This window comes from Halomonas sp. KG2 (genome assembly GCA_030440445.1).
Taxonomy (GTDB): Bacteria; Pseudomonadota; Gammaproteobacteria; order Pseudomonadales; family Halomonadaceae; genus Vreelandella.
Genome location: CP098528.1, coordinates 115,343 through 230,685, shown reverse-complemented (window position 1 = coordinate 230,685; position 115,343 = coordinate 115,343). Strand labels below are relative to the sequence as shown.

117 protein-coding genes, 4 tRNA genes and 1 riboswitch (2 of these 122 running past the window's edge) are annotated in these 115,343 nt (G+C 53.8%); of the genes, 33 read left to right on the top strand and 88 right to left on the bottom strand.

The features are described 5' to 3' along the window. Positions 1-1,048: the 5' portion of a type I restriction enzyme HsdR N-terminal domain-containing protein gene (locus NDQ72_01115; protein ID WKD28575.1), read on the bottom strand. It extends 35 nt beyond the left edge of the window; 1,048 of the gene's 1,083 nt are visible here — the first part of the coding sequence; its start codon is at positions 1,046-1,048; the stop codon falls past the left edge of the window. Between the two features lie 884 nt (positions 1,049-1,932). Between NDQ72_01115 and NDQ72_01110 the strand changes: the two genes are divergently transcribed. The 3 genes from NDQ72_01110 to NDQ72_01100 are packed head-to-tail and all read left to right on the top strand — an operon-like array spanning position 1,933 to position 4,604. Next, positions 1,933-2,667: an ABC transporter ATP-binding protein gene (locus NDQ72_01110; protein WKD30325.1), complete on the top strand. Its 735-nt coding sequence runs from the start codon at positions 1,933-1,935 to the stop codon at positions 2,665-2,667. Then, positions 2,651-3,541 carry a metal ABC transporter permease gene (locus NDQ72_01105; GenBank protein ID WKD28574.1) on the top strand — a complete coding sequence of 297 codons (891 nt, stop codon included), beginning with the start codon at positions 2,651-2,653 and terminating at the stop codon, positions 3,539-3,541. Before NDQ72_01110 ends, NDQ72_01105 begins: the two co-directional genes overlap by 17 nt. A gap of 28 nt (positions 3,542-3,569) precedes the next feature. Beyond that, positions 3,570-4,604 carry a zinc ABC transporter substrate-binding protein gene (locus tag NDQ72_01100; protein ID WKD28573.1) on the top strand — a complete coding sequence of 345 codons (1,035 nt, stop codon included), beginning with the start codon at positions 3,570-3,572 and terminating at the stop codon, positions 4,602-4,604. Between the two features lie 22 nt (positions 4,605-4,626). On the opposite strand, the gene NDQ72_01095 is transcribed toward NDQ72_01100, so the two are convergent. After that, positions 4,627-5,502, bottom strand: a complete 876-nt coding sequence (locus NDQ72_01095) for a LysR family transcriptional regulator (GenBank protein ID WKD28572.1) — start codon at positions 5,500-5,502, stop codon at positions 4,627-4,629. A 149-nt stretch (positions 5,503-5,651) separates the two neighbouring features. Here NDQ72_01095 and NDQ72_01090 point away from each other — a divergent pair, with 149 nt between their 5' ends. Next, complete coding sequence (locus NDQ72_01090) at positions 5,652-6,824, top strand: beta-lactamase (GenBank protein ID WKD28571.1); 1,173 nt, start codon at positions 5,652-5,654, stop codon at positions 6,822-6,824. A gap of 104 nt (positions 6,825-6,928) precedes the next feature. Next, positions 6,929-7,621 carry a cupin domain-containing protein gene (locus NDQ72_01085; protein WKD28570.1) on the top strand — a complete coding sequence of 231 codons (693 nt, stop codon included), beginning with the start codon at positions 6,929-6,931 and terminating at the stop codon, positions 7,619-7,621. 21 nt (positions 7,622-7,642) lie between these two features. Here the strand turns inward: NDQ72_01085 and NDQ72_01080 are convergent, their stop codons facing one another. Beyond that, positions 7,643-8,008, bottom strand: a complete 366-nt coding sequence (locus tag NDQ72_01080) for a DUF6164 family protein (protein WKD28569.1) — start codon at positions 8,006-8,008, stop codon at positions 7,643-7,645. A 1-nt stretch (position 8,009) separates the two neighbouring features. Then, a complete protein-coding gene (gene gloA / locus NDQ72_01075) occupies positions 8,010-8,543 on the bottom strand; it encodes a lactoylglutathione lyase (protein ID WKD28568.1) in 534 nt (177 codons plus the stop codon). Between the two features lie 244 nt (positions 8,544-8,787). Between gloA and NDQ72_01070 the strand changes: the two genes are divergently transcribed. From NDQ72_01070 to NDQ72_01045, 6 genes are all read left to right on the top strand, one after another. Continuing rightward, a complete protein-coding gene (locus NDQ72_01070) occupies positions 8,788-9,132 on the top strand; it encodes a hypothetical protein (GenBank protein ID WKD28567.1) in 345 nt (114 codons plus the stop codon). A 55-nt stretch (positions 9,133-9,187) separates the two neighbouring features. After that, positions 9,188-9,283, top strand: a riboswitch (TPP riboswitch). Between the two features lie 24 nt (positions 9,284-9,307). Continuing rightward, entirely contained in the window at positions 9,308-10,117 is an 810-nt protein-coding gene (thiM, locus tag NDQ72_01065) for a hydroxyethylthiazole kinase (GenBank protein WKD28566.1), read from the top strand. Next, entirely contained in the window at positions 10,107-10,721 is a 615-nt protein-coding gene (gene thiE / locus NDQ72_01060) for a thiamine phosphate synthase (GenBank protein WKD28565.1), read from the top strand. The genes thiM and thiE overlap by 11 nt, the downstream gene beginning before the upstream one ends. Continuing rightward, the gene (locus tag NDQ72_01055) at positions 10,718-11,638 is read left to right on the top strand and encodes a LysR substrate-binding domain-containing protein (GenBank protein ID WKD28564.1); all 921 of its coding nucleotides are present in this window, start codon (positions 10,718-10,720) and stop codon (positions 11,636-11,638) included. The genes thiE and NDQ72_01055 overlap by 4 nt, the downstream gene beginning before the upstream one ends. Before the next feature lie 91 nt (positions 11,639-11,729). Further along, positions 11,730-12,137 (top strand): DoxX family protein, encoded by a 408-nt coding sequence (locus tag NDQ72_01050; protein ID WKD28563.1) that lies wholly within the window; start codon positions 11,730-11,732, stop codon positions 12,135-12,137. Positions 12,138-12,208: 71 nt separating this feature from the next. Then, positions 12,209-12,946 carry a dioxygenase gene (locus NDQ72_01045; GenBank protein ID WKD28562.1) on the top strand — a complete coding sequence of 246 codons (738 nt, stop codon included), beginning with the start codon at positions 12,209-12,211 and terminating at the stop codon, positions 12,944-12,946. On the opposite strand, the gene NDQ72_01040 is transcribed toward NDQ72_01045, so the two are convergent. From NDQ72_01040 to NDQ72_00805, 48 genes are all read right to left on the bottom strand, one after another. After that, a complete protein-coding gene (locus NDQ72_01040) occupies positions 12,943-13,818 on the bottom strand; it encodes a DMT family transporter (GenBank protein ID WKD28561.1) in 876 nt (291 codons plus the stop codon). The genes NDQ72_01045 and NDQ72_01040 overlap by 4 nt on opposite strands. A gap of 105 nt (positions 13,819-13,923) precedes the next feature. Then, positions 13,924-15,348 carry a serine hydrolase gene (locus NDQ72_01035; protein WKD28560.1) on the bottom strand — a complete coding sequence of 475 codons (1,425 nt, stop codon included), beginning with the start codon at positions 15,346-15,348 and terminating at the stop codon, positions 13,924-13,926. A gap of 205 nt (positions 15,349-15,553) precedes the next feature. Continuing rightward, positions 15,554-15,940 carry a 50S ribosomal protein L17 gene (rplQ, locus tag NDQ72_01030; GenBank protein WKD28559.1) on the bottom strand — a complete coding sequence of 129 codons (387 nt, stop codon included), beginning with the start codon at positions 15,938-15,940 and terminating at the stop codon, positions 15,554-15,556. 39 nt (positions 15,941-15,979) lie between these two features. Then, positions 15,980-16,975 carry a DNA-directed RNA polymerase subunit alpha gene (gene rpoA / locus NDQ72_01025; GenBank protein ID WKD28558.1) on the bottom strand — a complete coding sequence of 332 codons (996 nt, stop codon included), beginning with the start codon at positions 16,973-16,975 and terminating at the stop codon, positions 15,980-15,982. Positions 16,976-17,100: 125 nt separating this feature from the next. After that, positions 17,101-17,721: a 30S ribosomal protein S4 gene (gene rpsD / locus NDQ72_01020; protein ID WKD28557.1), complete on the bottom strand. Its 621-nt coding sequence runs from the start codon at positions 17,719-17,721 to the stop codon at positions 17,101-17,103. A gap of 12 nt (positions 17,722-17,733) precedes the next feature. Next, positions 17,734-18,120 carry a 30S ribosomal protein S11 gene (gene rpsK, locus NDQ72_01015; protein WKD28556.1) on the bottom strand — a complete coding sequence of 129 codons (387 nt, stop codon included), beginning with the start codon at positions 18,118-18,120 and terminating at the stop codon, positions 17,734-17,736. A gap of 52 nt (positions 18,121-18,172) precedes the next feature. After that, complete coding sequence (rpsM, locus tag NDQ72_01010) at positions 18,173-18,529, bottom strand: 30S ribosomal protein S13 (protein ID WKD28555.1); 357 nt, start codon at positions 18,527-18,529, stop codon at positions 18,173-18,175. Between the two features lie 123 nt (positions 18,530-18,652). Beyond that, positions 18,653-18,766, bottom strand: a complete 114-nt coding sequence (gene rpmJ / locus NDQ72_01005) for a 50S ribosomal protein L36 (protein ID WKD28554.1) — start codon at positions 18,764-18,766, stop codon at positions 18,653-18,655. A gap of 28 nt (positions 18,767-18,794) precedes the next feature. Next, on the bottom strand, positions 18,795-20,126 hold the full coding sequence (secY, locus tag NDQ72_01000; protein WKD28553.1) for a preprotein translocase subunit SecY: 1,332 nt from the start codon (positions 20,124-20,126) through the stop codon (positions 18,795-18,797). Continuing rightward, positions 20,127-20,561: a 50S ribosomal protein L15 gene (gene rplO, locus NDQ72_00995; GenBank protein WKD28552.1), complete on the bottom strand. Its 435-nt coding sequence runs from the start codon at positions 20,559-20,561 to the stop codon at positions 20,127-20,129. 3 nt (positions 20,562-20,564) lie between these two features. Continuing rightward, on the bottom strand, positions 20,565-20,747 hold the full coding sequence (gene rpmD / locus NDQ72_00990) for a 50S ribosomal protein L30 (GenBank protein ID WKD28551.1): 183 nt from the start codon (positions 20,745-20,747) through the stop codon (positions 20,565-20,567). A gap of 6 nt (positions 20,748-20,753) precedes the next feature. After that, on the bottom strand, positions 20,754-21,254 hold the full coding sequence (gene rpsE / locus NDQ72_00985) for a 30S ribosomal protein S5 (GenBank protein WKD28550.1): 501 nt from the start codon (positions 21,252-21,254) through the stop codon (positions 20,754-20,756). An 11-nt stretch (positions 21,255-21,265) separates the two neighbouring features. Then, entirely contained in the window at positions 21,266-21,616 is a 351-nt protein-coding gene (rplR, locus tag NDQ72_00980) for a 50S ribosomal protein L18 (protein ID WKD28549.1), read from the bottom strand. 9 nt (positions 21,617-21,625) lie between these two features. Next, positions 21,626-22,156 carry a 50S ribosomal protein L6 gene (rplF, locus tag NDQ72_00975; protein ID WKD28548.1) on the bottom strand — a complete coding sequence of 177 codons (531 nt, stop codon included), beginning with the start codon at positions 22,154-22,156 and terminating at the stop codon, positions 21,626-21,628. Between the two features lie 9 nt (positions 22,157-22,165). Then, positions 22,166-22,558, bottom strand: coding sequence for a 30S ribosomal protein S8 (gene rpsH, locus NDQ72_00970; GenBank protein ID WKD28547.1), 393 nt, complete (start codon positions 22,556-22,558; stop codon positions 22,166-22,168). Between the two features lie 32 nt (positions 22,559-22,590). Then, positions 22,591-22,896 carry a 30S ribosomal protein S14 gene (rpsN, locus tag NDQ72_00965; GenBank protein ID WKD28546.1) on the bottom strand — a complete coding sequence of 102 codons (306 nt, stop codon included), beginning with the start codon at positions 22,894-22,896 and terminating at the stop codon, positions 22,591-22,593. A 10-nt stretch (positions 22,897-22,906) separates the two neighbouring features. Beyond that, entirely contained in the window at positions 22,907-23,446 is a 540-nt protein-coding gene (gene rplE, locus NDQ72_00960; GenBank protein WKD28545.1) for a 50S ribosomal protein L5, read from the bottom strand. 18 nt (positions 23,447-23,464) lie between these two features. After that, positions 23,465-23,779: a 50S ribosomal protein L24 gene (rplX, locus tag NDQ72_00955; GenBank protein ID WKD28544.1), complete on the bottom strand. Its 315-nt coding sequence runs from the start codon at positions 23,777-23,779 to the stop codon at positions 23,465-23,467. Positions 23,780-23,793: 14 nt separating this feature from the next. Continuing rightward, positions 23,794-24,165 carry a 50S ribosomal protein L14 gene (gene rplN, locus NDQ72_00950; GenBank protein WKD28543.1) on the bottom strand — a complete coding sequence of 124 codons (372 nt, stop codon included), beginning with the start codon at positions 24,163-24,165 and terminating at the stop codon, positions 23,794-23,796. A gap of 50 nt (positions 24,166-24,215) precedes the next feature. Further along, the gene (gene rpsQ, locus NDQ72_00945) at positions 24,216-24,476 is read right to left on the bottom strand and encodes a 30S ribosomal protein S17 (GenBank protein WKD30324.1); all 261 of its coding nucleotides are present in this window, start codon (positions 24,474-24,476) and stop codon (positions 24,216-24,218) included. Between the two features lies 1 nt (position 24,477). Beyond that, on the bottom strand, positions 24,478-24,669 hold the full coding sequence (rpmC, locus tag NDQ72_00940; protein ID WKD28542.1) for a 50S ribosomal protein L29: 192 nt from the start codon (positions 24,667-24,669) through the stop codon (positions 24,478-24,480). After that, on the bottom strand, positions 24,669-25,082 hold the full coding sequence (rplP, locus tag NDQ72_00935; protein ID WKD28541.1) for a 50S ribosomal protein L16: 414 nt from the start codon (positions 25,080-25,082) through the stop codon (positions 24,669-24,671). Before rplP ends, rpmC begins: the two co-directional genes overlap by 1 nt. A gap of 15 nt (positions 25,083-25,097) precedes the next feature. Further along, complete coding sequence (gene rpsC, locus NDQ72_00930; GenBank protein ID WKD28540.1) at positions 25,098-25,802, bottom strand: 30S ribosomal protein S3; 705 nt, start codon at positions 25,800-25,802, stop codon at positions 25,098-25,100. 11 nt (positions 25,803-25,813) lie between these two features. Further along, positions 25,814-26,146 (bottom strand): 50S ribosomal protein L22, encoded by a 333-nt coding sequence (rplV, locus tag NDQ72_00925; protein WKD28539.1) that lies wholly within the window; start codon positions 26,144-26,146, stop codon positions 25,814-25,816. A gap of 18 nt (positions 26,147-26,164) precedes the next feature. After that, the gene (gene rpsS, locus NDQ72_00920) at positions 26,165-26,440 is read right to left on the bottom strand and encodes a 30S ribosomal protein S19 (protein ID WKD28538.1); all 276 of its coding nucleotides are present in this window, start codon (positions 26,438-26,440) and stop codon (positions 26,165-26,167) included. Positions 26,441-26,473: 33 nt separating this feature from the next. Next, entirely contained in the window at positions 26,474-27,304 is an 831-nt protein-coding gene (rplB, locus tag NDQ72_00915; GenBank protein WKD28537.1) for a 50S ribosomal protein L2, read from the bottom strand. Between the two features lie 17 nt (positions 27,305-27,321). Then, positions 27,322-27,618: a 50S ribosomal protein L23 gene (gene rplW / locus NDQ72_00910; protein WKD28536.1), complete on the bottom strand. Its 297-nt coding sequence runs from the start codon at positions 27,616-27,618 to the stop codon at positions 27,322-27,324. Further along, positions 27,615-28,220, bottom strand: coding sequence for a 50S ribosomal protein L4 (gene rplD, locus NDQ72_00905; GenBank protein ID WKD28535.1), 606 nt, complete (start codon positions 28,218-28,220; stop codon positions 27,615-27,617). The genes rplW and rplD overlap by 4 nt, the downstream gene beginning before the upstream one ends. Positions 28,221-28,235: 15 nt before the next feature. After that, positions 28,236-28,874, bottom strand: a complete 639-nt coding sequence (rplC, locus tag NDQ72_00900; GenBank protein WKD28534.1) for a 50S ribosomal protein L3 — start codon at positions 28,872-28,874, stop codon at positions 28,236-28,238. Positions 28,875-29,024: 150 nt separating this feature from the next. Then, positions 29,025-29,336, bottom strand: a complete 312-nt coding sequence (gene rpsJ / locus NDQ72_00895; GenBank protein WKD28533.1) for a 30S ribosomal protein S10 — start codon at positions 29,334-29,336, stop codon at positions 29,025-29,027. Between the two features lie 160 nt (positions 29,337-29,496). Continuing rightward, a complete protein-coding gene (gene tuf / locus NDQ72_00890) occupies positions 29,497-30,690 on the bottom strand; it encodes an elongation factor Tu (protein ID WKD28532.1) in 1,194 nt (397 codons plus the stop codon). Positions 30,691-30,719: 29 nt separating this feature from the next. After that, complete coding sequence (gene fusA / locus NDQ72_00885) at positions 30,720-32,843, bottom strand: elongation factor G (protein WKD28531.1); 2,124 nt, start codon at positions 32,841-32,843, stop codon at positions 30,720-30,722. A gap of 167 nt (positions 32,844-33,010) precedes the next feature. Then, a complete protein-coding gene (rpsG, locus tag NDQ72_00880) occupies positions 33,011-33,481 on the bottom strand; it encodes a 30S ribosomal protein S7 (GenBank protein WKD28530.1) in 471 nt (156 codons plus the stop codon). A gap of 141 nt (positions 33,482-33,622) precedes the next feature. After that, on the bottom strand, positions 33,623-33,997 hold the full coding sequence (rpsL, locus tag NDQ72_00875) for a 30S ribosomal protein S12 (GenBank protein ID WKD28529.1): 375 nt from the start codon (positions 33,995-33,997) through the stop codon (positions 33,623-33,625). Between the two features lie 198 nt (positions 33,998-34,195). After that, positions 34,196-38,410 carry a DNA-directed RNA polymerase subunit beta' gene (gene rpoC, locus NDQ72_00870; protein ID WKD28528.1) on the bottom strand — a complete coding sequence of 1,405 codons (4,215 nt, stop codon included), beginning with the start codon at positions 38,408-38,410 and terminating at the stop codon, positions 34,196-34,198. 10 nt (positions 38,411-38,420) lie between these two features. Continuing rightward, positions 38,421-42,497, bottom strand: coding sequence for a DNA-directed RNA polymerase subunit beta (gene rpoB / locus NDQ72_00865; GenBank protein WKD28527.1), 4,077 nt, complete (start codon positions 42,495-42,497; stop codon positions 38,421-38,423). A 351-nt stretch (positions 42,498-42,848) separates the two neighbouring features. Continuing rightward, positions 42,849-43,220: a 50S ribosomal protein L7/L12 gene (gene rplL / locus NDQ72_00860; protein WKD28526.1), complete on the bottom strand. Its 372-nt coding sequence runs from the start codon at positions 43,218-43,220 to the stop codon at positions 42,849-42,851. A gap of 112 nt (positions 43,221-43,332) precedes the next feature. Beyond that, on the bottom strand, positions 43,333-43,836 hold the full coding sequence (rplJ, locus tag NDQ72_00855; GenBank protein WKD28525.1) for a 50S ribosomal protein L10: 504 nt from the start codon (positions 43,834-43,836) through the stop codon (positions 43,333-43,335). Positions 43,837-44,135: 299 nt separating this feature from the next. After that, entirely contained in the window at positions 44,136-44,828 is a 693-nt protein-coding gene (rplA, locus tag NDQ72_00850; protein ID WKD28524.1) for a 50S ribosomal protein L1, read from the bottom strand. Positions 44,829-44,830: 2 nt separating this feature from the next. Beyond that, entirely contained in the window at positions 44,831-45,262 is a 432-nt protein-coding gene (gene rplK / locus NDQ72_00845) for a 50S ribosomal protein L11 (protein ID WKD28523.1), read from the bottom strand. Between the two features lie 123 nt (positions 45,263-45,385). Further along, a complete protein-coding gene (gene nusG, locus NDQ72_00840; protein WKD28522.1) occupies positions 45,386-45,919 on the bottom strand; it encodes a transcription termination/antitermination protein NusG in 534 nt (177 codons plus the stop codon). A gap of 8 nt (positions 45,920-45,927) precedes the next feature. Then, the gene (gene secE, locus NDQ72_00835) at positions 45,928-46,311 is read right to left on the bottom strand and encodes a preprotein translocase subunit SecE (protein WKD28521.1); all 384 of its coding nucleotides are present in this window, start codon (positions 46,309-46,311) and stop codon (positions 45,928-45,930) included. A 73-nt stretch (positions 46,312-46,384) separates the two neighbouring features. Continuing rightward, a tRNA-Trp gene (locus tag NDQ72_00830) sits at positions 46,385-46,460 on the bottom strand. 141 nt (positions 46,461-46,601) lie between these two features. Continuing rightward, a tRNA-Thr gene (locus tag NDQ72_00825) sits at positions 46,602-46,676 on the bottom strand. Between the two features lie 14 nt (positions 46,677-46,690). Further along, positions 46,691-46,764: transfer RNA gene (locus tag NDQ72_00820), tRNA-Gly, on the bottom strand. A gap of 105 nt (positions 46,765-46,869) precedes the next feature. After that, positions 46,870-46,953 (bottom strand) — tRNA-Tyr (locus NDQ72_00815). Between the two features lie 138 nt (positions 46,954-47,091). Beyond that, positions 47,092-47,931 carry a type III pantothenate kinase gene (locus NDQ72_00810; GenBank protein WKD28520.1) on the bottom strand — a complete coding sequence of 280 codons (840 nt, stop codon included), beginning with the start codon at positions 47,929-47,931 and terminating at the stop codon, positions 47,092-47,094. Further along, positions 47,928-48,911: a biotin--[acetyl-CoA-carboxylase] ligase gene (locus NDQ72_00805; GenBank protein ID WKD28519.1), complete on the bottom strand. Its 984-nt coding sequence runs from the start codon at positions 48,909-48,911 to the stop codon at positions 47,928-47,930. The genes NDQ72_00810 and NDQ72_00805 overlap by 4 nt, the downstream gene beginning before the upstream one ends. 163 nt (positions 48,912-49,074) lie before the next feature. Here NDQ72_00805 and typA point away from each other — a divergent pair, with 163 nt between their 5' ends. The 6 genes from typA (at position 49,075) to NDQ72_00775 (ending at position 56,624) form a co-directional block, all read left to right on the top strand. After that, a complete protein-coding gene (typA, locus tag NDQ72_00800) occupies positions 49,075-50,901 on the top strand; it encodes a translational GTPase TypA (protein ID WKD28518.1) in 1,827 nt (608 codons plus the stop codon). 306 nt (positions 50,902-51,207) lie between these two features. Next, positions 51,208-52,641 carry a sodium-dependent transporter gene (locus tag NDQ72_00795; GenBank protein WKD28517.1) on the top strand — a complete coding sequence of 478 codons (1,434 nt, stop codon included), beginning with the start codon at positions 51,208-51,210 and terminating at the stop codon, positions 52,639-52,641. Between the two features lie 52 nt (positions 52,642-52,693). Continuing rightward, the gene (locus NDQ72_00790; GenBank protein WKD28516.1) at positions 52,694-53,464 is read left to right on the top strand and encodes an ABC transporter ATP-binding protein; all 771 of its coding nucleotides are present in this window, start codon (positions 52,694-52,696) and stop codon (positions 53,462-53,464) included. Positions 53,465-53,549: 85 nt separating this feature from the next. Then, on the top strand, positions 53,550-54,278 hold the full coding sequence (locus NDQ72_00785) for an ABC transporter ATP-binding protein (protein WKD28515.1): 729 nt from the start codon (positions 53,550-53,552) through the stop codon (positions 54,276-54,278). A 16-nt stretch (positions 54,279-54,294) separates the two neighbouring features. Then, positions 54,295-55,299 carry a branched-chain amino acid ABC transporter permease gene (locus tag NDQ72_00780; GenBank protein ID WKD28514.1) on the top strand — a complete coding sequence of 335 codons (1,005 nt, stop codon included), beginning with the start codon at positions 54,295-54,297 and terminating at the stop codon, positions 55,297-55,299. Then, entirely contained in the window at positions 55,299-56,624 is a 1,326-nt protein-coding gene (locus NDQ72_00775) for a branched-chain amino acid ABC transporter permease (protein ID WKD28513.1), read from the top strand. Before NDQ72_00780 ends, NDQ72_00775 begins: the two co-directional genes overlap by 1 nt. A 124-nt stretch (positions 56,625-56,748) precedes the next feature. Here the strand turns inward: NDQ72_00775 and NDQ72_00770 are convergent, their stop codons facing one another. Beyond that, positions 56,749-57,957 carry an ABC transporter substrate-binding protein gene (locus NDQ72_00770; GenBank protein ID WKD28512.1) on the bottom strand — a complete coding sequence of 403 codons (1,209 nt, stop codon included), beginning with the start codon at positions 57,955-57,957 and terminating at the stop codon, positions 56,749-56,751. Between the two features lie 97 nt (positions 57,958-58,054). Next, positions 58,055-58,300, bottom strand: a complete 246-nt coding sequence (locus NDQ72_00765; protein ID WKD28511.1) for a hypothetical protein — start codon at positions 58,298-58,300, stop codon at positions 58,055-58,057. A gap of 66 nt (positions 58,301-58,366) precedes the next feature. Between NDQ72_00765 and NDQ72_00760 the strand changes: the two genes are divergently transcribed. Both NDQ72_00760 and rapA read left to right on the top strand, forming a co-directional pair. Continuing rightward, positions 58,367-59,170, top strand: coding sequence for a TlpA family protein disulfide reductase (locus NDQ72_00760; GenBank protein WKD28510.1), 804 nt, complete (start codon positions 58,367-58,369; stop codon positions 59,168-59,170). A 114-nt stretch (positions 59,171-59,284) separates the two neighbouring features. Beyond that, positions 59,285-62,230 (top strand): RNA polymerase-associated protein RapA, encoded by a 2,946-nt coding sequence (rapA, locus tag NDQ72_00755; protein ID WKD28509.1) that lies wholly within the window; start codon positions 59,285-59,287, stop codon positions 62,228-62,230. A 10-nt stretch (positions 62,231-62,240) separates the two neighbouring features. Here rapA and NDQ72_00750 read toward each other — a convergent pair whose 3' ends face one another. After that, positions 62,241-63,143: a TIGR01777 family oxidoreductase gene (locus NDQ72_00750; GenBank protein ID WKD28508.1), complete on the bottom strand. Its 903-nt coding sequence runs from the start codon at positions 63,141-63,143 to the stop codon at positions 62,241-62,243. Positions 63,144-63,312: 169 nt separating this feature from the next. Here NDQ72_00750 and NDQ72_00745 point away from each other — a divergent pair, with 169 nt between their 5' ends. The 9 genes from NDQ72_00745 to NDQ72_00705 all read left to right on the top strand — a co-directional run bounded on the left by NDQ72_00745 (position 63,313) and on the right by NDQ72_00705 (position 72,252). Continuing rightward, a complete protein-coding gene (locus NDQ72_00745; protein WKD28507.1) occupies positions 63,313-64,377 on the top strand; it encodes an NAD(P)-binding protein in 1,065 nt (354 codons plus the stop codon). A 221-nt stretch (positions 64,378-64,598) separates the two neighbouring features. Continuing rightward, positions 64,599-65,519: a MerR family transcriptional regulator gene (locus NDQ72_00740; GenBank protein WKD28506.1), complete on the top strand. Its 921-nt coding sequence runs from the start codon at positions 64,599-64,601 to the stop codon at positions 65,517-65,519. 43 nt (positions 65,520-65,562) lie between these two features. After that, a complete protein-coding gene (gene phrB, locus NDQ72_00735) occupies positions 65,563-66,975 on the top strand; it encodes a deoxyribodipyrimidine photo-lyase (GenBank protein WKD28505.1) in 1,413 nt (470 codons plus the stop codon). A 104-nt stretch (positions 66,976-67,079) separates the two neighbouring features. Further along, complete coding sequence (locus NDQ72_00730; GenBank protein ID WKD28504.1) at positions 67,080-67,511, top strand: nuclear transport factor 2 family protein; 432 nt, start codon at positions 67,080-67,082, stop codon at positions 67,509-67,511. 58 nt (positions 67,512-67,569) lie between these two features. Beyond that, on the top strand, positions 67,570-68,355 hold the full coding sequence (locus NDQ72_00725; GenBank protein WKD28503.1) for an SDR family NAD(P)-dependent oxidoreductase: 786 nt from the start codon (positions 67,570-67,572) through the stop codon (positions 68,353-68,355). Next, the gene (locus NDQ72_00720) at positions 68,352-69,707 is read left to right on the top strand and encodes an FAD-dependent oxidoreductase (protein ID WKD28502.1); all 1,356 of its coding nucleotides are present in this window, start codon (positions 68,352-68,354) and stop codon (positions 69,705-69,707) included. The genes NDQ72_00725 and NDQ72_00720 overlap by 4 nt, the downstream gene beginning before the upstream one ends. Next, positions 69,704-70,468: a DUF1365 domain-containing protein gene (locus NDQ72_00715; protein ID WKD28501.1), complete on the top strand. Its 765-nt coding sequence runs from the start codon at positions 69,704-69,706 to the stop codon at positions 70,466-70,468. Before NDQ72_00720 ends, NDQ72_00715 begins: the two co-directional genes overlap by 4 nt. Then, on the top strand, positions 70,465-71,733 hold the full coding sequence (locus tag NDQ72_00710) for a cyclopropane-fatty-acyl-phospholipid synthase family protein (GenBank protein WKD28500.1): 1,269 nt from the start codon (positions 70,465-70,467) through the stop codon (positions 71,731-71,733). The genes NDQ72_00715 and NDQ72_00710 overlap by 4 nt, the downstream gene beginning before the upstream one ends. Then, positions 71,734-72,252: a DUF2878 domain-containing protein gene (locus tag NDQ72_00705; GenBank protein ID WKD28499.1), complete on the top strand. Its 519-nt coding sequence runs from the start codon at positions 71,734-71,736 to the stop codon at positions 72,250-72,252. A 28-nt stretch (positions 72,253-72,280) separates the two neighbouring features. Here NDQ72_00705 and NDQ72_00700 read toward each other — a convergent pair whose 3' ends face one another. After that, on the bottom strand, positions 72,281-74,122 hold the full coding sequence (locus NDQ72_00700; GenBank protein ID WKD28498.1) for an EAL domain-containing protein: 1,842 nt from the start codon (positions 74,120-74,122) through the stop codon (positions 72,281-72,283). Between the two features lie 276 nt (positions 74,123-74,398). Between NDQ72_00700 and fabA the strand changes: the two genes are divergently transcribed. Together fabA and fabB are read left to right on the top strand one after the other, a co-directional pair. Continuing rightward, positions 74,399-74,914: a 3-hydroxyacyl-[acyl-carrier-protein] dehydratase FabA gene (gene fabA / locus NDQ72_00695; protein WKD28497.1), complete on the top strand. Its 516-nt coding sequence runs from the start codon at positions 74,399-74,401 to the stop codon at positions 74,912-74,914. 12 nt (positions 74,915-74,926) lie between these two features. Beyond that, positions 74,927-76,144 carry a beta-ketoacyl-ACP synthase I gene (fabB, locus tag NDQ72_00690; protein ID WKD28496.1) on the top strand — a complete coding sequence of 406 codons (1,218 nt, stop codon included), beginning with the start codon at positions 74,927-74,929 and terminating at the stop codon, positions 76,142-76,144. 86 nt (positions 76,145-76,230) lie between these two features. Here the strand turns inward: fabB and NDQ72_00685 are convergent, their stop codons facing one another. From NDQ72_00685 to NDQ72_00670, 4 genes are all read right to left on the bottom strand, one after another. Continuing rightward, positions 76,231-76,965, bottom strand: a complete 735-nt coding sequence (locus tag NDQ72_00685) for a 1-acyl-sn-glycerol-3-phosphate acyltransferase (protein ID WKD28495.1) — start codon at positions 76,963-76,965, stop codon at positions 76,231-76,233. Then, entirely contained in the window at positions 76,962-77,852 is an 891-nt protein-coding gene (locus tag NDQ72_00680; GenBank protein ID WKD28494.1) for a sugar nucleotide-binding protein, read from the bottom strand. Before NDQ72_00680 ends, NDQ72_00685 begins: the two co-directional genes overlap by 4 nt. 58 nt (positions 77,853-77,910) lie before the next feature. After that, positions 77,911-78,570, bottom strand: coding sequence for a single-stranded DNA-binding protein (locus NDQ72_00675; GenBank protein WKD28493.1), 660 nt, complete (start codon positions 78,568-78,570; stop codon positions 77,911-77,913). 168 nt (positions 78,571-78,738) lie between these two features. Then, positions 78,739-80,118, bottom strand: a complete 1,380-nt coding sequence (locus NDQ72_00670; protein ID WKD30323.1) for an MFS transporter — start codon at positions 80,116-80,118, stop codon at positions 78,739-78,741. Between the two features lie 171 nt (positions 80,119-80,289). Here NDQ72_00670 and uvrA point away from each other — a divergent pair, with 171 nt between their 5' ends. Both uvrA and NDQ72_00660 read left to right on the top strand, forming a co-directional pair. After that, complete coding sequence (uvrA, locus tag NDQ72_00665) at positions 80,290-83,139, top strand: excinuclease ABC subunit UvrA (GenBank protein WKD28492.1); 2,850 nt, start codon at positions 80,290-80,292, stop codon at positions 83,137-83,139. Between the two features lie 188 nt (positions 83,140-83,327). Continuing rightward, positions 83,328-84,068 carry a Crp/Fnr family transcriptional regulator gene (locus NDQ72_00660; protein WKD28491.1) on the top strand — a complete coding sequence of 247 codons (741 nt, stop codon included), beginning with the start codon at positions 83,328-83,330 and terminating at the stop codon, positions 84,066-84,068. A gap of 143 nt (positions 84,069-84,211) precedes the next feature. Here NDQ72_00660 and NDQ72_00655 read toward each other — a convergent pair whose 3' ends face one another. Both NDQ72_00655 and NDQ72_00650 read right to left on the bottom strand, forming a co-directional pair. Next, on the bottom strand, positions 84,212-85,006 hold the full coding sequence (locus NDQ72_00655; GenBank protein WKD28490.1) for a ribonucleoside-diphosphate reductase: 795 nt from the start codon (positions 85,004-85,006) through the stop codon (positions 84,212-84,214). Positions 85,007-85,065: 59 nt separating this feature from the next. Beyond that, on the bottom strand, positions 85,066-87,177 hold the full coding sequence (locus tag NDQ72_00650; GenBank protein WKD28489.1) for an adenosylcobalamin-dependent ribonucleoside-diphosphate reductase: 2,112 nt from the start codon (positions 87,175-87,177) through the stop codon (positions 85,066-85,068). A gap of 208 nt (positions 87,178-87,385) precedes the next feature. Here NDQ72_00650 and NDQ72_00645 point away from each other — a divergent pair, with 208 nt between their 5' ends. Continuing rightward, entirely contained in the window at positions 87,386-87,943 is a 558-nt protein-coding gene (locus tag NDQ72_00645; protein ID WKD28488.1) for a hypothetical protein, read from the top strand. A gap of 9 nt (positions 87,944-87,952) precedes the next feature. On the opposite strand, the gene NDQ72_00640 is transcribed toward NDQ72_00645, so the two are convergent. From NDQ72_00640 to fliS, 26 genes are all read right to left on the bottom strand, one after another. Then, a complete protein-coding gene (locus NDQ72_00640) occupies positions 87,953-89,992 on the bottom strand; it encodes a diguanylate cyclase (protein WKD28487.1) in 2,040 nt (679 codons plus the stop codon). A 23-nt stretch (positions 89,993-90,015) separates the two neighbouring features. Next, positions 90,016-90,687, bottom strand: coding sequence for an OmpA family protein (locus tag NDQ72_00635; GenBank protein WKD28486.1), 672 nt, complete (start codon positions 90,685-90,687; stop codon positions 90,016-90,018). A 4-nt stretch (positions 90,688-90,691) separates the two neighbouring features. After that, complete coding sequence (locus NDQ72_00630) at positions 90,692-91,507, bottom strand: MotA/TolQ/ExbB proton channel family protein (protein ID WKD28485.1); 816 nt, start codon at positions 91,505-91,507, stop codon at positions 90,692-90,694. Between the two features lie 39 nt (positions 91,508-91,546). After that, on the bottom strand, positions 91,547-92,248 hold the full coding sequence (locus NDQ72_00625; GenBank protein ID WKD28484.1) for an RNA polymerase sigma factor FliA: 702 nt from the start codon (positions 92,246-92,248) through the stop codon (positions 91,547-91,549). 26 nt (positions 92,249-92,274) lie between these two features. Next, positions 92,275-92,715: a flagellar protein FlhE gene (locus tag NDQ72_00620; GenBank protein WKD28483.1), complete on the bottom strand. Its 441-nt coding sequence runs from the start codon at positions 92,713-92,715 to the stop codon at positions 92,275-92,277. A gap of 67 nt (positions 92,716-92,782) precedes the next feature. Further along, positions 92,783-93,358, bottom strand: a complete 576-nt coding sequence (locus NDQ72_00615) for a hypothetical protein (GenBank protein WKD28482.1) — start codon at positions 93,356-93,358, stop codon at positions 92,783-92,785. Then, a complete protein-coding gene (gene flhF / locus NDQ72_00610) occupies positions 93,355-95,565 on the bottom strand; it encodes a flagellar biosynthesis protein FlhF (protein ID WKD28481.1) in 2,211 nt (736 codons plus the stop codon). The genes NDQ72_00615 and flhF overlap by 4 nt, the downstream gene beginning before the upstream one ends. A gap of 53 nt (positions 95,566-95,618) precedes the next feature. Beyond that, complete coding sequence (gene flhA, locus NDQ72_00605) at positions 95,619-97,703, bottom strand: flagellar biosynthesis protein FlhA (protein ID WKD28480.1); 2,085 nt, start codon at positions 97,701-97,703, stop codon at positions 95,619-95,621. After that, a complete protein-coding gene (gene flhB, locus NDQ72_00600; GenBank protein WKD28479.1) occupies positions 97,700-98,866 on the bottom strand; it encodes a flagellar biosynthesis protein FlhB in 1,167 nt (388 codons plus the stop codon). Before flhB ends, flhA begins: the two co-directional genes overlap by 4 nt. A 117-nt stretch (positions 98,867-98,983) precedes the next feature. Then, on the bottom strand, positions 98,984-99,679 hold the full coding sequence (cheZ, locus tag NDQ72_00595; protein ID WKD28478.1) for a protein phosphatase CheZ: 696 nt from the start codon (positions 99,677-99,679) through the stop codon (positions 98,984-98,986). Between the two features lie 42 nt (positions 99,680-99,721). After that, the gene (gene cheY, locus NDQ72_00590; protein ID WKD28477.1) at positions 99,722-100,111 is read right to left on the bottom strand and encodes a chemotaxis response regulator CheY; all 390 of its coding nucleotides are present in this window, start codon (positions 100,109-100,111) and stop codon (positions 99,722-99,724) included. A gap of 96 nt (positions 100,112-100,207) precedes the next feature. Continuing rightward, positions 100,208-101,893, bottom strand: coding sequence for a methyl-accepting chemotaxis protein (locus tag NDQ72_00585; GenBank protein ID WKD28476.1), 1,686 nt, complete (start codon positions 101,891-101,893; stop codon positions 100,208-100,210). A gap of 36 nt (positions 101,894-101,929) precedes the next feature. Further along, positions 101,930-102,991: a chemotaxis response regulator protein-glutamate methylesterase gene (locus NDQ72_00580; GenBank protein ID WKD28475.1), complete on the bottom strand. Its 1,062-nt coding sequence runs from the start codon at positions 102,989-102,991 to the stop codon at positions 101,930-101,932. 88 nt (positions 102,992-103,079) lie between these two features. Beyond that, a complete protein-coding gene (locus NDQ72_00575; protein ID WKD28474.1) occupies positions 103,080-103,952 on the bottom strand; it encodes a chemotaxis protein CheR in 873 nt (290 codons plus the stop codon). Beyond that, positions 103,949-106,111: a methyl-accepting chemotaxis protein gene (locus NDQ72_00570; protein ID WKD28473.1), complete on the bottom strand. Its 2,163-nt coding sequence runs from the start codon at positions 106,109-106,111 to the stop codon at positions 103,949-103,951. Before NDQ72_00570 ends, NDQ72_00575 begins: the two co-directional genes overlap by 4 nt. A gap of 58 nt (positions 106,112-106,169) precedes the next feature. Further along, on the bottom strand, positions 106,170-107,483 hold the full coding sequence (locus tag NDQ72_00565) for a methyl-accepting chemotaxis protein (GenBank protein WKD28472.1): 1,314 nt from the start codon (positions 107,481-107,483) through the stop codon (positions 106,170-106,172). Positions 107,484-107,585: 102 nt separating this feature from the next. Then, positions 107,586-108,086, bottom strand: a complete 501-nt coding sequence (gene cheW / locus NDQ72_00560) for a chemotaxis protein CheW (GenBank protein ID WKD28471.1) — start codon at positions 108,084-108,086, stop codon at positions 107,586-107,588. Then, the gene (cheA, locus tag NDQ72_00555) at positions 108,083-110,182 is read right to left on the bottom strand and encodes a chemotaxis protein CheA (GenBank protein WKD28470.1); all 2,100 of its coding nucleotides are present in this window, start codon (positions 110,180-110,182) and stop codon (positions 108,083-108,085) included. Before cheA ends, cheW begins: the two co-directional genes overlap by 4 nt. Positions 110,183-110,225: 43 nt before the next feature. Further along, complete coding sequence (gene motB, locus NDQ72_00550) at positions 110,226-111,146, bottom strand: flagellar motor protein MotB (GenBank protein ID WKD28469.1); 921 nt, start codon at positions 111,144-111,146, stop codon at positions 110,226-110,228. Next, positions 111,143-112,012: a flagellar motor stator protein MotA gene (motA, locus tag NDQ72_00545; protein ID WKD28468.1), complete on the bottom strand. Its 870-nt coding sequence runs from the start codon at positions 112,010-112,012 to the stop codon at positions 111,143-111,145. The genes motB and motA overlap by 4 nt, the downstream gene beginning before the upstream one ends. Positions 112,013-112,240: 228 nt before the next feature. Beyond that, on the bottom strand, positions 112,241-112,765 hold the full coding sequence (flhC, locus tag NDQ72_00540; protein ID WKD28467.1) for a flagellar transcriptional regulator FlhC: 525 nt from the start codon (positions 112,763-112,765) through the stop codon (positions 112,241-112,243). Beyond that, a complete protein-coding gene (flhD, locus tag NDQ72_00535; protein ID WKD28466.1) occupies positions 112,762-113,094 on the bottom strand; it encodes a flagellar transcriptional regulator FlhD in 333 nt (110 codons plus the stop codon). Before flhD ends, flhC begins: the two co-directional genes overlap by 4 nt. A 103-nt stretch (positions 113,095-113,197) precedes the next feature. Beyond that, a complete protein-coding gene (locus tag NDQ72_00530) occupies positions 113,198-113,491 on the bottom strand; it encodes an EscU/YscU/HrcU family type III secretion system export apparatus switch protein (GenBank protein ID WKD30322.1) in 294 nt (97 codons plus the stop codon). Continuing rightward, complete coding sequence (locus NDQ72_00525; GenBank protein ID WKD28465.1) at positions 113,475-114,704, bottom strand: flagellar hook-length control protein FliK; 1,230 nt, start codon at positions 114,702-114,704, stop codon at positions 113,475-113,477. The genes NDQ72_00530 and NDQ72_00525 overlap by 17 nt, the downstream gene beginning before the upstream one ends. Further along, positions 114,701-115,108, bottom strand: a complete 408-nt coding sequence (gene fliT, locus NDQ72_00520) for a flagellar protein FliT (GenBank protein WKD28464.1) — start codon at positions 115,106-115,108, stop codon at positions 114,701-114,703. The genes NDQ72_00525 and fliT overlap by 4 nt, the downstream gene beginning before the upstream one ends. 8 nt (positions 115,109-115,116) lie before the next feature. Continuing rightward, positions 115,117-115,343, bottom strand: partial view of a flagellar export chaperone FliS gene (gene fliS, locus NDQ72_00515; GenBank protein WKD28463.1) — the 3' portion only. Its footprint extends 190 nt past the window's final position; only the last 227 of its 417 coding nucleotides appear in the window; the start codon falls outside the window, past its right edge; the stop codon is at positions 115,117-115,119.

The window sequence follows — 115,343 nt, the reverse complement described above, 5'->3', positions numbered from 1 at the left end:
CTCTGTGATTGAAGATATCAGTCAGTGCATTTAGATCGTGCTTAACTGACCCATTATCTTGGCGAATTTCAATTCTTTTAAAGATTCTGGAATTGAAGTGAAGGCGACAGATCGGCTTACGATTGTTGTCATCAAGCAACACGGCGCAATATGACTTTGCATCTCGCATGAAAACCCTTTCAGGAGCTACTTCGCTGGCAACGATAGCCCGAACCATGTTGTAACCATCGATCTCCTCCTGAGTCGTGACTATCTCATCATCTGTATTTTGAGAAGGTTCTTCGGAGTCCATCTGAATGGACTGTAAGTTAACAGCACCTGACTCATCGCCACTTGTCGTAGCTAATGCCTGTTTAAGTCTTAGAGAAATCTGCTCTTTGATATGTTGAGCCATTGCGTCGCGGATGATCGGTGTGAATTCATCAAGAACTTGCTGAGTCATCCGTCCATCAAAGAAATCTTGAGCGATGAATTTGATGAATTCGCGGGGCGGTTCTTTAAGCATCTTGCTGAATGAAGTCATCGCAAGATTGGTGTATTTCAGCCGATTTGCGGTACTAAGAATGGTATCGACGTTAAAAACAGGCTTAGCAAATTTCTTCAGTTCTTCGATATCCCTTTCGTTATAGTCAGTCAGACGAAAGGTAAAAAATGGTCTGTTATCTAGCTTGTTTGTGTCATCAAGGTCTGAGTAAAAGCGGTACTCAATGCCATTGGTTAAAATCGCAAACTCTGCTTCCGTGCAATTGAAATAGCGGTAGAGCTGGCTGAATTGTGCATCTGCAAGGTCTGTCGTACGGGGTTTACATTCGATGAGGATTGAAAGCACACCATCATTTTTGATGGCGTAGTCGACCTTCTCGCCTTTCTTCAAGCCAACGTCAGCCGTAAATTCAGGCAGTACCTCGGTTGGATTGAAAACGTCATACCCTAAGCTTTGTATAAATGGCATGACCATCGCATTTTTCGTCGCTTCTTCATTGACGATGTGGTCAAGCTGCTCTCTGGCACGGCTCGCCAGTGTTGCGATTTTTTGTGCTATCTCCATGTTCCCTGCCTTTTTAGTTGGTTTGCTACATCCTCCCAAATGCCCAGCGCCCTAAAAAACGAGCTCAAATTTGGAAGTTATCTGTTTCGTCCATTTCGTAGCTGGGATACAGCGTATTGTCAGATATAACTCTAATTCGGTTTCCAGGTAAATGCTGAAGACGTTTAACATGTACTTGGCCGTCTTATTGAAAAAGAACTCCATCTAGCCATTCTTTACCAAACCTCGCTATTGACCTTAGTCATACTTAGCCCACACCGATTACACGCTAGCGCCTTAGGCGCAACGTGCTACGCTTCGCGTTACTTTTTGTATTTGGGGTGATTCGTTATGCCGATATTTCGTGTGTTGGCGGCTTCTGCGCTGGTGCTGCTCACGCTGTCTACCAAACCCAGGCCTAACGTCTGCTGACTGGTCGGCTTACAATAAGCTGTAGATTGGGACGCAACCCAACCAGCCTCTAGCGCGATTAACCGTTTTCAAGCTGCTCGTTCGCGGTTGGGCTTGTTACTTTGAACGGTGAGTACGCCCTGCTTGTCTCATCCCAGCAAGTTGTTGCTGCTTGGCGCTATTAGCCGCGTAATGGTCGCCGCACGCCACGGCCATATAAGAGGCACGATTTAATATTGTCAGTACAACAGGTTTGTCAGCACACCAGGAGCGCGTAAAATATCGAGCTCTTTTTTGGCTTTATCAATTGTTATGTTATAACTTATTTATTGGTAGCGAGGACACTCAATGAGTGAGCATATGCATCGCCATAACAAGGAAGGTCCTTGTCATTTTTCGCTGATGTCGTTATCTGCTGCGAAGCGGTTGGGTCTAGTGGCACTGCCGCTGCTGGGTTTATGGGGTTTAGTTTTGTGGGCAAGTGGGTGGCCGCTATGAGTGAGCGTTCACTTTCACGCCTGCAACTGCATGACTTGCACCTTGCCCAAGGCGGGCGCACGGTACTTGAGCATGTCGATGGCGACATAAAACCCGGTGCTATTACGGCGCTTATCGGCGCTAACGGGGCGGGCAAAAGCACGTTGATCCAGGCGATTATGGGTGAACTGCGGCCTATTAGCGGCAAAGTGATTTGCACCGTTGATAAAGCACGCCGCGCCTGGTTACCACAGCAACTGGCGCTGGACCTTACCTTTCCGATGAGCGTGGAAGAGTTGGTGATGACTGGCAGTTGGCCAAGCCACGGGGCGTTGAAAGGCTACTGTGCGGCGCATTATCGCAAGGGTCGCGACATCATGGCGCGCTTGGGCATTTCTCATTTGGCCCACCGCCCTTTGGGAGAGCTTTCCGGTGGCCAGCGCCAGCGGGCGCTGATTGGCCGTACGTTGATGCAGGAAGCGGAGCTTTTGTTACTGGATGAGCCGTTTGCCAACGTGGATAGCGATACGGTGGATATTTTGATCCGTATTTTGCGCCAAATGGCCGATGAAGGCGTGACCATCATTATTGTGCTGCACGATATGGATCATCTGAGCTGCCTAGCCGATGAAGTATTGATGCTAAATGGTGGCCATGGTCGTTGGGTCGCGCCTAGCGCGCTTAACCACCAGCATGCATCGGCCAAGGTCGTGCCGTTTGCTTTGGGAGGTCGTCATGCTGGCACTGCTTGATGCATGGTTTGTTGCGCCTTTCGATTATGGCTTTATGCGGCGTGCAGTCGTGGGTGGCTTGGCACTTTCGCTTGCTGCTCCTCCGCTGGGCGTGTTTTTGGTGCTACGGGGCATGAGTCTGATTGGCGATGCGATGGCGCACGCTATTTTGCCTGGGGTGGCGCTGGGCTTTTTACTCGCGGGGTTCTCTCTACCGGTGATGAGCGCCGGGGGCGTTCTGTTCGGCGTGATGGTGGCGTTACTTGCCGGTGCCGTGTCGAAAATGGGCGGCCAGCGGGAAGACGCCGCCATGGCGAGCTTTTTTATCATCTCGCTGGCAGCCGGGGTATTGCTCATTTCCATGGGTGGCAGCAGCGTGGATTTAACCCATGTGCTGTTCGGCTCAATTTTGGCGATTAACTCCACAGCGCTACTGCTCATTGCCTCTATCAGCACGCTGATTGTGGTTATTTTGGCGATCATTTTCCGCGCGTTGGTCGTGGAGTGTTTAGACCCGCTGTTTTTACGCGGGCAAAGCCGCCGTAGCAGCTGGGTACATAGCGTTTTTTTAGGGCTATTGGTGCTTAATTTAACCGCGGGTTTCCAAACCTTGGGCACGTTAATGGCGGTGGGCTTAATGATGCTGCCTGCCACTGCGGCGCGGTTTTGGAGTAAGCGGCTGGAAGGCTTGATAGGTATTGCCGTGGTATTGGCCATGATCGCCAGTACCGGCGGGTTGTTGATTTCGTTTCATCTTGATACCCCGTCAGGGCCGAGCATTATTTTGCTGGCTGGGGTGGGCTATCTACTGTCGGCACTGTTCGGCCGCTATCACAGCTTAGCCGCTAAGCTGCGGCGTAAGACAACGCCGCTGGCGCTTGAACAGTCGTCATAACTCTTTGTTATTTTTGAAGGAGCCTTGTATGTCGCTTTTCTCTTCATCGCGCTGGTGGGTGGGTGTTTCGGCCATGCTGGCATTGCCTGCGGCAATGGCTAACGACCGTGTTCAGGTAGTGACCAGCTTCTCTATCTTGGCCGACATGGTTGAAAACGTGGGTGGCGAGCACGTTGACGTGACGTCGCTCGTCGGCCCTGATGGCGATGCCCATGTTTATTCGCCAAGCCCCGGCGACGCCCGCGCGTTAGCCAGCGCCGATGTGGTGGTCTTTAACGGACTGCTGTTTGAGGGCTGGATGGAGCGTTTGATTGAGTCGAGCGACTATACCGGTGCCCTGGTCACCGCAACCAACGGTATTCAACCCCGCGCTTTTGCCAAACACGATCATGAAGAACACGGCCATGACGATCATGGCCACGGGCACGACGAGCACGATCACAGTGAACATGACCATGGTGATGACGATCCTCACGCATGGCAGGATCTACAGCAGGCAAAGGTCTACGTTACCAATATTCGCGATGGCTTAATCGAAGCAGACAGCGCCAATGCTGAAAGTTATCAAGCGAATGCTGAGCGCTATTTAGCGGTAATAGACGAGGCTGATCGTGAGATTCGTGATTTGCTGAGCGATATTCCCGCTTCCGCCAGCGTGATTACCGGCCATGATTCGTTTGGTTATTTCTCACATGCTTATGGGGTGAACTTTCTTTCCCCTGTTGGCCTGTCTACCGAGGCTGACCCCAGCGGCGCCAGCATGGCCGCGCTGGTGGATGTCATCGAACAGGAAAACGTGCAGGCGCTGTTCCACGAGAACATGACCAACCAAGCAATCATTAATCAGCTTGCCGAAGAAACTGGCCTGCCGATTGCTGGCACACTGTATGCCGATGCGCTGGCGAGCGAGGGTGAAGCCAACACTTACTTAGGCATGATGCGCCATAACGCGGACGTGCTGCACTTAGCATTGGCTGAGCCGGGTCACGAAGACCACGACCACGACCACGACCACGACCACGACCACGACCACGACCACGACGATCATGGTCATAGCCACTAGCCATTAACGTCAATAGCGCGGTTCAGGCATTAATGGCCGTGAGCAGCCACTCTCGGAAGGACGCCATGGCGTGGGTTTCGGGGCGTGTTTGCAGGCGAGCCAGCCAATAACCGCCCAGGCTAACAGCGGTGTCGAATGGCTGTACCAGTGCACCGCTGTTCAACTGGCGAGGGAACATCAGCGGAGGCGCCAGCGCCACGCCGGCCCCTTGCAGGGCTGCTTCCACCATGGCGATAGAAGAGTCAAACACAATGCTGTTGGTCATCGGAAAGCTGCCTGGCAACCCTGCTGCCAATAGCCACTCTGTCCACTCATCGGCGCGATAAGAGCGCAGCCAAGTCTCGCCTAATACATCGGCGGGGGTAGTGAGTCGCGCAGCGATAGCAGGAGTGCACATGACCGATAGCGACGCTGGCAGCAGTGGCTGCGCTGCGGTTCCATGCCAAGCGCCCGTTCCAAAGCGGATCGCAAAATCCAGCCCTTCGCCAGCAATATCCGCGCGATTGTTATGAGTAGAAAGCCGCAAATCGACGAAGGGGTATTTTTTCTGAAAATCTTCTAGCCTTGGCAGCAACCAGCCGACGGCAAAGGTACCTACCACACCAACGTTTAGTACTTCCCGATAGCTGCTCTCACCAAGCCGATCCAGGGTATGCGCCATCTGGTCGAACGAGCTTTCAAGCACTGGCAGCAGCAGTTCTCCCTCTTGGGTCAGCATAAGCCCTCGTGGCAAGCGTATGAACAGCGGCACCTGCAGCTGATTTTCAAGCAGCTTAACCTGATGGCTGACAGCAGCCTGGGTCACACACAGCTCTTCTGCGGCACGCGTAAAGTTCAAATGTCTAGCCGATGCCTCAAAGGCACGCAGCGCCTTCAGCGGCAAGTAGGGACGCACCACCTTTACCCCCAAATTTTTCTAATGGCTTATACAAAATATCGCTGTTTGTGAATTGCCGCAGCGCGTCGTAAGTTAACCGCCGTCACGGGCTTTGCGTCGGGAAATAACTTCCCACCTTCTCTCGGCATTAATCACAACAGGATTTTGGTATGCGTAAGATGTTAGCAGCAAAAACCCACCTTTTCATGGCTACTTCTCTGCTATTTGGCAGCTCAGCTTGGGCGCTTGAAAAACCGGACAACGCAAGCATTGAGGCTCTGGTGAACGATACTATCGCGCCGTTGATGGACGAGCATCGCATCCCGGGAATGGCGGTCGCGCTAAGCATTAACGGCCAACAGCACTACTTTAATTATGGCCTCGCCAACCAAGAGGCGGGGATTCCGGTCACCGATGAGACGCTCTTCGAACTCGGCTCTGTCAGCAAGGTTTTTACGGCTGCGCTCGCTGGCTATGCCCAGGCTAGCGGCGCCCTCTCGCTTTCCGACCCGGCCAGCCGCTACCTGCCGGAACTTGAAGGCAGCGCCTTCGATGAGATCAGCCTGCTGGAACTCGGCACCTATACCGCAGGAGGGCTTCCGCTGCAGTTCCCTGAGTCGGTTCAAAGCGAAGAGGCAATGATCGACTACTATCGCCAATGGCAGCCGGAATTCGCCCCAGGCAGCCACCGGCTCTACTCCAACCCAAGCCTGGGCCTGTTCGGTTATCTCGCCGCACAAAGCCTGGGCCAGCCCTTCGAGATGGCGATGAAGGAGGCGCTGCTCGCCCCGCTAAGGCTTGAGCATAGTTACTTTCAGGTGCCCGAAGCACAGCAGGCGCACTATGCCTACGGTTACTCTAAACAGGATGAGCCCATTCGGGTGAACCCAGGCATGCTGGATGCCCAGGCCTACGGATTGAAATCAACTGCCGCAGACGTACTAACGCTGGTGGAAGCCAATATGAGTGGCGTTGGGCTGAATGAGCCACTAAGCCAAGCCTTGGCCACCACGCGCATGGGGTACTTTGAGGTCGGCAATATGACCCAAGGACTGGGCTGGGAAAGCTATGCCTACCCGGTGGCACTCGACTCGCTGCTGGAGGGCAACTCGCTTGAGGTGGTATTGGAAGCTAACCCTGCCAACCCTTTGAGCCCTCCATTGCCGCCCAGGCAGGAAGCGCTCTTCAACAAGACCGGGGCAACCAACGGCTTCGGCGCTTATGTGGCCTTTGTGCCCAGCCAGCAGTTAGGTATTGTTCTGCTGGCAAACCGGAACTACCCAAATCAGGCGCGTATTCAAGCCGCACACCATGTCCTGACAACCCTAGCCGAAGCGCCCTAAACAATACCGCCTTTGGGCGGTATTTTTTGCGTTGCATTTTGTCCCAGGGATGGGGAGACTTGCACTACTGCTGCGAATTTTCATCCCTGCAAAGAGCCAATACCATGCGCCTAAACGCCGATTTTAGCCACTTTGCCAGTGTCACGCCGGATCAGTACCGTTGGGTGGACTCCCCCAGCGCTGGTGTAGAGCGCATGATGCTAGACCGCATTGGCGACGAAGTCGCCAGAGCCACCAGCCTGGTACGCTACGCGCCCAACAGCCAGTTCAATCGTCATACTCACGGTGGTGGTGAAGAAATTTTAGTGCTGGAAGGCGTCTTTGCCGATGAGCATGGCCGTTACCCGGCAGGCAGCTACTTACGCAACCCGATTGGCACTGGTCATACCCCGCAAATAGGCGAAGAAGGCGCACTTATTCTGGTAAAGCTACACCAGTTTGATGAAAACGATATTTTGCAGCTGGCCGTGCCTGCCCACAGGCTCCCCTGGCAGCCCGACCGACGGCCAGGTATTACTTACAAAATGCTGCACACCTATAGTTCAAAACAGTATGGCCCAGAGCGAGTCAGCCTAGAGCGCTGGGAAGCCGATACACAGGTGTCTTATCCAGCGCTTGCCGGTGGTTTAGAGCTGTTTGTGCTGGAAGGCTCTCTGCTCTGTGATGGGCAGGAATATGCCACCGGCAGTTGGTGCCGCTACCCAGTAGGTGCGGCACCTCAGTTACGCGCGGGTAATGAAGGCGTGCAGCTTTATCTAAAACGCGGGCACTTAGCCACTGTTAAGCTACCCAGCTAATCTACAAAACTGTTTACAAATCTAGCCTACTAAGCCAATAAACGGCAGCAGCGTTAATAGGGCGATCAGCACCACGGCGACGATTACCAGTACGACTTGCACGGGGTGGGCAAGAAAGCGCCGCCATAGCGTTGGTGCACTGCCACTGGCAACCGCTTCTTCGTGCTCTCGCCGTGCTTTTGCTTGACGCTTTTCCTGATACGCCGCCAATGCCGCTTCAGCGGCCTCGCGCTGAGCAGTGTTACGCAGCCAAATGGCATCGACACCCAGGCGAAAAAAGCCCGCCTGGGTTTCATAGACATCAAAGCCCTGTTCATCTAGCAACTGGCGTACTTCCAACGCCTCTTCATCGGTCACGTGGCGCAGCCGAAACAGCAAGTGGGCCATATTAGTCGCCCATGGCTGCCATGCGGTCTGCCTGAATCACTTCGATCCAGTAGCCATCTGCATCTTTGACAAAGATAACGTCTTTCATCTTGCCCTGGTCCGCACGCTTGATGAACGTCACCTCATGCTCATCAAACCATACTTGAGCAGCTTCTAAGTCAGGCACACTAAAGCAGATATGACCAAACCCTTGAGGTTCAGCGTTACCGTCGTGATAGGCAAAATCCTGCTGATCTTCTGTGCCCCAGTTATGCGTCAATTCCAGCAAGCCTTTCTGACTGAAGGTCCAGGCAGTGCGTGCTTGAGTATCTTCTGGCACGTTATCGCTGCTTTCTATATTGGCTAGGAAGTAGAGCGAAAACTGCATCTCTTCGAAATCCAATCGGCGTAGCACCTGCATTCCAAATACCTTGGAGTAGAACGCTAGCGCGCGTTCGGGATCCTTCACCCGCAGCATGGTGTGATTTAAGCGAAACCCTTGGGTTTGCGGCGCTGCGGGCGCGACGCCGGAATGTTGTTCGCCTTGAAAACTCATTTTGCTCTCCTGTCGCTAATGCTGATCATTGAATCCATTGAGCCTCACTTACCGCTTACCATGAGGGCTTAAGAGCCATAATACCAGCCCTTACAAGCATGTAGGATTCACTAACGCAGTGTCACATTAAGCGCACTGGCAATACTAAACAAAAACCCTACACTTATTATTCATAAACTTTACAAAAAGCAGTTCCCGCAACATAAGCGATGCCCCACCTTTGAGGCGTCCACAGGAGTTTTCCATGACCGCGATTGATATGACCCTCGGTGACCACATAACGCTAAAGCAGTTAGCCCGCGCCATACACAATGGCTTTTCACCGATTGTGGAAGTTGAGTCAATGGATGGTATCTATAAGGTTCGCTTCCATCACGCGAACGGTGTTTCTGATCTAACCAATGCTGAGGGTCATGTCAGCACGTTTTTGGGCACCGGTGAAATTCGCGACACCCTTGGACAGCTGGGCCTCACTCATGGAGTGCTTACGTTTGCCGACCAGTGTGGCGATGAAATGATTGGTGTTGAGGGTAAAGCGATAACGCCTGATGAGATGCTCACCTACGGAACACGCATCTCGTTTCGTTGATAGTTGCTCATCGCGCTGCCCAGGCTTTACAGATTGATCTAAGCCAAGGATAGTACCATCACGACAGGGGCGCCCTTGCTTAACGGGCTGAGAAGCACCCTTTGAACCTGAACCGGATAACACCGGCGTAGGGAGTCGTGGTGCAGCTGCATCACCTCCCAGCCGGGAGGATATTATGCCTTCACGCCCACTCGGCGATTACCTCCGCGATCTGCGCGCTGCCACACCGCTGGTACATTGCATTACCAACTATGTGGCGATGAATAGCACCGCTAACTTGCTATTGGCGACAGGTGCGTCTCCCGCCATGCTGCATGCTCAGGAAGAAGTGGCGGAGTTCACGGCTATGTCTGGCGCGCTATCGATTAATATTGGCACCCTCTCTTCCCCTTGGGCTGATGCCATGGCAGCCGCTGCGCGCACTGCTCATGAAAACCATATTCCGTGGGTGCTTGACCCTGTGGCGGTTGGTGCTACCACATTTCGCCAGCGTGTTTGCGAGACGCTGCTGGCTTATCAGCCTAGCGTTATTCGTGGCAATGCCTCAGAAATCCAAGCACTTAACGGATTAGCCAGCCAAGGGCGTGGGGTCGATGCGACTGCTAGCACCCAAGAAGCCACAACCGCTGCCATTGCGCTAGCTCAGCAACATCGCTGCGTGGTGACGGTGACTGGCGAGAGCGATTTCATTACCGACGGCACTGTCCATTATCGGCTTAAAGGTGGGCACGCACTAATGCCCCGCGTGACTACCTTAGGCTGCGGATTGAGTGCGCTGGTGGCAAGCTTTGTAGCCGCAAACCGCGCGCAGCCGCTGGAAGCCAGCTTGGCTGCCTTGGCGTGTTTCAGCATCGCTGGAAGCCGTGCAGGCGAGCAGGCTCAAGGCCCTGGCAGTTTCCAGGTGGCGCTATTGGATGCGCTGTATCAGTTATCCCCTGACGACCTTTCGACCCTTGCTCAATGGGAGGCGGTGCATGCCGTTTGATCTTTCACTCTATTTAGTCACCGATGCGGGTCTATGCGCTGGCATGGGCCTGGAAAAAACGGTTGAAGCTGCTGTGCAGGGCGGCATTACCATGGTGCAGCTACGCGATAAACACGCTAGTGACGAGCACATGATCGCCCAGGCCAAACGTCTCAAAGCGATGTTGGCTGGTAGTGGCGTCCCTCTGATCATTAATGATCGCCTGAACGTGGCACTCGCCAGCCAAGCGGATGGCTTACATGTCGGGCAAAGCGACACGGCTGTTCAAGCAGCACGAAACACACTCGGCCAGCACGCCATTATCGGGCTTTCAATTAACACCCCAGCCCAACTTCAGGAGGCCCCCGTCGAATTGCTCAATTACGTCGGTTTAGGGCCCGTGTTTGCTACTGGCAGTAAACAAGACCACGCCCAGCCCATTGGCTTTGATGGGCTGGCACAACTTGCCAGTGCTTGCCAACTTCCCAGCGTCGCGATTGGCGGGCTAAAAGCTGAACACATTGCTCAAGTGAAAGCCGCTGGGGCAAACGGTGTTGCGGTTATTTCTGCTATTTGTGGCCAGCCAGACCCCCGCCTGGCTGCTCAGGCATTCCACACGCAATGACCCAGCTCGACCATATCGCGGCGTTTGTAAAGGTCGCTGAGCTGGGTAGCTATACCCGCGCGGCCGAGGCGCTAGACCTTTCCCGCACGCGGGTATCTCGCCAAGTGATGGCACTTGAAGAGGCATTAGGCGCTCGGCTTATTCAGCGCACCACTCGGCGGCTGCACCTCACGGAAGCGGGCGAACGCTATCTCGTTCGCGCGCAAAGCATTTTGATCGCTTTGGACGAGGCAGCGGCAGAAATCGGCAGTGGCATCAGTACGGTGAGCGGGCAGTTGCGCATTAATGGCCCGATGAGCTTCGGCACACGCTATCTTTCACCGCTGGTTGCACAGTTTATGCAAACGCACCCGGGGCTTGAGGTGCGCTTGGATCTAAACGACCGTCGCGTTGATTTGCTGGAAGAAGGCTACGATGTCGCCATTCGTATTGGCAACCTGCCTGACTCTAGCTTAGTGGCACGACGACTCACCCAGTGCCGGATGCTGTTTTGCGCATCACCTGATTATCTCGCCCAGTATGGCACGCCGCTGACTAGTGAAGATTTGGCATCTCACCGCTGCCTTCGCTACCGAAGCGGCCAAAACAGTGGCGATTGGCGGATTGGTCATCAGTTACTGAGTATTTCTGGTCCCTTAGAGAGTAATAATGGCGATATGCTGACGCATGCAGCTGAAGCAGGCTTAGGGATAGCGCAACAGCCCAGCTTTTTAGTCACTGATAGCATTGCGAACGGGCGCCTAGTGCCGATCTTGCAGAACTTACCGCCGGCTTTGCTAGACATCCATGCGCTTTACCCAGCCCGACGCTATTTACCTGCCAAAGTAGAGCGCTTTATTGAGTTATTGGCGGCGGCGTGGGGTGACCCACCGGCATGGGAAATCGAGCTCGGATTGTCGCCTTTATCGCAACAGTGAAGTGCAGTAACGGTGGATTATCTCAGTGGTTATCATCTGTAAAGTAGCACTATCGCATCCAACGTGATGCTCGCGACTAAGAGAGACCGCTATGACCACTACCAATACTTCACCACTCGCCCTCCATGCCACCGCCTTGCTACGTATCAGTCTGGGCGTGATGGTCTTAGCTCACGGCTTGCTTAAGGTGTTTGTCTTCACCCTGCCAGGCACTGTCAGCTACTTTGAATCCCTGGGCTTACCGGGTGTTCTCGCTTACTTAACCATTGCTGCTGAAGTAGGTGGTGGCCTAGCACTTTTACTGGGCATCTATACTCGTTGGGTAAGCCTTGCTCTTGTGCCCGTGCTGCTAGGTGCAGCCTCGGTACACCTGGGTAATGGCTGGCTGTTCTCGAACCCGGGTGGTGGCTGGGAATTCCCTATTTTCTGGACGATTGCTCTGGTGGTACAGGCTGGTCTAGGTGGCGGTAGCGCTGTTGTCAGCCGCAAATTCGCCTAACCACTCTGCCCGCATTGACTTCGGCTTGTGCGGGCATTATTAGCCCGCTATAGGCTAACGGAGGTACTAAAATGCTACCCAGCCTGTTTATTTCCCATGGCTCCCCCATGCTGGCGCTGAATAAAACCCCGGCCCACGCTTTCCTACGTGAGCTGGGGAAGCGCCTCTCCCCTCGCGCGGTGGTCGTCGTATCAGCCCACTGGGAGAGTCTCACACTCAAGGTCAGCACTAGCGCACAACCAGAGACAATTCATGATTTTGGCGGGTTTCCACAAGCTCTTTTCGAGTGCCAGTATCCGGCTCCTGGCAACCCTGAATTGGCTGAACAAATTGCGCTGTTATTGGGTGCCGAACGCGTAGAGCGCGGCCTTGACCACGGCGCTTGGGTACCACTTTCACTGATGTTTCCAGAGGCCAATGTACCGGTCGTTTCCCTGTCGCTACCTGTGCGTTGGGAAAATGACGCGTTAGTCACGCTCGGCGAGCACCTATCGGCATTGCGAAAAGAAGGGGTTCTGATTATTGGCTCGGGCAGCCTAACCCATAACTTATATGAAACGCTTCCCCAGGGCAGCCCCACTCCCGCCTGGGTAGATGAGTTTGCCCAGTGGGTGAGCGAACATATTGAAGCCAATGATCGCCAGGCATTACTTCACTGGGAGCGTGCTCCAAAAGCGCTGGAGAACCACCCAACCCCTGAACACTTCCAGCCCTTGCTGGTGGCCATGGGGGCAGGTGGTGATGCAACTCAGTTACACCACAGCGTTGAACATGGCGTACTAGCGATGGATGTTTATCAATTTGCTTAAGCTGTTGGTCGGGGTTTCAGCGTCGTGCGGCGGTCATGGTATGCAATCGCTAAACCGCTGCCCATAATCAGCACACTGCCCACCCATACCCACAAATCGGGCAGTTCTCCCCAGAACCACCAGCCGAGCAGCACCGCCCACAGCATCGCCGTGTAATCAAACGGAGCGGCAATCGCGGCAGGGGCAAAGCGGAATGCCAGGGTAATAAACGCGGTCGCGCCAATACCCAAAACACCCGAGACCAAAAAGCCAAGCCAGTGCCAGGGCTCTGGGGTTTGCCAAACCCAGGGCAAACTCAGAGCCGTGATGATAAAAGGCACTAACGTCATGTAGAACACCATCGCCCACAGGTGCTCCCGAGCACCATAGCGCCGTGCAGTGATCATCATCAGTGCGTAAAAGAAAGCCGCTCCCAAGAGGGTTAGCGTGCCGAGCTGGAACGCATCGCCACCGGGGCGAACCACTATCAGCACGCCGGCAAAGCCAACTAACGACGCTATTAATACGGGTGGATCAATCCGCTCGCCAAGCAACGGCACTGAAAGCAACGTTACAAACAAGGGCGCCACAAAAGCGATTGCCGTGGCCTCTGCGAGTGGCAACAGGGTTAGCCCCCAGACAAAGAACACCATCGTGGCGGTATAAATCAATCCTCTGAGAAGATGTACACGTGGGCGTCTGGTATGCAACTTGCGCAACCCGCCTGCAAAATGCGCCAACAGGGCAATGAGCGGTAATGACACGAGCGTACGAAAGAAAATAATCTGTAGCGGCGAATGGACTTCGCCTAGCCACTTCGATACCGCATCACCAAGCGCTAAGAACAGAACCCCTAAGCACATGCATAGGATACCTTTTAACGACGTTGTCACGACGCTCTCCTTTTGCCCTTCGGACACTTTATCAGCCGGGATTAAACAACTAATAAAAAACCCCGCCAATGTGTCACTGGCGGGGCTGCGGATCTAACGTGGCTTTTACAAACTTGCGTTGACCACCATGCACTCCATCCCCTGCGCCTGGAGCGTTCTACAGGCGCGCCTGGCGCGCGCTTCGTCCAAGGCGACAACACGGGCGCGGAATACCGGCGTTTGACCAGCTATGGTGTCGATAGCAACCCGTCCTCCCACTTCATGAGGCAGTCGCTGAGCAGCCTGACGTGCCAACTGCTCTGCTCGTGCTTCCTGGCTAAAAGCACCTACCTGGATACCCCAATCACCAGCAGTAACAGACCGCTGGGGCGTAGCAGCCAACTCGCGTTCACGCTCAATAAACGTATTCACCGGGTTTGATGTGTGGGTAACCGGACTGCTTGTCGGTGTCTCCATGGAGCGCGCGAGACGATCTTCAATTTCAACAACCGGTGCAGACGCTGGTGAAGGAGAAAGTGTTGTCGCTGCCAAATTATTCGAAGCCGCTGTGTTATTCGAAATCGTTACATTACTGGCCATGACAGGGCGATTAGAGGCTGGCGGTGTCGACATGGGGCGTTGGCTAGGGGTGCCAGAGCCAGAGAAAGCCATAAACTCACTAGAGAAAGTAGTATTTGCTAGCCATGTTTGCTGGTCACGCAGCGCTGCACGAGCAAAACTTCGATCTAACAAGTTCGCCATATGAGAATCACGAGATGCCCCACTAAAGCCACCCATGACAACGCCCACCATGCGGCGATCTCCGTGGACGGCCGTTGTCGCTACATTGAAACCAGATGCACGAATGAAGCCGGTTTTAAGGCCATCTGCACCGGGGTAGTTTTTCACTAAGCGGTTATGGCTGGTGTGCCGGGTACCACGATAGGTGAACTCCTGGAGCCCAAAATAGTGGTAGTACTGTGGGAAGTCCTGCATCACGCGCACAGAGAGTGTCACCATATCCCGTGCCGTGGTGACCTGCTGGTCATCAGGTAGACCCGAGGCATTACGGAACGTGGTAGCATTCATACCTAACTCACGCGCTTTTGCGGTCATCAGCTGAGCGAAACGCTGCTCGCTACCACCTAACGCTTCAGCCACCACGGCGGCAACATCATTAGCAGAGCGCACAGCCAGCGCACGAATAGCAGAATCAACAGGAATGGTACTGCCTGCAGAAAGCCACAGTTTTACAGCAGGCATGGCGGCTGCTTGAGCAGACACAGGAAGCGGCTGATTAAGACTGAGCTGGCCGCTCTCCAATGCTTCAAATGTAAGATAAAGCGTCATCATTTTGGTTAACGATGCGGGGTAGCGACGCTCATCTGCATTCTCGGCGTACAGCACCTCTCCGTTTTCCAAATCCACAACAATCCCAGCATAACGCGGATTTGCATGAGCACTCGATATCGTGCTTAGCAGCAATACCATTAACGACAGCGGAAGCCACCAACGCGCGACGATCGTTGCGCATATTCCCCTTGTTGCCATACATGCCCCTTTCTTGTTTTGCTGTGATGTCACACTACCAACCATTAAGCTACTTGCCACACTAAGAAATCTAAGACTAGCACGGTAACTCTTAAAGTGAATTAAGAAAGCAGTATAAAAGTTGAAAACGCAATGAAATGAATAGACCAAAAAAAACCGACCCTAAGGGGTCGGCTTTCATTTTGTTGAGCAACAACGCAGAGACTTACTCTTCTGCAGCTGCTTCTTCAACAACCGGACGGTCAACTAGCTCAACGAACGCCATGGGCGCGTTGTCGCCTGTGCGGTAACCGCACTTGAGGATGCGGATGTAACCACCCGGACGCTCGGCATAACGCGGACCTAGCTCGTTGAACAGTTTGCCGACGGCTTCTTTGGAGCGCGTGCGGGCAAATGCCAAACGGCGGTTTGCAACGCTATCCTGCTTGGCTAGGGTAATTAGCGGCTCGATAACGCGACGCAATTCCTTGGCCTTAGGCAGGGTTGTCTTGATGACTTCATGTTCGACCAGCGAGACAGACATGTTCTTGAACATGGCCTGACGATGCGAGCTGGTACGATTCAGATGACGACCACTCTTACGATGACGCATGGTTGTAATTCCTTACCAAACTGGGACTCGAGTCGACACTCACGCGGAGGCCTTGTCGTCCTTCAGGCTAGCGGGTGGCCAATTTTCCAACCGCATGCCGAGGGACAAGCCGCGCGCTGCCAATACGTCTTTGATTTCATTCAAAGACTTTTTACCAAGATTCGGTGTCTTCAGCAGCTCAACTTCAGTGCGCTGGATAAGATCACCAATGTAGTAAATATTCTCGGCTTTTAGGCAGTTAGCGCTGCGAACTGTCAACTCAAGATCGTCTACGGGGCGCAATAGGATAGGATCAACAAGATCCTCTTCCTCTTCGACTTCCTGCTCTTTATCAGCTTCCAGGTCGACGAAGGCGGCCAGCTGCTCTTGCAGAATGGTCGCACTGCGACGGATAGCCTCTTCCGGATCCAGTGTACCGTCGGTTTCCAGATCGATAATTAACTTATCGAGGTCGGTGCGCTGCTCAACACGAGCGGCTTCAACCGAATAGGAAACACGGCGAACAGGGCTGAAGGTGGCATCCAGCTGCAGGCGGCCAATTGCACGTGTCTCTTCATCAGAGCCACGAGCGTCAGCCGGTTCGTAACCACGACCCAGCGCTACCTTAAGCTGAATTTTCAGCTCGGCACCTTCATTGACATGAGCAATGACGTGATCCGGGTTGACGATTTCGACGCTATGATCAAGCGCAATGTCGCCAGCGGTGACGACAGCTGGGCCCTGCTTGTTCAGCGAGAGCACCGCCTCATCGCGGCTGTGCATCTTGATCGCAACATCTTTCAAGTTCAGGAGGATTTCGATGACATCTTCCTGCACCCCTTCGAGCGCACTGTATTCGTGCTCTACACCGGCAATTTCAGCCTCTACCACGGCAGCGCCGGGCATGGACGAAAGCAGAATGCGACGAAGTGCATTCCCCAGGGTGTGACCAAAGCCGCGCTCGAACGGTTCGAGAACGATTTTGGCATGATGTGCGCTGATTTCTTCGACCTTGATGTCACGAGGACGAAGAAACTCTGTCACTGAACGCTGCATATGAACACCTTTCAGGCTGCCAAACGGATACTGAGTACTCTAGAGCACACTACTCAAGAGCATCTGGGCGGTTAGCTTTGCTACCCCGCCCAGGTCTCAAGAAGCAGAAATGTAAATCAAACTGCTTACTTGGAGTACAGCTCGACGATCAGGTTTTCGTTGATGTCGGCAGTCAGGTCACCGCGTTCAGGCAGAGCCTTGAAAGTGCCTTCCATCTTCTTGGCGTCGATTTCGATCCAAGCGATATCGCCACGGTTGGCCGCAATGGTCAACGAGTGTTGAATACGTGCTTGGTTCTTCGCCTTTTCGCGAACAGAAACAACGTCACCGGGCTTCACTTGGTAGGAAGCAACGTTAACGGTGCGGCCGTTCACGGAAATCGCCTTGTGGCTGACCAGCTGACGCGCTTCAGAGCGAGTCGAGCCAAAGCCCATGCGGTAGACGACGTTATCCAGTCGGGATTCAAGCAACTGCAACAATACTTCACCAGTCGCACCTTTCAGGCGAGCGGCTTCTTTGTAGTAGTTGCGGAACTGCTTTTCGAGTACGCCATACATACGGCGTACTTTCTGCTTCTCACGAAGCTGCAAGCCGTAGTCGGAAAGACGCTGACGACGCTGGCCGTGTACACCCGGGATCTGCTCGGATTTACACTTTTTCTCGAAGGGAGTAACACCGCTCTTTAAAAAGAGATCGGTGCCTTCACGACGAGACAGTTTGCACTTCGGTCCAATATAACGAGCCATGAATCTGTCTCCTTAAACGCGGCGTTTCTTAGGCGGACGGCAGCCATTATGAGGAATGGGCGTCGCGTCAGTGATGCTTTGCACGCGGAAGCCGGCGGCATTGAGAGCGCGCACGGCGGATTCACGGCCGGGACCGGGGCCTTTGACCAGCACGTCTACGTTTTTCACACCATACTCGGCTGCAGCAGTTGCTGCACGCTCACTTGCCACTTGAGCAGCGAACGGGGTGCTCTTGCGAGAACCACGAAAACCCGAACCACCGGCTGTCGCCCAAGAAAGAGCGTTGCCCTGGCGGTCTGTGATCGTCACGATCGTGTTGTTAAAAGAGGCGTGGATATGCGCTACGGCGTCCACTACCTGCTTTTTAACCTTTTTACGGTTACTACGCGGGTTAGCCATGTTGATGTCTATTCCTGTCTTAACGTCAGCTCTCTATTAAAGAGCCTGCGTGTTATTTGCGGATCGGCTTACGCGGGCCCTTACGGGTACGCGCGTTAGTCTTAGTCCGCTGACCACGCAGCGGAAGACTACGACGATGACGCAGACCACGGTAGCAGCCTAAGTCCATGAGACGCTTAATGTTAAGCGTAACATCACGACGAAGGTCGCCTTCTACGGTGTACTTACCAACTTCAGAACGCAGGGTATCCAGCTCATCGCTAGATAGATCCTGGATCTTGGTAGTAGGCGCGATACCGGCAGCAGCACAAACGTGCTGAGCGCGGGTACGGCCAATCCCGAAGATATAGGTCAGCGAGATCGCCGCATGCTTGTTGTCCGGGATATTGACGCCTGCAATACGGGCCATCAGCTTACTCCGAAATTTGAGCGGCTTGCTCGTTTGTTCATCTACAAAAGGCGCAACAGCATACCCCTTTATAAGCCTTATGGCAAGGGGTATGCCGGCACCCGCTTAAAAACAACCCAGGTATTAACCCTGGCGCTGTTTGTGCCGCGGTTCGATACAAATGACGCGGACAGCGCCATTGCGTCGAATGATCTTACAATTACGGCACATCTTCTTTACGGAAGCTCGAACTTTCATCGTTCTCTCCAAATCGCAACGGCGCGCCTCAGCGCATAATGCCGCCGCTACCGTAGCCTTTCAGGTTGGACTTCTTCATCACCGAGTCATATTGATGCGACATGAGATGCGACTGCACCTGGGCCATGAAGTCCATGATGACCACCACCACGATCAGAAGCGAAGTTCCGCCGAAGAAAAACGGCACATTCCACGCAACGATCAAAAACTGGGGCATCAAGGAAACCGCAGTGATATACAAGGCACCGAATAAAGTAAGACGAGTCATTACTTTATCGATATAGCGAGCGGTCTGCTCGCCGGGGCGAATGCCCGGCAGGAAGGCGCCTGACTTTTTAAGATTGTCAGCCACATCCTTGGGGTTGAAGACCAGCGCTGTGTAAAAGAAGCAGAAGAATACCACTGCCGCCGCGAAAAGCAAGATGTAAAGCGGTTGGCCGGGGCCTAACGCTTGTGATGCACGCTGCAACCACTCCATTCCTTCGCCAGCACCCACCCACTGACCAATAGAGGCCGGGAAGAGTAAAATACTGGAAGCGAAGATTGCTGGAATAACACCAGCCATATTCACTTTCAAAGGCAGGTAGCTGCTTTGGCCTGCATACATCTTATTGCCGACCTGACGCCTGGGGTAGTTCACTTTCAAGCGGCGTTGGCCGCGCTCAATGAACACCACAAACGCAACGGTAGCAATACCTAGCACTGACAGCGCTAACAGCGGAAGAACATTCCAGGCACCTTCATTACGAGCAAGCTCGAACGCTTGCCCAACGGCACTGGGCAGCCCAGCGACAATCCCCGCGAAGATCAGCAGCGAAATACCGTTGCCGATGCCCTTCTCGGTGATCTGCTCACCTAGCCACATCATAAACACCGCACCTGATACAAATGTAATCACGGCGGTGAAAAAGAAGCTGAAGTCAGCGCTGTATGCGATGCCTTGGCTAGCCAGACCGACGGACATACCGGTAGCCTGGACGAAAGCCAGTATCACCGTGCCGTAGCGCGTGTACTGGCTAATCTTGCGGCGGCCAGCCTCACCCTCTTTCTTGAGCTGCTCAAGATGAGGGGAGACCGCAGTCATGAGCTGCATGATAATCGACGCCGAAATGTAGGGCATTATACCCAGGGCGAGGACGCTCATACGCTCCAGGGCGCCACCCGAGAACATGTTAAACATGCCTAGAATGGTGCCCTGTTGCTCCCTAAACAAGGCAGCAAGCTGGTCAGGATTGATACCGGGAACGGGAATGTGGGCACCAATACGGTACACCACGATGGCGAGGAGCACGAAGCGCAAACGCGCCCACAGTTCACTCAGACCGCTGCCCATCGCCGGCATATTTCCTGACTTGGCCATTTAGTCCTCTACCTTGCCGCCGGCGGCTTCGATCGCTTCACGGGCACCTTTGGTGACCTTGATACCACGAACGGTAACCGCCTTTTTCAGTTCGCCAGAAAGGATGATCTTCGCATGAAGCGTCGCATCCTTTAGCACGTTGGCTTGCTTCAGAGTTTCCATAGTGACTTCGTCACCGGCAACCTTGGCAAGTTCAGCCAGACGTACTTCTTCAGATACCAATGACTTAGCAGACGTAAAGCCGAATTTCGGCAAACGACGCTGCAATGGCATCTGACCGCCTTCGAAACCAGGCTTGACGCTGCCGCCACTGCGAGATTTCTGGCCTTTGTGGCCACGGCCACCGGTCTTACCAAGACCGGAGCCGATACCACGACCAACGCGCTTTTCAGCGTGTTTGGAGCCCGGTGCCGGGCTCAGGGTATTGAGTTTCATGGATTACTCTCCCTCAACGCGCACAAGGTAGTTAACCTTGTGGATCATGCCGCGTACGGCAGGGGTGTCTTCCAGCTCAACCGTATGACCGATGCGACGCAGACCCAGGCCCTTCATAGTAGCCTTGTGCTTGGGCAAAACGCCGATGGTGCTGCGGATCTGGGTAACCTTGATCGTTGCTGCCATGGTGCCTTACCCCGTGATCGCTTCGACAGACAGACCGCGCTTAGCGGCAATGTCTTCCGGTGCTTGCATGGAGGAGAGACCTTTAACAGTCGCTCGCACCACGTTAACCGGGTTGGTGGAACCGTAGCACTTGGCCAGTACATCATGGACACCAGCGAGCTCTAGTACAGAGCGCATGGCGCCGCCAGCGATGATACCGGTACCTTCAGAAGCCGGCTGCATGTACACCTTAGAAGCACCGTGACGGGCTTTTATCGGGTACTGAAGCGTATGGCCTGCAAGGTTAACCTTGACCATGTTGCGACGAGCTTGATCCATCGCTTTCTGGATCGCAACAGGCACTTCACGCGCCTTGCCACGACCAAAACCGACACGACCTTTACCATCACCAACGACGGTCAGCGCGGTGAAGCCGAAAATACGACCACCTTTGACCACCTTGGCGACGCGGTTGACCTGCACTAACTTCTCTTGCAGATCACCGCTTTGCTGTTCGTTCTTCGCCATCGTAAAACCCTTTAGAATTCCAGGCCGCCTTCACGAGCGGCGTCGGCCAGAGCCTTAACGCGACCGTGATACTTAAAGCCAGCACGATCGAAGGCCACCTGGGTGATGCCTGCTTCTTTAGCGCGTTCAGCAATCAGAGCGCCAACCTTAGAGGCGGCTTCTGCGTTGCCAGTCGCACCCTCGCGCAGTGCTTTGTCCAGCGTAGAAGCACTGGCTAGCACTTTGCCACCATCCGGCGAGATAATCTGCGCATAGATGTGACGCGGGGTACGGTTGACGCACAGGCGATACACGCCCAGCTCGCGGATCTTTGCGCGAGCGCGGCGGGCACGACGGAGACGAGATTCTTTCTTCGCGTTCATAACCCTGCCTTACTTCTTCTTGGCTTCTTTGCGACGCACCTGCTCGTCGGCGTACCGAACACCCTTGCCTTTATACGGCTCAGGGGGACGGAAGGCGCGGATTTCCGCGGCGCACTGGCCGAGCATCTGCTTGTCCGCGCTTTTCAGCACGATCACGGTGTTCTTCGGCGTTTCCGCTGAGACACCCTTAGGCAGTTCATAGTCGACCGGGTGCGAGAAGCCCAGTGAAAGATTGAGCGTCTGGCCCTTAGCTTGGGCACGATAACCGACGCCTACAATTTCGAGAGTTTTTGTGAAACCCTCGGATACGCCCGTTACCAGGTTCTGAACCAAGGCGCGGGTAGTACCGGCCATTGCCCAGCTCTTGGCAGACTCACTCGGGGCGAAGGTCAGCTGGCCATCTTCTTGACCAATCACCACGTCCTGGTGAATGGTCATAGATAGCGTGCCCTGGCCGCCTTTGGCGGTCAGCTGGCCAGCGTCGATTTTAACCTCGACACCAGCAGGCACTTTAACCGGATATTTCGCTATGCGGGACATTCCAGCCTCCTAGAATACGGTGCAGATGACTTCGCCACCGACGCCTGCTTGGCGCGCGGCACGATCGGTCATGACACCATTAGAGGTGGTGACAATCGCGATACCCAGACCATCGGCGACCTTAGGCAGGTTGTCTTTGCCCTTGTACTGGCGCAGAGACGGCTTGGAAACCCGTTGAATGTGCTCAATAACCGGCTTACCCTCAAAATACTTGAGAGTAACGGTCAGCTCGGGTTTAACGCCTTCAGCCACCGTAAAGTCGGTAATGTAGCCTTCTTCCTTTAACACGCGGGCCACTTCCACTTTCAGCTTGGAGGACGGCATGGTAGCCGTCTCCTTGGTGGCCATCTGCGCATTGCGGATACGGGTAAACATATCCGCTAGAGTGTCTTGCATGCTCATTTAATGTGCGCTCCTGATGATTCGACGTGACGTTACCAGCTGGACTTTTTCAGACCAGGGACGTCGCCACGCATGGCGGCTTCACGCAGCTTGTTACGGCCAAGGCCGAACTTGTTGTAAAAACCGTGCGGACGGCCAGTCACGCGGCAGCGGTTACGCTGACGCACCGGGCTTGAGTCGCGCGGCAGTTGCTGCAGCTTCAGCGTCGCCTCGAAACGTTCTTCTTCAGAAGCGTTCACGTCCAAGATGATTTTCTTGAGCTCTGCGCGCTTAGCCGCATACTTCTCGACTAGCTGAGTACGCTTGAGCTCGCGCTCTATCATACTTTTCTTAGCCATGATCCAACCCTTATTTCTTAAACGGGAAGTTCAGTGCCGCTAGTAGCGCACGACCTTCCTCGTCGGTGTTGGCGGTAGTAGTGATAGTGACGTCCAGCCCCCGGATGCGATCGATCTTATCATACTCGATCTCCGGGAAGATGATCTGCTCACGCACACCCATTGAGTAATTGCCGCGACCGTCAAAAGACTTCGGATTGAGACCACGGAAGTCACGCACGCGGGGAATCGCAATGTTCACCAAACGGTCCAGGAAGTCCCACATACGCGCTGAGCGCAGTGTTACTTTGACACCGATCGGCCAACCTTCGCGCACCTTGAAGCCCGCGATGGACTTGCGTGCCTTGGTCACCAACGGTTTTTGACCGGAGAGTTTCTCCAGGTCGCCGATGGCATTGTCGATCAACTTTTTATCGCTGACCGCTTCGCCGATACCCATGTTCAGAGTCACTTTTGTGATCCGGGGTACCTGCATTACGTTGGCGTAGCTGAACTGCTCTTTGAGCTGAGCCACGACCTCGTTTTGATAACGTTCTTTCAAGTTCGCCATTTTGCTACCCGACTCGCGTTAGGCGTCGATCTGCGTCTGCGTCGACTTGTAGATACGTACCTTGGTACCGTCTTCCTTAACTTGGAAGCCGACGCGATCCGCCTTACCGGTCTCCGAATTGAAGATGGCTACGTTGGACGCGTGAATCGGAGCCTCACGCTCGACGATACCGCCCTGATTTCCCGCCATGGGATTAGGCTTGGTGTGACGTTTAATCATATTCACACCGGACACCACGAAGCGGTTTTCTAGTACCCGCTTAACAGTGCCACGTTTGCCTTTATCCTTCCCGGCGATGACGATGACTTCATCGTCACGTTTGATCTTTTGCATATCCGCCTCGCTCCTTACAGCACTTCAGGCGCTAGGGAAATGATCTTCATGAACTTCTCATTACGAAGTTCACGAGTTACCGGCCCGAAGATACGCGTGCCGATCGGCTGTTCGTTGGTATTATTCAACAAAACCGCCGCATTTCCATCGAAACGGATCAGCGAACCGTCACTACGACGGACGCCACTACGGGTGCGAACGACTACCGCTTTCAGCACTTGGCCTTTTTTGACCTTACCGCGCGGAATCGCTTCCTTCACCGTTACCTTAATGACGTCACCAACGCGAGCGTAGCGACGGTGTGAACCGCCTAACACCTTGATGCATTGCACCCGGCGCGCTCCGCTGTTGTCGGCGACATCCAGCATTGTCTGAGTCTGAATCATCGGTTTTCTCCAAACCTAATCTGACTGCACTGATCGGCAGACTTTAGGTATTAACCCTTAGCCTGCTCAACCACCTCGACCAGCGTCCAAGCTTTCTTCTTGGAAAGCGGACGGCACTCCTGAATGGAAACCGTATCGCCTGCCTTAGCCTGGTTCGCCTCATCATGGGCGTGCAGCTTGGTGGAGCGCTTGACGTATTTTCCGTAGATCGGGTGACGCTCACGACGCTCGATCATAACGACGATGGATTTATCCATCTTATCGCTCACCACCTTGCCGGTGAGCGTACGTGTTTTTTTCTCTTCGGCCATCTTATTCACCTGCCTTCTCGTTGAGCATAGTCTTCACACGGGCGATATCCCGGCGGACCTGCTTGAGCAGATGAGTCTGGCTCAGTTGGCCAGTGGCCTTCTGCATGCGCAGGTTAAACTGCTCGCGGAGTAGCTCGAGGAGTTGCTCTTGCAGCTCTCCTACGGACTTTTCACGAATTTCCTGGGCTTTCATCACATCACCGTCCGTTTAGCAAAGGTGGTGGACAAGGGCATCTTCTGTGCGGCCAATTCAAATGCTTCACGGGCCAGCTCTTCGGATACACCTTCAATTTCGTACAGGACCCGACCCGGTTGGATCTGGGCTACCCAGTACTCAACGGAACCTTTACCTTTACCCATACGAACTTCGAGCGGCTTCTTGGAAATCGGCTTATCAGGGAAGACGCGGATCCAAATTTTACCGCCACGTTTAACGTGACGTGTGATCGCACGACGGCCTGCTTCGATCTGGCGCGCAGTGATGCGGCCACGACCCGTTGCTTTGAGACCGTACTCCCCGAAGCTGATTTTGCTTCCGCGATGCGCCAGGCCACGGTTGCGACCTTTCATCATCTTACGGAATTTCATACGCTTGGGCTGTAACATCGACTCGCTCTCCCCTTACCTGGAACCTTTCTTCTTGGGCGCGTTGCCGGCAGGCTGCTGTTGCTTAGCCTTGGCACGTACTTCCTCAATACCACCGAGGATTTCACCCTTGAAGATCCACACTTTGACGCCGATGACGCCGTAGGTGGTGTGAGCTTCGTAAGTGGCGTAGTCGATATCCGCACGCAACGTGTGCAACGGAACGCGACCTTCGCGGTACCATTCGGTACGTGCGATTTCGGCACCACCCAGACGACCTGACAGCTGAATCTTAATGCCGCCAGCGCCAAGACGCATTGCGTTCTGTACCGCGCGCTTCATAGCACGACGGAACATTACGCGACGCTCAAGCTGACCCGCTACGTTAGCAGCGACTAGCTTGGCATCCAGCTCCGGCTTGCGAACTTCTTCGATGTTCACATGAACCGGAACACCCATCATCTCGGTTAGATCGCGACGTAAACGGTCGACATCTTCACCTTTTTTGCCAATCACGATACCCGGACGGGCAGTGTGAATGGTGATGCGGGCATTGTTAGCCGGACGCTCGATGTGAATGCGGCTTACGGAAGCGTTCTTTAAACGCTGATCCAGGAAGCTGCGCACTTCGAGATCATTATTGAGCTTATCGGCATAAGCGCCGCGCTCGGCATACCAGACAGAAGCATGGTCTTTGACGATGCCCAGTCGAATGCCTGTTGGATTGACTTTCTGACCCATCTGGTCGACTCCTACTTCTCGGCTACCTTGACGGTGATGTGGCAGGTGCGCTTCAAGATACGATCCGCACGGCCTTTGGCGCGCGGCTTGATACGCTTGAGCGTCACGCCCTCATCGACACAGATGGTCGAGACACGCAGCTCGTCGATGTCCATGCCGTTATTTTCTTCCGCATTCGCGATGGCGGACTGAAGCACTTTCTTGACCAGTTTGGCAGCCTTCTTCGGTGAGAAGGTCAGCAGGTCAATAGCTTCGGCGACCGGTTTACCGCGCACCTGGTCAGCCACCAAACGGGCCTTCTGTGCGGATAAAGCAGCGCCACTCAGCTTAGCTGTGACTTCCATCTCTTAATCCTCTCTGGCTTACCGTTTGGCTTTCTTGTCCGCAGCATGCCCGCGATATGTGCGAGTAGCAGCGAATTCGCCAAGTTTATGACCCACCATTTCCTCGGAGACGTGCACCGGGACATGCTGGCGTCCGTTATGGACCGCAATAGTCAGACCTACCATGTTGGGTAGGATCATCGAACGACGCGACCAAGTCTTGATTGGTTTGCGATCGTTCTTCTCCACTGCAGCCTCTACCTTCTTCAAAAGATGAAGGTCAATGAAGGGACCTTTCTTTAGTGAACGTGGCACAGCCGTTACCTCTTAAGTTCTTGGCAATTTCGATTAACGCGTCTTGTTACGACGACGGATAATCAGCTTGTCGGTGCGCTTGTTCTTACGCGTCTTGTGACCCTTAGTCGGCACACCCCATGGGGATACCGGGTGACGACCACCACTGGTGCGGCCTTCACCACCACCGTGCGGGTGATCCACCGGGTTCATCGCGACACCGCGAACAGTCGGACGCACGCCTCTCCAGCGCTTCGCACCGGCCTTGCCAAGTTGACGCAGGCTGTGCTCGGAGTTGCTCACTTCGCCCAGAGTTGCGCGGCACTCAGCCAACACTTTGCGCATTTCGCCAGAGCGAAGACGTAAGGTGGCGTAGTTACCTTCACGAGCAACCAGCTGAGCGCTAGTACCGGCACTGCGAGCAATCTGCGCGCCTTTACCCGGCTTCAGTTCGATACCGTGAACGGTAGAACCAAGCGGAATATTGCGCAGCGGCAAAGCATTGCCTTTTTTGATGGGCGCGTTTACACCAGATTCCAGCACGTCACCCGCGCTGACACCTTTCGGTGCAATGATGTAACGACGCTCACCATCTGCATATTTCAGTAGTGCAATATGCGCACTACGGTTCGGATCGTGCTCAAGACGCTCAACGGTGGCTGGAATGCCATCTTTGGTGCGTTTGAAGTCGATCAACCGGTAGTGTTGACGGTGACCACCGCCCACGTGGCGGGTGGTGATGCGACCGTAGTTGTTACGGCCACCGGACTTGGACTGTTTCTCCAAAAGCGGTGCATAAGCACGACCTTTGTACAGCTCCTCACCAACGATCTTAACGACGTGGCGACGACCGGCGGATGTGGGTTTGGTCTTGACGATTGCCATTATCCGTACTCCTGCCCTTATTCGGCGCCAGAGAAGTCTTCGAGCGTTTCACCCGCAGCCAGGGTCACATACGCTTTGCGGTAACCCTTACGCAGGCCAACGCCGTGAGCAGTACGCTTAGTTTTCCCCTTCACGTTCAATACTTGAACGCTGCCGACCTTCTTGCCGAACAATGCTTCAACGGCTTTCTTGATCTCGGGTTTGGTAGCATCAGATGCCACCTTGAAAACGTACTGGTTGCGCTCGGCTGCCATCGCGGCCTTTTCGGTCACGTGCGGTCCAAGCAGAACCTTAAATACGCGCTCCTGGTTCATGCCAGCTTCTCCTCGAATTTACGCAGGGCGGAGACGGTGACCAGAACCTTATCAAAGGCTACTAGGCTCACCGGATCAGCTGCAGCGACATCCACCACGTCAACGTGGGGAAGGTTGCGTGCGGCCAGATAGAGCTTCTCGTCAATTTCTTCGGTGACGATCAACACTTTCTCAAGGTTGAGCTCTTTCAGCTTGGCAGCTACCTGCTTGGTCTTCGGCGCTTCAACGCTAAACTCTTCAACAGCGACAAGACGCTCTTGACGTACGAGTTCAGACAGGATGGAACGCATCGCCGCACGGTACATTTTGCGGTTTACTTTCTGGCTATGGTCCTGAGGACGCGCCGCGAAAGTTACGCCGCCGCTGCGCCATAGCGGAGAGCGGATAGTACCGGCACGTGCACGACCGGTACCCTTCTGACGCCACGGCTTCTTACCACCACCACGTACGTCGGAACGGTTCTTTTGAGCGCGGGTACCTTGACGGCCACCAGCCAAATAGGCGGTTACCACCTGGTGAACCAGCGCTTCGTTGAATTCTTTGCCAAAAGTGGCATCGGCTACTTCAACGGTACCCGTGCCTGCAGCAAGATTCAGATTCATTGGTAATTATCCCCTTCAGCGAGCTTTCACGGCGCTGCGAACGATAACATCGCTACCGGTCGCGCCCGGAACAGCACCTTTGATCAGCAGCAGGTTACGCTCGGCGTCGACACGGACGATCTCAAGGCTCTGCACGGTGCAACGGGCATTACCCATTTGACCGGCCATTTTCTTGCCTTTAAATACGCGACCCGGAGTCTGACACATGCCGATAGAACCCGGCGCGCGGTGCGACAGGGAGTTACCATGCGTGTTGTCTTGGGTACGGAAATTCCAGCGCTTAACAGCACCCTGGAAGCCTTTACCCTTAGAGGTGCCGGTCACATCAATCATTTGACCAGCTTCGAAGAGGGATACGGTGAGTTCGCCACCCACTTCCGGAGATTCTTCGCCTTCTGCAAGACGGAATTCCATCAGTGAACGACCAGCCTCAACACCCGCCTTGGCAAACTGACCAGCTTGCGCTTTGGTGAGGTGCTTGGCTTTACGAGAACCTGTGGTGACCTGAACCGCTGCGTAACCGTCAGACTCAAGAGTCTTAACGCGCGTTACACGGTTAGGATCAACTTCAATAACGGTCACGGGCACGGAAGCGCCATCTTCGGTAAAGACACGGGTCATCCCGGCCTTTTTACCGACTAAACCGATAGTCATACTCAGTCTCCTATAGTGTACGGGGCTATCACCCGCTATGGCTGCCCTTTCCAGAGCATTCCACTAGCACATTGTGTGGCGCCTCACGGCGCGGCGGCTGCTGCTCATTCTAAAAATTAATGAGCGCTGGGCCGCAAGTGTCTAGTGTAATTAGTCGAGCTTGATTTGCACGTCTACGCCAGCGGCGAGATCGAGCTTCATCAGCGCATCAACAGTTTTCTCGGTTGGCTCAACAATATCGAGCACACGCTTGTGCGTACGAATCTCATACTGGTCACGCGCATCTTTGTTGACGTGCGGTGAAATCAGAATGGTGTAACGCTCGCGGTTGGTCGGCAGCGGGATCGGACCACGAACCTGAGCACCAGTACGCTTAGCGGTTTCAACGATTTCCGCTGTGGACTGATCAATCAGGCGATGGTCGAACGCTTTCAACCGAATGCGAATCTTTTGGTTCTGCATTTGCCCTAAACTCCAATGGATGTCGACGGCGCGAGCCGTCTACCCACGCATTCAAAGGATGCGCATTATAGGCACGCCAAAAGCCCATGTCAAACATTTGCTATTGGTGCGCAGAAAAGGGGGCTCGCAAGAGCCCCCTTGATCAATCAATCAAGCAAGCTTACTTGACGATTTTTGCAACAACGCCAGCACCAACGGTACGACCGCCTTCGCGAATTGCGAAGCGCAGACCTTCGTCCATAGCGATTGGAGCAATCAGGGTAACAACCATCTTAACGTTGTCGCCCGGCATTACCATTTCAACACCTTCCGGCAGTTCACAAGTACCTGTTACGTCAGTGGTACGGAAGTAGAACTGGGGACGGTAGCCTTTGAAGAAAGGCGTGTGACGACCACCCTCTTCTTTGGACAGTACGTAAACTTCTGCTTCGAAGGTGGTGTGCGGGTTGATGGTGCCCGGCTTAGCCAGAACCTGGCCACGCTCGACGTCATCACGCTTAGTACCACGCAGCAGGGCGCCAACGTTCTCACCTGCACGACCTTCGTCGAGCAGCTTACGGAACATTTCAACACCGGTAACGATGGTTTTAGTGGTGTCGCGGATACCCACGATTTCCACTTCTTCGCCTGCCTTAACGATACCGCGCTCTACACGACCGGTAACAACAGTACCGCGGCCAGAGATAGAGAACACGTCTTCGATCGGCATCAGGAACGGCTGGTCGATAGCACGCTCCGGCTCAGGAATGTACTGATCCAAAGCTTTGATCAGATTCGCAACAGCAGTAGTACCCATGCCGTTCTCATCTTCACCGTTCAGAGCCATCAGCGCAGAACCAGTGATGATCGGCGTGTCGTCACCCGGGAAGTCGTACTCGTCGAGGAGTTCACGAACTTCCATCTCAACCAGCTCAAGCAGCTCTTCGTCATCGACCATGTCCGCTTTGTTCAGGAACACAACGATGAACGGAACGCCAACCTGACGAGACAGCAGGATGTGCTCACGCGTCTGCGGCATCGGGCCGTCAGCAGCAGAACATACCAGGATTGCGCCATCCATCTGCGCAGCACCGGTGATCATGTTCTTGACGTAGTCAGCGTGTCCTGGGCAGTCAACGTGCGCGTAGTGGCGCTCTTCAGACTGATACTCAACGTGAGACGTAGCGATGGTGATACCGCGCTCGCGCTCTTCAGGAGCGTTATCGATGGTATCAAACTCACGCCAGTCGCCGCCGAAAACCTCAGCAGACACACGGGTTAGGGCCGCTGTCAGGGTCGTTTTACCGTGGTCGACGTGACCGATGGTGCCGACGTTGACGTGCGGTTTGGAACGTTCAAATTTTTCCTTAGCCACTGCTATAACCTCTTTACGTTAGCTAACGGTTAACCGTTTTGATTGATGACGGCTTCAACGACGCTGGAGGGCGCCTCCTCGTACTTCGCGAACTCCATAGAGTAGCTCGCGCGGCCCTGGGTTTGTGAGCGCAGATCGGTTGCATAACCGAACATCTCACCCAGTGGCACCGTTGCACGAATGACTTTACCAGAAGAGGAGTCATCCATACCCTGCACCAGACCGCGACGACGGCTCAGGTCGCCCATGACGTCACCCATAAACTCTTCGGGGGTCACGATTTCGACCTTCATCACCGGCTCCAGCAGCACGGCCTTGGCCTTCCTGGCACCTTCTTTCACTGCCATAGAAGAAGCAATCTTGAACGCAGTCTCGTTAGAGTCCACGTCATGGAAGGAACCATCAAACAGCGTTACTTTAACGTCGATCATCGGGTAACCCGCGATGACACCGTTTTTGAGCTGTTCGTAGGCACCCTTCTCAACCGCAGGCACGTATTCCTTGGGAACCGCACCACCTACGATTTCAGAGTTGAACTTGAAGAACAGTTCGTCTTCGCCTTCACCCTTTTCTGCTGCAGTCAGCGGCTCAATGCGCAGCCAAACGTGACCATACTGACCACGACCACCCGACTGACGCACGAACTTGCCTTCTTGCTCAATGTTGCCGCGAATTGTTTCGCGATAAGCAACCTGAGGCTTACCGATATTGGCTTCAACCTTGAACTCGCGACGCATACGGTCAACAAGGATATCGAGGTGCAGCTCACCCATACCAGAAATAATGGTCTGGCCGGTTTCTTCGTCGGTTTTCACCTGGAAGGAAGGATCTTCCTGGGCAAGTTTACCCAGTGCAACACCCATCTTTTCCTGATCAGCCTTCGACTTCGGCTCAACGGCTACCGAGATAACCGGATCCGGGAACTCCATGCGCTCGAGAACAATTTTGTTATCGATATCGCACAGGGTGTCACCCGTGGTGACGTCTTTCAGACCGATACATGCCGCGATGTCGCCAGCAAGTACTTCCTTGATCTCTTCACGCGAATTGGCATGCATCTGAACGATACGACCAACACGCTCTTTCTTCTGCTTAACGGAGTTATAAACGCCGTCACCAGATTTCAGAACGCCCGAGTAGACGCGAATAAAGGTCAAAGTACCAACGAAGGGGTCGGTAGCGATCTTAAACGCTAACGCTGCAAACGGAGCACTATCATCAGCCTCACGAGTTGCCACGGTACCATCTTTGTCGTCCAACTCACCTTCGATCGCCTTAACTTCAGTCGGCGAAGGCATGTATTCGATAACGCCGTCAAGCACTGCCTGGACACCTTTGTTCTTAAATGCAGAACCACAGGTCACCAGAACAATGTCGTTGGCTAACGTACGCGCACGAAGACCAGCCTTGATCTCTTCAATCGACAGCTCACCGCCTTCCAAGTACTTATCCATCAGCTCTTCAGAGCCTTCGGCAGCGGCTTCAACCATTTGCTCGCGATACGTCTCGGCCGTTTCCTGCAGCTCAGCCGGAATATCAACAAGCTCATAATTCATACCCAGGCTTTCCTCATCCCACAGGATAGCCTTCATCTGAATCAGGTCGATAACGCCTTTAAAGTCTTCCTCTGTGCCCCAGTTAATCTGAATCGGCACAGTATTAGCACCTAAGCGCTCCTTCAACTGGTCAACAACCATGAAGAAATCAGCGCCAGTACGGTCCATCTTATTGACGAAGACCATACGCGGAACTTCGTACTTATCAGCCTGACGCCAGACCGTTTCGGTCTGCGGCTGAACGCCGGAGGAGCCGCACAGTACAACAACAGCACCATCAAGAACACGCAAAGAACGCTCGACCTCGATAGTGAAGTCAACGTGCCCCGGGGTGTCGATGATATTAATGCGGTGCTCATCAAACTGGTGACTCATACCTTTCCAGAAGGTAGTAACAGCAGCCGAGGTGATAGTAATACCACGCTCCTGCTCCTGCTCCATCCAGTCGGTAGTCGAGGCACCTTCATGCGTTTCACCCAACTTGTGGTTCAAGCCGGTATAGAAAAGCACGCGCTCAGTCGTCGTGGTTTTACCCGCGTCAACGTGAGCGACGATACCGATATTGCGATAACGATTAAGTGGAGTCTTGCGTGCCACGGTGAAGCTCCCGTTAGTTGGCGATGCTCGTTAATTCAGCAGTGTTCATTTTGCGTATTCCACTGCCGCCATCAACAAGGATAGCGACAGCGTGTTGCAGCATGGCGAAAGAACTCTTTAGCGCAGCACAACCAACAAAACCAAACACAAACTCAGAAACGCCGAGTTTAGAAACGATAGTGAGAGAAGGCCTTGTTGGCTTCTGCCATACGGTGCACATCTTCACGCTTCTTAACAGCCGAGCCTTTGCCTTCAGCGGCATCCAGCATTTCACCTGCCAGGCGCTGAACCATCGTTTTTTCACCGCGGCGACGCGCAGCGTCCACCAACCAGCGCATTGCTAGGGCTTGGCGACGCGAAGGGCGAACTTCGACCGGCACCTGATAGGTCGCACCACCAACACGGCGCGACTTTACTTCGACCATCGGCTGGATGGTTTCCAGCGCTTTGTCGAAGATTTCCAGCGGCTCTTCATTACTACGCTCGGCAACCTTGTCCAACGCACCGTAAACGATGCGCTCAGCTATGGACTTCTTGCCGCTGACCATCAGGTGGTTCATGAACTTCGCCAGACGCTCACTTCCGAACTTAGGATCCGGCAGGATTTCGCGTTTAGCTACAACTCTTCTTCTAGGCATGATAAGCCCTCAATTAAGGATCCTTCAGGTAAACCCGGGACCAATTGCGCTAATAGCGCCGCCCGACCTTACTCTTATCAGACCGTCATATTCGTATTAAGGTAACAACGCAAGCGCCTTAAGACGCTGCAACAAGACGCCTTAGGACTTCGGACGCTTGGTACCGTACTTAGAACGACCCTGCTTACGGTTCTGTACGCCAGAGGTGTCAAGGGCGCCACGAACGGTGTGATAACGCACACCTGGCAAATCCTTTACACGACCGCCGCGAATCAGAACAACAGAGTGCTCTTGCAGGTTGTGACCTTCACCACCGATGTAAGAAGAGACTTCGAAACCGTTGGTAAGGCGCACACGGCAAACCTTACGCAGGGCCGAGTTCGGCTTCTTAGGGGTAGTAGTATAAACGCGCGTACAAACGCCACGTTTCTGCGGGCATGCCTGTAGCGCAGGTACGTCACTCTTAGTGACGGGGCGCTTACGCGGCTTGCGCACTAGCTGATTAATCGTTGCCATGGTGTTTAGCTGACTCCAATGGTTGCCTGGCCTTTCAACAAATACTAGCAGCAGGTGCGGGCGCACCCACCCCACTGTTAAAGGCTGCGCATTCTAAAGGCTGACCCTAGGTGGCGTCAAGTCTTGCTGGCGGTTTAACCAGCAAGACGGTGCCATAAGGGCCAGCGACTCGTTGTTACTCGTTTTCCTTACCGTCGATTACAGCTCGTCGTCTGAATCAAGGGCGGTTAACTGAGCACCAAGCTCCTGCTCAACTTCGGTAGCCGAGGGGTTGAACAGACGCTCAACGTCTTCGCGTTTGCGACGACGCTCTGCGTGGTGAGTCAGACCGGTACCTGCCGGAATCAGACGCCCAACCACCACGTTTTCTTTCAGGCCGCGTAAATAATCGCGCTTGCCGGTCACCGCTGCTTCGGTCAATACACGTGTCGTTTCCTGGAACGACGCCGCTGAAATGAACGACTCAGTGGCCAAGCTGGCCTTAGTAATACCCAACAGCAAGCGTTGATACTTGGCCGGGAACTTACCTTCTTTCTCGAGACGTGCATTTTGTTCTAGCACGCGTACGAGTTCAGCTTGATCGCCAGTAATAAAGTCAGAGTCACCTGAATCAGAGATCTCTACCTTACGCAGCATCTGACGAACAATGACTTCGATATGCTTATCGTTGATGCCTACACCCTGGAGGCGATAAACATCTTGCACTTCGGCGGTGATGTACTTGGCCAGTTCCGCCACGCCCAATAAGCGCAGGATATCGTGGGGGTTGCTCGGACCATCCGAGATTACTTCACCCTTCTCAACGCTTTCACCCTCGAAGACAGCGATTTGACGCCATTTCGGGATCAATGCTTCAAACGGGTCGCCAGACTCTGGAGTAATCGTCAAACGACGCTTACCCTTGGTCTCTTTACCGAAACTGACCACACCACTGATCTCAGCCAGGATTGACGACTCTTTCGGCTTACGCGCCTCAAACAAGTCGGCAACACGCGGCAGACCACCGGTAATATCTTTGTTACCAGACGCCTCTACCGGAATACGTGCAACAACCTCACCCACACCAATGGTAGCGCCATCATCGACGGAGATAATCGAGTTACCCGGCAGCAGATACTGTACCGGCGTGTTCGATCCAGACACCGATACGTACTCGCCAGCAGCATCTTTCAGCATCACCATCGGACGCTTATCACGGCCTGCCATCGGGCGGGCTGCCGACTCGATAACCTCAATAGACGACAGACCAGTCATTTCGTCGACGCTACGGTGCATGGTGACACCTTCGTCAAGGTCGATAAACTGCGCCTTACCTTCTACTTCGGCAATGATCGGGTGAGTGTGCGGATCCCACTTCGCGACAATCGCACCGCCATCAACGACATCACCGTCACGAACAGACAGCTCTGCGCCGTAAGGCAGCTTGTAGTACTCACGCTCGCGGCCATGGTCATCAGCAACAGCAAGTGCGCTGGAGCGAGAGACAACGACCAGCTTGCCGTCGGCCCGCTCTACATGCTTGATGTTGTGGAGACGTACTTTACCGCCATGCTTGACCTGAACGCTGTCTACTGCCGATGAACGCGACGCCGCACCACCGATGTGGAACGTACGCATGGTCAGCTGGGTACCCGGCTCACCGATGGACTGTGCGGCGATAACACCGACAGACTCACCAATGTTGACCTGATGGCCACGCGCCAAGTCGCGGCCATAACAGGAGGCACACACGCCGTGGGCAGTGTCACAAGTAATGGTAGAACGAACAATGATCTCGTCTACGCCCATGGTGTCTAGCGATGCACACCACTTTTCGTCCAGCAATGTGCCGCGCGGAATAAGCACTTCATCATTACTTGGATCAATAACATCAATCGCAACGACACGACCAAGTACACGCTGAGACAGCGGTACAATGATGTCGCCACCTTCGATGATCGGGTGCAGGGTCAAGCCGTTTTCGGTGCCACAGTCGGTCTCAGTGATGACCAAGTCCTGGGCAACGTCAACCAGACGACGGGTCAGGTAACCGGAGTTAGCAGTTTTCAGAGCCGTATCCGCAAGACCTTTACGTGCACCGTGGGTCGAGATGAAGTACTGGAGTACGTTCAGACCTTCACGGAAGTTGGCGACGATCGGCGTTTCGATGATCGAGCCATCCGGCTTAGCCATCAAGCCACGCATACCCGCCAACTGACGGATCTGGGCGGCAGAACCACGCGCACCGGAGTCAGCCATGATAAAGACGCTGTTGAACGAGTCTTGCTCAACTTCGTTGCCTTCACGGTCGATGACGGTCTCTTTAGAGATACCTACCATCATCGCCTTGGCAACTTTATCGTTGGCCTTCGACCAGATATCGATGACCTTGTTGTACTTCTCACCGGCGGTTACCAGGCCAGAAGAGAACTGATCTTCGATCTCTTTAACTTCCGCTTCTGCAGCGTCGACAATCTCAGTTTTCGCATCAGGAATAACGAAGTCGTTAACACCGATAGAGGCGCCCGACCAGGTTGCCAAACGGAAACCGGTGTACATCAGTTGGTCAGCGAAGATAACCGTCGGTTTCAAGCCCGCACGACGGTATACCTCGTTGATGAGGCTAGAGATCGCCTTTTTCTTCATTGGCTGATCGATTAGCGAGAACGGCACACCTTCCGGCAGAATGCGGAACAGTAGCGCACGGCCAACCGTCGTATCGTAGATGCGGCGATGGAAACTACGCTCGCCGGTCTCTTCTTCGACATCGACTTCGTCCAGACGCACTTTCACGCGAGCGTGCAGCGATACTGACTGAGTACCAAAGGCGCGCTCTACCTCATTAAGGTCAGAGAACACCATGCCTTCGCCTTTGGCGTTGATCTTTTCGCGGGTCATGTAATACAGACCCAGAACAACGTCTTGCGACGGCACGATAATCGGCTCGCCGTTGGCAGGCGACAGCACGTTATTGGTGGCCATCATCAGCGCACGCGCTTCAAGCTGGGCTTCCAGGGTCAGCGGTACGTGTACCGCCATCTGGTCACCGTCAAAGTCGGCGTTGTAGGCGGCACATACCAGCGGGTGCAGCTGGATCGCTTTACCTTCGATCAACAGCGGCTCAAACGCTTGGATACCAAGACGGTGGAGCGTCGGTGCGCGGTTAAGCAGTACCGGGTGCTCACGGATAACATCGGCAAGGATGTCCCACACCTCGGGCAGTTCGCGTTCAACCATCTTCTTGGCAGCTTTGATCGTTGAGGCATAGCCCAGCGACTGCAGCTTGGAGTAGATAAACGGCTTGAACAGCTCAAGCGCCATTTTCTTGGGCAGACCACACTGGTGCAGACGCAGCGTCGGACCAACAGTGATTACCGAACGGCCGGAGTAATCGACGCGCTTACCTAGCAAGTTCTGACGGAAACGACCCTGCTTACCTTTGATCATATCGGCAAGGGATTTCAGCGGACGCTTGTTAGAACCCGTAATGGCACGACCACGACGGCCGTTATCCAACAACGCATCAACCGCTTCTTGCAGCATACGCTTCTCGTTACGCACGATAATATCCGGCGCATTGAGGTCAAGCAGACGCTTCAGACGGTTGTTACGGTTAATGACGCGACGATAAAGGTCGTTCAGGTCTGAGGTCGCGAAGCGGCCGCCGTCCAGCGGTACCAACGGACGAAGATCCGGCGGCAGCACGGGCAGCACTTCCATGACCATCCACGCCGGCGCGTTGCCGGAGTGATAGAACGCTTCAAGCAGCTTCAAGCGCTTTGAAAGCTTCTTAATCTTAGTTTCAGAGTTAGTCTGCGGAATCTCTTCACGCAGGTGATTAATCTCTTCTTCCAGATCAATATCTTTCAGCAGTTCTTGGACAGCTTCGGCACCCATACGGGCGTCGAAGTCATCACCGAACTCTTCTAGCGCTTCAAAGTACTGCTCATCGTTGAGTAACTGACCACGCTCCAGCGTGGTCATACCGGGATCGATGACGACAAAGCTTTCGAAGTACAGCACGCGCTCGATATCACGCAGGGTCATATCGAGGAACATGCCGATACGCGACGGCAGTGACTTCAAGAACCAAATGTGAGCCACTGGCGATGCCAGTTCGATGTGGCCCATGCGCTCACGGCGCACGGCAGCCTTGGTGACTTCAACGCCACACTTCTCACAAATGATACCGCGGTGCTTCATGCGCTTATACTTACCGCACAAACACTCGTAGTCTTTGACTGGGCCGAAAATCTTGGCGCAGAACAGACCATCCCGTTCCGGTTTAAAGGTACGGTAGTTGATGGTCTCGGGCTTCTTCACCTCGCCAAACGACCAGGAGCGAATCATGTCCGGCGACGCCAGGGTAATCTTGATCGCGTCAAACTCTTCGGACTGAGATTGCGATTTGAGTACTTTCACCAAATCTTTCATGGGACGGCTCCTAGCTCTCTAACTCGATATCGATGCCCAGCGAGCGGATTTCCTTCACGAGTACGTTGAAGGATTCCGGCATGCCTGCCTGCATGGTGTGGTCGCCATCCACGATGTTTTTATACATCTTGGTGCGGCCTTCGACGTCGTCCGACTTGACGGTGAGCATCTCTTGCAGCGTATACGCGGCACCGTAAGCTTCCAGCGCCCATACTTCCATCTCACCAAAGCGCTGACCACCGAACTGCGCCTTACCACCCAGCGGCTGCTGAGTCACTAGCGAGTAAGAACCGGTAGAGCGCGCGTGCATCTTGTCGTCTACCAAGTGGTTCAGCTTGAGCATATACATGTAGCCAACGGTCACCGAGCGGTCAAACGCATCGCCAGTACGGCCATCGTACAGCGTCATCTGGCCAGACTCAGGAATGTCAGCAAGCTTCAGCAGGTGTTTGATCTCGTGCTCTTTAGCACCATCGAACACCGGCGTTGCCATAGGCACACCGCCTTTGAGGTTTTTCGCTAGCGCAATGATTTCTTCATCGCTTAACGAATCGATATCCTCAACACGGGTTCCCGGCGTGTTATATATCTGGCCCAGGAAGTCGCGAATTTCAGCAACTTGCTGACCACGGGCATCACGTAACATCGCGTCAATCTTGACACCCAAACCACGGGCAGCCATACCCAAGTGTGTTTCCAGGATCTGACCAACGTTCATCCGCGACGGTACACCCAGCGGGTTCAACACCACATCAACCGGCTCGCCCTTCTCATCGAACGGCATATCTTCGATGGGCATGATCGCCGAGATAACACCTTTGTTACCGTGGCGGCCTGCCATCTTGTCGCCAGGCTGAATGCGACGCTTAACCGCCATGTAAACCTTGACGATTTTAAGCACGCCCGGTGCGAGATCATCGCCCTGGGTCAGCTTGCGCTTCTTATCTTCAAAGCGCTCGTCCATCTCTTTACGACGGTTTTCGAGCTGCTCATCGGCCTGGGCCAACAGTTCGTTGTAAGCCTCATCCTGCATGCGCAGCTTGAACCACTGCTGACGCGGTAGCTCGTCGAGGTAAGCCTCATCAAGCACATCGCCTTTCTTCAGGTTCGGGCCGCCATTAACAGCCTGGCCTTCCAACGTGCGCTGCAGACGCTCAAAGGTAGCGTCTTCAGCAATACGATAGGTTTCCTGAAGATCTTTACGCACTTCGTCCAGCTGCATCTGTTCGATAGCCAGTGCACGAGAGTCTTTTTCAACGCCGTCACGGGTAAATACCTGGACGTCGATGACAGTACCCTTCATGCCGGTCGGCGCACGCAGCGAAGTATCTTTAACGTCAGATGCTTTCTCACCGAAGATAGCGCGTAGCAGCTTCTCTTCCGGCGTCAGCTGGGTTTCACCTTTCGGTGTTACCTTACCGACCAGAATATCGCCGGGGCCAACTTCAGCACCAATGTAAACAACACCAGCTTCGTCCAATTTACCCAGCGCGGACTCACCCACGTTGGGAATATCGGCAGTGATCTCTTCCGGCCCTAACTTGGTATCGCGAGATACACAGGTCAGCTCCTGAATATGAATCGTGGTAAAGCGGTCTTCTTGAACCACCCGCTCAGACAGCAGGATAGAGTCCTCGAAGTTGTAACCATTCCAGGGCATGAACGCGATGCGCATGTTCTGGCCGAGCGCCAAATCACCCATATCAACAGACGGGCCGTCGGCAAGGATGTCGCCACGAGCCACACTGTCGCCAGGCCGCACAATGGGGCGCTGGTTCATACAGGTGTTCTGGTTTGAACGGGTGTACTTGGTCAGGTTGTAGATATCAACACCGGCTTCACCGCCGATAATCTCATCTTCATGTACCCGTACCACGACACGACGTGCGTCAACGGAGTCGATCACACCACCACGACGCGCCACGGCACAAACACCGGAGTCACGCGCAACGAAACGCTCCATACCAGTACCTACTAGCGGCTTGTCAGCGCGCAAGGTGGGTACCGCCTGACGCTGCATGTTCGCACCCATCAAGGCGCGGTTAGCATCATCGTGCTCCAGGAACGGAATCAGTGCGGCCGCGACCGAAACAACCTGGCGCGGAGACACGTCCATCAAGGTGACCTGCTCAGGACGCATAAACGTGGTTTCACCACGATGACGCACCTGAACCAAGTCATCACTCAGCCTGTTGGACTCATCCACAGCGGCAGACGCCTGGGCAATAACGAAATCACCCTCTTCGATCGCCGACAGGTGAACGATATCGTCCGTCACTTGACAGGAGTTGACCTTGCGGTACGGCGTTTCGAGGAAGCCGTAGCTGTTGGTGTGACTGTACGTCGCCAACGAGTTGATCAGACCGATGTTCGGGCCTTCCGGCGTTTCGATCGGACACAAGCGACCGTAGTGCGTAGCGTGTACGTCGCGCACTTCGAAACCGGCGCGCTCACGGGTCAAACCACCTGGGCCGAGTGCAGACACACGACGCTTGTGAGTAACCTCAGAAAGCGGGTTGTTCTGATCCATAAACTGGGACAGCTGGCTAGAACCGAAGAACTCTTTCACCGCTGCCGCTACCGGCTTAGCGTTGATCAGATCTTGCGGCATCAGGCCTTCGCTTTCCGCCATGGAAAGACGCTCTTTCACTGCACGCTCTACGCGAACCAAGCCAACGCGGAACTGGTTTTCAGCCATTTCGCCAACACAGCGAATACGGCGGTTACCCAGGTGATCGATATCGTCAACGTCGCCAAAGCCGTTACGGATATTGATCAGCTCGCGCAGAACATCAAGGATGTCTTTGCGATCCAGTACACCAGAGCCCGTGTCGGTATCACGACGCAGGCGGCGGTTGAACTTCATACGACCGACGCCTGACAGATCGTAGCGATCTTCGCTGAAGAACAAGTTATTAAACAGCGTCTCAGCAGCTTCTTTGGTGGGCGGCTCACCAGGGCGCATCATGCGATAAATTTCGACCAACGCTTCAAGCGCAGAGCCGGTGGCATCCAGCTTAAGCGTATCGGAAATAAACGAACCACAGTCGAGGTCGTTGGTGTAGAGCGTTTCGATGTGGGTGATGCCACCCTGCGCCATACGCTCAAGTACTTCTGGCGTAATTTCGGTATTACACGGACAGATCAGCTCGCCAGTTTTAGTATCGATCTGATCTTTGGCCAACGTTTTACCAAACAGGTACTCCATCGGTATTTCCAGACGCTCCAGGCCGGCTTTTTCAAGCTGACGGATGTGCTTCTGGGTAATACGACGCCCTTCTTCAACAATGACATTACCTTCGCCATCTTTAATGTCGAAAGTCGCTGTTTCACCGCGCAGGCGTGACGGTACCAGCTCTACGAAGAAGCCAGTTTTTTCAATGCTAAACTTGCTGGTCTCGAAAAACTCTTCAAGGATCTCTTCGGTGCTCATTCCCAGGGCACGCATCAACACCGACGCTGGCAGTTTCCGGCGACGGTCAATACGTACGAAGACGTTGTCTTTAGGATCGAACTCGAAGTCCAGCCAGGAACCACGATAAGGAATCACTCGGGCAGAATAGAGCAGTTTACCAGAGGAGTGACTCTTGCCTTTATCGTGATCGAAGAACACACCGGGCGAACGGTGGAGCTGAGAAACGATAACCCGCTCAGTACCATTGATGACAAAGGTACCATTCTCGGTCATCAGGGGGATTTCCCCCATGTAGACTTCCTGCTCTTTAATATCCTTGATTGCCTTGTTCGAGGAGTCGCGATCATAGATGATCAAGCGAACCTTGACACGCAGCGGGGCGGAATAGGTCACGCCACGCAGCTGACACTCCTTTACATCGAACGCCGGCGTGCCGAAACGGTAGCTGACATACTCCAGCGCCGCATTCCCAGAGAAGCTTTCAATCGGAAACACGGACTTAAACGCCGCGTGCAGACCAATCTCGTGGCGCTCGTCGGGCGAACGATCCTGCTGGAGAAAGTCGTAGTAGGAATCAAGCTGGATGGCCAGCAAGTAAGGCACATCCATCACTTGGGGCAGTTTGCCGAAATCCTTGCGGATGCGTTTTTTCTCAGTATATGAGTAAGCCATCTGTATTCCCCAGCTTGTTCACCATGGGTGACCGATGCGTGGTCATCTGCCCCGCGGGCGTTTCAGACGCAGACAGCAAGCTCCTAAATCGGTAGCTCGCCGTCAAAAATCTTGATAGATAACAGTGTTACAGTAGTGCTGCTAGCGCTTCGTTATCACTCGCGCTTCACAACTTACGCTTCACAACTTACGCTTCACAACAACGGTCTTACTGTTTTGCTGCTTCTTACCGCAGCCTTCCTGCTGTAATGCTGCCGAGCAACATGATACAACAGAAAAAGGCCGGCAGCGGGATAAGCCCGCCGCCAGCCGTGGAAGCTTACGCAGCGCGTAAAGCCGTCAGCACAAGAATTACTTGAGCTCGACGCTTGCGCCCGCTTCTTCCAGCTTGGTTTTAGCTGCTTCAGCGTCTTCTTTAGACATTGCTTCTTTGATGGTAGCCGGCGCGCCATCAACTGCACCTTTGGCTTCTTTCAGGCCAAGACCAGTGATTTCACGAACTGCTTTGATGACGTTAACTTTCTTGTCACCAGCAGAGGTCAGTACCAGATCAAATTCAGTCTGTTCTTCAGCAGCTGCTTCGCCGCCGCCAGCCGGACCAGCCATTACGGCTGCTGCAGCAGAAACGCCGAATTTCTCTTCCATTGCTTCGATCAGCTCGACAACTTCCATTACGGACATGTCGGCTACAGCATTGATGATATCGTCTTTGGTCAGTGCCATTGTCTCATTCCTAACTTTGCGGGAGCCTCGGTCTACCGAGTGCTCAGGGTTCATTGCATGGTTCAAGCAGCGCCCTGCTTATGCAGCGCAGACTGCTTGCAAAAAGGCCTGCTTATGCAGCTTCTTCTTGCTTCTGGTCGCGCAGAGCGGCCAGAGTACGAACCAGCTTGCCAGCGGAGGCTTCTTTCATTACCGACATCAACTTGGCAATTGCTTCGTCGTAAGTCGGTAGGGTTGCCAGACGATCGATGTCAGCAGCCGGAATCAGCTCACCTTCGTAGGCCAGCGCCTTCACTTCGAAGTTCTGATCTTGCTTCGCGAACTCTTTGAACAAACGAGCGGCAGCGCCCGGGTGCTCAGTAGAGAAAGCCAGCAGAGTAGGACCAACAAAGCTCTCGTTCAGGCACTCCCACTGAGTACCTTCGAGGGCGCGGCGTGCCAGAGTGTTGCGAACAACACGCAGCTGGACGCCATTCTCACGCGCTTGCTTACGCAGGTCGGTCATTTTACCGACTGTAACGCCGCGAGAATCGGCAACTACGACGGAGAGTGCGCCCTTGGCCGCTTCACTGACCTCGGCAACAATCGCTTTCTTGCCTTCAAGTGCTAGTGGCACAGTGATCACTCCTTCGTGCCGGAACCCACAACAGGCTCCGGTGGTTACCATCTCTTCCAGACGATAAATAAATAACGCTGGAAGCCTTGGGGGGATGGTGCTCACCAGAAAGCGGTTTGGCTAAAAACCTCAACCAACTGGCGGCCACACCATCTGCGCAGGCGCTTTAAGGGCGATTAAGCCGCACCTCTAAAAGATGCGGCACCTGCGGTCTTTGACGATGCCCTGCCTGGCTTACGCATTAACAGGGGACCGCAAAGTTCTTGCTCGGTTCTTACAAAAATCGTACGACTACCTGCTTATACCAACGCAGAATGGTCGATAGTCAAGCCCGGGCCCATGGTAGTGGACAGGGTGACTTTCTTAAAGTAGATACCTTTAGAAGAGCTCGGCTTGAGCCTCTTAAGGTCAGCAACCAGCGCTTCCAGGTTACCCAGAACAGCAGATGCTTCAAAATCAGCTTTACCCAACGTTGTGTGGATAATGCCATTTTTGTCGGTACGGAAACGCACCTGGCCTGCCTTAGCATTTTTAACCGCAGTGGCAACGTCAGGTGTAACGGTACCAACTTTCGGGTTAGGCATCAGGCCGCGCGGACCAAGAATCTGACCCAGCTGACCGACAACACGCATAGCATCTGGAGAGGCAATCACGACGTCAAAATCCATCACGCCTTTTTTGACTTGCTCAGCCAAATCTTCCATACCTACGATGTCAGCGCCTGCTTCTTTAGCAGCATCGGCGTTAGCACCCTGGGTGAAGACCGCTACGCGTACGTCTTTGCCAGTACCGTTAGGCATGACAGTAGCGCCACGTACAACTTGGTCAGATTTACGCGGATCAACACCAAGGTTGATCGCCACATCCAAGGACTCTTTGAATTTAACGGTGGACAGCTCAGCGAGCAGCGCAACCGCTTCTTCAAGAGAGTAAGCTTTGTTCGGGTCTACTTTCTCGCGAATAACTTTCGCGCGCTTAGTTAGTTTAGCCATGATCAGAGACCCTCCACGTTTAGGCCCATGCTACGAGCGCTGCCAGCGATGGTGCGCACCGCGGCATCGAGATCAGAAGCCGTCATATCGGGCTCTTTGGTCTTAGCGATCTCTTCGAGCTGTTCACGCGTAACGGTACCAACCTTCTTCTTGTTCGGCTCACCAGAACCAGACTTGATGCCCGCTGCTTTTTTCAGCAGTACGGCAGCAGGCGGCGTCTTGGTGACGAACGTGAAGCTACGGTCAGAGTAAACGGTGATCACGACAGGCGTCGGCAGACCTGGCTCAATTTCTTGAGTAGCCGCGTTGAACGCCTTACAGAATTCCATGATGTTCACGCCGTGCTGACCCAGCGCGGGGCCGACGGGCGGACTAGGATTGGCTTTACCTGCAGCAACCTGCAGTTTGATATAAGCCTGTACTTTCTTGGCCATGCTAAATACTCCAGTTGGGTGATAGCGCCTTACGGCTCCCCGGTACACATAAAGCAGCGCTTAGCTGCTTCACATAATGCAGGGATGGCGTGCAATGCACACCACCCCGCTACTTAATTAAATTTACTCTTTCTCTACCTGAGAGAACTCAAGCTCCACAGGCGTTGCGCGCCCGAAGATCAGCACGCTGACCTGCAAACGGCTCTTATCATAGTTCACTTCTTCAACGACACCGTTAAAGTCAGCAAACGGACCATCAATAACGCGGACCGACTGACCCGGCTCAAACATGGTTTTGGGCCGCGGCTTATCAGTACCGTCTTTCACGCGACGCAAAATAGCATCGGCTTCACGCGAAGTAATAGGTGCAGGCTTCTCTTTCGTGCCACCAATAAACCCCATTACACGCGGAGTTTCATTGACGAGATGCCAGGTTTCATCGGCCATTTCCATCTCGACCAGCACGTAGCCTGGATAGAATTTGCGCTCACTCTTACGGCGCTTTCCGTCACGCACTTCAACGACTTCTTCCGTCGGCACGAGAATTTCGCCAAAGCGATCTTCCATGCCATACATTTTCACGCGCTCGATAAGCGAACGCATGACATGCTTTTCAAAGCCGGAATAAGCGTGGACGACATACCAACGTTTGGACATGAAAGCTCCTAACCAATGACGCCGGACATCGCCCAGCCAAGAAGAGTATCAATCAACCACAGCATCAAACCCACCACCACAACAGCCGCCAGCACAATGGCTGTGGTCTGAATGGTTTCGGGGCGAGTCGGCCATACAACGCGCTGTATCTCTTTCTTGGCGCTGACGGCAAGCTCTACTAAATCGCGACCTTTAGCAGTGGTCAGCGCGATCAAACCCGCAATCACACACAACACCACCACACCTAATACGCGGTAGAGCAGGCCAATATCAGCGAAATAGGTATTACCAACAACTGCAACAACAAGCAGCGCCACAACCGCCGCCCACTTGAGCCCGTCATGGCGCGACTGTTGCACCTCTTCGCCATGTTTTACGGAACTAGGCTTCATAAAAACGAGACTCCCAAGGGTGCAGCGAGCGACAAAGGAATTCTAGAAAAAGACATACCAACCTGGGGAAGGCTGGCAGGCCAGGAGGGAATCGAACCCCCAACCTGCGGTTTTGGAGACCGCTGCTCTGCCAATTGAGCTACTGGCCTGTATCGTCATGTGCGCAAACAAATGCCTACGCAACAGCGGGCGCCATAATAGCGGATAACTTTCCGCCTGACAACCCTCAACACTTATCAAACTGACAAGTGAAAACAAAAAAAGCGAGCCTGGCTCGCTTTTATGCAATATGGAGCTCATGGACGGAATTGAACCGTCGACCTCACCCTTACCAAGGGTGTGCTCTACCCCTGAGCTACATGAGCTAAATACATCAAACTGGAGCGGGCGGCGGGAATCGAACCCGCACCATCAGCTTGGAAGGCTGAGGTTCTACCATTGAACTACGCCCGCCGAACTTGCCTATGGAATGACAACCCGTTGCACGAGATACAGTAGCTAAGCCCGCTTACCGGCCTTTCATTCCCAAGCAATGACTCAGTCACTGCTCGATAAAACTGGTGGAGAGGGAAGGATTCGAACCTTCGAAGCTTTCGCGGCAGATTTACAGTCTGCTCCCTTTGGCCACTCGGGAACCTCTCCAGCTGTGGCGGCACATTATGCCAGCCTCCAAAGCCATGTCAAGCTTACAAACTCTTTATTTATCAAAGCTTGTGAACTTACCAACACTTGCGCACTAATATTTAAAGTGGCTTATGCCTTGGAACGCGCTGCATTCTGTCAAAGCAGCATTGAGAATGCAAGACCTGCGCGAATTTTTTCTAACGAAACAGGCTCAGGCACCCCTGGTGCGCCTGACATTTTTCCAGCACGCTCCGCAAAGGTCAGCGGAAAGCAGGCTTCCAGCCCCCCGTAGACCATATCCGGCCATACCGCATGGGGCACTTGAACACCACGGGAAACCACTCTGGCATCACCACCCGTCAATAGCACTGGCAATGCAATCCCCTGCTGATCGCAGACTTCACTGTAAATTCTATTAATCGCACTGACCGCCGCCATATAGATACCGTGATTGACAGCATCTACCGTGCGCCTCCCCGGCTCCAATAACGCATCAGCTTCACTTTCTGGATCAATGGCTACGTTGCGGGTGCCTAATTTAAGGCTCTCTTTCATTAATCGTAACCCGGGGACGATAAATCCGCCGAGATGGACACCACCCGGCAATACAAAATCAATGGTGATCGCACTACCACAATCGACTGCACAGCAACCGCCCGCCAATTGGTAGCCTGCCAGCGCCCCCATCCAACGATCGACGCCCAGTCGCCCAGGCTCTTCATACCCGTTGACAACACCCAGTGCTTCAGGAGTTGAGCGTGCAACATACACTTGGCGCACCTGGCGACGCAGCAAGGCAACGGTCTCCTCCAGCACGGCAGCTCTAGCGACACTGGAAATGCGCACCGCCTCGACGACATCAAGATTCGGAATATCTGACCCAGGCCGCCACTCCTCCCGTGTCCACACAGCACCTCGTGAACGTATTTCACTACTTTCGGCATCTTTTAAACGCCATTTCGATAGCGTATTGCCGATATCCAAATCCAAAATCATAGGCGCCTGCGTACACTGATCTCACCGCCCGACAGGCGTCGCGAGTGATCATTTTCGGTAACCCAAAGATTACCACTCTCATCTACCTCTCTAGCCACTGCATCGCTTGAGCGCTCACCCTGAATAATACGGATCGGCAACCCTGCATAGGCATGGCGACTATTCCATTCATCTCGCCAAGGGGCAAACCCTTCGCTTTCGAAACCTGCCAGCATATCCAATAGCTCAGACACCATATCCGCGGCTAACTGATTGCGCGAAATACCCGCTTTTGCATCAAACAGCGCTGCCACAGGCTGATCAATAGCGGCACGCAAGCTATCGGGTAGCGATAGATTCATACCAATGCCAATGACCACTTCACAGGGGCCCGCTGCATCCCCAGTGACTTCAATCAAAATACCGGCCAGCTTGCCAAGCTCACTACCTTTCTCTGCCAGCAGTATATCGTTAGGCCATTTTAATTTTGGTGAAACCCCATACTGCTCCAGCACTTGAGCAACCACCACGCCAACCGCAAGACTCAACCCCTCCAGCGCATTAACTCCTGATTCAAAACGCCAGCCAAGCGAGAGCATCAAGCTTTGCCCCCAAGGCGTAGACCATACGCGCCCGCGACGGCCACGACCTGCGGTTTGTAGCTCAGCGAAGCATACCTCACCGTGCCCGGCCCCCTGCGCAAAGCGTTCGCGCACATATTCATTGCTCGATGGCAACTGGTCTTCAATGAATAGCCTGGTTAAGAGGTGGCGAGCACTAGCGGGCAAACGCTCTACAATTTTTGCCCCATCAAGCGGCTCTAGCGGATAGGCAAGTCGATACCCTCGACCTTTCACAGCCACCAATTCAACGCCCAGTGCGTCTAATTTTTTTAGTTGTTTCCATACGGCGGCTCGAGAAACGCCCAGCGCTTCACCTAATTGTTCACCGGAATGAACCTCGCCATCGCTCAACAAACGCATCAGGTTACCGATGGTCATGTGCTTGCCCCAACTGGGAAAACGCCTATCTTAACGGAAGCACCGCTGGAGCGAAAACTGCCATGTTTAGGTTATTGACTTGCACCTTTATTTAAGACAGCACTGGTAGTGGACCGCGCCCAGACCCTATAATGCCGCCCTATTTTTCTAGCAGGATCGCGTCGTGATCGAGAATCTTCGCAACATTGCCATCATCGCCCACGTTGACCACGGTAAAACTACCTTGGTAGACAAGCTGTTAAGCCAGTCCGGAACGCTCGACCGCAAGGCCGAAGGCCAAGAGCGCATCATGGACTCCAATGACCAGGAAAAAGAGCGCGGTATTACCATCCTGGCCAAAAACACTGCTATTCAGTGGCAAGATGGCAATGGTAAGGATTACCACATCAACATCGTGGACACCCCTGGACACGCCGACTTTGGTGGCGAAGTTGAGCGGGTTATGTCCATGGTGGACTCGGTACTGCTTCTGGTAGACGCCGTTGACGGCCCTATGCCGCAGACTCGCTTCGTTACCCAGAAAGCATTTGCCCAGGGCCTGAAGCCGATCGTCGTCGTCAATAAAATTGACCGCCCCGGCGCACGCCCGGATTGGGTTATCGACCAGATCTTTGATCTGTTTGACAACCTAGGGGCTTCTGATGACCAGCTCGACTTCCCGATTATCTACTGCTCGGCGCTAAACGGCATTGCTGGCATGGACCCTGAAGAGCTGGCCGACAACATGGACCCCATGTTCCAGGCGATTGTCGATATCGTTGAGCCGCCCGCGGTTGAGATCGATGGTCCATTCCAGATGCAAATCTCCGCACTGGATTACAACAGCTACGTCGGCGTTATCGGCCTTGGCCGCATCAAGCGTGGCTCGGTGAAGCCTAACCAGCAAATTTCGATCATCAGCGTTGATGGCTCTACCCGTAAGGGTAAGATCGGCCAGGTCATGACTCATATGGGTCTTGAGCGCGTCCAGACAACGGAAGCGACAGCAGGCGATATCGTCTGCGTTACTGGCATTGAAGATCTATCAATTTCTGACACGCTGTGTGACCCGAGTGCCATTGAAGCGCTGCCGCCGTTGTCTGTTGACGAGCCGACCGTTTCGATGACGTTCCAGGTCAATGACTCACCGTTCGCCGGAAAAGAAGGCAAGTTCGTCACCAGCCGTAATATTAAAGATCGTCTGGAACAAGAGCTTATCCACAACGTGGCGCTACGCGTTGAACAGGGCGAAACCCCTGAGAAGTTCAAAGTTTCTGGCCGTGGTGAGCTTCACTTATCAGTGTTGATTGAAACCATGCGTCGCGAAGGCTTCGAGCTGGCGGTTGGCCGCCCAGAAGTCATCATTAAAGAGATCGACGGCGTTAAGCAAGAGCCCTACGAAGAAGTCATCATCGACTGTGAAGAGCAGCATCAAGGCTCGATCATGGAAGAGCTTGGCTACCGCAAGGGTGAAATGACCAATATGAACCCCGATGGTAAGGGTCGTGTGCGTCTCGACTTCATCATCCCGGCGCGCGGTTTGATTGGTTTCCGTGGTCAATTCTTAACCTTGACCTCCGGCACCGGCATCCTGACCAGCCGCTTTGATCACTACGGCCCGCTAAAGCCCGATGCTTCCATCGAGCGTCGCAATGGCGTACTGGTCTCAATGGTTGGCGGCAAAGCCCTTGCTTATGCACTCTACGCCCTGCAAGAGCGCGGCAAGCTGATTATCGATCACGCCACTGAAGTATACGAAGGTATGCTGATTGGTATTAATAATCGTGCCAATGACATGGTCGTTAACCCGACCAAAGGTAAGAAACTCGATAACATGCGCTCAACGGGTAACGATGAAAACATCGTGTTGACGCCGCCGATCAAGTTTACTCTTGAACAGGCTATCGAGTTCTTGGATTCCGATGAACTGGTTGAAGTGACTCCCAGCCATATTCGTCTACGCAAGAAGCACCTGACAGAAAACGAGCGTAAGCGTGCTGGCAAGAAGTAAGCTCTCGCCAGTCAATGCTCGATAGTCAGTACCCCAAAGCCCGCCATGTGCGGGCTTCTTTTTTAGCTTCAGTTAACGATCACCCCTCGCTCATTTCCCGTCTCCGTATTACCCCACACGCCCCGCCCCCTGCGCCAAGTGGCTTCGTAAACGCAGCCTTAACGCTAGCAGGCTGGTAAGCGTAGGCGTTCTATCGCACAGTAACGCTACTATCAGTGCGTCCCTAGGCCGCTGGCAATCTACAATTCATACAAGTGTTTGGATAGTTACCCTCATCCTTCCACTACCACACGGACACTCCTCCACATGAGCGGTCATAACGTCTGGACTCACAAAGGCACGTTTTTGCTGGCAGCGGTCGGTTCAGCCGTCGGCTTGGGCAATCTCTGGCGCTTCCCCTATCTCACCGGGGAAAATGGTGGCGGCGCGTTTATTTTAATTTATGCACTGACCATCTTTGCTGTCGGCATCCCCATTTTAATTGCCGAAACAATGCTTGGCCGTACCAGTCGTCAAAGCCCTATTATGGGGATGCGCCATTTAACTAAAACACACAAGACCTCCCGTGCCTGGGAATCGATTGGCTGGTTGGGCGCTGCTTCCGCTTTTTTAATTTTGAGCTTTTATTCCGTCATCGCTGGCTGGGCACTGCACTACACGTGGCTAATGCTAACCGGCTCACTCGTGGGTGCCGATGCAGCAACGATTAGTGCTGGCTTTGATGCGTTGCTGGCGTCTCCGGGTCTGATGACGCTTTATCACACGCTGTTTATCGCCTTCTCGGCATTAATTGTCGGTATGGGGATTCATAAAGGGATAGAGTCAGGGCTGCGCATCATGATGCCAGCGCTGTTTGTTATTCTCATCGTGGTGCTTATCTACGGCGTCATCAATGGCGACGTGAGAGCGGCAGCCAGCTTTCTGTTTACGTTCAATATTGCCGATCTCAGCTTAGAAGGCTGGTTACAAGCGATGGGGCAATCCTTCTTCACCCTGAGCCTTGGAATGGGGGCCATCATGGCCTACGGCGCTTATATGTCCAGCGAAGCCTCTCTAACCCGTACCGCTATCGCCGTGGCATTTGTAGATACTGCAGTTGCCATGGTGGCAGGGCTAGCAATTTTCTCGCTGGTATTTGGTGCGGGACTCGAAACAGGCCAAGGCCCGGGACTGATGTTTGTTACTCTGCCGCTAGCGTTTGCTGACATGCCGTTTGGTGCTCTGGTGGGCGGGGTCTTTTTTATTCTGGTGCTAGGGGCCGCGATTAGCTCGTCTATTTCATTGATAGAGCCGGTCGCTGCCTTCCTGGTTGAGCGTTTTGATATGACGCGCCCTCAGGCAGTCACCATCATGGTCGTCGCGGCTTGGGCGATGGGCTTACTGACAGTGGTGAGCTTCAACATATGGGCCGAAGGTACGCTTTTCCACGCTCTATTTGGACGCAGCGCTTTTGAATTCATTGAGCTGTTGACCAATATCTTTATGCCGCTGGGCGGGCTAATGATCGCTCTATTCGCGGGCTGGGCACTGACTCAAAACGAAGTCATGAAAGAGCTTGGCACCAACATCACTTGGTTTAAAACGTGGCGCTTCCTGGTGCGCTTTGTTGGCCCTGCTGCGGTGTCGTTTGTATTTTTACGCACTATTCCACAGGTGGAAGGCTACGTTGTCCCAACCCTCGGCGCACTGCTCATTGTGGGTATATTTGCCTTGAGTCAGCGACTGCGTAAGTCTGCTTAATATAATTCTAATAACGCGGGTGGACAAAGGTCGCCTGCGGCGCGAGGACACGATGACTCCCCTTATTGAGGTACAACACGTCAACAAAGCCTTCGGCGGGCTGCACGTTATCAATGACTGCTCAATCCGGGTTGAAAAGGGTTCGATTACCGGCATGATCGGCCCCAATGGGGCAGGTAAGTCGACGCTTTTCAATTTAATTGCGGGCGCACTTACGCCAGATAGTGGCCGCATTCTATTGGACGGTGAAGACATTACGTCGCTAAGCGCTGATCAACGTTTCCACAAAGGGTTACTGCGCACCTTCCAAATCGCCCATGAGTTCAGCCAAATGAGCGCGCTGGAAAACTTGATGATGGTGCCACCCAACCAAGCAGGGGAACGTCTATTCAACACCTGGTTCAAGCCTGCTCTGGTCCGCAGCCAGGAGGCAGAGGTACGCCGCCGCGCACTGGAAGTCATTGAGTTTGTCGGTTTGCATCATGTACGCAACGAGCTTGCGGGCAACTTATCGGGTGGTCAGAAAAAACTGCTAGAGCTTGGCCGCACGATGATGACCGATGCCAAAGTCGTGCTGTTAGACGAAATTGCCGCCGGTGTAAACCGCACGCTACTCGGCGACTTAATGGGCAACATCGAACGTTTAAATCGCGAAATGGGCTATACCTTTCTGGTGATTGAGCACGATATGGATATGATTTCGCGGCTCTGCGATCCAGTGATTGTACTGGCACAAGGCAGCGTTATGGTTGAGGGTTCAATTGAAGAAATACAAAACAATCCGGCCGTTATAGAAGCCTATTTCGGTACTGATGCCGCTTGATAGCGCTGAGTTTGTCACCTAAACAATAGCCACAACAACATGGTCGCCATTGTTCACCGCAGTGCGGCCCAGCTGAGACGCGTTTATGTCATCCACACCGTCATCCCCACAGCCACTGCTCGAGGCACGCGATGTGCACGGCGGCTATGGCAGTATGAATATCCTTAACGGGGTCAATATGACCCTGTATGCCGATGAAGTCGGTGTCATTGTTGGCCCTAACGGGGCTGGCAAATCCACTATGCTAAAAGCAGTATTTGGGCTGTTGAACGTTAATCAAGGCGAGATTTTGCTTAACGGTCAGCCGATCCATAACCTGCCGCCGAATCAGTTGGTTGAGCGTGGTATGGGGTTTGTTCCTCAGGAGAAAAACGTTTTCCCCAGCCTGACGGTGAAAGAAAACCTGGAAATGGGCGCCTATCTAAAACCGCAAAACGTAAAGCGCATGCTGGAGCAAGTTTACGACTTCTTCCCCCCTCTCGTTGAGAAGCGCCACCAGCCTGCAGGAGAGCTTTCCGGTGGCCAGCGCCAAATGGTCGCCATGGGCCGTGCGCTAATGGCTGAACCTAGTCTGCTGCTGCTGGATGAGCCAACCGCTGGCTTGTCGCCCCTTTACATGAATGAAATTTTTGATCGGGTTAAAAAAATCAACGCTGCCGGTGTGGGCATTTTGATGGTGGAACAGAATGCTAAACAGGCCTTAGCCATTGCCGATAAAGGCTTTGTGCTGGCGGCGGGACAAAACCGCTTTACAGACACGGGGGCTGCGTTACTGGCTGACCCTGACGTCGCCAAAAGCTTTTTGGGCGGCTAGCCCGGGGGAGAAACGCGTGAACGAACTGGTCTTTTTTATCAATAACGTAGTGATTGCAGGTAGCGTCACTGGCTCTATTTATGCCATTGGCGCCATTGGCGTCACGCTCATTTTTAGCATTATGCGCTTTGCCCACTTTGCCCATGCCGACATCATGACGTTTGGTGCCTTCATGGTGCTGCTCCTGACGACCGCCTTCCCAGCGGTGGGTGCCAGTATTGGGGTGCCGACGGCGCTCATCATGCTGCCGCTAGCGATGCTGCTTACTGCAGCGCTGGCAGTAAGCATTGATAAAGCGTTTTATAAGCCGCTACGCGCCCATGGCGTCAAGCCTATCGTGATGGTGATTGGCTCGCTGGGCGTGACACTTATGCTCCAAGGGCTTATCCGGCTATTTTCCGGTACCGGCGGTCAGAGCTTGTACGTCGATGACCGCAAGGAAATTTTCCGCATCGCGCTACCTTTCGAGGGAGTTAGAGCCCCCATCGTGATTACCGAACCACAGATTTATCTGTTTGTGATTACGCTAGTGGCCGTGGTCGCCCTACACCTATTCCTCAATCGCTCGCGACTTGGCAAAGCCATGCGCGCCATGTCAGACAACCCCGAGCTTGCCCAGGCATCTGGCATTAATACCAACACTATCGTGGCCGTCACGTGGGTGATTGCAGGCGCACTGGCGGCAATTGCGGGCACCCTGCTGTCATTAGACGTCACGTTTAAACCCGACCTAAGCTTCTTCCTGCTACTGCCTATTTTCGCGGCGGCCATTGTCGGAGGCGTAGGCCACCCCTACGGGGCCATTGCAGGAGGATTTGTCGTCGGCTTTGCAGAAACCCTGGCAGTATTTAATTGGAATGTTCTCCTGCGCCCTTTCCGCGACAGTCTACCTACCTGGCTAGAGCTCCCCTCCAACCTCGCCTTTGTAGGCACTGAGTACAAAATTGTGGTGCCGTTCTTTATTTTGGTGGCCATCTTAGTGTGGCGTCCTACCGGCCTGTTTAAAGGCAAGGTGATCTAATGAGCCATTCCACAAAAAACCGTAATCCTGCTTACACGCCCAAAGATGCCACTCCTGAACGGCGCTTTCCGTTGCGCGAACTGGTGCTGTTTGGCGCTCTATTAGCTGCCGTGCTAGCGGTCTACGCGATAATGGGAGCGGCCTACAGCACGCGTATGCTGGTAGAGGCTGCTTGTTACGCCATTCTTGCCCTGGGTCTAACGATTCAATGGGGCTATGCCGGGCAGTTTAATGCTGGTGTCATGGGCTTCGTCGCGCTCGGCGGTTTCTGCGCCATGCTGTTTAGCGTCCCGGTGAATGACGCATTCTGGGGTACTGAACTGCCGGGAGAACTCGGCCAAGTTCTGCTGTATGGCATTGCGGCAACCTTGGTTGTCGTCGGAGTGACGAAGCTTGACCGATTCGGCGTGCCGAAAAAGCTACGCACCGTGCTCGCCATCGTGATCGGAATCGTACTCTATTTGATTGTCATCAGCCTGCTGCGCGAAGTGACCAGCCAAATACAGTCTCAAGCGGGCTTTATTGGCGGATTTGGCTTACCTGCCTGGGTAGGCTGGATTGTAGGTGGCGCGCTGGCTGGCGGCGTTGGTTACTTTATTGGCCACGTTTGCCTTGGCCTACGCAGTGACTACCTCGCCATTGCCACCCTGGGTATCGCGGAAATCATCAAAGCTTTTTTGAAAAATTCCGACTGGCTGACGCGTGGCACGGCCACGGTATCACCTCTTCCTTGGCCGACCCCCGGCCCGGCGGAACTCGGCTTTACGCTTTCCCGAGCGATTTATCTCTCAGTGACAGCTGTCGTGATCGCAGTGATTTTCTTTTTACTCCATAGGGCTTACCACGCCCCCTGGGGAAGAATGATTCGTGCGATTCGCGATAACGAAGTCTCGTCAGCGGCCATGGGTAAAGATATCAATAAGCGGCGCTTGGAGATTTTCGTATTAGGCTGCATTTTGATGGGCCTTGGCGGCGGCATGCTGGGCACCTTTAACAGCCTGTTTGATCCTCAGGGCTACTTGCCTCTCAACCACACCTTCCTGGTGCTGGTCATGGTTATTTTAGGTGGCCCAGGTAATAACCTTGGCACCATTTTTGGGGCGGTCGCGGTTTATATCATTTGGATTATGTCAGAGCCGTTGGCGCTATTCTTAATGCAACTAGCGGTCACACTGGGGGAAAACGCCTTCGGCTGGGAGGCGCCTAGCAATATGGATAGCCGGGCACTGCAAGCGCGGGTTCTAGTAATCGGTATGTTGATTACCCTGGTACTACGCTTTGCTCCGAAAGGTCTGTTGCCAGAGAAAATTAAAACCCTCGGTTAACGTCCTCACAGTGCTAAAAGCTCACCGTGTTAAAAACTTACAGCGTTAAAAACTTACAGTGCTAAAAAAACGCCCCAGGCTCGCCTGGGGCGTTTCGGTTATTGCTTAAAGAGCGTCATTTTGACTAGAGGTCAACCAAGCCCTTGCCGGTGAACGAGCCGTCTTCTACCACCATTTCCACAACAACCCCAGGCACGTCGCCGTTTTCATCAAATTCATGAGAACCAGAGGCGCCTTCGTAGTTGATCTCGGTACCCGCGGCGATCAGCTCAAGCGCTTTTTCCCACTCACCCGGCAGTATCACTTCGCCTGGCGCACTGGAAACACTGCGTAGCGCTTCAGAAAGCCCTTCACGCTCGGCACTGCCATTTTGCTCAATAGCCAACGCTACTAGGAAAGCCGCGTCATAAGCCTGGGCAGCAAACACGGCACTAGGATCAATGTCTGCCGCAGTAGCCGCTTCATTAAAGATGTCCGTGCCGGGGAGATCAGGGCTACCAGGCCGTGTGGCGATCATGCCGTCTAGCACGTCTGCGCCAATCGCTTCTATTAAGCTATCCCCCACCATGCCATCGGCGCCCACATACTGGGTGAACATGCCGCTTTCGTAGGCTTGGCGCAGTACCGTCTGGCCGGAGGTATCGGCATAGGCCAGCACGACCAGCGTGTCTGCGCCACTCGAAGACAGCGAGCCAAGCTCAGAGCGATAGTCGGCACGGTTATCTTCATGTGCGAGGTTTTCGGCTATTTCGCCACCGCCCGCTTCAAAGGCGCCACTGAAGGCATCCGATAAGCCACGGCCATAGTCGTTGTTAACGTAGGTCACCGCGACAAAGTCGATACCTTTATCAAGCAGTAGCTTAGCAAGCATTTCGCCCTGGAAGGCATCCGATGGCACGGTACGGAAAACTAAGTCGTTGTCGTCTAACTCAGAGACAGCGGGGGCCGTTGACGCAGGTGAGACCATCAACACACCGCCTGGAATTGCTGCGTTATTAGCAGCAGCAATCGTTGCCCCTGTACATAAAGCGCCGACAATCGCGGTGACTTGCTCAGAGTTCACCATACGATCTGCGGCGTTAGACGCAGCCGATGCATCCGAGCAGGTGGTATCCCCGGAAGGCATTTCCAATGTTTGCCCACCCAAGATACCGCCCTGCTCATTTATCTGCGCAACGGCAAGCTGAGCACCTGCAAAAATGGGTGGCGTCAGGCTTTCAATTCCCCCGGTAAAGCCGCCCAAGAAGCCAACTTTGACCTCCGCCTGGGCCATGCCCGCTAAAGCGAGTGATGAGGCCGCAACGGCGGTGGCTAATGTGCGCTTATTAATCATATTATTGGTCGCTCCCAGTATATTAAGTGCCCCGACTGTCCAGCGCGGGACTTCTCTTAATCTGGAACCGTAACGCCAAAAACACAAGCAACGCTTTCTAACGCTCCTCCTCTTCATCAGCATTTTGGCGACGCTCAGCCATCTGTTTTTGGTAACGCTTATTTTGGTACAGTCGCACCAGCGCAATCGTAAGCGCCGACGCGACCATGATAACCAGCACACCCCCTTGCCAGGGGCGCGCAGCATCGCCCATGACGGTTTCCAGCGTAATAATCAGCATTAAACCCAGCGCCTGCGACCCAATGGCCAGCGCCCGCAGTATGTCGAAAGCGGGTTGTGGCATAGACATCTCCGTAATGTTTAACGTGCGTGGTATGGTTCACCAGTGTACCTGCTTAACGGAAAAATCATGAATGCGATTGCCATTGGACCACTGCTGATCTCCACGCCTAGGCTATATGCCCTAGGCTGCGCGCTACTACTGTTATTGGCTAGCCGCTATCTGTTGGGATTAACGTCTTCTCAGCATGGGCGCTGGTTCAACGGGCTATTGGTGGTATGGCTATTGGCGGCCCGAATTGTTTTTGTCGTGCTCAATTGGGAAAGCTACAGCGCAGAACCGCTCGAGGCGCTCAAGCTATGGCAGCCCGGTTACAACGCGCTGGGTGGCCTAATCGCGGGGTTAATTTGGACAGCCTGGACACTGCGCAAGCAACTGCTGTCGCTTATCGGCGGCCTTGCCATGTTGGTTGGCACGACAAGCCTGTGGCTGGTCTTGGTAACGCTTGCCCCCTTAGGCAATGAATTTGCTATTGATGCATTGCCGGAGGTGACGTTGGACGATGTGGACGGCAACGCAGTGCATCTCCCTTCGCTGGCCGAAAGCGGTGACCTTATTATCGTTAATCTATGGGCGACTTGGTGCCCACCCTGCCTGCGGGAGATGCCGCTGCTTGAAGACGCTGCAAAGCGTGAAGGTGTCAGTGTGGTAGTCGCTAACCAAGGCGAAGATTTACTGCCGATAGTGCGCTATTTAGACGAGCAGAGCCTGGATTTTCGCTATGCGCTGCGTGACCCAAGCCAAACGCTAATGGCGCAATTTCAAGCGCCAGGCCTGCCCACCACGGTACTTTTTGATCGCCAGGGCAACACGCTGGATGTCCACGTTGGCGAGTTAACCCGTGCCCAGCTGGAACGCTGGTTAAAAGATTGACCACGATAGACCTTAATCCCCCCGCCGCTTTGCGTTAGAATCCCCCGCCCTGTTGCCACCGGAAACCTGCCCCGGTGGCGTACAACCTGTTTCTGTAGACTTCCTCGAGGCATCATGAGCGATTTTTCTCCCGGCCAGCGCTGGATTAGCGACGGCGAGGCTGAGCTTGGACTCGGCACCGTGCTTAACTGCGACGCCCGTAGCGTTACCATTTTGTTCAGTGCCAGCCAGGAAACCCGTACGTACAACACTCGCCAAGCCCCCTTAACTCGCGTCATGTTCGGCGGCGGCGACCGCGTGATTTCTGCTGATGGCTGGCAGATGATCGTAGACGATAGCAAAGAGACCCGCGGCTTAATCACTTATATTGGCGAAGATAGCGACGGTAATCCTCGTGAGCTATCCGAGGCAAAGCTCGCCGACACCATGCAGTTTGATCAGGCGCGCGATCGGCTGCTGACTGGCCAGGTTGATCGCAATGATTGGTTCGATCTGCGCTTTCGCACGCTGCACCACTATCAGCGCATCGAGCAGCACAGCGCCCTGGGTTTTGCTGGGCCGCGTATCGACCTAATTCCCCACCAGCTTTATATCGCTGACGAAGTGGCAGGCCGCCATGCGCCACGTGTCTTGCTTGCGGACGAAGTGGGGCTGGGTAAAACGATTGAGGCTGGGCTGGTTCTGCACCGCCTACTGCTGGCTGGTCGAGTAGAACGCGCATTAATTTTGGTGCCTGACAGCCTTACCCACCAATGGTTAGTAGAGCTTTTACGCCGTTTCTCACTCAAGGTCAGCTTGCTAGATGAGCAGCAAAGTCTCGCCCACGGTAGCGCTAACCCATTTGAAAGCGCCCAAATAGTACTGGCCAGTCAAGGTTGGCTATTCGCCAACACACACCGTCAAGAACAGGCCCTGGCAAGCCACTTTGACCTGCTGATCGTCGATGAAGCCCATCACCTCGACTGGAGCCCTGATGGCAGCGGCCCAGGCTATCAGTGCGTTGAACAGCTTGCTGCTGATATTCCTGGCTTATTGCTGCTGACGGCTACGCCAGAGCAGATGGGAGTGGAGAGCCATTTTGCTCGCCTACGCTTGTTAGATGCCGAGCGCTACCACGATATCGAACGCTTTAAAGACGAAGAGCATCATTACATCGCTGTCGCTCAAGCCATTGATGCCTTGGATGAGCTACCCAATACCATCGAGGCACGTGAACAGGTCGATAGTGTCGCGGACGACCGCGACAGTCAGGCGCTGCTAGCAACGTTATGCAACCCTGAAGCCAGTACCGAACAGCAGAGTGCTGCTCGCGCTCAGTTACGCGATGCTCTGCTTGATCGTCACGGCACCGGGCGCGTCATGTTCCGCAACAGCCGCCGTCATGTGGGAGGATTCCCAGAACGTCGCCTGCACCTAGCTCAGTTGGAGCTCCCGTCAGCCTATCGGCGCGTGCTGCGTCGCTTGGAACGCGATGACGACTACCTGGATGAGTTGCTGATTGAAACGGGCATGGATCATCCGGACGTGTTGATCTATCCAGACACTATGTATCGCGAGCTCAGCAACGACCCACTTAACACCGAATCTTGGTGGCATATCGACCCACGGGTAAACTGGCTGCTGGAAAAACTTAGCGACGATAGCGATAGCGGCTTTGCCAATGACAAAGTGCTGATTATTGCTCACCACAGAGAAACCGCTGAAGGGCTTGCCGAAGGACTGCGCGTGCTAGGCGGCTATCACGCACCAGTGTTCCACGAAGGGCTATCGCTGGTCGAGCGTGACCGGGCCGCAGCGGCATTTGCCGATGAAGAAGATGGCTGCCAAGTGCTGGTGTGCTCTGAAATTGGCTCAGAAGGCCGCAACTTTCAGTTCTGCCGCCATTTGGTGATGTTTGATATGCCCCAGCATCCCGACCAGTTGGAGCAGCGTATCGGCCGCCTCGACCGGATAGGACAGCGCCACGCAATTGAACTCCATGCTCCCACCTTCACTGGCAGCCCAGGCGAGCGCCTACTGCGCTGGTATCACGAAGGCATGGATGCTTTTAGCGCGCCTCACGGCATTGGCAGCGACCTCTTTGATGCGTTTGGCGATGCTCTGGCCGATGCGTTACTCGATGATGAAATGCTCAATGAGATCATCGATGAAACCCGTGAAATGTTCACCGCCAAACTGGCTGAGCGGGACGCGGGTCGTAACCGACTGCTAGAACTAAACGCCTGCCGCCCTGCCCGTGCTCAGCAGGTAATTGATGAAGTGCGTGAGTTGGATGAAGACCCGGCGTTGCCGCGTTTTGTAGAGCGCGCCCTGGATATTTTTGGTGTAGACAGTCAAGAGATTGGCAATGGCTTGCTTTATTTGCAGCCTAGCCAGCACATGCTGGATGGACTCCCCGGGCTAGTGAAAGGTGAAGAGGGCTTTTCGGCCACTTACAGCCGTTCGCTGGCGCTTGCACGAGACGATATTCAGCGACTCTCTTGGGAACACCCGCTGCTGCGCGAAATGATGGAGCGCATTCTAGATGGCACAATGGGGAACACCGCGCTGGCGCTATTACGCCACCCAGCCATTCCCAGCGGCCGTTTAATGGCTGAACTGGTGTTCCGCACCCAATGCCCTGCGCCTAAATCGCTACATCTCAACCGCTTCCTACCGCCTACGGCAGTGCGCGTCTTACTTGATGAGTCAGGCGCAAACCTGACCAGTAAGATCTCCTTCACGGGCCTTGGCAAGAATCTACAGAAAGTAAACAAATCACTGGCACGAGATTTGATCAAGAGCCGCCATGACCAGCTGCGTACGCTCCTCATTCAGGGGGAAGGTGAAGCCGAACGTGAACTGCCCAGCATTGTAGAAAGCGCTGAAACACGCATGCGAGCTCAGTTAGATGCCGAACTCGCCCGCTTGACCGCCCTGGCAGAGCACAACCCAGCGGTTCGTAGTGAAGAACTTGAGGCGCTGAAGCAAGAGCGCCAAGCGCTCAGCGACGCGATAGAAAACACTCGCTTACGGCTTGATTCCGTGCGAGTGATAATCACCGTCGACCCCAACGCCTAACGCGGAAAGACTAAAGAATCGCCTCTAGCGCCTTATCAAGGGTTGGGTACTGAAAGGTAAATCCAGCCTCGGTAAGGCGTGCAGGGCGCATATCGGCCCCGGCCAGCAACAGCTGCGACATTTCTCCGAAACCCGCTTTTAGTACAAAAGCGGGCACGGGGAAAATCGCCGGCCGGTGAAGCTGCTTAGCCAACGTTTTCGTGAACTCAGCATTCGTCACCGGGTGCGGCGCACTGCCATTAAACGCGCCTGAAAGTGTTGATTCGTTCATCAAAAACATAATCGCTGCCACAAGATCATCACGATGAATCCAGGGCATAAACTGTGCGCCGCTTCCAAAACGCCCCCCAAGTCCGAGCTTAAAGGGTGGCAGCATCTTCTGCAGCGTACCGCCCCCCGCCTCAAGCACTAAACCAATACGCAGTATCGCTAAGCGGACGCCCATCGCCTCAATCGGTTTTGCCGCCGCTTCCCATTGTGCACAAAGCTGATGAGCGAACTCATCGCTTGGCGACGTTGTTTCATCCACCACCTTGTCGCCTTGATCGCCGTAATAGCCCATCGCAGAACCGCTAATCATCACGCTGGGTAACGCTTGCCCGTTGGCTTTGAGCTGTTCACAAAGCGTAATCAGTTGCTGCGTACTGTCGATACGAGAGCGAATTAGTGTCTCTTTTTGGCTGTTACTCCAGCGCTTTGCAGCAATCGACTCACCGGCAAGGTTCACCAACACCTCCGGAGGGGTGTCCATAAATGCCTGAGCGCTATCACGAATATCGCAGGCTTTTGGCAACCTACCACGCACCTGATGCGGGGATCGGGAAACCACCTGCACATCATGCCCTTGGGTGAGGAGTTGTTGGCAGAGCCGCTGACCAACAAAGCCGCTACCTCCGGTGATTAATACCCGCATGGTGTCACTCCTATGGTTGGTTAAGGTGGCTAGCGTATGCCCGCGTCGACGTTGAACTGCAAAGCTGGGAATAGCCGTCAGTTAAATGATCATTGCATAGTATTTTATTGTACGATATCTATACACAAATACTACACATTGCACATTTCATTAGCCGTTGCGAGTTCCTATGCTTGAACCATTGCCGGAGTCTTTAACACTTTCCGACGTTCATTCAGTGGCAATTATCGGTGCAGGCCTGTCTGGCCTTGCCTGCGGGCACCGACTTGCCACTCAGGGCGTTAAGGTGGCGTTATTTGATAAAGCGCGCGGCCCTGGCGGCCGTATGTCAAGTAAACGACGTCCCTCCGCGACACTGGACCTAGGTGCTCAAGCGTTCACTGTACGCAATCAACGATTCGCCAATAAAGTAGCCGAGTGGCAAGCCGCTGGTTGTGTCGCCAGTTGGCCCACAGCTTGTTATCAGGCTAGTGCATCCGGCTGGCAAACACACAATGACGCTCAGCTACGTTATACCGGCACACCCCGTATGAGTGCCGTCACCCGTCATCTAGCCGATACACTTAACGCACTACCGAATGCTTCCATGACGCTTGAAACCCATATTGCAACGCTTGATAAGACGGCTGCGGGCTGGCAGCTCCAGGATACCCGCGGCTCAATACACGGGCCTTTTGACGTGGTGGTTATCAGTGCCCCGCCGCCTCAGGCCAAGGCATTATTAGCAGAGTGGGAGCCGACACTGGCGGCGGCCTGTGAGGCAAAGCCCCAGCGTGGATGCTGGGCAGGTTGGGTTATTTTCGAGGAGCCATTACCCCCCATGGCGAAGGTAGCACCAGCGTGGCACACCGTTCACACACAGCATTCGGTGCTTCGTCTAGCGTCACGCAATCACACCAAGCCTGGCCGTGAACATCAGCCGGAAAGTATTAGCTTGCTTGCTCAATTGGATTGGAGCGACGCACATATTGAGAGTGACAGCGAAAGTGTCGCCCAACAGCTGCTAGCAGCATTTGTATCGCTGCTGCCCGATGATACAGAGCTACCGAACATCATTGAACTTGGTGCGCACCGTTGGCGCTATGCTCAGCCAGCACAGGCAGGTCATCAGGCATACTTATACAGTACAAGTGGCTTAGCACTCTGTGGCGATAGCTTTAAAGGTAGTCGTGTCGAAGATGCTTGGTTATCAGGTGATGAGCTGGGCCAGGCCCTATTAGGCCGGTCGGTCTGAAATTAGAAATTAAACTTAACTTTTCCACACCTACAGGAAAGGTTGTACCCAGAAGCCACAAGTTGTACAAAGGTGGCTATAATAGCGTTTAGCTATCTATACGATTAATAACGACCCGATTATGTGGCAAAACCGCCGGTCAGGCGCTGAAGCATCGCCACGACAATTATTGACAGATCCCTGCACGCTTATTTGCAGGCAACCAAGAGGCAATGGCGCCCATGAGCATCAAGGCGACCCACCCACCCGATACCCCGCTTTATCCGATTAGGGAAGTTTCCCGCTTGACGGGTGTGAACTCGGTCACTCTTCGTGCCTGGGAGCGTCGCTACGGTTTAATTCGTCCACAACGCACCCCCAAGGGCCATCGTCTATACGCACAAGACGATATCACTCGCATTGAGCGCATTTTACAATGGCTAAACCGCGGCGTCCCAGTTAGCCAGGTAGTTGATTTACTTGATCAACCTGAAACAGTAGAAACACCTTCGCCGAATACTGGCGACTGGGCCAGCCAGCGACAGTTGTTGCAGTCCACCATAGAAGCGGTTGATCTTCCCAAGCTGGAAGCGCTGTACCATCAGAGTCTGGCGCTCTATCCATTAAGCGTCGCGATTAATGAGCTCTGGCAGCCCGTTATTCTTACCCTGGAAGCCAAATGGGCCAGCCAGCCCGATGACCTTGTGCGCCGCACCTTTGAAGCCTTTCTGCGTAGCCAGGTCGGCATTCGCCTGCACTATGCCAATCAGGCAACGCGTGGGCCGCTAATCCTGCTAAGCGCGATGCCTGACGATCCTGGTTCGCTATGGGTGTTAATGTGCGCGCTAATGGCCAGTGAACAAGGCTACCGCGTACAACTGTTTGACCGTTCATTAGCGCTAGAGGATCTTCCTCAAGCCGTATCCCGATTGCATTCATCGATGGTACTGCTTTCCAGCGGCCAGCGAGAAAGCGACGACTACATTGGTCGCGCACTTCCCCAGGCAGCAGAAGCGTTAAATGTTCCTATTGGGGTGTGTGGGGAAGTGGCACGATTAAGAGAAAATGAGCTGCGTGACGGTCCGGTGCAAATGTTAGGCGACGACCTGCCGCAAGCCATTTCACGACTTCGCCCCTTGTTGCGCGAATCGGGAATTCTCTGAGATATCGGATGCTAGTTAACCTTACCGATGATAAGGATATCGCATGAATCTGCAGCTCGTTTGGCTGCGTAGCGACTTGCGCATTCACGATAACTCCGCGCTTGCCGCTGCGGCTGCCAATGGCCCCGTGGTGGCCGTTTTCTTACGTAGCGTGGCTCAATGGCAAACACATGGCCATGGGGCGACTAAACTCGACTTCTGGGCACGCAGTGTTGCGGCGATTAAAGCGTCGATTAACGGACTTAATATTCCACTTTTGCATCGTGATATTGATCACTATGATGAAGCGGCCCAGGTGTTGCTTGATATCGCCCACGAGCACCAGATTACTCAGCTTCACTTTAACTATGAATATGCGCTGAACGAGCAACATCGCGATCAGTCGGTGCTTGATGCTTTTAAACAAGCAGGGATCACCGCTCAGGGTCACCATGACGCCGTAGCCTTCGCCCCAGGCAGTTTGTTGACCGGAAAAGGCGATTATTACGGCGTATTTACACCGTTTTCGAAGGCTTGGCACAAGCAGGTGACTGCACAGCAGCTTGCCTTACGTGATACCCCAGGCGTGCAATCTCCGCTAGAGATCGATAGTGACCCACTGCCCGCGCTTCCATCGCTGGATAATGACCCCGTTGATAAACGCCTATGGCCTGCTGGAGAAGAGGCGGCTAGTGACAATCTCGAACGTTTTTTACGCTTTCGTGGACGGCACTATAAGCAGCAGCGAGACTTTCCAAACGTTCGCGGTACCAGCGAACTTTCGCCCTACCTGGCACTGGGCATGATCTCCTATCGCCAATGCCTCCAAGCCGTGATGAGCGAAAATGGTGGCCACCTGGCCGATGGTGATGCGGGGCTGACCAGCTGGGTAAATGAGCTTATTTGGCGTGAATTTTATCAGCACGTCGCGGTAGGCTTTCCCCAGGTTTGCCGTCACCAACCTTTTCAAGAACACACCAAGCAGCTCCGCTGGCGTGACGACGACAAAGGCTTTCAAGCGTGGTGCGAAGGCCGTACCGGCTATCCGATTGTCGACGCGGCCATGCGCCAGCTAGTGACTACTGGCTGGATGCACAACCGCCTGCGCATGGTCACCGCGATGTTTTTAAGTAAGCACCTACTGATTGACTGGCGGCGCGGTGAAGCATTTTTTATGCGCCATTTAATCGACGGTGAGTTTTGCGCCAATAACGGCGGCTGGCAGTGGGCGGCATCAACAGGCACGGATGCAGCGCCCTATTTTCGTATTTTTAATCCCACTACCCAGTCAACGCGCTTTGATCCAGAGGGTGAATTTATTGCCCATTGGCTGCCCGAGTTAAAATCGCTGCCTAAAAAAGCTCGCCATGCGCCGCCCCAGGACATGCTGAACCCAACGAGTTACCCAGCCCCCATCGTTGATCATAAAGCAGCGCGCCAGCGTGCCCTGGATGCCTTTAAAGCGCTCTCGAAATAACTCCCTCTCTTTTGCATCACCTGCTGCGGTGATGCAAAGCGCTCGACTGCTCTCTCCTCGCTTCATCGTTTGCTTATTTTTCTTAACCACCACAGGACTGCGTGATGCCTAACGACCAAGCTTTGGCGAATTTTTGCGCCTTTTTTAATAAACTGGACAATACCTGTACAGAAAAACTATACGAGGTATATACTGAGGAAGTTATCTTTAGCGATCCGCTACATCATATTGAAGGACGATCGGCGTTAGAGCGCTATTTCGCCACCATGTACGAAAACGTTGAACGTTGCCAATTTACTTATCACACGCAACAACAGGTGGCTAATCAAGCATTTGTAACGTGGACAATGGAGTTCGTTCATCCCCGACTAGCCCAGGGAAAACCGATCTATGTCGCGGGTTGCAGTGCCCTAACATTTGCCCAGGATGGTCGGGTTTCAAATCACCGCGACTATTTTGATGCAGGCGCCATGTTGTATGAACACTTACCAATCATGGGCCGTGTCATACGTTGGTTAAAACGGCGCATTAGCTGATAGATGCCATTTATTTGCCTACAGGTTGCATGCTAACAGGCCGTTACAGGAGAGCATGATGAGCACATGGAAAACGCCCCAACGCATTTGGCTCACAGGTGCCACGTCAGGCATTGGTGAAGCGCTTGCCACAAAGCTCATCGCCCAAGGTCACCATGTTGTGCTTAGTGCTCGAAACCAAGAGGCGCTAGATGATTTATGTGGCGGTCACCCCAATGCTTATTCGCTCCCCGTTGATATCAGCGACCACCAAGCAGTGCTTGCAGCGGGTGAGCAGATCAGCACATGGCTGGGCGCACTGGATATTGCCTTATTCAATGCAGGCACCTGCGAATATCTAGACGCGCAGCATTTTGATATGGCGCTGATTGAGCGGGTTTTGACCCCAAACCTGTTTGGCACCCTGTATGGCGTGGAAGCAGCCCTGCCGTTATTAAGAGCGGCCCGCAAAGAGGGCAAACCTGCTCGCCTAGCCGCCACCTCTAGTGCTTCTGCCTATTTACCGCTGCCCAGAGCCGAAGCCTATGGCGCCTCAAAAGCAGCTATCAGTTACTTTTTGGAATCATTACGCCTCGACCTCAATCAAGAAGGCATTGATGTCAGCGTCATTCACCCAGGTTTTGTTAAAACCCCGTTGACCGATCGCAATGATTTTCCAATGCCCATGCAAGTCACCGCGGACCAAGCGGCCGATGCCATCATTGCCGGTCTTGTCAAAGGAAGACTGGATATTCACTTTCCGCGTCGCTTCACCTATCTGGTGAAATGTTTAGGAATTTTACCGCCTGCGCTGCGTCGTCATATCGGCCTACGCATGACAAGACGTCAAGAGGAGCAACAATGAGCAACATGGCTTCACAGCGTATCGCCATTATTGGCAGCGGTATTAGCGGCATGGCAGCGGGTTGGTACTTATCCTCCCAGCATGAAGTCACTCTGTTTGAAGCAGACGGGCGTCTTGGCGGGCACACAGCCACGATGGACGTGGAGGTCGGGGGGAAGTCCTACGCTATCGACACAGGCTTTATTGTTTTCAATGATTGGACCTATCCCCATTTCCAACGCTTACTAGAAACGCTTGAAGTGCCTAGCCAAGCCACCGAAATGAGTTTTTCGGTGCATGAAACCAATGTTGATTTTGAATATAACGGCCATACGCTAGGCTCGCTATTTGCCCAGCGGCGCAACTTACTTAGCCCCGCTTTTTATCGTCTGTTACGCGATATCTTGCGCTTTAACAAACAAGCAACGGCTGACTTAGAGGCCAAGCGGCTTCCCAGCGACACAACGCTAGGCCAATACCTTGACCAACATGGCTACGATGACGCTTTTCAGCGACGTTATCTGCTGCCCATGGGGGCTGCTATTTGGTCTGCGAGCATTGGCGATCTACGCGCCTTTCCGCTGACGTTCTTCGTGCGTTTTTTCCGCAATCACGGCTTGCTATCGGTTAACCACCGCCCGCAATGGCATACCTTAGTTGGCGGCTCGAAACGCTACATTCCCAGCATGACAGCGCCATACGCAGCGCGCATTCACCTGAACACCCCAGTGACGCGTATTGAGCGAAACGCCACCGGCGTAATGATCACCACAGCACAAGGCACACAGCGCTTTGATCATGTGGTGCTGGCTTGCCACGCCGATCAGGCGTTAGCGATGCTCGGTGACTCGACTCCCGCTGAACAAGACATTCTTGCCGCCATGCCTTATCAAGATAACGAGGTCGTGCTGCATACCGATACCTCGCTGCTACCTCGGCGGCAGCGCGCCTGGGCTAGCTGGAACTATCGCTTAGATGGTCGGGGAGCAGATGAGCGGGTGTCTGTTACCTACAACATGAATATTCTGCAGCGATTGAAAGAAGCCGAGACGACTTTTTGCGTCACGCTAAACGATTCCAACAGCATTGACCCTGCGAAAGTGCTCGGACGTTATACCTATGCCCACCCCCAATTCACACTGGCAGGACAGGCAGCGCAAATGCGCCATGACGAGATATCCTCGGTTGCTCGGCGCACTCACTTCTGCGGCGCTTACTGGCGCAATGGCTTTCACGAAGATGGGGTATGGAGCGCGCTGCGGGTTGCCCAAGCGCTAGGTTGTGATGAAGCCGCTGCGCCGCCAACAACGCCCACAGCACTCCCGGCTCATGACCTGATGCCCACTAACAGTGTTGGGGAGGGGCTCGGATGATTACCGCGCCTCGCTCGCGTATTTACCGCGGCACTTTGCGCCACCGTCGCTTCACTCCTAAAGAGCACGCTTTCAGTTACCGCGTTTGGATGGCATGGCTCGACTTGGATGAGTTGCCGACCCTGTTTGACAATGTGCCTTGCTTTAGTGCCCGAAGGCCAGCACTAGCACGCTTTCGTCGCGAAGATTATCTCGGCCCTACGGATAAGCCATTGCGTACGGCGGTACGCGAGGAGCTAATGCGTCAGTTGGGTAGTGCCCCCAGTGGCAAGATTTACGTACTGACCCAATTACGCACCTTTGGCACGGTCTTCAATCCTGTTTCGATGTACTACGCCTATGACCATCTTGGCAGGCTGGCGGCTGTGGTTGGTGAAGTCACTAATATGCCCTGGAAAGAGCGTATCTGCTATGCCTGTCGGATCGACCCAGCTCGTCATAGCCATCATGCAAGCTTTGATAAAGCCATGCATGTATCGCCGTTTAACCCCATGGGAATGACCTACCGCTGGAAGCTCAACGCACCCGGCGATCAGCTCTATCTGCACATGGAAAACTGGCAAAGCGGGCAGCGCCATTTCGACGCCACGCTTACGTTAGAGGCTGCGCCAGCGACACGCGGCGTTCTATTAGCAACGCTTGCACGTCAGCCCTGGATGAGCCTGAAAACCGTGGCGGGAATTCATTTTGAAGCGTTTCGCCTCTGGCTGAAGCGCATCCCCGTTTATAACCACCCTAAGCGCAAGGAAACTTCAAAATGACGACCCTGCGTTCTACGCCCCCTGACATACAACCGGTTAACCAGGATCGTTTGACTCGCTGGTTGAAGCCTCGCCTGATGACTCAATTAGATGCCTTCCAGGGTGGCCGTATCACCTTGATTGAAGGCAACCAGTGTCACCACCTGGGTCAAGCAGGGCCGCTTCAGGTGACCGTCGTGATTCGTCACTCCCGCGCCTGGAAAAGGCTCGCGTTTGGCGGCACAGTGGGCGCAGCTGAATCCTATATGGATGGCGACTGGGATGCTGATGACTTAGTGGCCTTGGTGCGTTTGTTTGCGGCCAATCTGGATCACGTAAACGGTAAAATGGAAAATGGAAGCGCCCGTTTCACCCGCTGGCTGCTTGGCGCTGCCTATCGCTTCCAACGCAATAGCCTTTCCGGTTCAAAGCGTAATATCTCGGCACACTACGATATTGGCAATGACCTGTTTGCCACGTTTCTTGATCAACGCCACTGGATGTACTCGAGCGCTGTTTTCCCTTATCCAGAAGCCAGCTTGGAAGAAGCGTCTACCTACAAACTCGACATCATGCTCGAAAAGCTAGATGTACGCCCAGAACACCACTTGCTAGAAATTGGTACTGGCTGGGGTGGTCTTGCAATACACGCCGCCAAAACTCGTGGCTGCCATGTCACGACCACCACCATTTCTAAAGAGCAGTACGCCCATACCGCCCGGCGTATTAAAGAAGAGGGACTTGACGATAAAATCACCCTGCTAAAGCAGGATTATCGTGAGCTGACAGGTCGCTACGATCGACTGATTTCTGTTGAGATGATTGAAGCCGTCGGCCACCAGTATTTGAACACCTACCTTGAAAAGGTCGACAGCCTGCTGACCGACGATGGCCAGGCTATGCTGCAAGCCATCACTATCCGCGACCAACGGTTTGAAGAAGCCAAGCGGGATATGGACTTTATTAAGCGCTATATTTTCCCCGGTGGTTTTTTGCCGTCTCATCACGCCATGCTAACCAGCGTGATGCGCAAAACCTCACTGAACGTGGTAGCGCTTGATGAAATTGGCCAGCACTATGCCCGCACTCTACGCGAGTGGCGACATCGCTTTGAAACCAGCCTAGAGCAGATAAGGCAGCAAGGGTACGACGAACGGTTTATTCGTATGTGGCGTTACTATTTGTGCTACTGCGAGGGAGGCTTTATTGAGCGCTCTATTGGTACGTGCCACTTATTGCTGGCCAAACCAGCTGCCAAACCCGAACCGTTAACGGGCGCACTATAAATGGCTAGCCCACGCTGGCACGGTTTGCTGTTCAATGTACTACGCTTCGAAGTGGGCTGGCTGCTGTGCGTTCTGGGTGGATCATGGGTAGCTGCCATTATAGGGAGTGCGCTGCTAGGCTGGCATTTCTGGCGCTGCGCCAAGCCCGGCGAATGGCGTTTTATTGGTGTATTTGCACTATTGGGGTTGGCGTTAGACGGAGGCCTCCATTTGGCTGGAGGTTTCGACTTCGGTGAAGACACCTTGGTGGCTGGCTTACTGCCACTGTGGCTTTGGATGCTATGGCCGCTGTTTGCAACGCTGGTATTTCACTCGCTTGCTTGGCTGTGGCAACACCCAATGATTGCGGCGGTCTGCGGTGCAGTCAGCGGGCCACTGTCCTATGTTGGCGGCGCAGCGCTCACCGGCGTTAGCTTAGCCCCCTGGTTACTGCCGGCACAGGCCATTATTTGGGCAGTGCTATGTTGGTGTATCAGCCGTTACACTAACCACAAGGTCGCTGCCTCTGGCGTTCATTAATACTTGCTTCAAGCATGGCGTTTAGCATTCACGAAGGCACTGATTCAGCCAGGATTCGCGGCGCCCAACGCTGTTCAAGCTCTGCAGCAGGTAAGGGCCTCGCAAAATAGAACCCTTGCACTAACGTACAGCCGGCGTTAACCAGAAACTGACACTGCTCCTGAGTTTCTACACCTTCGGCGACCACTTCCAGTCCCATCCCCTCTGCCATCGCCAACACGGCCGTTACAATAGCGGCATCCGCTTGATCATGAGGTAGTTCACGAATAAACGCACGATCTAGCTTAATTTTATCTACCGGCAGTCGCTTCAAATAACCCAGCGATGAATAGCCAGTACCAAAATCATCGATGGCAATCGCATAGCCTTGGTTACGCAGCGCCTGCAGGCGAGGCCCCATATCCCCGGCGCGTTCGTCCAGCAAAACAGATTCCGTCAATTCCAAGCCAATTTGCGACGTTTTTAGCTGGTAGCGTTCTAAACAACTAGACAGCTGAGTTTCCAGGTCTCCCTGAAAAAGCTGCAGCGCAGAAATATTGACCCATACCGTCACTTTTGGCATACCGCTGTATTGCCAATGCGCCTGCTGGGCACAGGCTTTTTCGATCACCCAGCTACCGAGTTCGGCCATCAGTCCATGACGTTCAGCAAGCGGTATAAAATCACCTGGCGAGATCATGCCATCCTCAGGGTGACGCCAGCGCAGCAGCGCCTCCATTCCCACTAAATCGCCAGTCCCTGGGTGATGCTGAGTTTGGTAATGCAGTTCTAGCTGGTCACCGGAAATCAACGCAGCCCGTAAATCGCTCACCAGAGCAAGCTGGGGGTTATCTTGTTTATCCAGCGCGGGGCGAAACCGCTGACTGAGATTACGCCCTAAGCGCTTGGCACTATATAAGGCAGACTCAAGCCGCTGAAACAGCACGCCTGAATCACTGCCATCTTCAGGGGCACGACAGCTACCAATCGTTAACCCCAGACGTAGCGATTGATCTTTTATTTCGAATGGTCGACTCATGTGCTCACGCAGGGTTGCTACCCACTGATCATGGTCGTCGAAGGTGGTCGTGCGAATTACCATAAATTCATCACCACCCAACCTACCCACTACACTGCCAGCCATATAACCCGTTAATCGTTGGGCAAAGCGCGCTAACAAACGGTCGCCCTGCTCGACCCCTAAGCTGTCATTCACCGACTTGAGCCCGTCAATATCAATCAACGCCATATCCAAGCTTTCACCCGCACGCAAATGGCGCAGCCGAGAGGACATCAGATCGTGTAAGCGGCGCCGGTTTGGCAACCCCGTTAGTGGGTCTTCATAGCCAATTCGGCGCAAATCACGCTCGCGGGCTTTTTGGGAGGAAATATCGGTAAAGAGACTGATAAAGTGAGTAATTTTGCCGCGTTTGTCGGTAACCGCACGGACCTTTAACCACTCGGGGTACTCATCACCGTGCTTGCGGCGATTCCACATCTCGCCCTCCCAACGGCCAGTCGCCTTTAACGTGCTCCAAAACGTCTGATAAAACGCTTTATCGTGACGCTGCGCCGCTAACGTCTCTAGCTTACGGCCAATCATTTCCTGACTTTCGAAGCCGGTAATTTGTGTAAAGGCGGGATTAACCGTCAAGACGCGGTTATGCACATCGCTGATGACAATGGCGTCGCTCGCCAACCCTATGGCATTTTGCGAAAGGCGTAGCCGTAAATGTTGTTGGCGTATTTGGTTCCAAGCATCCCACATACCAAATACAACCAAGCTGGCCGCCACCATACGTAACGCCGAGTCAGGCACCCACACACAAGCGGGCAGCGCTATTAACGCCATCCATACCAGCGGACGATTAAGAGAAACAGGCAGCCACATGGCGGTTTAGTGTGTCCTATAAATGAGCCAAACAGGGCATGGGTTACAGATCTGGCATCATGCCGCTTAACAAAAAAACATGGATACACCATATTACGTCAATAGGGCGTTTATTGTGCAGAATCGCGTATTTGAAATAACGAAATACTAACAACCTCTATCGGCAGGCAGGTAAAAAGCTGTAGAGAAAACACGATAAGTGCCCAACAACGTGCATTCAGAGGTTTCGGGAAGTAGACTAGACCCAACTACCATCTTGATACTCGGAACGATTCAGTGACCAAGCAACATTCCTTTGATCGCGAAGAACTGCTGGCCTGCTCGCGCGGCGAGCTATTCGGCCCAGGCAACGCACAGCTTCCGGCTCCCAACATGCTGATGCTTGATCGCATCATGCACATTCACGAAGAAGGTGGTGTGCATGGTAAAGGCGAGCTAATCGCCGAACTGGACATCACCCCGGACCTGTGGTTTTTTGATTGCCACTTTCCCGGCGACCCAGTCATGCCAGGCTGTTTGGGGCTAGATGCCATGTGGCAGCTTGTGGGTTTCTACCTGGGTTGGCTTGGCCACCCAGGCCGTGGACGTGCACTGGGCTGTGGCGAGGTCAAATTCAGCGGCCAAATTCTACCCGACGCGAAAAAAGTGACATATCACATTAATGTGAAGCGCATTATTACCCGTCGGCTTATTCTAGGCATCGCCGACGGCACTGTATCCGTCGACGGACGCGATATATACCAGGCTAATGATTTGCGCGTTGGCCTATTCACCTCCACTGCGAATTTCTGACAGGAGGCTCCCATGCGACGAGTGGTAGTCACCGGCCTTGGCATCGTATCGTGCTTAGGCAACGACCAGCAACAGGTCTTAGACGCGCTCAAAAGCGGGCGCAGCGGTATTCGTTTTAAGGAAGAGTACGCCGAACGCGGCTTCCGTAGCCATGTAGCGGGTAGCGTCGACATCGACCTTGATTCTCTCATTGACCGCAAACTGCGCCGATTTATGGGCGACGCTGCAGCGTATGCCTATGTTTCTATGGCACAAGCCATTGCAGATTCGGGGCTCTCTGAAGAGCAGGTGTCCAACGAACGGACTGGGCTTATAGCCGGGTCTGGCGGGGCATCCAGCGCGAACCAGGTAGAAGCAGCCGATGTCATGCGCGAAAAAGGCCTGCGTCGTGTGGGGCCATACCGTGTTACCCGTACTATGGGCAGCACCGTGTCGGCATGCTTGGCAACGCCATTTAAGATTAAAGGCGTTAATTTTTCTATCTCATCCGCCTGCGCGACGTCTGCTCACTGCATTGGTAGTGCGATGGAGCAAATCCAGCTTGGTAAGCAGGATATCGTGTTTGCCGGTGGTGGCGAAGAAGAGCACTGGACCCTTTCTTGCTTATTTGATGCGATGGGTGCCCTTTCAACCCATTACAACGATACGCCAGAGAAAGCCTCTCGCCCTTATGATCAAGCTCGTGATGGGTTTGTCATTGCTGGTGGCGGTGGCATGTTAGTGCTTGAAGAGCTGGAGCATGCTAAAGCCCGCGGTGCCAAGATATACGGCGAATTGGTGGGCTACGGTGCCACCTCCGACGGCCACGATATGGTTGCCCCTTCCGGGGAAGGTGCGACGCGTTGCATGCGTCAGGCCATGGCGACGGTTAAGGGTGATATTGATTATATCAACACCCACGGCACGTCTACGCCGGTGGGCGATGTGGCTGAGCTGAAGGCGATCCGTGAGGTGTTTGGCAATACCACCCCTGCTATGAGCTCAACCAAGTCGCTTACCGGCCACTCGTTAGGCGCAACCGGCGTTCAAGAAGCGATTTATTCGCTGCTAATGATGCAAAATGATTTCGTCGCCGCCTCAGCTAATATCGAGCATCTTGATGAGCAGGCGGATGGGTTCGACATCGTTAGAGAACGACGTGATGGCGTTACCATCGACCGAGTGCTTTCCAACAGCTTTGGGTTTGGCGGCACTAACGCTTGCTTGGTTTTTCAGCGCTTTAATGGCTAATTCCTAGTCATGCAGTGCATGTGCAATACGCTATAAAAACGGCGCCTTAAGGCGCCGTTTTTATGTTCATCGAAAGATTGCTTAACTTAACGAGAAGTTGGCCGAGGCACCTCTGAAATCTCTTGCAACTGCCCTTCAATCCAGGCTTCAACATCCACCAGCACCTCATCGGGGGTACGGCCTGCAGTTTCTATAGGCGCACCAATACGGACCCGAAGCACGCCGGGGCGCTTTACCCAATGGCGACCGGGCCAGCGCTCACCAGCATTATGCGCCACTGGCAGCACCGGCACGCCTGCTCGGCAGGCCACCACGCTACCACTCTTGTTGTAGCGCTTTCGGACCCCTGGGTCGACACGCGTTCCTTCTGGAAAAATAAGCACTGAAAGCCCAGTTCCCAGTCGCGCGACACCCTGCGTCAACACTTGTTTCATAGCGCGAGCAGGCTTAGAACGATCCAGGCTAATCGGTCGCAACAAACGTAACCCCCAACCAAAAATAGGCAGTCGCAATAACTCCTGCTTTAATACCGTGCAAACAGGTGGCTTCATCACCTGCAGAAACACCGTTTCCCACTCGCATTGGTGGTTGGCCTGGATCACACAGGGGCCCGCCGGAATATTTTCTCGCCCTTGAATGTCGTATCGCACGCCACACGCAACTTTGAACCACGCCATCAAAAAATGGTTATAGAGGTTTAGCAAACGATAACGGGCAGCCAACGGCAAAAACGGTGCAATTGGCAAAAAAAGAATGCCAATCAACAGCATGGCAGAAAAATATCCCACATAAAAAACCAAGCTGCGAACCAGATTGATCAAGCCAACTCTCCTGTCCCTTCGCCCTGCTGTTGTTCCCGCATCAAACACCACGCATCCAGCATTCGCCCTACCTCCAGCCGCCATGGCTTTTGATGGACACCAAAAACATCGAGCACACGACGGCAATTGAGTACGCGCCGCAGCTTGGCATCATGGTGATGGTTAAGTGCTTGTACTTCGCCAAGGGCGACACTTTCGCCGCGACCTTCCAGATGGGTTGCCAGTTGGGTGCGAACCATTGAGGTAAACGTAAACGCACTGACAGGCTCGGTGCCTGCTAAGTGGTAAGCCCCCCAAGCATCGGCCCCACAGACTTGCTGCTGCAGCATGCCTATCAACGCCATGGCGACAGCATCGGCAGACGTAGGGCAAAAAATGACATCTTCAGCGGCGCGAACAGACTGCCCAATCATCAAACTGTCAATTATTTCGTTTAGCCACGCATGGCTGCCTTCCAGCGCAAACAAGGGGCCTAAGCGAACAATGAGGTGCCGGTGATACTCAGCACGAATACGGTCGCCCGCTTGCACTAAGCGGCGCAGGCTCTCATCCCGGGGGGCAGGCACCACATGTTCATCGATGGGGATTTCAAAACCGTCTTCGTAAAGCTGGTCTGAAACACACCACACCAACGCAATGCCTTGTGCTTGGCATGCATCGACGCAGACATCAACGGCATCAGCGTGTGCCATTACATCGGCAGGTGCCATACTGAGCGGGTGCGCTAATGGGGGGATAATCACCGCATCCGGTGTTATCGCCTGGAGTTGAGCGGAGGTAATCGTAGTACCCTGCTCAATAACAAGCTCAGTATCCGTTCGACGACTGGCTTCTCGGGCTAATGCCAAACTTAAGCAGTGCCCCGCATCTAGTATCAGCAGCTTCAAGACAGAACCTCCCCCTCACCTAACCCCAGGAATGTGGCGAACTATTCAGTTCAGGCGATCAGAACGGAATTTCGTCGTCAAAATCATCGAAGTTGCCTGGATCGGGAGCCCCATAATTGCTGTTTTGATTAGCCGGGGCTGGCTGGTTGTGTTGTGGTCCACGAGCAGATTGGGGCGCGCCGCCATAGTTACCTTGAGGAGCACCGCCCTGGGGAGGGTAACCACCCTGCTGAGGCATACCGCCACCCTGATGACTCTGAGGGGCCGAGTGCTGAGGAGCTGGGTGCTGCGGCGCGGGTTGCTGCTGGGCCGGCGCACCTTGCGCAGGGTTATTCTGTGCGTACCCCCCTTGAGGGGCTCCGCCACCCTGGAAATCGCCGCCACGGCTATCTAGCATCTGCATATCGTTGGCCACAATTTCCGTGCTGTAGCGATCTTGACCGTTTTGGTCTTGCCACTTACGGGTTTGTAGGCGACCTTCAATGTATACCTTAGAGCCCTTTTTCAGGTACTGCTGGGCAATCTCAGCAGTTTTATTGAACAACACAATACGGTGCCACTCGGTACGCTCTTGGCGCTGTCCACTTTGGCGGTCCATCCAGGTGTCAGACGTCGCCAAATTCAGATTGGCTACCGCCGTTCCTGAGGGCGTAAAGCGTACTTCAGGGTCTTGACCCAGATTACCAATCAAGATGACTTTGTTAATACCGCGCGCCATAGGTCGCTCCTTTCAATAATCGGTCATATATCAATACCAGTGCCTTCAAGGGTATCACTGATACGGCTGACAGGCCTGAATGCCATGCAGCAAATGTGTGTAAAAGTTCGCTATGTGTTTAAACCTGGAGGTGTAAACGTTTGCTGTGCAAATAATCAGAAATGGTCGTTACGTCTTAGGTGGTGATAACAATCTCGTCAGCGCTGCTTGATCGAGTTCTTTGCGATTCACTTTCAGGTACATCAAGCGCTCTTCCGGCACCACCATCACATCTTCCACGCCCACGACATCAGCGAGATGTTCCATCAACAGCTTTAAAGCATCAGGCTGCGTATCGTGTAGTGCCACGACTTCGCTGGAGAGAGGCGGTGGTGACGGCATACGCCACATCGCCAGCCACCACAGCAGCGCTAGCCCTGCACAGCCGAAGAACACCGCATCAAGCCCCCATAGATTCGACAACAAGCCACCCAGCGTGCCTCCTAAAAAAGCGCCCAAAAACTGGCTGGTAGAGTACACCCCCATTGCGGTGCCTTTAGCACCCGCGGGTGCCAACTTACTGAGCATTGATGGCAGCGTGGCTTCGAGCAAGTTAAATCCTGTAAAAAAAACAAATAGCCATGCGAACAGCCAGCTCTCTTGGGAGAATGGCAGCCCCAAGCTGCCCAAGCTAATGACAATGGCGCCGATTGCCAGCAGGCATATTAATTTCATGCGCTGGTATTTCTCTGCCACGATCACCAGCGGCACCATAGCAATAAATGACAGCGCCATAATCGCTAGGTAAGCCAGCCCGTGATACTCAATCGCGACGCCTGCATTTAATAGACGGAAAGGAACAGCAACAAAAATCGCCATTAACACCAGATGCAGCGAAAAAATCGACAGATCTAGCCGCCATAAATCGGGGCGCGTAATAACACTTTTAAACTGCTGGCGATCCATCCCCACATCGCGGTGGCGCAAACGGCGTGGTGCGGGTGGCACCCATCGCCAAAGCACCCCTAAACCGACGAGCGTTAACAGCGCCGTAAACCAAAAAACGCCCGACAGGCCCGCCCAAGCCGCCAGCCAGGGGCCTAGAACCATGGCAATAGCAAACGACACGCCAATGGAGAGCCCAATCGTGGCCATCGCCGCCGTCCGCACCTGCTCGCGGGTTTGGTCGGCCAGTAGCGCCATAATCGCGGCAGCAACGGCCCCACAGCCCTGCAGCGCGCGACCCAAAATAACCCCGCCAATGGAGTCTGCCATAGCCGCGACCACGCTTCCTACGGCAAAAATCAGCAAGCCCATGGCAATAACGCGCTTACGACCAATACGGTCTGACAGCAGGCCAAAGGGGATCTGTAGCGTTGCCTGAGTTAGCCCATAGACACCTAATGCGACACCAATTAACAGGGGGGTAGCACCACTTAAGGTGTCGGCGTAAAGCGCCAACACCGGCAGCACCATAAACAACCCCAGCATACGAGACGCATAAAGCCCGGCTAAGCCGCTGATTGCACGGCGTTCAGTGGCCAGCAGCAGTGCGGAAACCTTGCGCATAATACCCTTGTGGTCAATAAAGAGGCTGAACAGCCCGAGATAACCGTCCATTCTAGCGCTTTGTATCCACGCTGGAAACGCCAAGCGCTGACCCCATATCAATATGGAGCTTTGCCGGGAGGGGTACAGCAAACGTATAATTACACTTTTGCCACGCGATTCGAGGTGTTGATGGACAGCATTCTGGTCAGGGGTGCACGCACCCACAACCTCAAGCAGATCGATGTGGAGCTGCCCCGCGACAAACTTATCGTCATTACCGGTCTTTCCGGCTCAGGTAAGTCGTCGCTGGCGTTCGATACGCTCTACGCTGAGGGGCAACGCCGCTATGTGGAGTCGCTTTCCACCTATGCGCGTCAGTTCCTTTCGATGATGGAAAAGCCCGATGTGGATCACATCGAAGGGCTTTCGCCTGCGATCTCTATTGAGCAGAAATCTACGTCCCACAACCCACGCTCTACCGTCGGCACGATTACCGAGATTTACGATTACCTGCGTCTACTGTTCGCTCGGGCAGGCACGCCACGTTGTCCAGAGCACGGCGAGGAACTGGAAGCACAGACCATTTCCCAAATGGTCGACCAAGTCATGAACCTGGCCGAAGGCACCAAATTAATGCTGCTTGCGCCAGTAGTGAAAGGTCGTAAAGGGGAGCACCTGCAACTGCTGGCAGAACTACGGGCCCAAGGCTTCGTTCGGGTGCAGATTGATGGTCAAGTGCTAGAACTTGACGATATTGCCCCGCTCGACAAGCGCAAGAAGCACGATATCAGCGTGGTGGTTGACCGTTTTAAAGTGCGCGATGATATTGCCCAGCGTCTGGCAGAATCGTTTGAAACCGCAATTAATCTCGCCGACGGCACGGCGATGATCCACTTTATGGATGGCGATCAGGAAGACCTCGCCTTTTCGGCACGCTTTGCCTGCCCGGTGTGTGGCTATTCGCTTTCTGAACTTGAGCCGCGGATGTTTTCGTTCAACAACCCGGCGGGAGCCTGCCCCACCTGTGATGGCTTAGGCGTTCAGCAATATTTTGACCCCGACAAGTTGATTAGCCACCCGGAACTATCGCTAGCAGAAGGCGTGATTAAGGGCTGGGATCGGCGCAATATTTATTACTTTACCCAACTCCAGGCGCTGGCTAAACATTATCAGTTTGAGCTTGAAACGCCATGGGTTGAGCTGGCCAGCCATGAGCGTGAGATTATTTTAAATGGCAGTGGCAGCGAACAGATTCCCTTTGTGTATGTGGGTGACCGCGGCCGCAAGGTAACGCGCGAGCACGCCTTTGAAGGCGTACTACCCAATATGCAGCGTCGCTATCGGGAAACCGAATCCAATATGGTGCGTGACGACCTGGCCAAGTATATCGCCGTGCAGCCCTGCGCCACCTGTGGCGGCTCGCGGCTGCGCAAAGAGTCACGCCATGTGTTTGTCGATGACCATAACATTGCCGATATTGTGCACTTACCTATTGGCGAAGCGTGGCGCTACTTTGCCGAACTTTCCCTACCGGGCCGCAAAGGCGAGATTGCCGATAAGATTGTTAACGAAATTCATGCCCGGCTAGAGTTTTTGGTTAACGTAGGGCTCGACTACCTGAACCTGGAGCGCAGTGCTGACACGCTCTCGGGGGGCGAAGCCCAGCGTATCCGTCTCGCCAGCCAAATTGGCGCGGGGCTGGTGGGCGTGATGTACATTCTGGACGAGCCCTCCATCGGCCTGCACCAGCGGGATAACGACCGTCTGTTGAAAACTCTGGAGCGCCTACGCGACCTGGGCAACACCGTGATCGTAGTCGAGCACGACGAAGACGCCATTCGCGCTGCGGATCATGTTCTGGATATCGGCCCTGGTGCAGGTGTCCATGGTGGCGAAATTGTCGCTCAGGGCACGCCTCAAGACGTCATGGACAACCCCAATTCGCTGACCGGCCAGTACTTATCAGGCACCCGAGAAATTGCCGTACCGCCCTACCGCATTCCCGGCAATCCGGAAAAGCAGCTGGTGGTGCGCGGCGCTACGGGCAATAACCTGCAAAACGTCACGCTCAGCCTGCCGCTGGGGCTGTTTATTGCCGTCACGGGGGTTTCCGGTTCGGGCAAGTCAACGCTGATCAACGGCACCCTGATGCCGATTGCGGCCCGTGAGCTTAACCGCGCCACTACCTTGACCCCGGCTCCCTATGAGAAGGTAGAGGGGCTTGATCAGCTCGATAAAGTGATCGATATTGACCAGAGTCCTATCGGTCGTACGCCGCGCTCAAACCCAGCCACCTATACCGGTATTTTCACCCCGATTCGTGAGCTGTTTGCGGGCACTCAGGAAGCGCGTTCGCGGGGCTACAAGCCAGGCCGGTTCAGCTTTAACGTTAAAGGCGGCCGCTGCGAAGCGTGCCAGGGCGAAGGCATGATCAAGGTAGAGATGCACTTCCTGCCGGATATTTATGTGCCCTGCGATGTGTGTAAAGGCAAACGCTATAACCGCGAAACGTTGGATATCCACTATAAAGGCAAAACGATCCACGAAGTGCTGGCCATGACGGTAGAGGACGCCTTGGAGTTCTTCAGCCCAGTGCCTGCTATCGCTCGCCGTTTGCAAACCCTATTGGATGTAGGTCTTTCCTATATCCGCCTAGGACAAAGTGCCACTACTCTTTCTGGCGGTGAAGCACAGCGTGTCAAACTGGCCCGTGAGCTAGCCAAGCGTGACACCGGAAAAACGCTCTATATATTGGATGAGCCCACCACTGGCCTGCATTTTGAGGATATCCGTCAGCTACTCACGGTACTCCACCGCTTGCGTGATCACGGCAATACCATTGTAGTGATCGAGCACAACCTGGATGTGATCAAAACGGCCGACTGGATTATTGATCTTGGCCCAGAAGGTGGCTCTGGCGGTGGACAAATTATTGCCGAAGGAACACCAGAACAGATTGCCAAGCAGAGCGTTTCCCATACAGGGCATTTCCTGGCACCGTTGTTAAAACGTGGTAATCGTGCCAAAAAAACCGCCTAGCGCCACTTCCAGGGTGGGCAACTCCCCCCCTGGAAAATGACAGCGATATACCTGCCCCTCCCCAAAGACGACAAGAGAGCAGAAAAGACCAAGCAACATGGGACGGCCCTGCTTATATTGATTAACGTTTATATTGATCAACAACGCGGCCTGTTAATCGTTGCTAACCTTTTTAGGAGAAGGAAGCTGTGGATCAGGATAAAAGCTGCATTATTAGCCACTTCAGTCACTACTGCTCACTCACTGAAGAAGAAAAAACGCTATTAACCGAATTGGAAGAGAGTCCTACCGATATCAAAGCAGGATCGCTGCTGTGGGAAATTGATGCACCCGCGAATGAGTTTTGCACCTTGCGCAGTGGCTGGGCTTACTCGTATCGACATTTAGAAAACGGTGATCGGCAAATTCTGGAAGTATTTTTGCCTGGCGATATTATCGGTTTGCGAGAGTTTGCGTTTTCCAAGCGGCTGGAAAACGTGCGCATGATTACTGACGGCGTGGTCTGCCATTTTCCCCACAAGCGCATGCTAGAGCTATTTCGTCAGTCACTAACGCTGACCTCGGTGATGTTTGCCATTGGCAGTCGTCACCAAGCCCTACTCACGGAACGGCTGGTCAACTTAGCGCGGCGTAGTGCTAGGCAAAAAATGGCCCATTTCCTCCATGAAATGTACCTACGCTTACGCCAAACCAATCATGACATCAGCGAACAGTTCCGCTTGCCACTTTCTCAAGAACAGTTAGCCGATATTCTAGGTTTAAGCCCGGTTCATGTGAGCCGAACCTTTAGTGCATTGAGTGAAGATGGCTTGGTGTTCCGTGACCGCCATAACGTCACTATTCCCGATTTAAAGGCACTGGCTACCGAAGGGGAATTCGACGACTGCTATTTAACCGATAACGTCAGGCCACTACTTATTAGCGTCTGAGTCTTAGCGCCTGAATCAACGGCAGATTATTCGTTCTTAAAACTTGCTGCTCTTAAAATTTTTTGTTCTCAAAACAAGCAACGCCGCGTGGCTCTCTAGGCCACGCGGCGTTGTTGGTTAGCGTTCTAGTGGGTTTGTCTGGCTTAGCCGCACTTAGACCAGCCGCAGCCTGCATAGCAGGTTGGGCAGCCATCCATCATAATAAGCTCACCGCGACACTCAGGACAGTTACCCACGACTGCCGGGCCACTGCCTTCAGGCTTTTTTACAGCGTTTTCTTGCTCAGCGGCACCGCCAATCGGCTCCACGTCGCCAACCGCTGGGCTGGTGTCTAGCTCATCGACCGGGGGTTGCCATGCATGACCATGCTGCATGCGATGCGCATAGCGCTCTACCAACATTTCTACCGGTACTTGGTTACCATCCTGGTCCAAGAACCCACGCCGATAAAGAATCTGCTGGATCGACCAGGCAATCGCCGCCACTTCGGAATCGTGAAACATTGGCTTGTTCCAACGGTTCATACCACAGCGCACCAACCCTTTATCCCACGCCACTTTGCGCAGGTCAGCCACTGCCTGGGTGACATATCCCCCGCGCGCAGCAAGGGAAAGGCTACGCATCGTCGCCGTAATCCATTGATGCTCGCTGGAAAGCTGTCCTGATGGGAAAAAGAACTCAACCGGGCGCTCAATGACCACACGTCGGCCACCCACCACGCCTTCTACCGGCATAAAAGAGACCAACAGGTAAACTTTTTTGCGGCCTTCCGCCCCCACATAAGAGATTTTTTCGGATACCGCCTCTAACGTACCCTCTGGACGCGAAGGAATCCTGACCGTTAGCGGGTCTTCTTCTGGAAGCTCAGGGGCAGGCGCTGTTTGCTCCTGCTGCTTGATACGGTAACCAACGATTTTTGAGGTAATTTCTACAGCCATGGTGTTCTCCACTTAGCAAAGGGTGTCGGGCGATGTTCGTAGCAAGGCGTAGCCCACCCTTACCATTTGCCGTAGGTGCCCTCTTTTAAGGCATCAAACAGGTTGGCGGCGTTATGCTCTTCACCGTCGTAGACCACCGTTTCATCGCCGGCCAGTTCTAAGGTCTCGCCATTTTCCAGCTCAAACACGTAGGTGGTGTTTTTTAAATCATCTTCACGTACCAGAACGCCCTGAAACGCTTCTGGGTTGAAGCGGAATGTAGTGCAGCCTTTTAAGCGGCTCTCATACGCCTGTAGGTAGAGGTCCTGGAATTTCTCAAACGGGAACTCTGTCGGCACGTTAACTGTTTTAGAGATTGCCGAGTCGATCCACTGCTGAGCGGCCGCCTGCACGGCCACGTGCTGCTCAGGCGACACAGAATCTGCGGTAATAAAGTAGTCGGGTAAATCGCTTTCCACCGCATCGGCGGCAATAAAGTGACGATAAGCGGCTAACTCGAACGAGACAACTTCAACCTGCTCTTTGGTTTTCTTACCCGATTGAATGATATTGCGGAAATAACGGTGCGAGAACGAGGGTTCAATGCCGTTGGAGGCGTTATTACCCATCGACAGCGAAATCGTGCCAGTGGGCGCAATCGAGCTGTGGTGGGTAAAGCGTGCACCATGTTCCGCCAACTGGGTGACCAACTCAGGATCGAGCTCAGCCACTTTCGCCATATACTGGCTATAGCGGGCATGCAGGATGCGTCCTGGTACGTTATCACCCACTTCATAACCATCGGCGGCGAGTTGGGGGCGCTCACGCATCATCTTCGGAGTAATCGTGTGCTCTTGCTCAAGCACAGGCGCCATGCCTTTCTCTTTAGACAGCTCTAGCGCTTGCTTCCAGCCTTCCAGCGCGAGGTGGCGGCTAACTTCTTCGGTAAAGGCCAGCGACGCTTGGGAGCCATAGGGAATTTTAAGCATGGTCATCGTTGAACCAAGCCCCAAAAAGCCCATGCCGTGGCGGCGCTTGGCTTCAATCTCACGCTGTTGCTGCGGCAGTGGCAAGCCAGCAATTTCCACGACGTTATCGAGCATACGCGTGAAGATCGCTACCACCTTGCGGTAGCGTTCCCAATCAAAACGTGGCTTGTCACTAAACGGCTCAATCACAAACTTGGTCAAGTTGACCGATCCCAGCAGACAAGCGCCTTCTGGCGGCAGCGGCTGCTCGCCACACGGGTTGGTCGCGCGGATATCCTCGCAGAACCAGTTGTTGTTCATGCGATTGACTTGATCAATCAAAATAAACCCAGGTTCAGCGTAGTCATAGGTCGAGGACATAATAGTGTCCCACAGCTCGCGCGCTTTAATGACTTCAACGACACGGCAAGCCACGCGGCCTTCATTATCGACCGTATAGCCCTCTTCAATGACGGGCCAGTCGCGATAAATCAAATCGCCCGCTTTTACATCGTCTTTTTCACCAGGGTGCAATGGAAACGCCAGCGGCCAGTCGGCGTTGTGCTTCACGGCTTCCATAAATTCGTCGGTTATCAACAGGCTAAGGTTAAACTGGCGCAGACGACCGGCTTCTCGCTTAGCTTGGATAAACTCACGAACATCAGGGTGGCCAACGTCGAAGGTGCCCATCTGAGCGCCTCGGCGACCACCTGCGGATGCCACGGTGAAACACATTTTGTCGTAGATATCCATAAACGCCAGCGGCCCGTTGGTGCCAGCGCCCGCGCCAAACACAAATGCTCCCTTATGGCGCAGCGTCGAAAAGTCGTAGCCAATACCGGCGCCAGACTTCAACGTCATGCCAGCATCAACGACGGAGTCAAGAATATCGCGCATAGAGTCGCGAATAGTGCGCGAAACCGTGCAGTTAATCAGGCTGACCGCAGGTTTGTAGGCTTCAGCGCCCGCATTGGAAAGGATTCGTCCGGCAGGAATAGCGCCGTTTTCTAACGCCCAGCGGAATTTTGGCAGCCACTCGTTAGCATTGTCACCTTCAACCGCCGCTAACGCTCGTGCGACACGCTCAAAGGTAGCACCCACATCCTGATCAACAGGTTGGCTATGGCGATCTTTTAACCGATATTTAGCATCCCAGATATCTTTTGAGGGAACCTGTAGTGGGACGTCATTCGAAGTCTTCATAGCCTTTGCTGCGGTGCTCATGTCGCGAAACTCCTTCACAACGGGGTGAAATTAGCGCTCAAAACGGTGCGATTATACGTTCTGCGACTATGAAGTATAGACTTGACTTTACACTATATGCGGCATTTTTCTTGTTAAAGACTACTACATATAGAAAAATCAGCGCGTTACCTTTTGCTTATCTTCAACAAACGATAGGCTAATGTTTTTCTTGTGCGATGCCACCCCTATGCCTACTTTAAAGCCTTTTGCGTTAGCGACCTTCAGCGCCCTACTTTCCAGCACTGCGCTGCCTAGCATGGCAGCAACGTTCAATATTGATGCCGTACAGCCCCACAATCATTGGCAGTCAATGGCGTTAACGTTAGGCAGTGAGCGGCACTTTCGCGCCGTGGAAACCCATAGCTATTCGGATGCCACCTTGAGCTTGAACGCAACTCCAGGTGTTTGCGACTTACCGTGGTTGGAAATGCGGGTCACGCTGGCTGAACAGCAAGGCGAAAGTCGCGCGGTTAACTTAGTGCCTACCAGGATCCGGGTGGATGACACGCCGATCATTGATACCATGGCCGAGTTTATTACCGAGCGTGGCGATGATGGGTTTTATGCGCACTTCTACCTAAGCGACCTGCAAACATTAATGGCGCAAATGCGCCAGGGAGAGCAGCTGTTTATTGGCTTCGATCAACAGGATAGCGACCCTTGGTATATGACCTTTAGTCTTGACGGTGCTGATGACGCCATAGCGAGAATACAGCGCTTATGCGACCGCGCCGACGACCAATGATAGCGCGTGTCACTGCACGCTTTTTTCAGCAATTTCAACGCGGTTACGCCCATTATGTTTAGCTCGGTACATCGCAGCATCGGCCCGGGCGATGATAGTCTTGCAGCTATCATCGGGCTGCCATACTGCGACACCGATGCTGACCGTTATCGGTTGGCCCAAGCCCTTCACCTGCAGTGTTGCCACTAGCCCACGTAATCGTTCAGCAAGCCCTTCAGCGGCTTCCATACTGGAGTGGGTCGCCAATACCACAAACTCTTCCCCTCCCCAGCGCCCCAAATGATCACAGCCCCGCAGTGAACCTTCCACCATGCGGGCTAGCGAAATCAGCACATCATCTCCCACGCTATGGCCGAGGGTGTCATTGATCTGTTTAAAATGGTCGACGTCAAATAACAACAGCGCGAAAGCCGCCCCATAGCGTTTTGCGGCTACCAGTTCTGCATCAATAGCCTGCTCGATGCGGTAGCGGTTCCACACCTGAGTGAGCGGGTCAAAATGTGCCAGCTGCTCTAACCGCTGATTCGCTTCTGCCAGCGCTTTACGCTCGCGCTCCAGATGCATATTGAGCGTGCTGATCTCATAAGCAGAAATGGCCAGCGTTAAATCTTCCCCTAGATCCATCGCGGCTAGCCGCTCAACCCGTTGCCAGGCTTCGCTTTTTCCTGTGACCTCCTCGCACCACGCGTCAGAAGGCGACATCATCATAGGTGGCAGGGATGCAGAAGAGGGTTGCATCGCCCAGTAGAGCGTTTCCACTTGCTCAGGACGAAAAAACATCAGCCAGCCGCGCTGAGCAGGGTCGGTAGGCAGCGGCACGGCGAGTACTCCACTCTGCTCTAGCATGTCTAAAGAGCATGTTAGCGGCTCTTTGGCTGTCTCTTGGGTACACCATGGCCCACTATGGATATGGGATTTTTCAATCCGCGTGACCAACTGGCCGATCGCTTCCGGCTTGGGCGTATTGCCTGATTGATAGATACTGCCCTTCACCCATAACGCAACGCCATTGGCACGAAAGAGCGACTTCCATGTCTCGGCATGCTCCGCAAACAGCTGATAAGGCCCCTGAGGCTTTAAGCGATTATTGCTTGAAAGCACCAGGCTATCTTGTACGCGCTGCAAATAGCGCGCCTCTTGGCGAGCTCTCAGCAGTAACAGCCGCTGCGTAGCCATTTGCACCAAGGTGCGTACCGCATCTCGTACGGGCGGCGCTACGGGGTAAGCCGCTGCCGAGTGGCAGAATAGCAGCCCCCACAGGCCGGTATCTCCCTGCATGGCCACGCTTAATGCGCCGCGCACGCCAAGTCGCTGTAAGTACTGTTGGCGCTCAGGGGCCGGGGCACGCAAGAAGCTGTCACTTACATCTACCACCGCACTCGCCGGCAGTAAGTGCTCATAGGGTGCTGCAACATCTTGGATCAGCCGCACCGGATGGCGCTCATAGGCGCGTCGTAGTGCAATAGGGAAGTCTTTGGCGGGAAAGCGTTGCCCTAACAAGGCAGGCAAACGAACTGCCGCCAATTCGACACTCGACTGAGCGCGCCCTTTAGCTAATGACTCGGCCACGATCAAACCATGCCAGTCGCTATCGAAATGGCATACAGACACCCGGTCATGTCCGGTTAATTCTTGTACCGACATCACTAGGTAATCAAGTAGCTCTTCTTGATGGGTCGCTTCCGCTAAGCGCATCAGGCGTTCGTTCACCGTGCCAAGCAAACGCTGCTTACCGAGGGTATGAAGGGGCTCTATCTCAACTAACACATGCGCACCGGCACGGTAAGCATGTAACTGGAAACGGTTTGATCGAGCGGGACACTTAAAGGTGAGTGGCCCCGGCAAACGCTGCTGACCTTGTAGCTCGTAGCGTACGCGCTGGCTTAAGCGCTTGCCTAGAACGCTGGAGAGCGTTGCGAGATGCCCTTCAGGAAGGCTTACTCTCAGCAATTCAACAAAGTTGCTACTAAATGCCTGTATGCGCCGACAGTCAGCATCGAGCACCAGTAATGCACCGAACGACTGTAGTAGCGAGTGATGCTTCGACACAGAGATGGCCTCAAGAAATCTCTTTACCCCTCAGTCTGCTGCCTTAGCAACAGTTCAACGCGCCGGTTGGCGGATCTACCTTCCGGTGTTGCGTTACTTTCCATGGGTTGGGTATCGGCGTAACCGACTGCCCGCATACGTGAAATAGCAACTCCCTGGCGCTCAAGATGCTGGACCACCGCAATGGCGCGCCCAACCGAGAGATCCCAATTTGAGGGGAAGCGAGAGGTAGCAATAGGAACATTATCCGTATGCCCTTCTACTGAAATTTGCCCCTCAAAGGATGCTAACACTGCCAGAAGGCTTTCTAACACATCTTGCCCCTGGGGCGTTAGTACGGCATCACCACTAGGGAAAAGCAAGCTGTCGTCGATGCGCAGCGTAACACCTTCTTCACCTTGAGAGACACTAACCCCGGGGATATTAAGCTCAGTCATTCGCGGCTTGAGCCCGCTGTGCCGAGGATGAATACCGGTTGCTAAGCTGGCCAACGGAAGCGAGGTGATAGCACTTACAGAATGCATTCTATCACGGTCAAAGGCTTCCCCTCCCCCCGGCGGCGTCAACGCAAGCAGTAAGACAAATAGCGTGATTAACAGCGTTAATACGTCTAAATAGCTCGTTAGCCAACCTTCATCGCCCTCTCCTGGCACAGTGGGCAATTCCAACGCGTGCCGTGAATCACGATCTAGCATGGCGCTACCCTTTTGCCGCAGAACTAACCGTTGGCCGCGGTTTTACAGCAGCATCGCGGATCTCGTCATGATAGTTAGCAACGAAGGAATTGAGCGTTTCTTCAATAAAAGAAGGCAGCCGCCGTTTGGTAATTAACGAAATGCCTTCCAGCACCATGTTCATGGTGATAAGGCGTTCTTCCGTGCGCCGCTCTAGCTTGACGGCAATCGGTTTGAACACCAGGTTGGCGAGCAGAATACCGTAGAACGTTGTCAGCAGAGCCACCGCCATGCGCGGGCCAATAACGTCAAGATCGCCCGCATCCATTACTTCCAGCATATTGACCAGCCCCACCAAGGTGCCAATCATGCCAAACGCGGGCGCGTAGGTGGCCATAGTACGAAATATCTGCGCCTCAGCATGCTCGCGTGCTTTTAATCGTGCGATGCGCCAGCGCAACATATCGAAAATTTCGTCTTCTTTCGTGTTAGCAATCACCAGTTGAATCCCGGTGCGCAAAAAGGGGTTACGCGTGTGCTCTAGCTCCTTCTCAACCGCCCTGACATCGCCTTTGAACCACAGCCGCGCCATGGAAACCAGTTCGTTGATATCATCACGCACATAGGTGTTTTCACGCCGAAATACCAATCCCACCAGGCGCACCACGCGTAGCACTTCTTTCAGCGGATAACTAATAAAGGTAGCCGCCAAGGTGCCCGTTACCACAATGGCTAGCCCCGGCAAGTTGATAAAGCTTTCTGGCGACTCTGCAGTAAAAAACAGCACGCTTACCAGCAACAGCATGCTGGCAAAAATACCGATCAGCGTAGATGGGTTCATCAACGGCTCCTCGCCGGTTAGTCGTGATTAATAGTGGCGTTAGGTGGTGTCATATAAGCGAGCGCGAAGCCTGCTAATCGCTTGGCTGTGAAGCTGGGAGACACGGGATTCGGTCACTCCAAGCACCGCCCCGACTTCTTTAAGGTTCAGCTCTTCTTGGTAATACAACGCCATCAGTAGCTTTTCACGCTCAGGTAAGGCGTCAATCGCGTCAATTAACGACTGGCGTTGCTGTTTATCTAACAACTGATCGAAGGGCAGGTTAGTGGCTTCCTCTTTGGCGGACTCGGCCCCTTCGGCCACCAGTTCTTCGAAGGGCAGCAACTGGCCACTGTTCGTATCATTGAGCAATTGCTGATACTCACTAAGCGGCATATCCAGGTCACGCGCGATCTCACTCTCTTCCGGCGGGCGCCCTAACTGCTGTTCAAGGCGACGCACCGCATCATCCACGGCTCTGGCAGAACGGCGTACACTACGCGGCAACCAGTCACGTGTGCGCAGTTCATCCATCATGGCACCGCGAATACGCTGACTTGCAAACGTGGCGAACGTTGCCCCCTGGGTCGCATCAAAACGCCCTAGCGCTTCTAATAAGCCCACCATGCCAGCTTGAATAAGATCATCCAACTCAATACTTGCGGGTAGTCTTACCTGCAGCGTTAAGGCCTGACGTCTTACCAGTGGCATGTATTGGGTTAACAGCTCGCTCTGTTTAATCCTGCCTTGTGCTGTATACATCCTCGTGCCTCACGGCTGAACTCTGTTCACTGGTAATTCACAATCACTTGCAGTTCCTGCACCCGTACCGGGCGCTGGCCCGGCGTCAACGCAAAACGAAAGTGCAGCGGCCCACTGATCTGTTTCCCAGCTAACGCAGTGGTTGAACCTCGCATAGCGGTTAAAGGAACACACTGCTCAGGGTGGCATAGCCACGCATTAACCGGCGCATTAACCGGCATTTGAAAACGCCAATGAATACGCTCTATCGCAGCATGCTCTACCTGCGCCCCTGCCGGTGGTTGAATGGGCTGGCTGCTGACAGCTCGGTCACTCATCGCTACCAGTACGCTGGGCACCTCACTACTCCAGCTACCCGTAGCGGCATAAGCACTCATGGTGATGGCACTTAGCGCCACCATCAACACGGTTTTGAGCAGCCTGTCGGCTTTGCAGATATCGACCTTGAAGTCAGCGAGCATCGACATTGTTATTCCTTATCGGGGCGCTTGATAGCCGCTGTTAAAACACGGTTACATGGCATCAGGCTAGCGTTCATCGCGCCAGCAGTAAAAGCTCTATATCTAAGTAATAGCTAGCGGCTTCGCGCAGGTTATCGAGCAGCCCTCTGCGCGGCAAGTTTGGCTCGTGCAGCGCTAACAGCTGCCTAGGGCCACCGTTTTCCTGCATTTGCCGCAACGAGCGGTACATCTGTGCGAAAGCATCGGCATCGCTACTAATCCATAACGCCCAACGCGGAAAGCGCTCTTTCAGTTGGCCAAGATTAGCGGCATCCGCATTGACGATGTGAATATCCCAATCATCCGGGTCGCCAGCCCAACGTCGCCCCAGCACTGACCATTGAGCTAGGCGCCCTTTTACTCTTGCCACCTGCTGATCGCCACCGTTAGGCATACCGATCACGATAAGCGGCTTCTGCGGCACCGAGGGCGGTGCGCTGGCTTGCGTTTGGGCGGCAGGCGGCACTGTTAAAGAATCGGTCATAGCGGCCAGTGGCTCAGCCGCAAGTTCGTCTCCCGTGGGGTCACTCTCAACTGACTCTGCTTGGCGCTGCTGGCGCTGTAAATCTGCCCACTTGCGCAGGCCCGCTGCCTGATCCTGGGCACTCATGCCAGCCCCTCACGGCTAACGCTGCTGAGTTGGCGAATAGCGTCACGGGCCATAAACGCGTGAACAAGCGCATCTAGCATCGCCGTGTCGCGCCGCTTACGCGTGGTGCCCAACAACCTTAACAAATCGGAACGCAGGGCTATCGCAGCGTCATCATTGGCGATATCTAAGTGTCCCGCTGCAGCGGCGACACCGCTGGCCATCAATAAGCGTACCTCCGTGCTTACTTCACCATCATCCGCATCTTTCAACTGCTGCCAAGCGCGTTTGGTTAGGCTAGACACCCCTTCGCTTTGCAGCTGGATAACCAGCAGCGAACGCACATCTGCACCTAATCGGGCAGGCGTTAACCAGTAGCGACGCGCGATGCGTTTGCCATTTTCTGGATCGCGAACTTCACCAACCCATGCCAACAGCGGTGTACCAGCGGCGTCCTCGACAGCAATGTGGGTGTGCCATAGCTGCACCGTCTGACCACGAAAACGCAGATCAGTGTGATGTGTGAGCGGGCTATCTGTGAGCAGCTGACGCTGGGCATAACGCTCGCCCTGACAGTATACCCGTTGAGTGGCAGCTACTTGCGTGATCCAGGTCAAGTGTTGGGCTTCTAGCCACGCTAACGTGGCGGGGTCGGGAAACACGGGGAGCAGATGTACGGCAGCCCCCATCGTTTCGCCCTGGTGCAGCAGCCGTGATTGCCAGCCTGCGGGCTGACGGTGCTGTAGGCTGGTTAACGCTAGCCAACCGCCATCGGCGTCTAGCCCAAGATCGGGCATCGACCAGTCACAGCCCCGCTCATTACGGCGGGGAGACCATGCCATGCCCAGCCCCTTATCCGCGCAGGGCTCGCTAGCCAATAGTGCATCCAAGCGTTTATCTTGCAGCACGCCCGGTAAGGAGGCGATATCCCATACCGACTCTAGCGCTGAAAACCCAACAATCCTTTCACGCAGCCGCGTCAGCACAGAGCTGAGGCGGCGCCCTTGCCCCAGCACGTCTCGCGACCAGCGCGGCAGACTCACCGAGTGAGGCTGCGCAGCGGAGGGCGAAGATCGCTCTTCACGCACCCTCCCCAATGGGGTATTAAGCGCTTGATCGACCAGCGCAGCAGGGTCTGCAACCGCCATATCTTCTGGAACACGCTGTCCGTTCGAACCAAATAACACGCGCAAGCCATGGCGTATGACAATATCTAGCACGGGGGCTAACCGGCCAGCTTCGTCCTGCTTGGTGATAATGCAATCATCCAACTCAGCACCAGCCGCCCGTGCGGCTTGGCGATAGCGCAACACGACCTCTTCCAACGTTTCAGGCTGGCTAGCTGCATTCAACAACAGCACTAAGCGCACGGACGCTTGCCCGCCCTGCAAATGGGCAATTTGCTCAATCACCCGCTGGTCACGCTGACTCATACCGACGGTGTCGATAATCACCCACTGTTTACCTTGCAGTCGTCCGACCAGCTCATCAATCGGCTGCTCGGCGTCTAAGGCATACATGGGGGTATCAAGCAGGCGGGCATAAATTCGAAGCTGCTCGTGGGCACCAATACGAAAGCTATCAGTGGTGACAAGGGCCACAGGGCGCGTACCGTGGCGCATCACGAAACGAGCTGCTAGTTTCGCAGTGGTAGTGGTTTTCCCAACCCCCGTAGGTCCCACCAGCGCGACAATTCCCGCTTGATCGAAAAAACCGGTTTGTTCTTTCAGTACCGGTAACCGCGCCATTAGCTGCCCACGAAGCCACTCCATCGCAAGCGCGCTATCGGCATCCGGCTGAGCCAATGACGTCGGCAGCGCCGCCAGCACCTCGTCGCTTAGCTCCTCGCTGAAACCAACGCTAAGCAGGTGCTGGCGCAAACGAAAGATAGGGTCGTCAGTGGTGGCAGCAACGGGCGCATCGGCAGCTGGCTGCCGCTGGGAAAGCAGCTCCCGCATTTCCTGCATCTCGCGCAGCAAGCGTTCACTCATTGCCTGCAGCGGATCGGAATCTTGCGCTGAAAAGGCGATTTGGGGAGCTGGGGTAGGTGGAAGTGGCGACGTAGGGGAAGGTTCAAAATGATCGACCGCGTCATCCGCCATCGCCAATATTTCAACCCCACCCTCGGTACGGCGATTGGCGACAATTAAAGCGTCATCACCTAATGTTTCGCGCACTTGGCGCATCACATCGCGGCTGCTTGCTCCAACAAATCGTCTCACGCTCATGCTTTACCTGCGCCTCTTTTTGATGGTTTGGTAACGGGTGTTCTGCGTCAATCTCACGCCCGTCCTCCTACTACCGTAGTGACTCGTAACGTACGGTCATCCGGTATTTCTGCTTGAGACATCACCACCAAATGACGCACGCGCCGACGTAAGAAACGCGATAGCACAGCACGCAGCGAGTGCTGTACAACCAGCACCGGCGCTTCACCGCTACCTTCATGACGCTCCAGGGCCTCTTGTGCCTGCGTCATGAGCGTATCAGCCAGCCCTGGCTCCATCGCACCGTTACCATTCATGGCCTGCATAAGCACTTGCTCTAACTGGGCATCAAGCCCCATCACGTTGAGCGTTTCCTGACCGGCAAACCACTGCTGGGTAATCGCTCGACCCAAGGCAACACGCACCAGTGCGGTCAGCTCATTAGCATCTTTTTGCTGCCCAGCATGCTCTGCCAGCGTATCCAGCACCGTGCGCATATCGCGTATCGAAACATCTTCATCGAGCAGATTCTGCAGAATACGCTGCAGTACGGTGAGTGAAATGGCTTTCGGCACCACCTCTTCGACTAGCGACTTTTGATCCTCACCCAGCTTATCGAGCAGCTTTTGCACTTCTTGCCGCCCCAGCATTTCTGGCGAGTGGCGATGCAGCAGGTGGTTTAAGTGAGTAGCAATGACCGTGCTGGCATCCACCACGGTATAGCCGTACACCTGGGCGTGTTCACGCTGATTGGCATCGATCCAGATGGCGGGCAAACCAAAGGCCGGGTCTTGGGTGGGCGTCCCCTGTAATTCGCCTGAGACCTGACCTGGGTCGATTGCCAACCATTTGCCCGGCTGTGCATCCGCACGGCCAATTTCCGCCCCCTTCATAGAGAGTACGTAGGTATTCGGCGGCAGTTCCAGGTTATCGCGTATATGCACCACAGGCGGTAAGAACCCAACTTCTTGGGCAAACTTCTTACGCACACTTTTAATCCTAGCCAGCAGCTCCCCTTTCTGGCGGGAGTCCACTAGGGGAATAAGCCGATGCCCCACCTCAAGCCCCAACGTATCAACCAGTTGCACATCTTCCCAACTGGCTTCCGGTGACTCTTGTTGGGGCAGTGGCACGGCTGAGATTTCCTCTTTTACCAACGCCTGTTCTTTTTGGCGAATCAAATACCATGCCAAACCCGCCAGTAGGGCTGTAAAAATCAGAAATACCAGGTTTGGCATTCCTGGCACCATGCCCAGCAGCCCCATCACCATCGCAGAGAGGATCATGACCTGAGGATTAATAAATAGCTGGCTGATCATTTGCTGACCAACATCTTGGTCAGTATTGACGCGCGACACGGTGACACCGGCGGCGGTTGAAATCACCAGCGCAGGGATCTGGGCCACCAAACCATCGCCAATGGTTAGCAAGGTATAGGTACGGGCGGCATCAGCAAAACCCATGTCGTGCTGCATCATGCCGATCAGTAACCCACCGATAATATTGACCACCATGATGACCAAGCCAGCCATGGCATCACCACGCACAAACTTGCTCGCACCATCCATAGAGCCATAAAAATCTGCTTCCTGGGCGACTTCAGCGCGCCGCTTTTTAGCGTCCTCTTCACCAATCAGGCCTGCGTTCAGGTCCGCATCAATCGCCATCTGTTTGCCGGGCATGGCATCCAGCATAAAGCGAGCGCCCACTTCGGCAATACGCCCAGCCCCCTTGGTAATAACCATGAAGTTGATGATCACCAGGATCAAAAAGACCACCAGACCAACGGCAAAATTACCGCCGACCAGGAAGGTACCAAACGCTTCGATAACTTTACCGGCCGCATCTCCGCCTTGATGGCCTTCCATCAGTACAACACGGGTCGAGGCCACATTGAGCGATAGCCGTAATAGCGTGGTAAACAACAGCACCGCAGGGAAAGCGGCAAAATCGAGTGGCTTTTCCGCAAACATGCTGACCAGCAGCACCATGATGGCCAGTGCGATATTGAACGTGAACAGCAAATCGAGCGCGAAGGGCGGCAAGGGCAGAATCATCATGCCCAAGATCATCAGAATCAGCAGCGGCCCTGCGAGCAGCTTCATGCGCACATCGCCCATCCAATCGCGCTGATTGATCAATTGGGTTAAGCCTTTCATGATTGCGCCTCACTGCCACCGGCATCTCGATTGGAATGTTCCATTTCGGGAGGGACCGATAAATTGTCTGGGGTTGGGGGCACCTCGCCTCCTTGTTGTGCGACCTGCTTCAGGCGGTAAGCCCAGGCCATCACTTCAGCCACTGCGGTATACAGTTCCGCAGGCACTTCAGCGTCTAAATCCACGTGATGATACAAAGCGCGCGCCAAGGGAGCGGCCTCCAATCGCGGCACACCGGCTTCCAAGCCTATTTCGCGGATACGTGCGGCCACTACATCGGCCCCTTTGGCCACTAGCCGCGGGGCGCCCATGCTACCTTCCTTATACGCTAGGGCCACCGCATAGTGGGTTGGGTTGGTGATAATAACGTCGGCATCAGGCACTTTACTCATCATCCGCCCTCTGGCCATTGCTTGCTGCTGCTGGCGAATACGCCCCTTGACGTGGGGGTCGCCTTCCGACTCTTTATGCTCTCGCTTAACCTCTTCCTTGCTCATACGCAGCTTTTTCGCATTACTCCAAAGCTGAAAAGGCACATCAATTAAGATAACCACCACTAGCGATAAAACGATCAGGCCAGCGGCTAGCGCCGACATATTCAATGCGGTCGCCAATGCTTGTTGAATGGGCTGATTCATTAGCCCCATGAACTTACCAAGGTTGGCGTACAGAAACGCCGATGCAATGCCGCCGACCAGGATGGATTTGGCAATCGCTTTGGTTAATTCAATCAATGCCTGGGACGAAAAAATACGCTTTAACCCTTTCACTGGGTTTAGCTTCGACAGTTTGGGCTGCATTGATTTTGCCGAGACTAACCATCCCCCTAGTAATGCGGGTGCGACCAGGGCGATCACCGTCAACAGCAAGAACAGCGGCAGCATTGCAAATAGTGTGCGCTGCCCCAGGTCCAGCGCATTGACCAGCATCGGGGTACTTTCCATGGCATGACGGCGCTCGAATAAGAAGGCCTGCTCCATCACCATGCCCAACTGGTCATAGAGCATTTGCCCCATGCTCCACAGCCCAATTACACCGCCCAATAGCAGCAAAAAGGTCGCCAGTTCTCGAGACCGGGGTACTTGGCCTTCTTCCCGGGCTTTGTCTAAGCGTCGGGGTGTGGCCTCTTCCGTCTTTTCCTGATCGCTGTCGTTATCTGCCATGCGGCCATCCGGCGGTATCTTGCGTGGCTTATCATAAATTCAGCCGCCCCGAGGGACGGCTGAACAAATGCCTATAGTGCCAGATACTGCCTTTCACAATGTCTTAATAACAACGCATTAAAAGCCTAATTCGTCCAATAAGTCGTCGACCTGATCCTGACCAGTCACGATGTCGGGCGCATTGTCCTTCACCTGAGGGCCATTCAACAGCTCTTCATTACGACGTGCGTTGTCATTTTTCCATTGGTCTTCTGCCTTACGCTGCATCGACTCACGTACATGAGCACCCGGCACGTTATCAATCAGCACCTGCACCAACTGATGCTCAATTTCTCGGATGACATCCATCATCTTTTTGATAACTTGGCCGGTAAGGTCTTGAAAATCCTGGGCCATCATAATATCGAGCAGTTCTTTATTTGTCGCTGCAGCGATGGTTGGCACATCACTTAGATAGGTGCGTGTCTCTTTTACCAAGGCTTTGGCATCATCCAACTCTTGGGGCGCTTCAAACCACTCTGCCCAGCGCTTATCGAGCGCTTCAGCACGGTCAGAGAGTTGGTCTTGCAATGGCTGAGCGCGATCAATGGCGTTTAATGCACGTTCAGCCGCCTGCTCAGTCATGGTAGCGACGTAATGCAACCGGTCACGCGCGTCAGGAATTGCTTCCGCTGCTTTCTCGATCTCTTTGTCCAGACCCAGCTCTCGCATGTTGTCGCGTAACATGCGGGTAAGTTTGCCGATGCGAAAGATCAGGTCTTCAGCGGCTTCCTCAGATAGCTGGGTAGCGCTATCCTGCTCATGCTGACTCATCGTGTTGTCTCCTCGTTAACCGAGCACTCAGGCGCAGCCGCTTCATTTACCCATCTTATCGAAGATCTTATTTAGCTTTTCTTCGAGAGTGGCTGCTGTAAACGGCTTGACGACGTAGCCATTAGCGCCCGCTTGAGCGGCCGCGATGATGTTCTCTTTTTTGGCTTCCGCGGTCACCATCAATACGGGTAACCCTTTTAGTGCTTCATCCTGGCGGATCTCTTTCAGCATTTCTAAGCCGTCCAGGTTTGGCATATTCCAATCAGAGACGACGAATTCAAAGTTACCCGCACGCAGCTTATTCAGCGCGTCCTGACCATCTTCTGCTTCATCAACATTGGTAAAACCTAGCTCTTTCAACAAGCTGCGAACGATCCGACGCATGGTGGGAAAATCGTCAACTACCAGAAAACTCATGTTCTTATCGGCCATTGGTCATCCTCTCAATCAAATTATTTCTTACATAGCGATGCTTAAAAACCGTTCTTAAAACCGTCCTAAAACGGCTCTTACAACAATCCTTAAAACCTAGAACGCTTCCCACTCATCGTGGTGGCTAGGCTCTGGGATTCGGCGAGGGCTGGGTGCAGTGGCTGCCTGCGGCCTGGCAGCAGGCACGTTTACTTGGCTACTCGCTGGCAGTGCTTGACGCTGCACGCCCTCTTGGCTAGTTAACAAAGCAAAGACAGCCACCGCCTCTTCTAATTTGTTTGCTTGCTCTTCGAGCGACATAGCCGCCGCGGAGGCTTGCTGAACCAGCGCTGCATTTTGCTGGGTCACTTCATCCATCTGCCCTACCGCTTGGCTTACCTGTTCAATGCCATCGCTCTGCTCCTGAGACGCTGCAGAAATCTCATCCATAATATCGGTCACCCGACGGACAGCCGTCACCACATCGGACATGGTGGTGCCCGCTTGCTCTACCAGCGTAGAGCCTTGCTTGATTTGTGCAACGGAGGCATCAATCAGTGTTTTAATCTCTTTAGCCGCATCGGCACTGCGGCTGGCAAGGTTGCGAACCTCTCCTGCCACAACGGCAAAACCACGCCCTTGCTCGCCAGCGCGTGCCGCTTCTACCGAGGCATTGAGTGCCAAAATATTGGTTTGAAAGGCGATAGAGTCGATCACACTGGTGATATCTGCCACTTTCTGGGAACTGGTAGAAATACCGTGCATTGTCTGCACTACCTGCTCGACCACTTGGCCCCCCTGCTCGGCAGTAGTGGAGGCATCTGCTGCCAGCGTGCTTGCCTGACGCGCATTGTCGGCATTTTGTTTAACCGTGGCCGTCATTTGTTCCATGCTGGCGGCCGTTTCTTCGATCGAAGCAGCCTGCTGCTCAGTGCGTGATGACAGATCCGCATTGCCACTGGCTATCTCTCGCGTGCCGTGATGAATTTCACTACTGCCTTCACGAACCCGCGTCACAATCGCCGTCAGGTTTTGCTGCATCGTGCCCATCGCTGAAAAAAGACGCCCCACTTCGTTTTTGCCTGATGCGGGAACGGGCTCCGTTAAGTCAGCCTGGGAAATTTTGTCCAGTCGCCTTACGGCGTCATTCAACGGCGCGATGACCGTACGGCGTAATGCTATATAGATGAACGCAGTCACCAATAGCGCAATTGCCACGGCAAGCGCATTGACTAACATAAACACATCGCCTTGCGCTTCAGCGTCGCCACGAATGCTATCTACCTGCTGAAAACCATGCTGCACAAAAGCAGTGGCGCTATTGGCTAAATTGCTCAATGGCTCAACCAGCTCGCCCCGAAGCCGATTAAAAGCATTGATGTCCATGGTTTCGAACGTCGCATGCTGCTGCTTGACCAAGGCCAGTACGTCGCGAAAGTCATCTATCAATGCCTCGCCCAATGCATCGTTTGTCGTCGCAGCGAAGCGTTCAAAACGCTCTTCGGAACGTGCAATTCGATCCAGAGCAATGTCGACCTGGGCATTGGATTGGCGCGTTTGACCGACCATTAAAAAATTGGATGCCGTCTCCATGGCCAGCATCCCCTGATTGAGCAACGAGTCAGCGCGATTAATCTCATTGAGCTGACTATTACTGATGAGACTATAGGTTGACAGGTTAGCCTGAGCATTGCGGTCTGCCATAAAACTGATACCAGCTAACACCACTATCAGCATGACGAAGCTAGCCAACGCGGCAATAACGGCAGAGTGAATACTGATATGACGCAGTGAGCGTGTCATGTTTTGTCCCTTTTTTTATTTATGCGCAATGGGGTGTTATACCCGCTGAGCACGCCCTGAAGCGGCAATTAAGGCCATCAACCGCGATGGAATATCATCTAAAGCAACCACTTCGACGGCTCCCCCAACGGCGATGGCTTCTCTTGGCATACCAAACACCACGCAGCTTTGTTCATTCTGCGCAATGGTGGCCGCCCCGGCCTCACGCATTTCAAGAAGACCTACAGCGCCATCCTTTCCCATGCCGGTCAAAATCACACCAATGGCGTTTTTACCCGCATGCTTGGAAGCAGAGTGAAACAGCACATCAACAGAAGGACGATGACGGTTGACCGGTGGGCCATCATTTAAGCGCACGACATAGTTAGCACCACTGCGGACAAGCTCTAGGTGCTGATCGCCTGGGGCAATATAGGCATGGCCTGGCAAGACACGCTCGCCATCGGTGGCTTCTTTTACGCTAATTCGGCACAGCCGATCTAGCCGCTCGGCGAAAGAGCGGGTAAAACCACCCGGCATGTGCTGGGTAATCAAGATGGCTGGCGCATTCGCCGGCAGTGGTTCGAGCACTGAGCGAATTGCCTCTGTGCCACCGGTAGAAGCACCAATGATAATCAGCTTTTCACTCGACACCATGGGTGCTTTTAGCTGTGTGGGTGGCGGCGCATTTTTATGGCGGGCTTGGCGAGGGCGCGAGCGGGCAGCGGCGCGAAGCTTGTCGGTAATTTCAGTTGCATACTCCATCATGCCGCTGCGAATACCCAAGCTGGGCTTGGCCACAAAATCCAAGGCGCCTAACTCTAACGCACGCAGAGTAATCTCTGAGCCACTCTGGGTCAGCGATGACACCATAAGTACCGGCATAGGGCGAAGCCGCATTAACCGCTCAAGAAAATCAAGACCATCCATCCGCGGCATTTCTACGTCCAATGTCAGCACATCAGGATTGTGTTGTTTGATCAGATCCCTCGCAGCAATGGGATCTGGCGCGACGGCAACGACTTCCATATCCGACTGAGAGTTGATTATTTCCGTTAGTAAATCACGAATCAGCGCCGAGTCATCAACGCACAACACTTTGATTTTGGCTGCGCTCAAAGCACGCCTCCTTTATGACGGTAGCCACCTGTGTGCCAGCCCACTCCGCTAAGGCGATTGCCAAAAGGAGTCAACGCACGTAACCGATTTATTTTTTTGCGAGGGTATAAACCGTTTGCCCACGCAGCTTGAATGCATCGCTGATATACGAAAAATTTTCCGAGTGTCCCGCAAACAGTAATGCGTCTGGCTTCATTAGCGGGGCAAACCGTTTTAATATCTTGGCCTGGGTATCTTTATCGAAATAAATCATAATATTACGACAAAAAACGGCATCAAAAGGGCCTTTTACCGACCACTGTGGCCCCAGCAAATTAAGCGGCAAAAACTCCACCAACGATGATACTTCTGGCCTTATACGTGCCAAACCTGCATGACCACCGGTGCCTTTCTGGAAAAATCGCTTAACCCGTCCTTCGTCTAATTTACGCACCTGTTCAAGCGGATAAATACCGGCACGCGCTTTACTGAGTGCATCGGTGTCAATATCGGTGGCAATGACTTTGGCCTGGGAGGCTTTTGGCCCCAAGGTTTCTAGCAGCGTCATTGCTATCGAGTAGGGCTCTTCGCCAGTGGACGCCGCTGAGCACCAAATAGTCACGGGGCTTTGCTGTTTCTTAATGTGCTCAGCTAATAGCGGAAAGTGGTGCGCCTCACGAAAAAAAGCCGTGAGGTTGGTCGTTAAGGCGTTGGTAAACGCCTCCCACTCTTTAGCGTCCGGCTGACGCTCCAACCGAGACAAATAGTCGGTAAAACGCGTAATACCATGGTGACGCAGTCGCTTGGCTAAGCGGCTGTAGACCATTTCACGCTTATGCTCAGCAAGCACTATTCCGGCGCGCTGGTAAATCAATTCCCGTATACGCACAAAGTCGGCATCGGTTAGCACCAGATCACGTTCGATCTGCCCTCCCGATGCCCACTGGCCGACGTCAACTCCCCGCTCGCGTTGGTCGATCAAAATTCTTCCCACTCCTCTACTGCGGCCAGCTGCCGCGTGGTTGGCGACGAAGGCGGTTTAGTTGGTCTATCTGGGAGCAGTGTTGGCGGCCTAGAAGCAGTAGCTGCTGTGCTAAGCGCTGTTGTGGGCGAGCTCTGATGATTCAAACGAAACGCCTCAACCGACAGGGCCAATAGACCCGCTTGCTGCTCTAATGCCACGGCGGCACGCGCTGTTTCCTGAACACGAACGGCATTCTGCTGTGTCGCTTGATCCATCTCGGCAACGGCTTGATTCACTTCAGCGATACCGTGGCTCTGTTCTGCTGACGCTGACGAAATGTCATGCATGATCTGGGTAACATTGCGCGCCGCGTCGGCCACCTCACTAATCGCCACTTCGGCTCTCTTGACCAGCCCAGCGCCCACATTGACTTCTTGATTAGAACCATCAATCAACACGCGAATCTCTTGAGAAGCACTTGCGCTTCTGCCTGCTAGCTTGCGCACTTCTTCAGCAACCACCGCAAACCCACGCCCATGCTCACCAGCCCTGGCGGCTTCTACTGATGCGTTGAGTGCCAGGATATTGGTTTGAAAAGCAATCGAGTCAATCACATTGATGATGTCAGTCATTTTTTGCGAGCTTTGGGTAATTCGCTGCATATTCTCGACCAATTGCGACATGAGCTCCCCGGTCTGGGTCACTTGCTTAGCATTGTTATCGGCAAGACGACGTGCTTCTTGAGCGTTATCGCTGTTTTGACGCACGGTCGTGGTCATTTCTTCCATACTGGATGCGGTTTGCTGGAGCGACGCGGCCTGTTGCTCGGTACGAGACGATAACGCCTCATTACCGCTGGCAATATCTCGCGCGGCAGGGGTGACCACATTAATACCGCCTTTTACATCGCTGATAATGCTGCTCAAACTTTTCCGCATAGTGTTCAGCGACTCCATCAGCATCCCAACCTCATCCCGCTGGTGGGGGGGCACTTTTGCGGCTAGGTTTCCGCCCGCGATTTGCAAGGTAAAACGGGAGGCACTTTTAAGTGGCCGAACAATGGAACGTAACGTCAGCATCCCAAGCAGGATGAGCGCCAGCACGCCAACACCTAGTACAGCGGCCTGAGCGCTTAGCATGCGGGTTTGACCTTGCTCAGCATCAGCGGCCATTACCTCGGCGGCCACCTGTTTTTCGGCGATGAGCTGGTTCACCATCGTTGAAAGTTCGCGCCCTTCGTTATTCATCACACTGATGACTGCGTCCAAACCGGTAAACACTTGATACGTGTCTTCTGCTTGCAAGACGGTTTCCGCCTGGAACATGCCATTGTCTAAAAAGGTTTGCAGCTGAGCATTGAAGGAGCTGGCTAGCGCTGTCGTGTTGACATCACGGGAGTAGTATTGCTGCCAAGCGGACTCAATCGTCGCCGCGCTATTGGCAATCATGTCACCCATCTCAAAGCGCTGTTGAATCAGCTCCATGCGCTCTGGTTCAATCATGGCCTGACGCGTTTGTGCGATGATCTGGTCTATTTGCTGTAAGCGAATAACATCTTGCAGGCCATCATTGTTAAGCGTCGCTAGCCGCTCTCCTGCGACGTTAAGGCCATACAACCCAAGGCCACCACTCACCAGCAGCAGTGCACCAGCGACGACAATCATGCCAACCAATTTAGCGCGCAGAGTATCCAGTCGGATCCGTTTTAAGCGTTGGGCCAGACCTTTCTTACGCAACCGCCCCTTGTCTAAATAGAGCTGTTTGTTACGACCTTCACGTATTTCAGCGTAGGCCTGCTCCGCTTGGGCAATCGCCTCTCGGGTTGCCTGCACCCTGACAGAGGCATAGCCAACGACCTGGTCGTCTTCAATAATCGGCGTTACGCTGGCACTAACCCAGTAGTGGTCGCCATTCTTACAGCGGTTTTTAACCAGCCCTCGCCATGTTTCACCGCTTTTCACGGTCTGCCACAGGTTTTCAAACGCCGCTGGCGGCATATCCGGGTGCCGAATCAAGTTATGGGGCGCGCCTATCAGCTCTTCGTGCTGAAAACCACTTATCTCGATAAACGCCGGGTTTGCATAGGTAATGCGCCCTTTAAGATCCGTACGCGAAACGAGGAAATCATCACTCTGTAGTTCAATTTCACGCTGAGTGACTGGCTGGTTATTACGCATCCGCATACCTTATTTTTAGTATTGAAGCCAAGGAAGTCATGAGCCTAAACCGCAAGACCTAAAACGCTACCCACTCATCGACTGCCGTGTTGCGAGCAGGTGTTTTTTTGGCCGCCGGGGTTTGGGCGGCAGGTACTGGCTGAAGAGCGCGGGGCCGCACGGCATACTTCCCCTCTACCAGGGCAGGCGTCACATGGAAGCGCTCAACCGCTTCTCTAAGGCGTGCCGCTTCGCTTTCTAATTCGTTGGCGCTGCGTGCTGCCTGTTGAACCAGCTGGGCATTTTGCTGAACAACCTGATCCATTTGGGCAACCGCTTGATTCACTTGCCCAATACCGTTGCTTTGCTCTTCGGAGGCAGCCGCAATCTCATCCATAATATCGTTGACCCGCTGCACCGCAGCGACAAGATCCTGCATAGTTTTTCCCGCGTGATTCACCCGTTGGGTGCCCGCGTCCACTTTGCCAAGCGATGCATCGATCAGCGTGCGAATTTCTTTGGCAGCATTAGCGCTGCGGCTAGCGAGACTGCGAACTTCCTGCGCGACAACGGCAAACCCTTTGCCATGTTCACCCGCACGGGCGGCTTCTACCGAGGCATTTAAGGCGAGAATATTGGTTTGAAAGGCAATGTTATCGATCACCGTAATAATGTCGGCAACCTGGTGGGAGCTGGCGCTAATGTCTTGCATGGTTTCAACAATATTGGCAACTTCTTCGCCGCTGCGTCTGGCGGTTAGCGTTACCTCATTGGCGAGCTGACTGGCTTGCAATGCATTGTCTGCATTGTGCCCAACGGTAGAGGCCAACTGCTCCATGCTCGAGGCCGTCTCTTCTAGCGAAGAGGCCTGCTGTTCGGTACGTGAGGAGAGGTCGTTATTGCCACTGGCGATATGCTGAGAACGCTCAAAAATTGACGCGCCGCTTTGGCGTACCACGCCAACCGTTTCAGACAGTGAAGACTGCATGTGCGCCATTGCAGTGTACAACCTGCCAATTTCATTATTGCCAGGCGAGGTTATTTGCTGACTTAGATCGCCCTGGGCCATTTTCTCAAAGTAACCGACCAGACGATCCAAGGGACGCAACACATTAACGGTCACCCCCCACACCACTACCGCGACCGTTATACCGGTCATGATGACCACGCCAATCAGCACCCAGCGAATGCGTGTCGCAAACTCACTGAACGCCGCTTGCTGCGCCTGCAAGTCACTCGATGCCTGCACAATAGCGGCACCGTGGTGGAGCGCATAAAGACCTATAGCGCAGGCCACCACCACCAACATTGAAAAAGTGGCTAACACCAGCCCCCAACTGAGACGCACGGTCATATTGCTCATCATTTGACGCAGTAGCGGTGTCACACGCATTACTCCAAACACAACCGTAGTGGCCGATGCTATCCGTAGCACCAGAGAAGGCTGTTTTTTTGGCTTAAGAAGGCACTCTCCCTGTGCCCAGTCACACAGGTGTTAGCGGCTGCTAGTGCTATCGACTAAGGCCATTTCTTCGCTGGTTAGCAGCTTATCGATATCAACCAACACCAACATGCGGTCTTCAAGACTGCCTAAACCGCTCAAGAAATCAGAGGAGAGCGTGACGCCAAACTCAGGCGCTGGTTTGATTTGCTCGGGAGTTAGTGTCATGACATCGGAAACGCCGTCCACGACAATACCAACGACGCGGTCGGCGACATTGACCACGATAACAACGGTTTGGCCACCGTACTCCACACTGTCTAGGTGAAATTTAATGCGTAGATCGACAATGGGGACAATGACGCCGCGCAAATTGGTCACCCCTTTAATAAAATCAGGGGCATTGGCAATACGCGTGACATTTTCATAGCCGCGTATTTCCTGAACCTTCAGAATATCAATGGCATACTCTTCTTCTCCCAAAGAGAACACCAAAAATTCGCGATTATCGGCTTCTGCGGCGGACAATACCGCTCCGTTGTTTGCCTGGCTCATGACGGCTCGGCCTCCTGGTAATAAGAGAGATGGGGATAACTCACCTGTTTTCCGGCTTCTTTCTTGGCACGGCTTAACCGATGTAAACCTGTAATATCTAGAATTAGTGCGACGCTACCATCACCAAGGATGGTCGCCGCCGAAACGCCCGGCACTTTGCGGTAGTTATCTTCTAAGTTCTTCACAACCACCTGTTGCTGGCCAATCAGCTCATCGACCAACATGGCATAACGACGCCCCTCGCCCTGCACGATCACGGCAATACTTTTGGTTGGGTCGGTAATGGCATTTTCCACATCCAGCACTTCATGGATCGCAATGACCGGCAGGTACTCATCGCGCACCTTAAGCACTACATCATCACCCGCCATGGCATACATATCGCCTTTGGCAGGCTGCAACGACTCGAGCACCGTGGAAAGTGGCAAAATAAAGGTTTCACTGCCTACTTTGATCGACATGCCGTCAAGAATGGCGAGCGTCAGCGGCAACACGATGCGCGTGTTGGTGCCTTCACCTTTCTTGGATTGGATTTCAACCCGGCCACCCATGCCTTGAATATTCCGCTTGACCACATCCATTCCGACACCGCGGCCAGAAACGTCTGTGACTTCCTTTGCGGTGGAAAAACCCGGTGCAAAAATCAGCTGGAAGACTTCTTCGTCGGGCATGTTGTCGGAAACGTTTAGGCCATTTTCACGCGCCTTGGCCAACAATCGATCACGATCCATACCCGCGCCATCGTCACGCACTTCAATCAGAATATTGCCGCCCTGATGGCGTGCCGATAACACGAGCTTGCCAACTCGGGGCTTACCTACCGCTTCGCGCTCATCCGGCATTTCGATGCCGTGATCCAAGCTATTACGTACTAGGTGCGTTAACGGATCGGTAATGCGCTCAACCAGACTTTTATCCAGCTCGGTGGACTTACCTTCGGTAATAAGCTCAATTTCTTTGCCCAATTTACCGGCGGTATCACGTACAACACGGGGGAATCGACTAAACACAAATTCCATCGGAATCATGCGGATCGACATTACCGCTTCTTGAAGATCGCGTGCGTTACGCTGGAGCAGACTCATGCCATTTTGTAGCGAGCTATTGCCAACAGATTGATCGCCAAGGTCACTGACCGTTTGGTCCAGCATCGACTGGGTAATAATCAGCTCGCCCACCAAATTGATGATTTGGTCGACTTTATCTACCGACACACGAATCGAGGCAGACTCTGCGGCCGCTTTTTTGGGGGCGGATTTGGCTGGTTTTTCTGGCGAGGGCGTTTTGTCAGCAGGTTTAGCCACCGCTGGCTCAACACTATCAGTAGACTCAACAGCATCAGTCGGCGCGGCTGCTGGCGCTGGCGTGTCTAACTCAGGGCTAGCGCTTTCGTCTTTTTCAACGGCTACCACGCTAATTTCAATCTGCTCAGGCTCAATAATGAAGCACATCACCGCTTCAATATCGTCAGCACTAACGTCACCTGTCAGCGTGACTTCGTAACGTTTTTCATCACCCGAGTGGGATTGGACATCGCCCAGTTGCTCCAGCTCTTCCACCAGCAGCGTGCGATCTTTTTCGCTAACATTCAGTAACGCAACCAACAGATGGCGATCGCTTAGCGCAGAGGATTCAGCAGCCTCAGCGCTGGCTGATGCTTTTTTCTCAACCGCCGGCGCGGGGGCCGCAGGTGCATCCAACGTTTGACCAATTTCTTCTAGCGCGATCTGCTGCAGTGTCTGGCAAATTCGCTCGTAGGCTTCTTGGTTGGGCTCTTCCTCGTTGCGATAGGCATCGAGTTGCTCATGCATGATGTCTTTTGCCTCTAAAAAAGTATCAACGAGGTCGGCTCGCAATGTCAGCTCACCTTTGCGTGCGTGATCTAACAGGTTTTCAAAGATGTGCGTGGTTTTCTGCAACACGCTGAAGCCGAAGGTACCTGCGCCGCCTTTTATGGAGTGGGCGGCGCGGAAGATAGCGTTTAGCTGCTCGCTATCCGGATCATCGACATCCAGTTCCAGCAGATGCTGCTCCATATCGGCCAGCAGCTCTTCAGCTTCTTCAAAAAAGGTGTCAAAAAAATCCGCTATATCCATGCACCGCTCCACATAAACGTCTTAGTGTTGTGATAAGCCCTACTCATTCGCTTTCATCGCTCTGAGACGCGCTTTGTGGCAACGCTTCTAAAAGCGCATCTGCATCAGGCAATGGGGAATCAAGCCCCATAACGCCTGGATTACGAATCGCTTCAGCGATTTCTGGCAATAAGACAACGAGCTCAATGCGACGATTAACCGGGTCTGTCGGCGCAGTGTCAGGCAACCTGACACGATCGGCAAAGCCCGATACGCGCAGCAGTTGATCTGGATCAAGTCCGCCAGCAACTAATTCACGCCGAGAGGCATTTGCTCGGTCGTTGGACAGCTCCCAGTTACTGTAGCCTCGAAAACCACCGGCATAAGGCACGCTGTCGGTGTGGCCGCTGATGCTTAAGTCATTGGGTAACTCGTTGAGTAGCGGTGCCATCGTACGGAGCAGGTTGCGCATGTAGGGAGCTACTTGATCGCTACCTAACTCGAACATGGGCCGCTGCTCCGTATCGAGCAGCTGAATACGTAGCCCTTCGCGGGTTAAATCAAAGCGCATTTGGCTACGTAGGTGGCGCAGCTCCGGGTCTTGTTCAATGGCCCGCTCAATACGCTCTTGCAAATTGTTAAAGAAGCGCCGCTCCTGAGCACTGGGACGGCTATGCTGAAGAATATCAATCCGGGCACGTTCGCCATCGCTGTGGGTAGGATCTGGGCCACCACCCGGAATCACCTGGGTGCTTCCTGATCGGTCACCGCTGGTCATTGCCGTTATTAACGGCGTGCTGAAGTACTCTGCAACACTGCGCCGGGTTTCATCGTCGGAAACACTTAAAATCCACATGACCAAAAACAGCGCCATCAGAGCTGTCATAAAGTCAGCAAGGGCAATCTTCCACGCACCGCCATGGTGGGCATGCACCACTTTTTTGCGCCGAATAACAATCGGACGCTTATCGCCCCCCTTACTCATGCATTACCGCCCTTTTTAGCGTCGCGAACATACTCTTCAAGCTCTGCGAAGCCGGGGCGCTCGGTGCTGTGTAGTGCTTTCCGACCAAATTCGACGGCTAACTGAGGAGCATAACCATGCAGGCTAGCCAGTAGCGTGACACGGATACACTGGAGCATTTTTTCTGCTTCTTTGGCTTGCCGTTCGGCATAGCTCGCGATAGGGCTAATAAATCCATAGCCCATTAAAATCCCCAGGAAGGTGCCCACCAACGCCATGGCAATCATTTGTCCCATTTGTTCAGGGCTGGCATCTGCGTAGGTCAGTGCTTTAATAACCCCCATTACCGCCGCTACGATACCGAACGCAGGCATTGCATCACCGACTTTGGCAATCGCATCGATGGGAATATGGGCTTCCTGCTCAAATACTTCGATTTCGTGAAGCATTAACTCATCGATTTCCATCGGTTCCATGCCACCGCTCACCATTAACCGCAGATAATCGGTTAAAAAATCCATAATATGAGGGTCTGCAAGCACCGTGGGATGCTCTTGAAACAGGGGACTTTCCTGAGGGTTGTCAATGTCACGCTCAATGCCCAACATCCCCTCACGGCGCACTTTAGAGAGGATCTTGTATTGCAGCGCCATTAACTCCATGTACAGGGCTTTATTATATTTTTTGGTGCGTTTGAGCCTGGGAAGTATTTTAAACGTGGCTTTAATCGCTTTGCCGTTATTGGCAGCAATAAAAGCGCCAACGCCTGCACCGCCAATAATCAGCAGCTCCAGGGGTTGGTACAGGGGGCCCAAGCTACCACCTGCCATCACATAACCGCCAAAGACAGATAGCAGTACGACCAAATAACCCAGAGGAATCAGCACAAGCAGTGTCCTTGCGGTATCAGTTTTATCTCAAGGGAGCGATATTCCCGTGTTTCAAAAAGAAGACACAGAAAAGTCCCGCTCCACGCGTTTCTTAGCCATAGCATACGCAGGGCGTAGGCAGTTCTAATGAAAAAGTACCCACCCCTTTTGGTGCTATCTATACGTTAAAGTCGCACTTTATTGGTTATATGCTTACCCGCTGTGGGCGTGGCCGTTTTTTATCTTTCAAAGCCGCGCCTTGCGTGTTTTGCCGGCTCGCGAGGGAGGCTGGCAAATACCACAAACATAATCATGAGCGGGGCTATGCGCATGCGCGACAAAGTGCCCCCCACAACGCGTACACATGTTGAGCTGCAGCAAGTCGCTTTCAAAAAACCGTACCAGTGTCCACGCCCGCGTAAGCCCCAGCACCGGTTCAACGTTTTCAAGGTTTATCTGCTCTTCATACAGGCGGTAAGCTTTGACAAAGGCATCAATACGCTCGCAGCAGGTATTTTTTTGTATACTGTTGTAAATGTTGTAAAACAGCGACGAATGCACGTTTGGCAGCCACGTGACGAACCAGTCCGCGGAAAAAGGCAGCATACCTTTAGGCGGCGACATCCCCCGCACTTCTTTGTACAACTTAATCAAGCGCGTGCGACTTAGATCTGTCTCGGTCTCTAGTACTTGTAAGCGTGCACCTAACTCAATCAGCTCTATGGCCAGTTGTACTTGGTGCATTTCATCAACCAAGCTTTTCTGACTCACTCGGACTCTCCTACTGGAAACACCTCAAACTCTTCACAAGCCGACAACAAAGAAGCATGTAACCCTGAAAGACCTTGATCCCGAGGATTCTGAGTAATTTTGCGCAGTTGATGGACGCTCGTTTGGCTTAGCCTGCATATCAGCTGATTATTGCGTGCCAGTTTCGTCAACTGCCGAGCATTTAGAGACACCAGCAGATCGGCAAGCTCACTGTCTACTTTTAAGCGAAACATCGCTGCCTCACGGTCTTCGACCAATAGGCGCTGCGCGAGAAGTAAATACGCTAAATTAATTTCTTGAATTTCATCGAGAAAGCTGGCTTGACTCATAGTGTTCCATCGAACGGCATGGGCGTTTCATTATGACTTTATATCGACGCCTTAAAGGTTTTTAACATTCCTCTGTCATGGTTACATACAACGTTTATATTGGCTACCAACGCTCTTGCCGAGGAATTAACCCTTCTTCGGATAACTCAAATACCCACACAAGAAGCTCTGCAATCACCTGATATAAACTTGCAGGAACCTCGGCATCGAGATCTAACTGCATCAGCAGTGCCACAAGCTCAGGTGCGTCATGCACATAAATACCTTGGCGCTGAGCCTCCGCCATAATCCGCTCCGCCAGCTCGCCGTAACCTTTTGCGATCACTCTCGGTGCCTGATCTTTATCTTGATAGGCTAGCGCGACGGCTTGACGACGATGTTCACCCGAGGTCGCCATCATGACTCTCCAAGGTGGCATAGTGTGCTTTCACCTGAACACTGCGAAAATCTAACGCCTGCAGACGTTTTTCCAAACGCTCACTCCCCAGCTCCAGAGACTGGTAAGTCGACGCAGTATCCGTGGTCAGATCAATGCTTAACACTGATTGGTAAAGTCTGAGTGATGCACTGAACGCTCCCAGATTAGGCACGTCGAGCTGCATATCTGACTGCCAGACACCATCACCTTCTGCTTCTTGCTGGGCGCTTTCGCGCTCACCTTCCCGGGTGGGCATATGAATGACCAATGCCATAAAAATACCGGCCCAAACATCACCTTCCCAGCGAATAACAGGCATCACGAGCATATCGAGCTGTTGACGCACCAGGCTCTGCAAACTTTCATGCACAATCTCACGACCACCGCGCACTAGCGAACTCTCTTCCATGGCTCGCGCGCTTGCCATATCAATGCTGGCGGAAGCGCTCGCAGAGACATTGGCAAGCACACTTTCACGCTGCGTGCCTGCTGGCAACGTATTATCCACTGGCATAAGCGCGGTTGTGCGCATCACACCAGCTTGATCACTTGCCACAGGTATCAGCAGCGAATTCGGCAATATGGCAACGTTTGTATTACTCGCACCCAATGTGGCATTTGCCGCAAAAGGAGGCATTACAAACGTGGCCAGACTGGCAGGCAGCAGAGGTCGTGGGCCTGGCTGCATCTGCGGCTCTCGCAGCAATTGTTGTCGGGGAGAGTCCCCTTGAAACCATCGCTTTAAATGCGATTCGTAAAACAGTCCGCTATCCCGAACGCTGCTTTCTAACCGACTTGCTAGTACCGTAGCAGAGGGCGCTTCCTCCAATCCCATCAATGGCGCCTGCGGGCGTATCATCGCCGGTGGTGCGGGAAAGCGCAGCAATACATCGGCGATGGTGCGTGCCGCCGGGCTAAAGTGTGTTTGCGTCGAGCCTAGTGGTGTGCTGGCTACCTCTCCCTTCGCAGTGGGCAGCCGTTGCCCATCAAGTGAGGTGGATAGACGCCTAAGATCATCGAGTGGCGATGTTAGAGGGCGCCCATCCAAGCTTGAATCGCCTTGCAGTGCACGCGGCCCCTCACCCGGCGGTACTGGTTGCACGGGCGCGTTAAGAGGACGCTGGGACAGCTCACCCTTACGCCCAAGCACTTGGTGCATGAGCGTATCGATAAGTGGCGTAATGCCACTCACGTAGCCCCCTTCTCCTGATCGCTACCGGTATCGAAAAGCGCCGCATCACCTTGCTGAGGCGCATAAGCACGATGCAGACTTCGCTGACGTTGAGAAACACCGATCAGTTTGCCTAGCTCATCTCGCCTAGCCACCAAACGACGACGAATTTCAACATCATGCTCAAGAATGCTCTCCAGCAACTCTGCTTTTCGCTTCCGCCCATCATCATCAAGTACGGTTTCTTCATCGCGCTGACGCAACGCTTCAACTGACATCACATAGTGAGTACGCTGCTCGATAAGCTCTGCCCACTGCTCCGCATGCGCGAGCTCGTGCATTTTTGTCACACAGATGAGTAGCTTGGCGTACGCTTCAATAAGCGCTTGCTGGGCATTTTCACGAGCAGTTTCAGAAGCCGACATGCTTTGCCTCACGCACTTTGCTGTTGACCGATTTCACGCCATGCAGAGGCGATGTCTTCAAGCAAACGTTCTGCTTGGTTAAGGCTATCTTCATCATTTCGCAGATTTGCGGCTAACAATAAGCGGGAAATGTAGTCATAAAGAGAAGCAAGACGCTCAGCAATATCGCCGCCCTTCTCTTGATCCAACGCAGCTACCAAGCCATTGTTAATAATATCCAAGGCCTTGGAAATCG

Bases quoted from the DNA above. Each gene is read 5' to 3' on its own strand.
- rplV (WKD28539.1), bottom strand. From the start codon at position 26,146: ATGGAAGTCACAGCTAAGCTGAGTGGCGCTGCTTTATCCGCACAGAAG.
- nusG (WKD28522.1), bottom strand. From the start codon at position 45,919: ATGTCCAAACGTTGGTATGTCGTCCACGCTTATTCCGGCTTTGAAAAG.
- NDQ72_00705 (WKD28499.1), top strand. From the start codon at position 71,734: ATGGCTAGCCCACGCTGGCACGGTTTGCTGTTCAATGTACTACGCTTC.
- NDQ72_00785 (WKD28515.1), top strand. From the start codon at position 53,550: ATGTCATCCACACCGTCATCCCCACAGCCACTGCTCGAGGCACGCGAT.
- cheA (WKD28470.1), bottom strand. From the start codon at position 110,182: ATGGATATAGCGGATTTTTTTGACACCTTTTTTGAAGAAGCTGAAGAG.
- secE (WKD28521.1), bottom strand. From the start codon at position 46,311: ATGAAGCCTAGTTCCGTAAAACATGGCGAAGAGGTGCAACAGTCGCGC.
- NDQ72_00700 (WKD28498.1), bottom strand. From the start codon at position 74,122: ATGTGGCTGCCTGTTTCTCTTAATCGTCCGCTGGTATGGATGGCGTTA.
- NDQ72_01105 (WKD28574.1), top strand. From the start codon at position 2,651: ATGCTGGCACTGCTTGATGCATGGTTTGTTGCGCCTTTCGATTATGGC.
- rpsE (WKD28550.1), bottom strand. From the start codon at position 21,254: ATGGCGAAGAACGAACAGCAAAGCGGTGATCTGCAAGAGAAGTTAGTG.
- rplK (WKD28523.1), bottom strand. From the start codon at position 45,262: ATGGCCAAGAAAGTACAGGCTTATATCAAACTGCAGGTTGCTGCAGGT.
- NDQ72_00730 (WKD28504.1), top strand. From the start codon at position 67,080: ATGCCTAACGACCAAGCTTTGGCGAATTTTTGCGCCTTTTTTAATAAA.
- NDQ72_00625 (WKD28484.1), bottom strand. From the start codon at position 92,248: ATGTATACAGCACAAGGCAGGATTAAACAGAGCGAGCTGTTAACCCAA.
- rpsM (WKD28555.1), bottom strand. From the start codon at position 18,529: ATGGCCCGTATTGCAGGCGTCAATATCCCGGACAACAAGCATGCGGCG.
- rpsJ (WKD28533.1), bottom strand. From the start codon at position 29,336: ATGCAGAACCAAAAGATTCGCATTCGGTTGAAAGCGTTCGACCATCGC.
- thiE (WKD28565.1), top strand. From the start codon at position 10,107: ATGCCGTTTGATCTTTCACTCTATTTAGTCACCGATGCGGGTCTATGC.
- rplC (WKD28534.1), bottom strand. From the start codon at position 28,874: ATGACTATCGGTTTAGTCGGTAAAAAGGCCGGGATGACCCGTGTCTTT.
- NDQ72_00645 (WKD28488.1), top strand. From the start codon at position 87,386: ATGCCTACTTTAAAGCCTTTTGCGTTAGCGACCTTCAGCGCCCTACTT.
- NDQ72_00530 (WKD30322.1), bottom strand. From the start codon at position 113,491: ATGGCGACCTCGGGTGAACATCGTCGTCAAGCCGTCGCGCTAGCCTAT.
- NDQ72_01100 (WKD28573.1), top strand. From the start codon at position 3,570: ATGTCGCTTTTCTCTTCATCGCGCTGGTGGGTGGGTGTTTCGGCCATG.
- rpsD (WKD28557.1), bottom strand. From the start codon at position 17,721: ATGGCTCGTTATATTGGACCGAAGTGCAAACTGTCTCGTCGTGAAGGC.
- NDQ72_01055 (WKD28564.1), top strand. From the start codon at position 10,718: ATGACCCAGCTCGACCATATCGCGGCGTTTGTAAAGGTCGCTGAGCTG.
- rpmJ (WKD28554.1), bottom strand. From the start codon at position 18,766: ATGAAAGTTCGAGCTTCCGTAAAGAAGATGTGCCGTAATTGTAAGATC.
- rplB (WKD28537.1), bottom strand. From the start codon at position 27,304: ATGGCAATCGTCAAGACCAAACCCACATCCGCCGGTCGTCGCCACGTC.
- rpmD (WKD28551.1), bottom strand. From the start codon at position 20,747: ATGGCAGCAACGATCAAGGTTACCCAGATCCGCAGCACCATCGGCGTT.
- NDQ72_01070 (WKD28567.1), top strand. From the start codon at position 8,788: ATGACCGCGATTGATATGACCCTCGGTGACCACATAACGCTAAAGCAG.
- rplX (WKD28544.1), bottom strand. From the start codon at position 23,779: ATGCAAAAGATCAAACGTGACGATGAAGTCATCGTCATCGCCGGGAAG.
- rplQ (WKD28559.1), bottom strand. From the start codon at position 15,940: ATGCGTCATCGTAAGAGTGGTCGTCATCTGAATCGTACCAGCTCGCAT.
- rpoA (WKD28558.1), bottom strand. From the start codon at position 16,975: ATGCAGCGTTCAGTGACAGAGTTTCTTCGTCCTCGTGACATCAAGGTC.
- NDQ72_00725 (WKD28503.1), top strand. From the start codon at position 67,570: ATGAGCACATGGAAAACGCCCCAACGCATTTGGCTCACAGGTGCCACG.
- rplR (WKD28549.1), bottom strand. From the start codon at position 21,616: ATGAACGCGAAGAAAGAATCTCGTCTCCGTCGTGCCCGCCGCGCTCGC.
- rpsH (WKD28547.1), bottom strand. From the start codon at position 22,558: ATGAGCATGCAAGACACTCTAGCGGATATGTTTACCCGTATCCGCAAT.
- NDQ72_01035 (WKD28560.1), bottom strand. From the start codon at position 15,348: ATGGCAACAAGGGGAATATGCGCAACGATCGTCGCGCGTTGGTGGCTT.
- NDQ72_00585 (WKD28476.1), bottom strand. From the start codon at position 101,893: ATGACACGCTCACTGCGTCATATCAGTATTCACTCTGCCGTTATTGCC.
- NDQ72_01080 (WKD28569.1), bottom strand. From the start codon at position 8,008: ATGGCCCACTTGCTGTTTCGGCTGCGCCACGTGACCGATGAAGAGGCG.
- NDQ72_00615 (WKD28482.1), bottom strand. From the start codon at position 93,358: ATGAGTGCCCAGGATCAGGCAGCGGGCCTGCGCAAGTGGGCAGATTTA.
- rplD (WKD28535.1), bottom strand. From the start codon at position 28,220: ATGAATCTGAATCTTGCTGCAGGCACGGGTACCGTTGAAGTAGCCGAT.
- cheY (WKD28477.1), bottom strand. From the start codon at position 100,111: ATGGCCGATAAGAACATGAGTTTTCTGGTAGTTGACGATTTTCCCACC.
- rpoB (WKD28527.1), bottom strand. From the start codon at position 42,497: ATGGCTTACTCATATACTGAGAAAAAACGCATCCGCAAGGATTTCGGC.
- rplA (WKD28524.1), bottom strand. From the start codon at position 44,828: ATGGCTAAACTAACTAAGCGCGCGAAAGTTATTCGCGAGAAAGTAGAC.
- NDQ72_00745 (WKD28507.1), top strand. From the start codon at position 63,313: ATGCTTGAACCATTGCCGGAGTCTTTAACACTTTCCGACGTTCATTCA.
- NDQ72_01110 (WKD30325.1), top strand. From the start codon at position 1,933: ATGAGTGAGCGTTCACTTTCACGCCTGCAACTGCATGACTTGCACCTT.
- rplW (WKD28536.1), bottom strand. From the start codon at position 27,618: ATGAACCAGGAGCGCGTATTTAAGGTTCTGCTTGGACCGCACGTGACC.
- NDQ72_00620 (WKD28483.1), bottom strand. From the start codon at position 92,715: ATGTCGATGCTCGCTGACTTCAAGGTCGATATCTGCAAAGCCGACAGG.
- NDQ72_00760 (WKD28510.1), top strand. From the start codon at position 58,367: ATGAATGCGATTGCCATTGGACCACTGCTGATCTCCACGCCTAGGCTA.
- NDQ72_00770 (WKD28512.1), bottom strand. From the start codon at position 57,957: ATGATTAATAAGCGCACATTAGCCACCGCCGTTGCGGCCTCATCACTC.
- flhD (WKD28466.1), bottom strand. From the start codon at position 113,094: ATGAGTCAAGCCAGCTTTCTCGATGAAATTCAAGAAATTAATTTAGCG.
- fabB (WKD28496.1), top strand. From the start codon at position 74,927: ATGCGACGAGTGGTAGTCACCGGCCTTGGCATCGTATCGTGCTTAGGC.
- NDQ72_00565 (WKD28472.1), bottom strand. From the start codon at position 107,483: ATGCGTGTGACACCGCTACTGCGTCAAATGATGAGCAATATGACCGTG.
- NDQ72_00750 (WKD28508.1), bottom strand. From the start codon at position 63,143: ATGCGGGTATTAATCACCGGAGGTAGCGGCTTTGTTGGTCAGCGGCTC.
- NDQ72_00775 (WKD28513.1), top strand. From the start codon at position 55,299: ATGAGCCATTCCACAAAAAACCGTAATCCTGCTTACACGCCCAAAGAT.
- gloA (WKD28568.1), bottom strand. From the start codon at position 8,543: ATGAGTTTTCAAGGCGAACAACATTCCGGCGTCGCGCCCGCAGCGCCG.
- cheZ (WKD28478.1), bottom strand. From the start codon at position 99,679: ATGAGTCAGCATGAGCAGGATAGCGCTACCCAGCTATCTGAGGAAGCC.
- NDQ72_00795 (WKD28517.1), top strand. From the start codon at position 51,208: ATGAGCGGTCATAACGTCTGGACTCACAAAGGCACGTTTTTGCTGGCA.
- NDQ72_01090 (WKD28571.1), top strand. From the start codon at position 5,652: ATGCGTAAGATGTTAGCAGCAAAAACCCACCTTTTCATGGCTACTTCT.
- rpsL (WKD28529.1), bottom strand. From the start codon at position 33,997: ATGGCAACGATTAATCAGCTAGTGCGCAAGCCGCGTAAGCGCCCCGTC.
- motB (WKD28469.1), bottom strand. From the start codon at position 111,146: ATGAGTAAGGGGGGCGATAAGCGTCCGATTGTTATTCGGCGCAAAAAA.
- rpoC (WKD28528.1), bottom strand. From the start codon at position 38,410: ATGAAAGATTTGGTGAAAGTACTCAAATCGCAATCTCAGTCCGAAGAG.
- NDQ72_00675 (WKD28493.1), bottom strand. From the start codon at position 78,570: ATGGCGCGCGGTATTAACAAAGTCATCTTGATTGGTAATCTGGGTCAA.
- rpsK (WKD28556.1), bottom strand. From the start codon at position 18,120: ATGGCTAACCCGCGTAGTAACCGTAAAAAGGTTAAAAAGCAGGTAGTG.
- flhF (WKD28481.1), bottom strand. From the start codon at position 95,565: ATGAGCGTGAGACGATTTGTTGGAGCAAGCAGCCGCGATGTGATGCGC.
- NDQ72_00805 (WKD28519.1), bottom strand. From the start codon at position 48,911: ATGACCATCGGTAACCTGATGCGTTTGTTGAGCGATGGCGAGGTTCAT.
- NDQ72_01045 (WKD28562.1), top strand. From the start codon at position 12,209: ATGCTACCCAGCCTGTTTATTTCCCATGGCTCCCCCATGCTGGCGCTG.
- NDQ72_00715 (WKD28501.1), top strand. From the start codon at position 69,704: ATGATTACCGCGCCTCGCTCGCGTATTTACCGCGGCACTTTGCGCCAC.
- rplL (WKD28526.1), bottom strand. From the start codon at position 43,220: ATGGCACTGACCAAAGACGATATCATCAATGCTGTAGCCGACATGTCC.
- NDQ72_00655 (WKD28490.1), bottom strand. From the start codon at position 85,006: ATGGCTGTAGAAATTACCTCAAAAATCGTTGGTTACCGTATCAAGCAG.
- fliT (WKD28464.1), bottom strand. From the start codon at position 115,108: ATGTCGGCTTCTGAAACTGCTCGTGAAAATGCCCAGCAAGCGCTTATT.
- NDQ72_00790 (WKD28516.1), top strand. From the start codon at position 52,694: ATGACTCCCCTTATTGAGGTACAACACGTCAACAAAGCCTTCGGCGGG.
- NDQ72_00630 (WKD28485.1), bottom strand. From the start codon at position 91,507: ATGAACCCATCTACGCTGATCGGTATTTTTGCCAGCATGCTGTTGCTG.
- flhA (WKD28480.1), bottom strand. From the start codon at position 97,703: ATGAAAGGCTTAACCCAATTGATCAATCAGCGCGATTGGATGGGCGAT.
- rpsC (WKD28540.1), bottom strand. From the start codon at position 25,802: ATGGGTCAGAAAGTCAATCCAACAGGCATTCGACTGGGCATCGTCAAA.
- flhB (WKD28479.1), bottom strand. From the start codon at position 98,866: ATGGCAGATAACGACAGCGATCAGGAAAAGACGGAAGAGGCCACACCC.
- NDQ72_00740 (WKD28506.1), top strand. From the start codon at position 64,599: ATGAGCATCAAGGCGACCCACCCACCCGATACCCCGCTTTATCCGATT.
- NDQ72_00570 (WKD28473.1), bottom strand. From the start codon at position 106,111: ATGCGTAATAACCAGCCAGTCACTCAGCGTGAAATTGAACTACAGAGT.
- phrB (WKD28505.1), top strand. From the start codon at position 65,563: ATGAATCTGCAGCTCGTTTGGCTGCGTAGCGACTTGCGCATTCACGAT.
- rapA (WKD28509.1), top strand. From the start codon at position 59,285: ATGAGCGATTTTTCTCCCGGCCAGCGCTGGATTAGCGACGGCGAGGCT.
- rpsQ (WKD30324.1), bottom strand. From the start codon at position 24,476: ATGGCCGAAGAGAAAAAAACACGTACGCTCACCGGCAAGGTGGTGAGC.
- secY (WKD28553.1), bottom strand. From the start codon at position 20,126: ATGGCCAAGTCAGGAAATATGCCGGCGATGGGCAGCGGTCTGAGTGAA.
- NDQ72_00670 (WKD30323.1), bottom strand. From the start codon at position 80,118: ATGCGCAAGGTTTCCGCACTGCTGCTGGCCACTGAACGCCGTGCAATC.
- NDQ72_00720 (WKD28502.1), top strand. From the start codon at position 68,352: ATGAGCAACATGGCTTCACAGCGTATCGCCATTATTGGCAGCGGTATT.
- rpsN (WKD28546.1), bottom strand. From the start codon at position 22,896: ATGGCTAAGAAAAGTATGATAGAGCGCGAGCTCAAGCGTACTCAGCTA.
- cheW (WKD28471.1), bottom strand. From the start codon at position 108,086: ATGAGCCAGGCAAACAACGGAGCGGTATTGTCCGCCGCAGAAGCCGAT.
- uvrA (WKD28492.1), top strand. From the start codon at position 80,290: ATGGACAGCATTCTGGTCAGGGGTGCACGCACCCACAACCTCAAGCAG.
- NDQ72_01085 (WKD28570.1), top strand. From the start codon at position 6,929: ATGCGCCTAAACGCCGATTTTAGCCACTTTGCCAGTGTCACGCCGGAT.
- NDQ72_00765 (WKD28511.1), bottom strand. From the start codon at position 58,300: ATGCCACAACCCGCTTTCGACATACTGCGGGCGCTGGCCATTGGGTCG.
- NDQ72_01050 (WKD28563.1), top strand. From the start codon at position 11,730: ATGACCACTACCAATACTTCACCACTCGCCCTCCATGCCACCGCCTTG.
- rpsG (WKD28530.1), bottom strand. From the start codon at position 33,481: ATGCCTAGAAGAAGAGTTGTAGCTAAACGCGAAATCCTGCCGGATCCT.
- rplO (WKD28552.1), bottom strand. From the start codon at position 20,561: ATGAAACTCAATACCCTGAGCCCGGCACCGGGCTCCAAACACGCTGAA.
- NDQ72_00810 (WKD28520.1), bottom strand. From the start codon at position 47,931: ATGATTTTGGATTTGGATATCGGCAATACGCTATCGAAATGGCGTTTA.
- rplP (WKD28541.1), bottom strand. From the start codon at position 25,082: ATGTTACAGCCCAAGCGTATGAAATTCCGTAAGATGATGAAAGGTCGC.
- rplN (WKD28543.1), bottom strand. From the start codon at position 24,165: ATGATTCAGACTCAGACAATGCTGGATGTCGCCGACAACAGCGGAGCG.
- rplE (WKD28545.1), bottom strand. From the start codon at position 23,446: ATGGCGAACTTGAAAGAACGTTATCAAAACGAGGTCGTGGCTCAGCTC.
- rpmC (WKD28542.1), bottom strand. From the start codon at position 24,669: ATGAAAGCCCAGGAAATTCGTGAAAAGTCCGTAGGAGAGCTGCAAGAG.
- NDQ72_00635 (WKD28486.1), bottom strand. From the start codon at position 90,687: ATGCTAGATCGTGATTCACGGCACGCGTTGGAATTGCCCACTGTGCCA.
- rplF (WKD28548.1), bottom strand. From the start codon at position 22,156: ATGTCCCGCATAGCGAAATATCCGGTTAAAGTGCCTGCTGGTGTCGAG.
- NDQ72_00650 (WKD28489.1), bottom strand. From the start codon at position 87,177: ATGAGCACCGCAGCAAAGGCTATGAAGACTTCGAATGACGTCCCACTA.
- thiM (WKD28566.1), top strand. From the start codon at position 9,308: ATGCCTTCACGCCCACTCGGCGATTACCTCCGCGATCTGCGCGCTGCC.
- NDQ72_00710 (WKD28500.1), top strand. From the start codon at position 70,465: ATGACGACCCTGCGTTCTACGCCCCCTGACATACAACCGGTTAACCAG.